This window comes from Roseateles toxinivorans, from assembly GCF_004362525.1.
GTDB classification, from domain to species: domain Bacteria; phylum Pseudomonadota; class Gammaproteobacteria; order Burkholderiales; family Burkholderiaceae_C; genus Paucibacter; species Paucibacter toxinivorans.
Genome location: NZ_SNXS01000003.1, coordinates 566815 through 681029, shown reverse-complemented (window position 1 = coordinate 681029; position 114215 = coordinate 566815). Strand labels below are relative to the sequence as shown.

105 protein-coding genes and 1 tRNA gene (2 of these 106 only partly in view) are annotated in these 114215 nt (G+C 67.1%); 68 read left to right on the top strand and 38 right to left on the bottom strand.

The features are described from left to right. Positions 1 to 1521, top strand: partial view of a putative bifunctional diguanylate cyclase/phosphodiesterase gene (locus tag DES47_RS14440; protein WP_133701402.1) — the 3' portion only. The gene continues 723 nt to the left of window position 1, outside the view; the window shows 1521 of its 2244 coding nt (coding positions 724–2244); its start codon lies off the left edge, out of view; it ends in the stop codon at positions 1519 to 1521. A 6-nt stretch (positions 1522 to 1527) separates the two neighbouring features. Further along, entirely contained in the window at positions 1528 to 3339 is a 1812-nt protein-coding gene (locus DES47_RS14435) for a diguanylate cyclase domain-containing protein (protein WP_133701401.1), read from the top strand. Between the two features lie 48 nt (positions 3340 to 3387). Here DES47_RS14435 and DES47_RS14430 read toward each other — a convergent pair whose 3' ends face one another. The 13 genes from DES47_RS14430 to flhD form a co-directional block, all read right to left on the bottom strand. Next, the gene (locus DES47_RS14430; RefSeq protein ID WP_243748302.1) at positions 3388 to 4728 is read right to left on the bottom strand and encodes a methyl-accepting chemotaxis protein; all 1341 of its coding nucleotides are present in this window, start codon (positions 4726 to 4728) and stop codon (positions 3388 to 3390) included. A gap of 57 nt (positions 4729 to 4785) precedes the next feature. Beyond that, positions 4786 to 5499, bottom strand: coding sequence for an RNA polymerase sigma factor FliA (locus DES47_RS14425; protein ID WP_133701399.1), 714 nt, complete (start codon positions 5497 to 5499; stop codon positions 4786 to 4788). Positions 5500 to 5514: 15 nt separating this feature from the next. Further along, positions 5515 to 6321 carry a flagellar biosynthesis protein gene (locus DES47_RS14420; protein WP_133701398.1) on the bottom strand — a complete coding sequence of 269 codons (807 nt, stop codon included), beginning with the start codon at positions 6319 to 6321 and terminating at the stop codon, positions 5515 to 5517. Positions 6322 to 6370: 49 nt separating this feature from the next. After that, positions 6371 to 8029 (bottom strand): flagellar biosynthesis GTPase FlhF, encoded by a 1659-nt coding sequence (flhF, locus tag DES47_RS14415; protein WP_133701397.1) that lies wholly within the window; start codon positions 8027 to 8029, stop codon positions 6371 to 6373. Continuing rightward, a complete protein-coding gene (flhA, locus tag DES47_RS14410) occupies positions 8026 to 10101 on the bottom strand; it encodes a flagellar biosynthesis protein FlhA (RefSeq protein ID WP_425057443.1) in 2076 nt (691 codons plus the stop codon). Before flhA ends, flhF begins: the two co-directional genes overlap by 4 nt. Positions 10102 to 10109: 8 nt before the next feature. Continuing rightward, entirely contained in the window at positions 10110 to 11285 is a 1176-nt protein-coding gene (flhB, locus tag DES47_RS14405; RefSeq protein ID WP_133701395.1) for a flagellar biosynthesis protein FlhB, read from the bottom strand. Between the two features lie 135 nt (positions 11286 to 11420). Then, complete coding sequence (locus DES47_RS14400; RefSeq protein WP_133701394.1) at positions 11421 to 12047, bottom strand: protein phosphatase CheZ; 627 nt, start codon at positions 12045 to 12047, stop codon at positions 11421 to 11423. Between the two features lie 13 nt (positions 12048 to 12060). After that, the gene (gene cheY, locus DES47_RS14395; RefSeq protein WP_133701393.1) at positions 12061 to 12453 is read right to left on the bottom strand and encodes a chemotaxis response regulator CheY; all 393 of its coding nucleotides are present in this window, start codon (positions 12451 to 12453) and stop codon (positions 12061 to 12063) included. Between the two features lie 26 nt (positions 12454 to 12479). Continuing rightward, positions 12480 to 13421 (bottom strand): flagellar motor protein MotB, encoded by a 942-nt coding sequence (motB, locus tag DES47_RS14390; protein ID WP_133701392.1) that lies wholly within the window; start codon positions 13419 to 13421, stop codon positions 12480 to 12482. Positions 13422 to 13430: 9 nt separating this feature from the next. Beyond that, positions 13431 to 14291, bottom strand: a complete 861-nt coding sequence (gene motA / locus DES47_RS14385; protein ID WP_133701391.1) for a flagellar motor stator protein MotA — start codon at positions 14289 to 14291, stop codon at positions 13431 to 13433. A 242-nt stretch (positions 14292 to 14533) separates the two neighbouring features. Continuing rightward, a complete protein-coding gene (locus tag DES47_RS14380; protein WP_243748301.1) occupies positions 14534 to 15274 on the bottom strand; it encodes a class I SAM-dependent methyltransferase in 741 nt (246 codons plus the stop codon). 21 nt (positions 15275 to 15295) lie between these two features. After that, positions 15296 to 15835, bottom strand: coding sequence for a flagellar transcriptional regulator FlhC (gene flhC, locus DES47_RS14375; protein WP_133701389.1), 540 nt, complete (start codon positions 15833 to 15835; stop codon positions 15296 to 15298). A 39-nt stretch (positions 15836 to 15874) separates the two neighbouring features. Continuing rightward, the gene (flhD, locus tag DES47_RS14370; protein ID WP_133701388.1) at positions 15875 to 16198 is read right to left on the bottom strand and encodes a flagellar transcriptional regulator FlhD; all 324 of its coding nucleotides are present in this window, start codon (positions 16196 to 16198) and stop codon (positions 15875 to 15877) included. A 657-nt stretch (positions 16199 to 16855) separates the two neighbouring features. Between flhD and DES47_RS14365 the strand changes: the two genes are divergently transcribed. The 8 genes from DES47_RS14365 to DES47_RS14330 all read left to right on the top strand — a co-directional run bounded on the left by DES47_RS14365 (position 16856) and on the right by DES47_RS14330 (position 23264). Beyond that, complete coding sequence (locus DES47_RS14365; RefSeq protein ID WP_133701387.1) at positions 16856 to 17662, top strand: flagellin N-terminal helical domain-containing protein; 807 nt, start codon at positions 16856 to 16858, stop codon at positions 17660 to 17662. A gap of 379 nt (positions 17663 to 18041) precedes the next feature. Beyond that, entirely contained in the window at positions 18042 to 18857 is an 816-nt protein-coding gene (locus DES47_RS14360; protein ID WP_133701386.1) for a flagellin N-terminal helical domain-containing protein, read from the top strand. A 126-nt stretch (positions 18858 to 18983) separates the two neighbouring features. Next, positions 18984 to 20417: a flagellar filament capping protein FliD gene (gene fliD, locus DES47_RS14355; protein ID WP_133701385.1), complete on the top strand. Its 1434-nt coding sequence runs from the start codon at positions 18984 to 18986 to the stop codon at positions 20415 to 20417. A 356-nt stretch (positions 20418 to 20773) separates the two neighbouring features. Next, entirely contained in the window at positions 20774 to 21202 is a 429-nt protein-coding gene (gene fliS / locus DES47_RS14350) for a flagellar export chaperone FliS (RefSeq protein WP_243748300.1), read from the top strand. A 41-nt stretch (positions 21203 to 21243) separates the two neighbouring features. Further along, positions 21244 to 21543, top strand: coding sequence for a flagellar protein FliT (locus DES47_RS14345; protein ID WP_133701384.1), 300 nt, complete (start codon positions 21244 to 21246; stop codon positions 21541 to 21543). Between the two features lie 19 nt (positions 21544 to 21562). Next, on the top strand, positions 21563 to 22309 hold the full coding sequence (locus tag DES47_RS14340; protein WP_166652000.1) for a flagellar brake protein: 747 nt from the start codon (positions 21563 to 21565) through the stop codon (positions 22307 to 22309). A 9-nt stretch (positions 22310 to 22318) separates the two neighbouring features. Next, positions 22319 to 22753 carry a type IV pilin protein gene (locus tag DES47_RS14335; RefSeq protein WP_133701382.1) on the top strand — a complete coding sequence of 145 codons (435 nt, stop codon included), beginning with the start codon at positions 22319 to 22321 and terminating at the stop codon, positions 22751 to 22753. A gap of 1 nt (position 22754) precedes the next feature. After that, entirely contained in the window at positions 22755 to 23264 is a 510-nt protein-coding gene (locus tag DES47_RS14330; RefSeq protein WP_166652017.1) for a GspH/FimT family pseudopilin, read from the top strand. A gap of 81 nt (positions 23265 to 23345) precedes the next feature. Here DES47_RS14330 and fliE read toward each other — a convergent pair whose 3' ends face one another. Then, positions 23346 to 23669: a flagellar hook-basal body complex protein FliE gene (gene fliE / locus DES47_RS14325; protein WP_133701380.1), complete on the bottom strand. Its 324-nt coding sequence runs from the start codon at positions 23667 to 23669 to the stop codon at positions 23346 to 23348. A 200-nt stretch (positions 23670 to 23869) separates the two neighbouring features. Between fliE and fliF the strand changes: the two genes are divergently transcribed. The 13 genes from fliF (at position 23870) to fliR (ending at position 35296) form a co-directional block, all read left to right on the top strand. Next, entirely contained in the window at positions 23870 to 25528 is a 1659-nt protein-coding gene (gene fliF, locus DES47_RS14320) for a flagellar basal-body MS-ring/collar protein FliF (RefSeq protein WP_133701379.1), read from the top strand. A gap of 34 nt (positions 25529 to 25562) precedes the next feature. Then, positions 25563 to 26558, top strand: a complete 996-nt coding sequence (gene fliG, locus DES47_RS14315; RefSeq protein ID WP_133701577.1) for a flagellar motor switch protein FliG — start codon at positions 25563 to 25565, stop codon at positions 26556 to 26558. 14 nt (positions 26559 to 26572) lie between these two features. Next, positions 26573 to 27331 carry a FliH/SctL family protein gene (locus DES47_RS14310; protein WP_133701378.1) on the top strand — a complete coding sequence of 253 codons (759 nt, stop codon included), beginning with the start codon at positions 26573 to 26575 and terminating at the stop codon, positions 27329 to 27331. After that, positions 27328 to 28767 carry a flagellar protein export ATPase FliI gene (gene fliI / locus DES47_RS14305; RefSeq protein ID WP_133701377.1) on the top strand — a complete coding sequence of 480 codons (1440 nt, stop codon included), beginning with the start codon at positions 27328 to 27330 and terminating at the stop codon, positions 28765 to 28767. Before DES47_RS14310 ends, fliI begins: the two co-directional genes overlap by 4 nt. 26 nt (positions 28768 to 28793) lie before the next feature. After that, positions 28794 to 29273, top strand: coding sequence for a flagellar export protein FliJ (gene fliJ / locus DES47_RS14300; protein WP_133701376.1), 480 nt, complete (start codon positions 28794 to 28796; stop codon positions 29271 to 29273). A gap of 28 nt (positions 29274 to 29301) precedes the next feature. Continuing rightward, the gene (locus tag DES47_RS14295; protein WP_133701375.1) at positions 29302 to 30855 is read left to right on the top strand and encodes a flagellar hook-length control protein FliK; all 1554 of its coding nucleotides are present in this window, start codon (positions 29302 to 29304) and stop codon (positions 30853 to 30855) included. Positions 30856 to 31020: 165 nt separating this feature from the next. Then, a complete protein-coding gene (locus DES47_RS14290; protein ID WP_133701374.1) occupies positions 31021 to 31608 on the top strand; it encodes a flagellar basal body-associated FliL family protein in 588 nt (195 codons plus the stop codon). A gap of 37 nt (positions 31609 to 31645) precedes the next feature. Further along, a complete protein-coding gene (gene fliM, locus DES47_RS14285) occupies positions 31646 to 32650 on the top strand; it encodes a flagellar motor switch protein FliM (protein ID WP_133701373.1) in 1005 nt (334 codons plus the stop codon). Further along, entirely contained in the window at positions 32640 to 33083 is a 444-nt protein-coding gene (gene fliN / locus DES47_RS14280; RefSeq protein ID WP_133701372.1) for a flagellar motor switch protein FliN, read from the top strand. Before fliM ends, fliN begins: the two co-directional genes overlap by 11 nt. Positions 33084 to 33087: 4 nt before the next feature. Beyond that, a complete protein-coding gene (locus DES47_RS14275; RefSeq protein ID WP_133701371.1) occupies positions 33088 to 33462 on the top strand; it encodes a FliO/MopB family protein in 375 nt (124 codons plus the stop codon). After that, a complete protein-coding gene (fliP, locus tag DES47_RS14270; RefSeq protein WP_279537335.1) occupies positions 33347 to 34234 on the top strand; it encodes a flagellar type III secretion system pore protein FliP in 888 nt (295 codons plus the stop codon). The genes DES47_RS14275 and fliP overlap by 116 nt, the downstream gene beginning before the upstream one ends. Positions 34235 to 34252: 18 nt before the next feature. Next, a complete protein-coding gene (gene fliQ, locus DES47_RS14265) occupies positions 34253 to 34522 on the top strand; it encodes a flagellar biosynthesis protein FliQ (RefSeq protein ID WP_133701370.1) in 270 nt (89 codons plus the stop codon). Between the two features lie 12 nt (positions 34523 to 34534). Further along, on the top strand, positions 34535 to 35296 hold the full coding sequence (gene fliR, locus DES47_RS14260) for a flagellar biosynthetic protein FliR (RefSeq protein WP_133701369.1): 762 nt from the start codon (positions 34535 to 34537) through the stop codon (positions 35294 to 35296). On the opposite strand, the gene DES47_RS14255 is transcribed toward fliR, so the two are convergent. The 10 genes from DES47_RS14255 to DES47_RS14215 form a co-directional block, all read right to left on the bottom strand. After that, positions 35293 to 35739, bottom strand: a complete 447-nt coding sequence (locus DES47_RS14255) for a YfiR family protein (protein WP_243748299.1) — start codon at positions 35737 to 35739, stop codon at positions 35293 to 35295. The genes fliR and DES47_RS14255 overlap by 4 nt on opposite strands. A gap of 68 nt (positions 35740 to 35807) precedes the next feature. After that, on the bottom strand, positions 35808 to 35948 hold the full coding sequence (locus DES47_RS28735) for a hypothetical protein (protein WP_166651999.1): 141 nt from the start codon (positions 35946 to 35948) through the stop codon (positions 35808 to 35810). 9 nt (positions 35949 to 35957) lie between these two features. Beyond that, positions 35958 to 36272, bottom strand: coding sequence for a TonB-dependent receptor domain-containing protein (locus DES47_RS14250; protein ID WP_133701367.1), 315 nt, complete (start codon positions 36270 to 36272; stop codon positions 35958 to 35960). 84 nt (positions 36273 to 36356) lie between these two features. Further along, a complete protein-coding gene (locus tag DES47_RS14245) occupies positions 36357 to 36572 on the bottom strand; it encodes a hypothetical protein (protein ID WP_133701366.1) in 216 nt (71 codons plus the stop codon). Beyond that, positions 36569 to 36754, bottom strand: a complete 186-nt coding sequence (locus DES47_RS14240) for a hypothetical protein (protein WP_133701365.1) — start codon at positions 36752 to 36754, stop codon at positions 36569 to 36571. The genes DES47_RS14245 and DES47_RS14240 overlap by 4 nt, the downstream gene beginning before the upstream one ends. Before the next feature lie 2 nt (positions 36755 to 36756). After that, positions 36757 to 36954 carry a hypothetical protein gene (locus DES47_RS14235; RefSeq protein WP_133701364.1) on the bottom strand — a complete coding sequence of 66 codons (198 nt, stop codon included), beginning with the start codon at positions 36952 to 36954 and terminating at the stop codon, positions 36757 to 36759. Positions 36955 to 36976: 22 nt separating this feature from the next. After that, positions 36977 to 37216 (bottom strand): diguanylate cyclase domain-containing protein, encoded by a 240-nt coding sequence (locus tag DES47_RS14230; protein ID WP_133701363.1) that lies wholly within the window; start codon positions 37214 to 37216, stop codon positions 36977 to 36979. Beyond that, positions 37216 to 37581: a hypothetical protein gene (locus DES47_RS14225; protein WP_133701362.1), complete on the bottom strand. Its 366-nt coding sequence runs from the start codon at positions 37579 to 37581 to the stop codon at positions 37216 to 37218. Before DES47_RS14225 ends, DES47_RS14230 begins: the two co-directional genes overlap by 1 nt. Before the next feature lie 70 nt (positions 37582 to 37651). Beyond that, positions 37652 to 38287 carry a response regulator gene (locus DES47_RS14220; protein ID WP_133701575.1) on the bottom strand — a complete coding sequence of 212 codons (636 nt, stop codon included), beginning with the start codon at positions 38285 to 38287 and terminating at the stop codon, positions 37652 to 37654. After that, entirely contained in the window at positions 38284 to 39429 is a 1146-nt protein-coding gene (locus tag DES47_RS14215; protein WP_133701361.1) for a hybrid sensor histidine kinase/response regulator, read from the bottom strand. The genes DES47_RS14220 and DES47_RS14215 overlap by 4 nt, the downstream gene beginning before the upstream one ends. A 302-nt stretch (positions 39430 to 39731) precedes the next feature. Here DES47_RS14215 and DES47_RS14210 point away from each other — a divergent pair, with 302 nt between their 5' ends. The 8 genes from DES47_RS14210 to DES47_RS29600 all read left to right on the top strand — a co-directional run bounded on the left by DES47_RS14210 (position 39732) and on the right by DES47_RS29600 (position 51345). Beyond that, a complete protein-coding gene (locus DES47_RS14210) occupies positions 39732 to 40205 on the top strand; it encodes a hypothetical protein (protein ID WP_133701360.1) in 474 nt (157 codons plus the stop codon). Between the two features lie 49 nt (positions 40206 to 40254). Next, entirely contained in the window at positions 40255 to 40617 is a 363-nt protein-coding gene (locus DES47_RS14205) for a response regulator (RefSeq protein WP_133701359.1), read from the top strand. A 30-nt stretch (positions 40618 to 40647) separates the two neighbouring features. Further along, the gene (locus DES47_RS14200; RefSeq protein WP_133701358.1) at positions 40648 to 42807 is read left to right on the top strand and encodes a chemotaxis protein CheA; all 2160 of its coding nucleotides are present in this window, start codon (positions 40648 to 40650) and stop codon (positions 42805 to 42807) included. Between the two features lie 56 nt (positions 42808 to 42863). Next, entirely contained in the window at positions 42864 to 44684 is a 1821-nt protein-coding gene (locus DES47_RS14195) for a methyl-accepting chemotaxis protein (RefSeq protein WP_133701357.1), read from the top strand. A gap of 57 nt (positions 44685 to 44741) precedes the next feature. Continuing rightward, positions 44742 to 45272, top strand: coding sequence for a chemotaxis protein CheW (locus DES47_RS14190; RefSeq protein ID WP_133701356.1), 531 nt, complete (start codon positions 44742 to 44744; stop codon positions 45270 to 45272). A 105-nt stretch (positions 45273 to 45377) separates the two neighbouring features. Further along, complete coding sequence (locus DES47_RS14185) at positions 45378 to 47555, top strand: methyl-accepting chemotaxis protein (protein WP_133701355.1); 2178 nt, start codon at positions 45378 to 45380, stop codon at positions 47553 to 47555. Positions 47556 to 47652: 97 nt separating this feature from the next. Further along, a complete protein-coding gene (locus DES47_RS29605) occupies positions 47653 to 49680 on the top strand; it encodes a methyl-accepting chemotaxis protein (protein WP_133701354.1) in 2028 nt (675 codons plus the stop codon). 99 nt (positions 49681 to 49779) lie between these two features. After that, positions 49780 to 51345, top strand: a complete 1566-nt coding sequence (locus DES47_RS29600) for a methyl-accepting chemotaxis protein (RefSeq protein WP_133701353.1) — start codon at positions 49780 to 49782, stop codon at positions 51343 to 51345. Between the two features lie 86 nt (positions 51346 to 51431). Here DES47_RS29600 and DES47_RS14170 read toward each other — a convergent pair whose 3' ends face one another. Continuing rightward, entirely contained in the window at positions 51432 to 53993 is a 2562-nt protein-coding gene (locus DES47_RS14170) for an ABC transporter permease (RefSeq protein WP_133701352.1), read from the bottom strand. Between the two features lie 132 nt (positions 53994 to 54125). Here DES47_RS14170 and DES47_RS14165 point away from each other — a divergent pair, with 132 nt between their 5' ends. From DES47_RS14165 to DES47_RS14155, 3 genes are all read left to right on the top strand, one after another. After that, positions 54126 to 54968 (top strand): DODA-type extradiol aromatic ring-opening family dioxygenase, encoded by an 843-nt coding sequence (locus DES47_RS14165; protein WP_133701351.1) that lies wholly within the window; start codon positions 54126 to 54128, stop codon positions 54966 to 54968. A gap of 82 nt (positions 54969 to 55050) precedes the next feature. After that, positions 55051 to 57225: a putative bifunctional diguanylate cyclase/phosphodiesterase gene (locus tag DES47_RS14160; protein ID WP_133701350.1), complete on the top strand. Its 2175-nt coding sequence runs from the start codon at positions 55051 to 55053 to the stop codon at positions 57223 to 57225. Between the two features lie 13 nt (positions 57226 to 57238). Then, a tRNA-Gly gene (locus DES47_RS14155) sits at positions 57239 to 57312 on the top strand. A 103-nt stretch (positions 57313 to 57415) separates the two neighbouring features. On the opposite strand, the gene DES47_RS14150 is transcribed toward DES47_RS14155, so the two are convergent. Both DES47_RS14150 and DES47_RS14145 read right to left on the bottom strand, forming a co-directional pair. Beyond that, entirely contained in the window at positions 57416 to 57601 is a 186-nt protein-coding gene (locus DES47_RS14150) for a hypothetical protein (protein WP_133701349.1), read from the bottom strand. A gap of 75 nt (positions 57602 to 57676) precedes the next feature. Next, entirely contained in the window at positions 57677 to 61177 is a 3501-nt protein-coding gene (locus tag DES47_RS14145) for an ATP-binding protein (RefSeq protein ID WP_133701348.1), read from the bottom strand. A gap of 123 nt (positions 61178 to 61300) precedes the next feature. Here DES47_RS14145 and DES47_RS28990 point away from each other — a divergent pair, with 123 nt between their 5' ends. Both DES47_RS28990 and DES47_RS14135 read left to right on the top strand, forming a co-directional pair. Then, entirely contained in the window at positions 61301 to 63901 is a 2601-nt protein-coding gene (locus DES47_RS28990) for a C25 family cysteine peptidase (RefSeq protein WP_208114999.1), read from the top strand. Between the two features lie 44 nt (positions 63902 to 63945). Next, positions 63946 to 64503, top strand: coding sequence for a cohesin domain-containing protein (locus DES47_RS14135; RefSeq protein WP_166651998.1), 558 nt, complete (start codon positions 63946 to 63948; stop codon positions 64501 to 64503). 1 nt (position 64504) lies between these two features. On the opposite strand, the gene DES47_RS14130 is transcribed toward DES47_RS14135, so the two are convergent. Next, positions 64505 to 64705 (bottom strand): hypothetical protein, encoded by a 201-nt coding sequence (locus DES47_RS14130; RefSeq protein WP_133701347.1) that lies wholly within the window; start codon positions 64703 to 64705, stop codon positions 64505 to 64507. 125 nt (positions 64706 to 64830) lie between these two features. Between DES47_RS14130 and DES47_RS14125 the strand changes: the two genes are divergently transcribed. The 3 genes from DES47_RS14125 (at position 64831) to DES47_RS14115 (ending at position 67316) form a co-directional block, all read left to right on the top strand. After that, positions 64831 to 65832 carry a transglycosylase SLT domain-containing protein gene (locus DES47_RS14125; protein WP_133701346.1) on the top strand — a complete coding sequence of 334 codons (1002 nt, stop codon included), beginning with the start codon at positions 64831 to 64833 and terminating at the stop codon, positions 65830 to 65832. A gap of 115 nt (positions 65833 to 65947) precedes the next feature. Continuing rightward, positions 65948 to 66430 (top strand): SPFH domain-containing protein, encoded by a 483-nt coding sequence (locus DES47_RS14120; RefSeq protein WP_133701345.1) that lies wholly within the window; start codon positions 65948 to 65950, stop codon positions 66428 to 66430. Between the two features lie 37 nt (positions 66431 to 66467). Continuing rightward, positions 66468 to 67316 carry a GNAT family N-acetyltransferase gene (locus DES47_RS14115; protein ID WP_166651997.1) on the top strand — a complete coding sequence of 283 codons (849 nt, stop codon included), beginning with the start codon at positions 66468 to 66470 and terminating at the stop codon, positions 67314 to 67316. Between the two features lies 1 nt (position 67317). Here DES47_RS14115 and DES47_RS14110 read toward each other — a convergent pair whose 3' ends face one another. After that, complete coding sequence (locus DES47_RS14110; protein WP_133701343.1) at positions 67318 to 69804, bottom strand: hypothetical protein; 2487 nt, start codon at positions 69802 to 69804, stop codon at positions 67318 to 67320. Positions 69805 to 70000: 196 nt separating this feature from the next. Between DES47_RS14110 and DES47_RS14105 the strand changes: the two genes are divergently transcribed. Next, a complete protein-coding gene (locus DES47_RS14105; RefSeq protein ID WP_133701342.1) occupies positions 70001 to 70897 on the top strand; it encodes a GGDEF domain-containing protein in 897 nt (298 codons plus the stop codon). A gap of 57 nt (positions 70898 to 70954) precedes the next feature. On the opposite strand, the gene DES47_RS14100 is transcribed toward DES47_RS14105, so the two are convergent. Then, positions 70955 to 72433 carry an NAD-dependent succinate-semialdehyde dehydrogenase gene (locus tag DES47_RS14100; RefSeq protein WP_133701341.1) on the bottom strand — a complete coding sequence of 493 codons (1479 nt, stop codon included), beginning with the start codon at positions 72431 to 72433 and terminating at the stop codon, positions 70955 to 70957. Positions 72434 to 72608: 175 nt separating this feature from the next. Here DES47_RS14100 and alaS point away from each other — a divergent pair, with 175 nt between their 5' ends. The 16 genes from alaS (at position 72609) to DES47_RS14025 (ending at position 92948) form a co-directional block, all read left to right on the top strand. Further along, positions 72609 to 75236, top strand: coding sequence for an alanine--tRNA ligase (gene alaS / locus DES47_RS14095; protein WP_133701340.1), 2628 nt, complete (start codon positions 72609 to 72611; stop codon positions 75234 to 75236). Between the two features lie 16 nt (positions 75237 to 75252). After that, on the top strand, positions 75253 to 76041 hold the full coding sequence (locus DES47_RS14090; protein WP_133701572.1) for a UPF0149 family protein: 789 nt from the start codon (positions 75253 to 75255) through the stop codon (positions 76039 to 76041). Between the two features lie 40 nt (positions 76042 to 76081). Then, complete coding sequence (locus DES47_RS29595) at positions 76082 to 76207, top strand: hypothetical protein (protein WP_279537334.1); 126 nt, start codon at positions 76082 to 76084, stop codon at positions 76205 to 76207. Between the two features lie 108 nt (positions 76208 to 76315). After that, positions 76316 to 76864: a GNAT family N-acetyltransferase gene (locus tag DES47_RS14085; protein ID WP_133701339.1), complete on the top strand. Its 549-nt coding sequence runs from the start codon at positions 76316 to 76318 to the stop codon at positions 76862 to 76864. A 110-nt stretch (positions 76865 to 76974) separates the two neighbouring features. Further along, the gene (locus DES47_RS14080) at positions 76975 to 79233 is read left to right on the top strand and encodes a hybrid sensor histidine kinase/response regulator (RefSeq protein ID WP_133701338.1); all 2259 of its coding nucleotides are present in this window, start codon (positions 76975 to 76977) and stop codon (positions 79231 to 79233) included. Between the two features lie 138 nt (positions 79234 to 79371). Continuing rightward, positions 79372 to 80625: a cyanophycinase gene (locus DES47_RS14075; protein ID WP_133701337.1), complete on the top strand. Its 1254-nt coding sequence runs from the start codon at positions 79372 to 79374 to the stop codon at positions 80623 to 80625. Positions 80626 to 80648: 23 nt separating this feature from the next. Continuing rightward, a complete protein-coding gene (locus DES47_RS14070; protein ID WP_133701336.1) occupies positions 80649 to 81419 on the top strand; it encodes an ABC transporter substrate-binding protein in 771 nt (256 codons plus the stop codon). A 19-nt stretch (positions 81420 to 81438) separates the two neighbouring features. Then, the gene (locus DES47_RS14065) at positions 81439 to 82128 is read left to right on the top strand and encodes an ABC transporter permease (protein WP_133701335.1); all 690 of its coding nucleotides are present in this window, start codon (positions 81439 to 81441) and stop codon (positions 82126 to 82128) included. Then, positions 82125 to 82814, top strand: coding sequence for an ABC transporter permease (locus DES47_RS14060; RefSeq protein WP_133701334.1), 690 nt, complete (start codon positions 82125 to 82127; stop codon positions 82812 to 82814). The genes DES47_RS14065 and DES47_RS14060 overlap by 4 nt, the downstream gene beginning before the upstream one ends. A gap of 14 nt (positions 82815 to 82828) precedes the next feature. Next, entirely contained in the window at positions 82829 to 83953 is a 1125-nt protein-coding gene (locus DES47_RS14055; protein WP_133701333.1) for a succinylglutamate desuccinylase/aspartoacylase family protein, read from the top strand. 9 nt (positions 83954 to 83962) lie between these two features. Further along, the gene (locus DES47_RS14050; RefSeq protein ID WP_133701332.1) at positions 83963 to 84733 is read left to right on the top strand and encodes an ABC transporter ATP-binding protein; all 771 of its coding nucleotides are present in this window, start codon (positions 83963 to 83965) and stop codon (positions 84731 to 84733) included. 30 nt (positions 84734 to 84763) lie between these two features. Beyond that, a complete protein-coding gene (locus DES47_RS14045) occupies positions 84764 to 85786 on the top strand; it encodes a GlxA family transcriptional regulator (protein ID WP_208114998.1) in 1023 nt (340 codons plus the stop codon). Then, positions 85783 to 86850 (top strand): arginine N-succinyltransferase, encoded by a 1068-nt coding sequence (locus DES47_RS14040; RefSeq protein WP_133701330.1) that lies wholly within the window; start codon positions 85783 to 85785, stop codon positions 86848 to 86850. The genes DES47_RS14045 and DES47_RS14040 overlap by 4 nt, the downstream gene beginning before the upstream one ends. After that, positions 86847 to 87629: an arginine N-succinyltransferase gene (locus DES47_RS14035; protein ID WP_133701329.1), complete on the top strand. Its 783-nt coding sequence runs from the start codon at positions 86847 to 86849 to the stop codon at positions 87627 to 87629. Before DES47_RS14040 ends, DES47_RS14035 begins: the two co-directional genes overlap by 4 nt. Positions 87630 to 87788: 159 nt before the next feature. Further along, a complete protein-coding gene (locus DES47_RS14030) occupies positions 87789 to 90548 on the top strand; it encodes a TonB-dependent receptor (protein ID WP_133701328.1) in 2760 nt (919 codons plus the stop codon). Between the two features lie 264 nt (positions 90549 to 90812). Continuing rightward, positions 90813 to 92948 (top strand): MHFG family PEP-CTERM protein, encoded by a 2136-nt coding sequence (locus tag DES47_RS14025; RefSeq protein ID WP_208114997.1) that lies wholly within the window; start codon positions 90813 to 90815, stop codon positions 92946 to 92948. Positions 92949 to 92962: 14 nt separating this feature from the next. Here DES47_RS14025 and DES47_RS14020 read toward each other — a convergent pair whose 3' ends face one another. Continuing rightward, a complete protein-coding gene (locus DES47_RS14020; protein ID WP_133701327.1) occupies positions 92963 to 94060 on the bottom strand; it encodes a methyltransferase family protein in 1098 nt (365 codons plus the stop codon). An 85-nt stretch (positions 94061 to 94145) separates the two neighbouring features. Continuing rightward, positions 94146 to 95069, bottom strand: coding sequence for a PEP-CTERM sorting domain-containing protein (locus DES47_RS14015; RefSeq protein ID WP_133701326.1), 924 nt, complete (start codon positions 95067 to 95069; stop codon positions 94146 to 94148). Positions 95070 to 95182: 113 nt separating this feature from the next. Between DES47_RS14015 and DES47_RS14010 the strand changes: the two genes are divergently transcribed. Continuing rightward, positions 95183 to 96184 (top strand): hypothetical protein, encoded by a 1002-nt coding sequence (locus DES47_RS14010; protein ID WP_133701325.1) that lies wholly within the window; start codon positions 95183 to 95185, stop codon positions 96182 to 96184. A 29-nt stretch (positions 96185 to 96213) separates the two neighbouring features. On the opposite strand, the gene DES47_RS14005 is transcribed toward DES47_RS14010, so the two are convergent. Both DES47_RS14005 and DES47_RS14000 read right to left on the bottom strand, forming a co-directional pair. Next, positions 96214 to 98757: a chemotaxis protein CheW gene (locus DES47_RS14005; RefSeq protein ID WP_133701324.1), complete on the bottom strand. Its 2544-nt coding sequence runs from the start codon at positions 98755 to 98757 to the stop codon at positions 96214 to 96216. 216 nt (positions 98758 to 98973) lie between these two features. After that, the gene (locus tag DES47_RS14000; protein WP_208115022.1) at positions 98974 to 99963 is read right to left on the bottom strand and encodes a Bug family tripartite tricarboxylate transporter substrate binding protein; all 990 of its coding nucleotides are present in this window, start codon (positions 99961 to 99963) and stop codon (positions 98974 to 98976) included. Between the two features lie 188 nt (positions 99964 to 100151). On the opposite strand from DES47_RS14000, the gene DES47_RS13995 reads away from it, so the two are divergent. Genes DES47_RS13995 through DES47_RS13955 form a run of 9 tightly spaced genes read left to right on the top strand, consistent with a single transcriptional unit; the run spans position 100152 to position 108156 of the window. Next, complete coding sequence (locus DES47_RS13995; RefSeq protein WP_243748298.1) at positions 100152 to 101261, top strand: MBL fold metallo-hydrolase; 1110 nt, start codon at positions 100152 to 100154, stop codon at positions 101259 to 101261. Between the two features lie 49 nt (positions 101262 to 101310). After that, positions 101311 to 101991: a response regulator gene (locus DES47_RS13990; RefSeq protein WP_133701322.1), complete on the top strand. Its 681-nt coding sequence runs from the start codon at positions 101311 to 101313 to the stop codon at positions 101989 to 101991. Then, on the top strand, positions 101957 to 103360 hold the full coding sequence (locus DES47_RS13985) for a sensor histidine kinase (RefSeq protein ID WP_133701321.1): 1404 nt from the start codon (positions 101957 to 101959) through the stop codon (positions 103358 to 103360). The genes DES47_RS13990 and DES47_RS13985 overlap by 35 nt, the downstream gene beginning before the upstream one ends. Positions 103361 to 103366: 6 nt before the next feature. Further along, positions 103367 to 104359 (top strand): Bug family tripartite tricarboxylate transporter substrate binding protein, encoded by a 993-nt coding sequence (locus DES47_RS13980; protein ID WP_133701320.1) that lies wholly within the window; start codon positions 103367 to 103369, stop codon positions 104357 to 104359. 19 nt (positions 104360 to 104378) lie between these two features. Further along, entirely contained in the window at positions 104379 to 104741 is a 363-nt protein-coding gene (locus DES47_RS13975) for a hypothetical protein (RefSeq protein ID WP_133701319.1), read from the top strand. Positions 104742 to 104792: 51 nt separating this feature from the next. After that, the gene (locus DES47_RS13970; protein ID WP_133701318.1) at positions 104793 to 106013 is read left to right on the top strand and encodes a helix-turn-helix domain-containing protein; all 1221 of its coding nucleotides are present in this window, start codon (positions 104793 to 104795) and stop codon (positions 106011 to 106013) included. Positions 106014 to 106062: 49 nt separating this feature from the next. Beyond that, complete coding sequence (locus DES47_RS13965) at positions 106063 to 106719, top strand: Vgb family protein (protein ID WP_133701317.1); 657 nt, start codon at positions 106063 to 106065, stop codon at positions 106717 to 106719. A gap of 35 nt (positions 106720 to 106754) precedes the next feature. Continuing rightward, the gene (locus DES47_RS13960; protein ID WP_133701316.1) at positions 106755 to 107543 is read left to right on the top strand and encodes a DUF899 domain-containing protein; all 789 of its coding nucleotides are present in this window, start codon (positions 106755 to 106757) and stop codon (positions 107541 to 107543) included. Positions 107544 to 107577: 34 nt separating this feature from the next. After that, the gene (locus tag DES47_RS13955; RefSeq protein WP_133701315.1) at positions 107578 to 108156 is read left to right on the top strand and encodes a hypothetical protein; all 579 of its coding nucleotides are present in this window, start codon (positions 107578 to 107580) and stop codon (positions 108154 to 108156) included. Positions 108157 to 108175: 19 nt separating this feature from the next. Here the strand turns inward: DES47_RS13955 and DES47_RS13950 are convergent, their stop codons facing one another. Then, a complete protein-coding gene (locus DES47_RS13950) occupies positions 108176 to 108604 on the bottom strand; it encodes a VOC family protein (RefSeq protein WP_133701314.1) in 429 nt (142 codons plus the stop codon). Between the two features lie 240 nt (positions 108605 to 108844). Here DES47_RS13950 and DES47_RS13945 point away from each other — a divergent pair, with 240 nt between their 5' ends. Beyond that, positions 108845 to 109468: a DUF998 domain-containing protein gene (locus DES47_RS13945; protein WP_133701313.1), complete on the top strand. Its 624-nt coding sequence runs from the start codon at positions 108845 to 108847 to the stop codon at positions 109466 to 109468. Between the two features lie 196 nt (positions 109469 to 109664). After that, positions 109665 to 110570 (top strand): restriction endonuclease, encoded by a 906-nt coding sequence (locus DES47_RS13940; protein WP_133701312.1) that lies wholly within the window; start codon positions 109665 to 109667, stop codon positions 110568 to 110570. 166 nt (positions 110571 to 110736) lie between these two features. Here DES47_RS13940 and DES47_RS29590 read toward each other — a convergent pair whose 3' ends face one another. The 3 genes from DES47_RS29590 to DES47_RS13930 all read right to left on the bottom strand — a co-directional run. Further along, positions 110737 to 110865 carry a hypothetical protein gene (locus DES47_RS29590; RefSeq protein ID WP_279537333.1) on the bottom strand — a complete coding sequence of 43 codons (129 nt, stop codon included), beginning with the start codon at positions 110863 to 110865 and terminating at the stop codon, positions 110737 to 110739. A 57-nt stretch (positions 110866 to 110922) separates the two neighbouring features. Next, a complete protein-coding gene (locus DES47_RS29325; protein ID WP_243748297.1) occupies positions 110923 to 111954 on the bottom strand; it encodes a PEP-CTERM sorting domain-containing protein in 1032 nt (343 codons plus the stop codon). Between the two features lie 553 nt (positions 111955 to 112507). Continuing rightward, on the bottom strand, positions 112508 to 114215 hold the 3' portion of the coding sequence (locus tag DES47_RS13930) for an AAA family ATPase (protein ID WP_166651994.1). Its footprint extends 209 nt past the window's final position; the window shows 1708 of its 1917 coding nt (coding positions 210–1917); its start codon lies off the right edge, out of view — the gene reads right to left on this strand; the stop codon is at positions 112508 to 112510.

Below are 114215 nucleotides of genomic sequence, written 5' to 3'. Positions count from 1 at the left end.
GAGTTCAACGAACAGGGCAACGCCAGCGGCTACACCGGCATCGTCCAGGACGTGACCGACCGCCGCATGGCCGAGGACAAGATCCGCCAGCTGGCCAATTTCGACGCACTGACCGGGCTGCCGAACCGCCGCCAGCTGATCTGGCGCACCGAGCGGGCGATCGAGCAGGCTCGCCGCATGGGCCATGAGGTCGGCCTGCTGCTGATCGACCTGGACCGCTTCAAGATCATCAATGACACCTTGGGCCACAGCGCCGGTGACGAGTTGCTGATGGAGGTGGCGCGCCGCCTGCGCGGCTGCGTGCGCCACTCCGACACGGTGATGGAGGGCATGCTGGAGTCGGTCGGTGGCCGTTCGCACCGCACGCTCGAAGCCGTGGGCCGGCTGGGCGGCGACGAATTCGTTGCCCTGCTGCCCGAGGTGATAGACGAGCGCGATGCCGAGCGCGTCGCCCAGCGCGTGCTTGAAGCGCTGCGCGAGCCTATCTTCATCGCCGGCCAGGAGTGTTTCGTCACCGCCAGCGTCGGTATCGCCATCTATCCGCGCGATGGCATCACGATGGCCGATCTGCTGCGCAACTCCGACGTGGCGATGTATGCCGTCAAGTCGCAGGGCCGCAACGCCTCGGTGCTGTACAGCCCGCAGCTGGCCGGCCGCGGCCGCGAGAAGCTGGAGCTGGAAAGCGCGCTGCACAAGGCGATCGAGCGCAACGAGCTGGTGCTGCACTATCAACCGAAGATCGACGTGCGCGCCGCCCGCATGGTCGGCGTCGAGGCGCTGATGCGCTGGCAGCGCGGGCCCACGCTGGTGCCGCCGGGTGACTTCATTCCGCTGGCCGAGGAGACCGGCCTGATCGTGCCGCTGTCCGAATGGGCGCTGCGCGAGGCCGCCCGCCAGGCCAAGATCTGGCAGATCAACTTCGGCTTCAGCGATTCGATCGCGGTGAATCTGCCCAACCGGCTTTTCGAGCGCTCGGATCTGGTCGAACACATCCACCAGTGCGTCAGCACCTATGGCGTGCCGCACCGCGCGATCCAGCTGGAGATCACCGAGACGGGCCTGATGAAGGACCTGCAGAACGTGATCCCCTCGCTGCACCGCCTGAACGAGGTCGGCGTCGAGATCTCGATCGACGACTTCGGCACCGGCTACTCCTCTCTGGCCTATCTGACCACCCTGCCGATCTCCGAGGTGAAGATCGACCGCAGTTTTGTGCGCGATCTGGGCATCACGCCGCAGAGTTCGGCCGTCGTCACCGCCATCATCGCCCTGGCCCGGTCGCTGGGCCTGCGCGTGATTGCCGAGGGTGTCGAGACACTGCGCCAGATGGAGGTGCTGCACCGTCTGGGTTGCTCGGTGATGCAGGGCTTTCTGTTCAGCAAGCCCTTGCCGCCAGATGATCTGGAACTGTGGATCAGCCAGACCATTCTGCCGCGCAAGGCGCCCTGGATTGCCCAGGCCAATGCCGAGGGCATTCTGGACCTGACCGTGCGCGCCACCCCGATCAGCGGCTCGCGCTGACCCTCAATGGACGAGCGCAGTACCCATCCAGCACAGTTGGCCAAGGGCGCGCTGCGCCGTCTGGCACTGGACAAGCTCGAACCCACCCCCGAAAACTATGCCCGCGCCTATGCCGAGGAGCAGGGCGATGGGGCCAGCCCCTCGGCCCTGCCGGCCCGTGCACAGCCCTTGCTGGACAAGCTGGTCAACCTCAGCCTGAACGACGCCAAGGCGCGAGAGGATCTGTCCAGGGCGCTGCGCGACGGTCAGTGGGACCGCGCCCAGCAACACCTGGAACGTGCGCTGGAGCTGGACGGCCCCGGCCCGCAGGCCAAGGCCCTGGCCGAGCTGATCGAGCGCCTGGTGCGCGGCGTGCAGCGCGGCGGCCGGCAGTGGACGACGGCGCGCAAGAAAGACAGCCTGCAGCGAGTGCTCGACGGCAGCAGCAGCGACATGCAGCGCATGCTGCAACGCATCAAGCAGCTGGTGAACAGCTGGGACGATGACTCGACCGACACCAAGGTCGGCATCGAGGATGATCTGGATGCACTGCTGGGCCCGCAGGACGATGAGCCGCGGGTCAGCCGTTTTGCCATCGATGCCGCAGATGACCTCGTGCAGCAGGACAGCCTCGCCAGCGCCCCCGCTCAGCAGTGGCCCGAGGTCAGTGCCAGCCTGCAGGGCACGGTGCAGGTGGCCCTGCCTGCCGACGACGCGCGTGCCGCCGAGCTGTCACGCGAACTCGACCAGATGCACAAGCGCCTGCTGCAGGACGGGGCCACACCGGAGCGCGCCGAGGAGGTGCAGCAGCTGTGCGCCCGCGCGCGCCTGCTGCTGGAGCACCGCCACCATCTGTTCGGCGCCCTGGGCAGCCTGTGCCACGAGTTGACAGCCAGCCTGGCCGACCTGGCCGAGGACGACAGCTGGGCCCAGGGCCAGGCCGCCGCGATGCGCAACACGCTGGAGCAGGGCTTGAACGCACGTGGCGTCCGCTCGGTGTCCGAACTGCTGGCCGGCACACGGGCGCGCCAGCAATCGCTCCGGGATGACCGCAACAAGTCACGCAATGCGCTGAAGGGCCTGATACAGCGCATGCTCAGCGAGCTGGGTGAGCTCGGTCAGCACACCGATCGTTTCAGTCTCAGCGTCGGCCGCTATGCCGAGGTGATCGAGAAGGCCGACACGCTGGAGAGCCTGACCGGCGCCGTGCGCGAGATGGTCGAGGAGAGCCGCAGCGTGCAGGGCCTGGTGCAGCAGACCCAGGAGCGCCTGCACACCGAGCACTCACGCGCGACCGAGCTGTCCGAACGGGTCAACCAGCTGGAGGGCGAGCTGCGCCGGCTCTCCGACGAGGTCTCGACCGACCAGCTGACGCAGGTCGCCAACCGCCGCGGCCTGGTCGCCGCCTTCGAGGTCGAGCAGGCCAAGCTGGAACGCGAAGGCGCGCCGCTGGCACTGGGCCTGCTTGATGTGGACGACTTCAAGAAACTCAATGACACGCTGGGCCATACCGCGGGCGATGTGGCGCTGAAGGCGCTGGCCGAGAAGGTGCTGCAATCGCTGCGCCCCGGCGATATGGTGGCCCGCTACGGCGGCGAGGAGTTCGTCGTCATGCTGCCCAACACGCCGCTGACGGAGGCCCAGCAGGTGCTGACAAGGCTGCAGCGCTCGCTGACCGCGGGCCTGTTCATGCACGAGGGCAAGTCGGTGTTCGTCACCTTCTCGGCCGGCGTCACGCTGTACCGGCCCGGTGAGCGGCTGGACGAGGCGCTGGACCGCTCCGACATGGCCTTGTACGAGGCCAAGCGGACGGGGAAGAACAGAACCTGCCTGGCGTAGCCCGGATGGAATCCGGGGCCAAGATCCCGGATTGCATCCGGGCTACGGTCAGAACTGGAACGCGAGCCGCACCCCACCCCAATGCCTGCCCTGCACCTTGATCGGCGCGGCCAGCTCCTTCATCACCACAAAGCGCCCGCCGCCCATGTCGCGTCGGTAGGTCTGCAGCAGGAAGGGCCGCTGGTTGCGGGCCGAGGCCAGGCCGGTGCGGTCATTGAAGATGCGACGGTAACGGCTGTGGGCGCTGTCCCAGGCAAGATCGCCGCGCTGGGGCTGGCAGTACTGCTTGTTGTGCGTCGCCACATAGCCGTTGCGGTCGACGGCGATGCAGAACACCACCTTGTTGCTGAATTTCAGCATGCGCTCCTGCACCTGAGGGAACAGCTTGTCGGCCAGGCCGGTGAAGCGGCTCATGAACTGGGCCGGATTGGTGCTGGCTATCGGCTGGTAGTGCTCGTCGAACAAGTCGGTCACCGAGATGGTCGATTGCTTCAGTGCATCTTCCAGCAGGGCCGAGATCTCGGCTGCGGCCTCTTGAACCGCCAGGATATAGGGCGTGTCCTCGGTCTCGAAACCGCTCTCGGCGACCTTTTCGAGCAGGTCCTCGGAGATCTTCAGAAAGGTCTCGCTGTGGCCCAGCGCCTGCCCCAGGGCCTTGCTGGTCTGCTGCACCTGGCCCTGCATGCCGCTCATTGCGCCGCTGAGTTCGTTGCACAGTGACTGGCTGCTCTCGGCAGCGCCAACAATGGCTGCAACACCGGCTTCCACATGGGCCAGCGCCTGATGCACACGCCCCTGCTTGGCGGCGTTGCTCTGAGTCTGGATTTCGCGGGCCAGCGCCTCAATGCGCTCGTCAAGCTTGCCCAGGGTGCCGAGAATCTGCTTGGACGAGGTCTCGACCTTGCCGGCCAGGTCCTTGACGGCATCGGCCACCACGCCGAAGCCACGCCCCGCGTCACCGGCGCGCTTGGCTTCTACAGAGGCATTGAATGCCACCAGCCGCGTCTGCACCGCAATCTGGGTGATCTGGCCGGCGGCCTCGGCCACCTGCTTGAGCGTATCGACAATGGTGCCGACTTCCTTGCCCACGGCCTCCAGCGCCTGGCGCGCCTGACTCACCGCCCTGCTGCTGCCCTGGGTGTGTTCGCCAATGCCCTGCTGGGCCTTGTTGACCTGGGCCAGCTGGGTCTGCAGCGCGGTAACAGTGTCGAGCTGCTGCAGCGCCTGCTTGCTGGAGTCTTCGATCAGGCCGCGCACCTCGGCGGCCTCACGGCCCAGTACCGAGGCCTGATGCGACAGCGAGCCTATCAACTGGCGGGCATCGGGTGCATTGACGGCGGGCGCAGCCGCTCTGAGATCGGGGGGGGGATTGCGTTTAAAGAGTCCCATCATGCCTCTGGAAGCCCAAATGAGTGAACACAAGGGCAGGACTGCACCCCCTCTTGACTACCACTCTCTCAGTTTGACGCGTAACCTTGCAATAGACTGACTGTGGAGCTGGCAGACCCGTGACTCCGTGACCTTCAGCACGGCGGCGATCTCTTTCAGGTTCATGTCGTGCTCGTAGTACATGCTCATCACGTACTGCTCACGCTCGGGCAGATTCTTGATCGCGTCGACCAGAGCCTGGCGCATGCGCTGGTCCTGTAGCTGAGCCAGCGGGTTGTGGTCGTCGGAGACGACATGGCGGTCCAGATAATCGTCATCGCCATCGTCGCCCGACATGTCCTCCAGATAGACCAGCTGGGTGCCCCGCACCTTGCCCAGCAACTCCTGGTATTCGACCAGGCTCAGGCCCATTTCCTTGGCAATCTCGGATTCATGCGGCGCACGGCCGAGCTTCTGCTCCAGCTTGTGCACGGCGGTCTCGATCGAACGCTGCTGGCGGCGCGTGCCGCGGCTCATCCAGTCGCCGCCGCGCAGCTCGTCGAGCATGGCGCCGCGGATGCGCTGGGTGGCAAAGGTCTCGAATTGCACGCCCTGAGCGGCGTCGAAACGCGACAGGGCATCGGTCAAACCAATCATGCCTACCTGGATCAGGTCGTTGATCTCCACGTTGGCGGGCAGCTTGGCAATCATCTGATGTGCCAGTCGCCGCACCAGCGGGCTGTACTGCTTGATCATCGAATTGATGTCCAGTTGGCCTTTGGCGGTGTACATGCTCTGCTCCAACATTCAATTTGCGGCCATACCGGCATCTTGCCACGGACGGAGCAGCCCACGCAAAGGCATCGCGTCGGCGGGCGCATCGAGGGCTGCGCCGGGCGGCGCGGCCATCAATAGTTCACGCGCCAGATGCCGCAGTTCGGGGGATGGCCTCTCATCGGGCGGAGCAATCGGGTCAATCGCGGCCCAGTCGCGCAGCACGGCGCCCAGGAAGCTGTCGGCGCAGGTCGTCATCTGCTGGGCGATACGCTCGACGCGGGGCGAGTGCTCGTCGGCGCCCAGCAGCAGGCTGTAGACCATCAGGCCGGCGCGCTGCGTCAGCAGCTTCATGCCGGCGTAGGCATGGGTCACGCTGTGCGGGTGGTCATCGGCCAGCAGCACCGGGCGGACCTCGCGCCGAGCCACGACGCGGCACAATTCGGCCGCGCTGGCATGCAGCAACACCACATCGGCCTGCGGGGCGGCTTCGATCACCGCGTTGAGCATCTCGGCCGCCGAGCCATGCGAGTTGATGAAGCGCATCGGCAGGCCACGGGCGGCCAGGTACGACACCTTGTCGGACAACTGCTCGACGCAGGCACCCAGATCGACAGCAGCCAGTTCGTCCGGGGCGGGCGAGTTCTCGCCGGCATCGACAACCAAGGTGTGCAGGCCCAGTTCGGCAAAGGCGGCGCACAGCCGTTCCAGCAGCACCCCGCCGAAGGCTACATTGGGGTTGCTGACCACGGGCACGAAACGCACACGCGAGGCCGAGAACATCCGGCGCAGGCCATCGGCCTGATCTTGCGGAGCGGGTGCTGCGAAGGGGTTGTGCATGAGGCGGTAGGGGTCTTGTTCTGTTTGAGAGCGGGCTGGGCGTCTTGAATCAGACGTGCAGACCGGCTGCAAGCGCGGCGCTGCTCACGGGGGCGCCGGCAAAGATCAGGTTCACGTCGGAGGCGTCGACCCGCCAGGCACTGGCGCCACCACCACGCAGCGCGCGCTGGATCAGCGCATGGGCCGACAGGCGATGCCAGTCTTCCGGCACGCGCTGGCCGTTGGCCACGCCGACGACGCGCAGGCGGTGGCGTATCAGTGTGTCCAGTGCCGGGCCCAGCTTGACGGCCTCGTCGATCTTGGACAGCACCACGCCCTGGCATTCGCTGGCGCGCCAGGACAGCACCACGTCCTCGATCGTCTCGCCCTGGGCCGAGGCATTGACGACCAGCAGCTTGCGTATGCTCTTGTGGGCCAGCATGTCCAGCAACTCGCGGGTGCGGCTGTCGCGCTGGGCCATGCCGGCCGTGTCGATCAGGATCATCTTCTTGGCCGACAGCAGTTCCAGCAGGTCTTCCAGCGAGGCGCGGTCGTGCGCGGTGTGCACCGGCACGCCGAGGATGCGGCCATAGGCGCGCAGCTGTTCGTGGGCGCCGACGCGGTAGGCGTCCAGCGTGATCAGGCCCAGCTGGGCCGCACCGTGGCGGGTGGCGAAATTGGCGGCGATCTTGGCCGTGGTCGTGGTCTTGCCGACGCCGGTGGAGCCGATCAGCGCGAACACGCCGGCCTGCTCTTCCAGGGCCGGGCCGGCCTCGTCGGTGAGCAGATTGTGTTGCAGCACCTGGGTGGCCCAGACCGATTCGTCGGCATTGCTGTTCTGCAGATCGACCGGAAAGCCCTCGACCAGCTTGCGCGTCAGCGCCGGCGAGAAGCCGCCTTCCAGCAGGCGCTGGGTCAGGCGGGCCTGTGCCGGTTGGCGCTGCAGCTTCTCCATGAAGGCCAGCGCGCCGAAGCGCTCCTCGATCAGGCCCTTCATCGAGCGCAGCTCGTTCATCATGTCCTGCTGGTCGCGCTTGGCCGAACCGGGGGCCATATCGGCCAGGGTCGGGGTTTCGCGCAGGCGGGTCTGCACGCGGATTTCGTCGCGCAGCACCGGCGGGGCGCGGCGGGCAGCGGTTGCGGAGGCCGTGGCCACGGCCGGGGCGCTGCCGCGGACCGGTGGGTGTTCCTGCTGCATGGTCGGCGCACTGGCCGGGCGCAGCGGGCGCACCGTGCTGGGCAGGGCCGGCGCGGGGGCCGGACCGGGGTCGGGCTGGGCATTCAGTTCGGCCTGGCGGCGCTTGAGCATGCGCTCGCGTACATAGTCCTGGAATGACAGGGTGCTCATCGCCAGGGTCTGCACATCGTCGGCCACGCCCTGATCCATCACCGGTTCGCTGCGCTGCGCGGCCGGCCGCGCCGGCTGCTGCGGCGCACCGGCCTGCTGGCGCAGATTGCGCGGCTGGGACTTGTCAGCCAGGGCGGCAGCGGCGCGGGCCTGCAGACTGCCGCGCGGCGCATTGCCGGCAGAGGCCTGGGGGGCATTGCCGCTGGGCGCGGTGGCCGAGAAGCGCTCGATCTGCTGCACGCTCTCCGGCGCCATGGCCAGCACCTCGACGCCCTCGGCACAGGGCTTGGTGGAGAGCACGACGGCGTCATCGCCGAAGGCCTGACGCACCAGCGTCAGGGCATCGCGGGACGTGCGGGCGGTAAAGCGTTTGACATTCATGCCGTGCCTCCAATGATCGAGCCGATCCGGATGGAATGGGTTTCAGGAATTTCACTGTGCGCCAGTACCTTCAACCGGGGTGCGGCGCGCTTCAAGAGTCGAGCCATCGGCGCGCGTATCGCGTCGGGTACCAGCAGACAGGCCGGCACGCCCAGGTCTTCCTGGTGCTTGGCGGTGTCGGCGGCCGAGCGGGCCAGGGTGTCGGCCACACCGGGGTCCAGCGCCGCGCCGTGCGGCGAGTTCAGCGCCTGGGTCACCAGGCGTTCGAGTTCGGGGTCCAGTGCGATCACGTCCAACTCCTTCACCGGACCGTAGATCTGCTGCACGATGGCCGGGGCCAGATGGGTGCGGATGCGGCTGGCCAGCTCGTTCGGGTCGGTCACCGTCGGGGCATACTCGGCCAGGCAGTCGATGATGGATCGCATGTCGCGGATGTGCACGCCCTCCTCCAGCAGCAGCTGCAGCACTCTTTGCACGGTGGCGATACCTATCATCTTGGGAATCACGTCTTCGATCAGTTGAGGGGCCAGCTTGGTCATGTGCTCGACCAGCGCCTGGGTCTCCACGCGGCCCAGCAACCGGGCCGCCTGCACTTGCATCAAGTGTGAGAGATGGGTGGCCACCACGGTCGAGCAATCAACAACGGTAAATCCGGCCATTTGCGCCACCTCGCGCTGGCGGTCCTCGATCCATACCGCGGGCAGGCCGAAGGCCGGGTCGGTGGTGCGGGTGCCGATCAGCTGCTGGCTGGCGTGGCCCGGGTTGATGGCCAGCCACATGCCCGGGAAGGCCTCGCCCTCGCCCACCACCGCGCCGCGCAAGGTGATGCGGTAGGCGCTGGGCTTGAGCTCGAGGTTGTCGCGGATATGCACCGGCGGCGGCAGGAAACCGACCTCCTGCGCGAACTTGCGGCGCACACCCTTGATACGGCTGAGCAGATCGCCCTCGCGCTGCTTCTCGACCAGCGTGATCAGCCGGTAGCCGACCTCCAGGCCCAGCGTATCGACAGGCACAAGATCGTCCCAGCTCGCATCGACATTCGCCTCGGCCGGCGCCACCGCCGTGACCTTGGGCTTTTGCGCCGCCAGGATGTGGCGCTGCTTCATCAGCCAAGCCAGATAGCCGAAGCCGCCGGCAATCATCAGGAACACCAGATGCGGCATGCCCGGGATCAGACCCAACAGGCCGATGATGCCGGCGGTGATGGCCAGCGACTGCGGCGAGTTGAAGACCTGCTGCGCGATCTGCGCGCCGACGTTCTTGTCCTTGCCGACGCGGGACACCACCATCGCCGCGGCGACCGAGATCAGCAACGCCGGGATCTGCGCGACGAGCGCGTCACCGACGGCCAGCAGGATGTAGGAGTTGGCCGCCTGGCCGGCCGACAGCCCGTGCTGGGCCACGCCGATGATGAAGCCGCCGATGATGTTGATGAACAGTATCAGGATGCCGGCCACGGCGTCGCCGCGCACGAACTTGCTGGCGCCGTCCATGGAGCCGAAGAATTCGGCTTCCTCGCCCACCTCGGCGCGGCGGCGCTTGGCCTCCTTCTCGTCGATCAGACCGGCGTTCAGGTCGGCGTCGATGGCCATCTGCTTGCCGGGCATCGCATCCAAGGCGAAGCGGGCACCAACCTCGGCAATACGCTCCGCACCCTTGGTGACGACGATGAAGTTGATCACCACCAGGATGCCGAAGACGATCAGGCCGACGGCGAAGTTGCCACCGATCAGGAAGTGGCCAAAGGACTCGATCACCTTGCCGGCCGCACCAGTGCCGGTGTGGCCCTCCAGCAGCACCACGCGGCTGGAGGCGACGTTCAGCGACAGGCGCATCAGCGTGGTCAGCAGCAGCACGGCCGGGAAGGCCGCGAAGTCCAGCGGCTTGAGCATGTGAGCGGCCACCATCATCACCATCACCGCCATCGCGATATTGAAGGTGAACAGCAGGTCCAGCGCGAACGGCGGCAACGGTAGCACCATCATCGCCAGAATCATGATGATGGCCAGCGGCGCACCCAGCGATCGCAGCAGCGCGGCGCGTGGGCCCAGCATGGCTTGCATCTGTTGCATCAGGCCATTCATGCGTCAGTCTCCGGATCGTCGGCGTTGGGCTTGGTGGCCTTGTGATGGGGGTCCAGTTCGACCGGCACATCGGGTTGCGGCTGCTGTGCCGGCATCGGTGCCTTGCCGGCCATGGCAGCGCGCAGCTGGTACACATAGGCAAGCACCTGCGCCACGGCGGCGAACAGGGCGGCGGGGATTTCCTTGTCCACCTCGGAATGCGCATACAGCGCCCGGGCCAGCATCGGCGACTGCAGCACCGGCACCTTGGACTCCTTGGCCAGGTCGCGGATCTTCATCGCCAGCAGGTCGGCCCCCTTGGCGACAACGCGCGGTGCGCCCATCGCGGTTTCGTCGTACTTCAGGGCCACGGCATAGTGGGTCGGGTTCATCACCACCAGGTCGGCCTTGGGCACGGCGGCCAGCATGCGGTGCTTGGCCATCTCGCGCATGCGTTGGCGCATGCGGCCCTTGACCTCGGCATTGCCCTCGGCCTCCTTGTATTCCTGCTTGGCCTCTTCGCGTGTCATCTTCAAACGGCGCAGGTGCAGGGCGCGCTGCAGCGGCACATCGATGGCGGCGAACAGGGCCAGTGCAATCACCAGCAGCAGCAGGCCGGCCGACAGCAGCTCGCCGGCATAGCCGATCGCATTGGGCAGCGGCACGGCCATCATTCCGACATAGTTGGCCATGCGGTCCTTCAGCACCAGCGTGCCAACGGCACCCAGGATCAGGGCCAGCAGGCTGGATTTCAGCGCGTCACTGGCGTGCTGCCAGCTGAACAGCCGGCCGATGCCGGCCAGCGGGCTGATGCGTTCGAATTTCGGGGTGATGGGCTTCAGCGTCCAGACCATGCCACCGGCGGCGACCGCGCTGGCCATTGCCACCAGCACCATCACGATGCCCATCGGCGCCACCACCAGGATGAGCTTCAGGGTCAGGTCGGACAGCACCTCGCCCATTTGGGCCGGGCTGCTCACGGCAGTGACATTGAAGCGCAGCGCCTGTGCCAGCATCTGCTTGAGCCAGTCCACCAGCATCGGCGCAAGCAATACCAGCAGCGCCCCGCCCGCCCCCATCGCGGTGAAGTGCCCCAGGTCGCGCGAGCGCGCAACCTGGCCGTCATCACGCGCCTTCTTCAGCTTCTTGGCTGAGGCGGGTAAGTTACGGTCTTGTGCGTTTTGGTCGGCCATGGGGAAACAAGTTGACGGTCATCGTCATTGTTTGCCGCTGTGGCCAAAAACTTAAGGCAGATAAGGGGGTGAAAACCGGACGTAGTTTCAATGCAAAACGGCGACCGAGGTCGCCGTTCAGGGGGCCAGCGGTGCCTAGAAACCCAGGCTTGCCAGCAAGTCATCCACCTCGGTCTGGTCCTTGACCACATCGGTGCGGCCTTCATGCACGACCACCGGGCCCTGCAACACGGCCTCGACCTTGTGCGCCTGCTCGGGCGGCGCTGCCTGCACCAGCAGCTTGACCAGGCTGTCTTCCAGGTCACCGGCCAGCTTGACGACCCGGGCCACCACCTGGCCGGTCAGGTCGTGGAAGTCCTGGGCCATCATGATGTCGGTCAGATGCTGGTCGATCGCCGCCGTGCGGGCTTCGACCTCGGCAACGAAATTGAACACCGCCCCGGTCGCCACCGCCTTGACCGGATCGGCCACGATGGAGGCCGCCATGGCACGCGTCTGCTCGGAGATGCGGCCATGCTCGGCCTTGGCCAGGTCGACCGAGTTCAGCACCTTCTCGGCGGCTTCGCCCGTCTTCTTGGCGATATAGCTCAGCCGGCTACGCGCGTCTGGCAGGCCCTCGGTGGCCTCCTGCAGCTTGGGCATCACACCCAGATGCTGCAAGGTGTCGTGCAGTTGGCGGGTGATATGACCGAGCTGGTTGAAGACCTCGGGCGAGGCCTGGGCTGCCATCGTGGGCGCCAGGCTGGCTATGGTGTCGGCCATGGAGATCTCCGGTTCAAGCGGCCGCAGCCAGTTTTTGCATGATCTTCTGGACCTTCTCTTCCAAAGTGGCTTTGGTGAAGGGTTTGACGATGTAGCCGGCCGCGCCCGTCTGGGCCGCCAGCACGATGTCTTCCTTGCGTGCCTCGGCCGTCACCATCAGCACCGGGATGTGCTTCAGCGAGGGGTCTTCCTTGACCGCCTTGAGCAGGTCGAAGCCGTTCATGTTCGGCATATTGATGTCGCTGACGACAAAGTCGTACTTGGTCTGCTTGAGCATCCCCAGGGCGACGGCACCGTCTTCCGCCTCGTCCGCATTGTTGTAGCCGATCTCCTTCAGCAACCCGCGCACGATGCGGCGCATGGTCGAGAAGTCATCGACGATCAGAAATTTCATATCGGTGCTCATGGCATTCCTCGAATCTGCTTGAGGCCTTATCGGATGGGAGGCGCCAAACTTGAGGCACCTCCCGCTGGCGAATCGGGATTGGTTTGCACCTCCTCCGCTTCCGGCTTGAATACCGAGTCTTCCGCATCTCGGGTCATCACAATAATACTGATGCGGCGGTTGCTCGGGCTCAATGGATCTTCCTTGTTGAAAAGGGTGCTGGACGCAAGGCCCTGCACCCGCAATGTACGGTCTTCGGGCAGGCCGCCGATGATCATTTCTCGCCGGGACGCATTGGCCCGGTCGGCGGACAGCTCCCAATTGCTGTAGCCGCGGTCGCCGCCCGGGAACGGTGTCGCATCGGTATGGCCCTCCAGGGTGATGCGGTTGGGCACCTCGGCCAACACCTGACCGAGTGCACGCAGCAACTCACGCATATAAGGTTTGACCAAGGCGCTGCCGCTGTCAAACATCGGTCGGTTGTTTTCGTCGACGATCTGGATGCGCAGACCGTCACGCGTCATGTCCAGCCGGATCTGGCCGCCGATGGAGGCGAGCTTGGGATTGTTGGCGAGCACATCCTCGACCTTCTCCTTCAGCTGCTCCAGCCTGGTGAGCTCGGCCCGCTTCTGCTCAGCCTTGAGCGCCTGAAGGTTGATGTGGTGCTTGGGCGCCTCGACATCGCCACGCTTGACCTGACCGGCGCTGCGCGTCAGATCCTCGCCGCCGCCCTTGAGCACATGGGATGAATCACCCGAGCCCGACCCGCCCATCAGCGACACCTTCAGCGGCGAGGCGAAATAGTCGGCAATGCCCTTTTTGTCGCCCTCGGTGGTCGAACCGAGCAGCCACATCAGAAGAAAGAAGGCCATCATGGCCGTCACGAAGTCGGCGTAAGCGATCTTCCAGGCGCCGCCATGGGCTGAATGGCCGCCCTTCTTGATCTTCTTGACGATGATGGGCTGTAGCTTCTTCGCGTCACCAGCCATGGCTTGACCTCACTTCTTGCCCTTCACATGGCTCTCCAGCTCGACGAAGCTGGGCCGGTCGCCCGAAAAAAGCACCTTGCGGCCGAACTCGATCGCCACCTGGGGCGCATAGCCCTGCATGCTGGCCAGCAGAGTGGTCTTGATGCATTGCAGCTCCTTGCCGGCGTCCTCGACCTTCTGCTCCAGCAGGCCGGCCAGTGGCTCGGCAAAGGCGTAGGCCAGCAGAATGCCCAGGAAGGTACCGACCAGGGCCGAGCCGATCATGCCGCCCAACACCGCAGGGGGCTGGCCCACCGAGCCCATGGTGTTGACCACGCCCAGCACGGCGGCCACGATGCCGAAGGCCGGCAACCCACCGGCCACACGTTGCAGCGCCGCCACGGCGGCATGCTCTTCCTGGTGGTGGGTCTCGATCTCGCTGTCCATCAGGCTTTCGATCTCATGGGCATTCAGATTGCCCGACACCATCATGCGCAGATAGTCGGTGATGAACTCGGTGACGTGGTGGTCATTGCCCACCGTCGGGTACTTCTGGAACAGGGCGGAGCTGTGCGGGTCCTCGACGTCTTTTTCGATCGACATCAGACCCTCTTTGCGGGCCTTCTGCAGGATGTCGTACATCAGCGCCAGCAGCTCCATATAGCGGGCCTTGCTGAACTTGCTGCCCTTGAAGCAGGTACCCAGGCCGCGCATCGCGGCCTTGACCACTTTCATCTGGTTATTGGCCAGGAACGCGCCGATTGCCGCTCCAAAGATGGTGATCATCTCGAACGGCAAGGCCTTCAGGATCACGCCGATGTTGCCACCGTGCACGATGTAGACACCGAAGATGCACGCCATTGCGACGGCCCAACCAATGATGACGAACATGTTGATTTCTTTGTGGAGGCTGCTCAGCCCATATCGGCGCTAAAAATTTACAACTTGAGTTTGCCCGCCGTCCCCGCCGGCAAAGGCAGCAACAGAACCCTATTCACGCCCTAAAAGAAAGCGGCGGACCTCTTTCGAGACCCGCCGTGAAAAGCACAGGGATTGTGCTAGGAGGAGACAAGCAGAAATCGCCGAAGCCCGAGGGCTCCATACCCAGTCTTTCGACTGGCCTGAGAGGTACTTTAGGTCGGATGGCCATAGGGCACCTGGTACAAGCACACGTTTTTGCCACTTTTGGTCTGCAGACGTGCCGTCGGCTGCAGGCCGGTGATCTCGAACTCCAGGCTGACCAGCCAGGCGCCGGGCGCCAACTCCGCCTGCGCCTTGGCCCAGGCCCGCGCCATCGACTCAGGCCGCTGGAATAGATAGACGAGAGCGAAGGGCTGCCAACTGTGGGCCCACATATCGCCGCGCTCCACCCGGGCCCACCGGCAGGACATGCGGGTCACCATGGCCAGCGGCCAGCTCCATTCGATGCCCTCGATTCGCGCCCTTGGATAGGCGCGGCGCAAGGCACGCAGGCCATGGCCCAGGCCGCAGCCGGCGTCGAGCAGGCGAGCACCATCGGCCAATGGGGCCAGCGACGGCAAGGCATCGAGCGCCTGCTCAGGGGTCGGGAACAGCGGCGCGTCGCGCCAGGCCCGGTGTGGATAGGCAAGCACCAGCAGACCCAGCGGAAGGAGCCAGGCCCAGGCCGGCAGACCGGTAGCCAGGCCGCTGGCGAGCAGCGAGGTGGGAAAGCCTGCAGCCACCATCAGGCGGCGCGAGCGGGTGATTTGCGGCATGGCCAGGGCCACGCCCAGGGCGACAGCCAGGGTCAGTGCCAACCAGGCCGGTGCACCTAGCCGGGGCAAGGCGGCGAACGTCAACCAGGCCAGGCTCCAGGCCACGAGGGCCGGCAGCGGCCAGACAAGCTGGGCCAAAGGCTTGAGCCGGGCCACAGCTCAGTGCATGTGGATGCCGCCCTGGGCCTTGCCTTTGCCGGCACGGGCCGGCGGGTTGCACAGGCCACAGACATAGTGACGGGCAATCTCATGCGGATGGGTGACGAAATGGCCGCCGCACTTGCTGCACTTGGTCATCGTCAGCATGCCGTTGTCGACGAACTTGACCAGGCGCCAGGCGCGGGTCACGGACAGCAGGTCCTCAAGGCCCTGCGCCTTGGTCTGCTCCTGATAGAGCTGGTAGGCCTTGATGACGGTGTCGATCTCGTCCATCTCGGCGACCTTGTTCAGGTACTCGTGGATGTTCAGGAACAGCGACGCATGGATATTGGGCTGCCAGGTCATGAACCAGTCGGTCGAGAACGGCAGCTGGCCCTTGGACGGCGATTTGCCCGAGACTTCCTTGTACAGGCGCAGTAGGCGCTCGTAGGACAGGTCGGTCTCCGACTCCAGCACCTGCAGGCGGGCGCCCAGATTGATCAGCGTCACAGCGCGCTCGATCTGACGGGCTTCGGTGAGGATGCTTTTGTTGCGGGCCATGGCGTCGTTCTCCGGAATGTCTTGTTGTTCTATCTAGGCTCAGGCGGCTTCTTGATGGCGGCCGGCCATCAGGATGCTGGCATGAAGGCGGGACACGCTCTCGTTCGCGGCGGTCTTGCCATGGCTGGTGAGCAAGCCCCAGACCAGATCGTCATCCATGCGGAAGCGGCACAGCAGGGTGTTGCCCGAGGCAATCTTCATCATCTGGGCCGGCGACAAGGTGTTGATCAGCAGCGCTGTCTCGTCCGAGATGCCCAGGCGATACAACGCTTGCTCGCGGTCGGTCCGGATCAGGCTTTGCGCCAGCATCAGGTACGACAGGTTGGCTTCACGGATTTCTGTGAGGATCTGTTCAGCATTCATCTTGTGCTCCTTGGCTTTGCAGCGCTTGGGTTTGGTCTCAACGTGAAACAGATTGTGAAGTGACGAACTGCCCCGCAACATCAGCTCAGTTCCGTCGCTTGAGTCCCGTTTCTTCCAGGGTGCTTGTCAGGCAAATTCCTACAAACGACGAGATGGGCAGGACTTCCACGGCTACTCCGGCGCTATGAAAGCGTGCTGTAGTCCATGCAAGCGCGGCTGATGAACACGGCGGCATGCATGTTTCTTCTCAAGCCCGGCACGGCGCGGCCGAAATGAGCTTGGACGGCGCCGCAAGGCCCACCGTCAAGAGGACGGAACCAAGCCCAGGGCTCGGTGCTTGTCGGTGTTTATTGAGAAGAAAATGCGAGAGAAGACAATAAATTCTCTTGACAAATTACTAAAGTTCTGATCTCAAACACCGAAAACACAAGCAACGGAAACAAATTTGGATCCGTGGTCCGGAGTAGCCGGCCGGTGGTTCGACAAAGGGTTGATCCTTTCATCGATATCAACGGATGACTGCCGCCGGGCGCAGCAGGCCACCAGGCGCAAGCCAGTGGCAGTTCACGGCGGGTCAGTTCGGTTCATCAAACGTACCCGCTGAGGCAATGCCGGCGCTCATGCCGGAAGTCACGTCAACGTTATTGGAGTTTTCAAATGAGCCAGATCAATACCAACCTCTTGTCCCTGAACGCACAGCGCAACACATCGAACTCGCAAATGGTCCTGGGCACCACGATGCAGCGCCTGTCTTCCGGTCTGCGCGTCAACAGCGCCAAGGACGACTCCGCCGGCCTGGCCATCGCCGAACGGATGCAAGCCCAGATCAAGGGCATGAACGTCGCCATCCGCAACGCCAACGACGCGATCTCCCTGGCGCAGACAGCTGAAGGCGCGCTGGGCAAGGTCGGCGACATGCTGCAGCGCATGCGTGAACTGGCCGTGCAGTCGGCCAATGCGACCAACGCCCAGGGCGACCGCGACAACCTCGACACCGAATATCAGGATCTGGCGGCGGAAATCACCCGCACCATCGACGCCACCCGATTCAACGGCCTGCAAGTGCTGTCCGCCGATGCCGGCACCCAGACCTTCCAGGTCGGCGCCAACTCGACGGATACGGTGGACATCACGACCAATGACGTGTCGACCACCTTCACTGCCGGCGACCTGACCAGCCAGGCCAATGCGACGACCGAGATCGACAATCTGGACACCGCCATCGACGCCTTCAATACCGAACGCGCCCTGTACGGTTCGGCCCAGAACCGCTTCGACGCCATCGTCTCGACCCTGCAGGTCGGCGCCGAAGCGCAATCGTCGGCCCGCAGCCGCATCATGGACGCCGACTTCGCCGCAGAAACCGCCAATCTGAGCCGCGCCCAGGTGCTGCAACAGGCTGGCAACGCGATGATTGCCCAGGCCAACCAGGCTCCCCAGCAAGTGCTGGCCCTGCTGCGCTGATCAAGGCCCGCCAAGCGTTCCCGGGGTCAAACCCCGGGGCGCCAGACGCCTTCAATCAAGGCCGCCACCCGCGAGGTGTGGCGGCTTTGCTCATTTGGGCCGCGGCAAAGCGGTTTTGAAATACGGGGGTGTTTCGCCTCATTTCGCGTGAATGACTTGCCTTCGGCCTGCCGACAATGGATTACATCGGAGTGCAGTTTCTGCGCCCCGATGTCCGGAGCGCTGACGAGGGTCGCCAACATCCACAGGGGATGAGGCGGCAGTCGCCGGTGAAATGCACCGGGCCGAGGTCGGCAGCGGGGGGCTCTTGCACTCGCCGCCGCCGATGCAACGCCGGCGCGTCCGCCGGGAGTCACAGGCTTCTACAGGAGTGCTTGAAATGCCCCAGACCATCAACACCAACCTTGCGTCGCTCAACGCGCAGCGCAACCTCAACAGTTCGCAGTCCTCGCTGGGCGTCTCGATGCAGCGCCTGTCGTCCGGCATGCGCGTCAACAGCGCCAAGGACGATTCGGCCGGTCTGGCCATCGCCGAGCGCATGGGCACCCAGGTTCGCGGCATGAATGTCGCCATCCGCAACGCCAACGACGGCATCTCGCTGTCGCAGACGGCGGAAGGCGCAATCGGCAAGGTCAACGACATGCTGCAACGCATGCGTGAACTGGCTGTCCAGTCGGCCAATGCGACTAATGGCGTCAGCGACCGCCAGAATCTGGACACCGAGTACCAGGACCTGGCCTCGGAAATCGCCCGCACCATCACCGCGACCAAGTTCAACGGCATCGACATCCTGGCCGCCGGCGCCGGTGGTCAGACCTTCCAGGTGGGCGCCAACGCCACCGACCAGGTGACCATCACCACGGCCGATATGTCGGGCGTGTTCACGCCGGGCAATCTGCTCGATGCGGCGGCATCGACAACCGAAATCGGCAATCTGGACACCGCCATCGATGCCTTCAACAACGAACGCGCCAAGTACGGCTCGGCCCAGAACCGCTTCGACGCCATCATCTCCACGCTGATGGTGGGTTCGGAAGCGCAGTCCGCTGCCCGCAGCCGTATCATGGATGCCGACTTCGCCGCGGAAACTGCCAATATGAGCCGCTCGCAGATCCTGCAACAGGCCGGTACGGCGATGGTGGCTCAGGCGAACCAGTTGCCACAGCAGGTGCTGACCTTGCTGCGCGGCGGTTGATCCCCGCCGTCGCAGCGCCGGAACGAGGCTAAAGCCCGGCCCTGGCTGGCCGATATCCGTAGCAAGGGTAGGCGCCGTCGCGGTGCAGCTTGACTTGTCCTGAGCGTTGTTTGAAGAGGTCCCACCATGCCGGTCATCAGTTCTGCAGGCATTGGCAGCAATCTGCCCGTCGATAACATCGTCAGCGGTCTGCTCGCGGTCGAACGCAAGCCCATCGACCTGCTGAAAACACAGAATACGCAGTTACAGACCAGCCTGTCCACCTTCGGCAAGCTGCAAGGCTCGCTCGCGACATTGCGCGACGCCGCAGCCAAGCTGAGCCGCCCCGACATCTGGGCCGCTACCAGCGCCAGCTCATCGGACAGCAACGCCGTCAGCGTCACCACCACCGCCACCGCATCTCCTGGCAGCTACAGCATTGCCGTGCAATCGCTGGCCGCAGCACAGCTCGGTGCCAGCGTCGCCTTTGCCAGTTCCTCCGCCGTCGTCGGCCAAGGCGTGCTGCATATCGATCTAGGCACCTGGGACAAGGACCTTGGCACCTTCGCCGCCAAGACCGGCGGCAGTACCCTGGACATTTCGATCGGTGCCGGTGAAGACACGCTGGAAAAAGTCCGCGACAAGATCAATGCCGCAGGTGCCGGTATCACCGCCTCCATCGTCAATGACGCTTCGGGCGCGCGCCTGGCCATCAAGTCCAGCAGCACCGGCGTCGAGAATGGCTTCCGCATCACCGTCGATGATGCAGACGGCGGCGGCGGCGACACCAGCGGCCTGTCCGCCCTGGCCTACGACCCCGAGAACGGCATCAGCTCGCTGGCCAAGAAGCAGAGCGCGGCCAATGCGCTGGCCACCATCAACGGTTTGGAGGTCAATTCGGCCACCAACACCCTGACCAATGTCATCGATGGCTTGAACGTGACCTTGGGCAAGGTCACGACCAGTGACGTCAACATCTCGGTGACCCAGGACACGGCCAGCATCAGCAAGGCCATCACCGACTACGCCACCGCCTACAGCGATGTGGCCAAGTTCCTGAAGGAACAAACCAAGTACGACGCCGTGTCCAAGGCCTCGGGCGCCTTGCAGGGCGACCGTGCCGCGACCAATCTGATCACGCAGTTGCGCGCGGCGCTTACCGGCACTTCAACCGCAGGTGTCAAATACCAACGCCTGGCCGATATCGGCCTGGACCCGGCCGCCGACGGCACGATCAAGGTGGACAGCAGCAAGCTCACCACCGCCCTTGGCAGCCTCGCCGACATCAAGGCCATGTTTGCCGATGGCAGCAGCGACGCGAATCAGCAGGGGCTTGCCGTGCGCATGCGCAAGCTGACCGACGAAGCGATGGGTGTTGACGGAGCGTTGACCGCGAGGCAGGACGGCCTGCGCCGCAGCATCACAGTCAACACCAAGCAGCAGGCCCAGCTGGAAGACCGGGTCGCCAATACCGAGAAACGCCTGCGCGCGCAGTACACGGCGCTGGACGCCAAGATGGCGGGGCTGAACGGCCTGTCGTCCTACATGACGCAGCAGATCGCCCAGTTCAACAAGGGCTGAGCCCGGACACAAGCCCCGGAAGGGGCTTGTGACTGGCGAAGGCCTTGCGGCGATACCAGCCACAAGGCTGAGCCAAGCCCCTCAAGGGCGCCATCAAGGCAGGACCAAGGCCAGGACTTCCCTGGCCTTTTGCTCGTCTGAGGCGCAGAAACAAGTCCGGCACAGGGCGTGAATCCCATGCTTTTTCAGACGCTGGGTTGATCTGCGGCCAGCCCAGAATCAACACCGCAGCCGTGACCGTGCCAGACTCGGAGATGCGTCACAAATGCCGTTCAGCTTGGGGCATGTGGCCCCCTTAAGTTCGCAGTCTGCGGGCCGAAAACTGAATCAACACGACGTCAACAAGGGTCTTCACCATGAGCTACATGCCCCCCAACGGCTTCGCCTCGCAGCGCATGAGCAATATGTACCGCGCTGTAGGCACCGAGACCTCGGTGCAATCCGCAGGCCCGCATCGCCTTGTCGCCATGCTGTTCGAAGGCCTGATGGACTCGATGGCCCAGGCCAAGGGCGCCATGCGTGCCGGCAATCTGGAAGCCAAGGGCAAGGCCCTCGGCCGTGCCGTACGCATCATCGAGGAAGGCCTGCGCGCCGCCCTGGACATGCGCGCCGGCCCGCTGGCCGCCGATCTGCAAGACCTCTACAGCTACACCACCCTGCGCCTGACGCAGGCCAATCTGCGTAATGACGAAGCCGCCATCGAGGAATGCCAGCGCCTGCTGCAGCCGCTGAAGGATGCATGGGACGCCATCGGCGACCAGGTCGAACCCCGCCGCGCCGCCTGATGAGTAAAAGTCTGTTGTCTGCCCAATCGATGACCTCACCCATGAACACCCAACTCCTGAGCTATTACGAAGCCATCGAGCAGGCCAGCGCCGACATGCTGATGGCCGCCCGCTGCGGCAACTGGGACGAAGTCGTGAAGCTCGAAGGCGCCTGCGTGCTGCTGATCTCACAGCTCAAGCATGCCGCCACGCAGCAGCACCTGGGCAATGAAGAGGCCCAGCTGAAGACACGCATCATGCAGCGCATCCTGCTCAATGATGCCGAGATCCGCCACCTGGCCGAGCCCTGGCTGGACGATCTGGACCAGGTACTCGCCGGCCGCAGCAAGACCGTGCATTGAACCTGGGCTGAGCTCGCGCATGCCGACATTGACCCAGCCTGAACCCACCCCACCCGAGCTGAGCCTCAAGGCCCCGGCCGAGATCCTCGGCCTGCTGCGCGAGATCCAGGACCAGGGGCTGGTGCTCACCCTGGCCGCGCCCGACGGTGGCCACTACAGCACCACCCTGGCCGCCATAGACACCGACAGCCAGAACCTCAGCTTCAGCGCTGACAGGGTGGACCGCTCGCTGCACCAGCTGATCGAGGCCGGCGACGTCGTCGCCGTTGCCTATCTGGACCGCATCAAGCTGCAGTTCCAGCTCGCCAACCCGATGCTCGTCAATGGCCCGCAGGGCAGCACCCTGCGCGCCGATCTGCCATCCGAGATGTTCCGCTTCCAGCGCCGCAGCGCCTATCGTGTGCAGCCGCTCGATGCCAGCGCGCCACGCGCCACCCTGCCCCACCCGACGTCTCCCAGCCAGAGCCTGTACTTGCGCATACTGGACGTCAGCGCCAGCGGCGTGGCCCTGCTGGCCCCGGCCGAGCTGATGGCCCAGCCGCCCTGGCAGGCCGGCCAGCTGATCGCGCCGGTGCAGTTGCAGCTGGACCGCAGCACCCAGTTGGACCTGCGCCTGCGCGTGCAGCATGTCAGCCAGCTGAGTGGATCGGCCGGCGGCGTGCAGCTCGGTTGCGCCTTCGACGAATTGTCGGCCCTGGCAACGCGCGATCTGCAGCGCTATATCGACCAGACGCAGAAGCGCCGACGCGTGCTGCAGACCCGCTGAGCGGCCGCCATGCCTGCAGCCCTGGTCGTCCGAACGCTAGCGCGGCCGAACCGCGGCTTCACCCTGGTCGAGGTGGCCACCGTGTGCGTGATCGTGGCGATCATCGCGGCGATCGCCCTGCCCTCGTTCAACAGCTATCTTCGCCGCGGCAAGCGTCATGATGCAATCACCGCGCTGACCCGTTTGCAGCAGGCGCAGAGCAGCTATCAGTACCAGAACGGCCGCTACGCCGGCGATCTGGCTGCGCTGGGCCTGCCGGCCCACAGCCTCGAAGGCTTGTACAGCCTGCAGATCAACAGCAGTGGCGCTGATGGCTACAGCGCCACCGCCACGGCGGCACCCGGCAGCGCTCAGGCCAAGGACGGCGACTGCAGAGCGCTGCGTCTCACCGTGTCGCCCAGCGGCACCGACTACGGCCCCAGGGCCAGTTGCTGGAATCGCTGACATGCAGCCACGCTTGATTCAACGTGGCTTGACCTTGACCGAGCTGGTGTTCACCATTGCCGTGCTGGCCATACTCACGGCCTTGGCCGTACCCAGCTACAACAGCTTTCTGGACAAGCAGCGGGTCAAGGGCGCGGCGAATGCGCTGGCCGACGACCTGCGCTTCGCCCGCGAGGAGAGCGTGCGACTGGGGCGCAGCGTGCATGTCACCTTCCAGCCCGGGGCCCCCTGGTGCTGGGGCGTGGCCTTCGCAAGGCCCTGCGACTGCAAAGGCCTCAACCCAGCGCTGCGCTGTGATATCAGCCGCGGCGGAGGCGAGGACTTCAAGGGCGTTGAGCTGGCCGTCAGCCAGGCGATCGAGTTCGACCCCCAGCTGGGCCGGGTGATGCAGCCGGGCCGCGTCGAGTTCAGCAGCCTGGGCGGCAAGCGCCTGAGGGTGGAGCTGACGGGTAGCGGGCGCTCGCGCGTCTGCGCGGCCGAGGGATCGGTCAGCGGGCTGGAGGCTTGTTGAACTGAGCCTGTAGCTCCCCGGATTGCATCCGGGCTACAGGAGTCGCGTAGCCCGGATGCAATCCGGGTCCACTCCAACCCATCAGACCTGCATATTCATGATGTCCGAGTACGCCTGTACAAGGCGGTTGCGGACCTGCAAGGTCGTCTGAAAGCCGATCTGCGCCTTCTGCATCGAGACCATGGTCTCTTCCAGGCTCACCGTCGGATTGTCCAGTTGCACCTCGCGCTGAAGGCGCGAGGCCTCCATCTGCGAGGCACTCACCGTCTTCAGGCTCTGGCTCAGCAGCGCGCTGAAGTCGGCGGCCTGAGCTGCGCCCTTGGTCGCCAGAGGCTGACCGGTGGGCGTCATCCCGGCACGGGCGGCGGCGGCGGCAAAATCGAAGGGTTTGAGTCTGAGGTCCATGGTGCACTCCTGAAGGCATAGAGGCCTGTGGAAGCATGGATCGAATGGTAGGCGTGCGCCTCGGCAGCGAATGCCGGAACTGAACTTGGAATTGCGGGCTGTTCCCGGCTTTCGTTTCGCTTTAGAAACGAATAATCAGCTCCATCCCAAACCCGGTCCCGGGTCTGTTTCGCAGCTTCTTCGCCTCACCCTCGCCGCCCATGGACAACGCCCTGCTCTCCCCGCTGGACATGACTGCCGCCCCGCCGACCGGTTTCGGTGCGCGGCTGGTGGCCCTGCCGGCGCGCAGCAAGCTGATGATGGGCCTGGGCGTGGCCACCCTGGTGGCCGTGCTGGTGGCGATGAGCCTGTGGAACAGCCAGGGCGACTACAAGCCGGTGTTCACCGGCCTGTCCGACAAGGACGGCGGCGCCGTCATTGCCCAGCTGGCAACGATGAACGTGCCCTACAAGAACGAGCCGGGCGGCACCATCCTGGTGCCTGCAAGCCAGGTCTATGACGTGCGCATGAAGCTGGCCTCGGCCGGCCTGCCCAAGGGCAGCGTGATCGGCTTCGAGCTGATGGACAAGCAGTCGATAGGCCAGACCCAGTTCAACGAACGCCTGAACTTCCAGCGCGCGCTGGAGGGCGAGCTGACCCGCACCATCACCGCACTGGCCGATGTGGCCGATGCCCGCGTGCACCTGGCCATGCCGCAGCAGAACGGCTTCTTTCGCGAGCAGCAAAAACCCAGCGCCTCGGTGATGCTGACGGTGCGCGGCGGCCGCACACTGGACCGCGCCCAGGTTGCCGGCATCGTCCACCTGGTCTCGGCCAGCGTGCCCGAGCTCAATGCCCGCGCCGTCAGCGTGCTGGACCATACCGGCGCCCTGCTGTCGTCCACCGGCGACACCGGCTCCGGCCTGGACGGCCAGCAGCTGCAGTACAAGCAGCAGATCGAGGCCAATTTCAGCAAGCGCATCTATGAGCTGCTGGAGCCGGTGGTGGGCCGCGACAATCTGCGCGCCAGCGTCACCGCCGAGGTCGATTTCTCGCAGACCGAGGCCACCTCCGAGGAGTTCAAGCCGAACCAGGGTGCCAATGCCACGGCCAGCATCCGCAGCCTGCAGTCCACCGAATCGATCAACGGCAGCAGCGCCGCCCCCTCGGGCGTGCCGGGTGCCGCCACCAATCAGCCGCCGGTGCCGGCCACCGCCCCGATCACCGGCGCCGCGGCGCCCTTGCAGGCCGCCCAGGGCAGCAGCAACACCAGCTCGCGCAAGGACAACACGACCAATTTCGAGGTCGACAAGACGGTGCGGGTAACGCGCAACGCCACCGGCGTGGTCAGGCGCCTGAATGCCGCCGTGGTGCTGAACAACCGCAGCGTCACCGACGCCAAGGGCAAGACCACGCAGCAGCCCCTGCCTGCCGACGAGATCGAGAAGCTCACCGCCCTGGTCAAGGAGACGATGGGCTTCAACCAGGAGCGCGGCGATTCGGTCAAGCTGATCAACGCTCCGTTCAAGGTGGACAAGATCGAGGCCCCCGACATGCCGATCTGGAAACAGCCCTGGCTGATCGACATGGTGCGTGCCGGCGCCGTGCCCGCCGCCCTGGTGCTGGTGGCCCTGATCGCCGTGTTCGGCATGGTGCGCCCGGCCATACGCGCGGCGATGGCGCCGCCTCCCGCCCCGGAAAAGGGCAGCCAGCTGGACGCCGTGGTGGATGACGACAATGCCCTGCCCGGCTCCGCCTTGCAGGCGCTGCCCGCCCCAGGCGACGACAAGCGGCTGGAGAACGTGCGCGCCCTGGCCAAGGAAAACCCTGCCGCGGTCGCCAATATCGTGCGCAATTGGGTGAATGGCGAAGTCAAGTGACGCCATACCGGACTGAACGGACTACCTTATGAGCATGGACGACGAAGGCGTGGAAAACGCAGCCATCCTGCTGATGTCACTCGGCGAGGAGGAGGCTGCCGAGGTGTTCAAGCACCTCGCACCGAAAGAAGTGCAGAAGCTCGGCGAGACCATCGCCAAGTTGAAGGTGATCCCGCGCGAGCGCGTCAATACCGTGCTGGACAAGTTCACCGAGATCGCCGGCGACCAGAGCATGCTCGTGTCCGACACCGACGAATACGTCAAGGCTGTGTTGCGTCGGGCCCTCGGAGATGAGAAGGCCAATCTGCTGATCGACCGCATCCTGCAGGGCAGCGACGTCTCGGGCATCGAAAGCCTGAAATGGATGGACGGTGGTTCAGTAGCCGAGCTGCTGCGCAATGAACACCCCCAGATCGTCGCCGCGATCCTGGTGCATCTGGACTTCGACCAGGCCGCCGACGTGTTGAAGGCCTTCACCGAGCGCCAGCGCAACGAGGTCCTGATTCGCGTGGCGACGCTCGATGGCATCCAGCCCTCGGCGCTGAAGGACCTGAACGAGGTCATGAGCAAGGTGCTGGCCGGCGGTGACCGGCTGAAGAAGTCCTCGCTGGGCGGCGCCAAGACGGCGGCCGAGATCATCAATATGATGGGCTCCAGCGTCGAGACCTCGGTGCTGGACTACATCCGCGAGGCCGACAGCGATCTGGCGCAGAAGATCATGGACAACATGTTCACCTTCGACGACCTGGACAAGCTCGACGACAAGGGCTTCCAGGCCCTGCTGAAGGAAGTGCAGTCCGAGTCGCTGATCATCGCCCTGAAGGGCGCCACGCCCGAGCTGCGCGAGAAGGTTTTCCGCAATATGTCCACCCGCGCCGCCGAGACGCTGCGCGAAGACCTCGACAGCCGCGGCCCGGTGCGCGTGTCCGAGGTCGAGGCCGAGCAGAAGGAAATGCTCAAGACCGTGCGCCGCCTCGTCGACGAAGGCCAGATCGTGCTGGCCACCGGCGGCGACGACGACTTCCTCTGATGAGCTGAAGACCCATGAACGCCGCCCGCACCCCACGCCAGGTTCCACCGCCGCTGAATGCCGACGGCCAGCCACGCGCCACCACCTACGGCCGCTTCATTCCGCGCGAAGAGGTGCAGAACGCCACCGCCTGGACGCCCGGCTCCTTCCAGGACCGCCGCGCCCCCTCACCGCCACCAGCCGCTGCGGCCAAGCCCGAGACACCGAAGCTCGATCCGGCCCAGCAGCTGCACGCGGCGCGCCAGACCGGCTATCAGGACGGCTACCGCGACGGCATGGCCGCGCTGGACGCCTTCAAGCACACCTTTGCCCAGCAGATGACGAGCCAGATCGGCGCGCTGCTGCGCAGCTTCGACAGCGACCTGCAAGGCCTGGAGCAGGCCATGGCCACGGCGCTGGCGCAGAGCGCGGTCGAGCTGGCACGGCAGGTGGTGCGCAGCGAGATCACCCAGCGCCCCGAGCATGTGGTGCAGGTCGCCCGTGAGGCGGTGGAGGCCCTGCTGCTCAGCGCCCGCCATGTGCGCGTGCGCGTGCATCCGGCCGACATGCCCCTGGTCAACGAGGGCGCCGGCGCCGACCTGCATGCCCGCGGCGCACAGTTGCTGGGCGACCCCAGCATTGCCCGCGGCGGCTGCCTGGTTGAATCAGACATCAGTGTCATCGACGCGCGCATCGGCACACGCTGGAAGCGCGCCGCCGCGGGCATGGGCGACGACTCCGAATGGAACGGCGGCGAAGGCCCGGATGCGGCCCACGAGGACGAAGAAACATGAACGCCCATCTGCAGGACCGCACCCAGCGCTGGCAGGCCTATCTGCAGGACATGGTCGCCTTCGCCGAGGCGCCGGTCAATCTGGAGTCGCAGGGCACGCTGGTGCGAGTGGCCGGCCTGGTGCTCGAAGCCGCCGGCGTGCGCGTGCCCGTCGGCTCCGTCTGCGAGATCCACTCCCCTACCGCCCGCGCCGGTGAACGCCCGGTGCATGCCGAGGTGGTCGGCTTCTCGGGCGACCGGGCCTATCTGATGCCCACCGACGAGGTGCAGGGCCTGGCCAGCGGCGCGCGCGTGCAGCCTCGCACCGTGCCGCCGTCGGCCCCGGTGCTGGGCCAGGTCAACCACCCCTGGCGCCGCAGCGAAGACCGCGGCCTGCATCTGCCCATGGGCGATGGCCTGCTGGGCCGTGTCGTCGACTCGCATGGAGCGCCCATGGATCGAAAGGGCCCCTTGAGCCAGGTGCACAGTGAACCGATGGTGCGCCGCCCCATCAATGCCATGGACCGCGACCCGGTGCGCACGCCGCTGGACACCGGCGTGCGCTCGATCAACGCCATGCTCACGGTCGGCCGCGGCCAGCGCCTGGGACTGTTCGCAGGCACCGGTGTCGGCAAATCGGTGCTGCTGGGCATGATGGCCCGCTACACCCAGGCCGATGTGATCGTCGTCGGGCTGATCGGCGAACGCGGCCGCGAGGTCAAGGAATTCATCGAGGACATCCTCGGCGAGGAAGGCATCAAGCGCTCCGTCGTCGTTGCCGCGCCGGCCGATGCGCCGCCGCTGGTGCGCATGCAGGGCGCCACCTATGCCACGGCGATTGCCGAACACTTCCGTGACCGCGGCCAGCATGTGCTGCTGCTGATGGACTCGCTGACCCGCTATGCAATGGCGCAACGCGAGATTGCCCTGGCCATCGGCGAGCCGCCGGCCACCAAGGGCTATCCACCCAGCTGCTTTGCCAAGCTGCCCCAGCTGGTCGAGCGCAGCGGCAACGGCCTCAACGGCCAGGGCTCGATCACCGCCTTCTACACCGTGCTGAGCGAGGGCGACGACCAGCAGGACCCGATCGCCGATGCCGCCCGCGGCATTCTGGACGGCCACATCGTGCTCAGCCGCGAGCTGGCCGAGGCCGGCCACTACCCGGCCATCGATGTCGAGCGCTCGGTCTCGCGCGTGATGACCAATGTCGCCTCACAGCAGCACATCGAAGCCTCGCGCCGCTTCCGCCAGCTGCTGGCCAAGTACAACAAGGCCCGCGACCTGATACAGCTGGGCGCCTACGCCCCCGGCCATGACACCGAGTTGGACACCGCCGTGCGCCTGCATGGCCAGATGGTGCTGCTGCTGCAGCAAGACATGCACAGCCCGGCCCCGCTGCCGCTGTGCGTGCGCCAATTGACTTCCCTGGTGGGCGGCGCCGAACGCGGCGTGGCCTGACGGACGCAGTACACCGAAAGCCCTCCATGGACACCAACAACCTGCAAACCCTGAGCGTGCTGCTCGAGCACGCCGAGACCGAGCGCGACGAAGCGCTGCGCGATCTGCAGGACGCCAGCAACCGCGCCGACCAGGCCAGGGCCCAGGCGGATCAGCTGGAGCAATACCGCCGCGACTACCAGCTGCGCTGGAACAGCCAGTTCTCGCGTCAGGGCACGATGGACATCGTGATGTGCTACCAGAGCTTCGGCTCGCGTCTGGACCAGGCCATCAGCCACCAGAGCACGGTGGTGCAGCACGCCGACAGCCGCGTCACCATCGCCCGCGAACTGCTGACGCAGCGCGAGCTGCGCGTGCTGTCGGTGCGCAAGCTGATCGAACGCCGGCGCCAGGAAATGCTGGGCCGGCTGGCCCGCCAGGACCAGAAGTCCACCGACGAGCAGGCCTCGCGCGCCGGCTGGGGCGCTGGCCACCCGCTGAGCCGACTGATGGCCCACCCACATTGATTGCCCTGCCACCTAGCGAGGCCACACCATGACCATCAACAGCTCTTCCATTCCCTCCCTCGCCCAGACCGCGGCCAGGTCCGGCACACTGCTGGCCGGCCTCGGCGCAGACGTCGGCGCGGCCAAGCGCCCGGGCCAGAACTTCGCCCAGTTGCTGGGCTCGGTCACGCAACTGCCTGCGGCACCGACCAAACCGCCCCTGCCCGAGCGCCCGCCGATGCCACGCGTCGAGGTGGAGCCACCGCCACGCGAGCCGGATGTGCCCCGCAGCACCGAGCCGGTGCCGGTGGCGCCCGACCGCGCACCGGCCCAGGCGGAGCGCAGCGCCAACGCCGCTGCGGCCAAGAGTGACAGCCCCAGCGCCACCGGGGCCAAGCCGGCGGTCAAAACGGTCAACGCGCCGGCCAACGCCGCTGCCAAGGCCAAGGCCCCGACCGCAGCAGCCAAGACTCCCGGCCAGACCGATGCCGCCGCCACGGACAAGGCCTCCGCAGCCGCCGACGACGCGGTGGCCGGTGAGCTCAGCCGCCGCACCACCAAAACGGGCGCGACTGACGACGCCGGTCTGGCGGCCGTGATGCTGACCGCGGCAACGCCCGAACCGACCACCGCCAGCCTGTCGGCCCGGGACGCCGGGCTGCCCGGCGCCACCGGCGCAGAGCCCGACGCCGCAGCCGCCGTCAGCGTCTCGCCGGACGCTGCGGCCGACCCCGGGTCACTCGCCAGCCTGATGCCCAGCGTCGCTCAGGCCGTATTCGGTCAAGCGGCGGTTGGCGCCGCCAGCGCCAACGGCTCGGTCAAGGCCGATGCCTCCGCCAGCCCCGTCACCACCGGCGACGCCACCTCGCCGCTGCCGGGCGCCGAGCTCGCCGCAGCATCGACACCGGCGGGTGCTGCTGCGCGAACCAAAGCGGAACCCGTCGCGGCAGATCCGGCACAGCAGGCTTCCATTGCTTCTACCCAGCGCACCGAATCGACGGCGCTGGCCAGCGCAGCACAGGAATCGGCCAAGAGCTTGGCCATCGACGCCAAGCCCCAGGTCGGCGCGGCCAGCTTCGGCCAGATGCTGCAAGCCGCCACCGCCGCCGCGCCTACCGGGCCGAACGGCGCGCAGGCCAGCGCCCCGTCCACACCGGTCACCGTCAGCAGCCCTCTGCATGAACCCGGCTTTGCGCCCGAGATGGCGACCCGGCTGACGCTGCTGGCCAGCGAAGGCGTGCAAAAGGCGCAGCTGCACCTGAATCCGGCTGAGATGGGCCCGGTCTCGGTGCAGATTCAGCTCGATGGTCAGCAGGCACAGGTCGAATTCCACGCCCAGCATGCGGCCACCCGCGAGGTGCTGGAGCGCAGCCTGCCCGAGCTGGCCGCGGCGCTGCGCGACGCCGGCATGACGCTCAGCGGCGGCGGCGTGTTCCAGCAACAGCGTGATGCACAGCAGGACGATCAGGCGAAGAATCAGGGTGCCCGCCAGGGCACCACAGGCATCGGAGACGACAGCGGCGCGTTGGACAACCCCGGACTGGCGATGGGCCAGCAGGCCGGGCGCCGCACCCAGATCGGTGTGCTCGATATGTACGCCTAGCTCTCGGGGGCAGCCGCGGCCTTATCGGCCATTGAATTCAGATCTTTACCCCCCTTTTCAAGGCATTGAAGCGGGGGGTTTTCTCAATAATGGGCTGTATTGAGGGCCGTCCCTGAGCGCATCGCGCGCAGGCACTTCGGCAAGACGCAACACCAAGGAGTTCAGATGGCCACAGCAGCACCCGCGGGCGACGCCGCTGCCCCCAAAGGCAAGAAGAAACTCATCATCATCATCGCCGCGGTCCTGCTGGTGGTGCTGGTAGGGGGTGGGGCGGCCGTGTTGATGATGAAGAAGAAGGCCGCTGCGGCCGATGAGGAAGGCGCCGAGGACGGCGCTCCTGCAGCCGCCCACATCAAGATCGATCCCAAGCACCCGCCGGTATTCCTGCCGCTGGACCCGTTCACTGTCAATCTGGCCGACAAGGACGCTGACCGCTTCGCCCAGGTCGGCATCACGCTGGAGGTGGTCGATCAGGCCACCGGTGACCAGATGAAGGCCTTCATGCCCGCCATCCGCAGCAATGTGCTGATGATTCTGGCCCACAAGACCTCGGCCGAGCTGTTGAGCCTGGAAGGCAAGGAGAAGCTCGCCCGCGACATCCTGCGCGCCTCGGTGCTGCCTATGGGCATCGAGCTCGACCCCGAAGATGATGAAGTCGCAGCCGAAGAGGCTCCGAAGAAAAAGAAGAAGAAGAAAGCCGCCCAGGCCAGCCCGGTGCTGAAGGTGCACTTCTCGAATTTCATCATCCAGTGATGGCGATGACCAACGGACACTCTGTTGTGAAGCCAGCATGAATCAGCAAATACTGTCACAAGACGAAGTTGATGCACTTCTGCAGGGCATCACCGGCGAGAGCCAGAAGCTCGAGCAGGAAGAAGAACAGCAGGGTGGCATACGCGACTACAACCTCGCGAGCCAGGAACGCATCGTGCGTGGGCGCATGCCCACGATGGAAATCATCAACGAGCGCTTCGCCCGCAATATCCGCATCGGCCTGTTCAACTTCATACGCAAGAGCCCGGAAGTCGCCATTGGCGGCATCAAGGTGCAGAAGTACAGCGCCTTTCTGCGCGAGATCGTGGTGCCGACCAACTTCAACATCGTCTCTGTGCGGCCGCTGCGCGGCTCCGGGCTCATCGTCTGTGACCCGACCCTGGTGTTCGCCGTCATCGATGCCCTGTTCGGCGGCGGCGGCAAGTTCCATGCACGCATCGAAGGTCGCGACTTCTCGCCCACAGAGCAACGCGTCATCACCCGCCTGGTCGAGGTGGTGACGGCCGAGTACAAGAAGGCCTGGCACGGCATCTATCCGCTGGAGCTGGACTACCAGCGCTCGGAGATGCAGCCGCAGTTCGCCAATATCGCCACGCCCAGCGAAATCGTCGTTGCCACCTCGTTCACGCTGGAGATCGGCGACACCAGCGGCACCATCCATTTCTGCATCCCCTACTCGACGCTGGAGCCGATACGCGATGTGCTGTATTCCAGCATCCAGGGCGACTCCAACGAGCCCGACCGCCGTTGGGTCAAGCTGCTGAAGAACCAGATCCAGGCCGCCGAGGTCGATCTGGTGGCCACGCTGGCCACCGCGCCGGCAACGGTGGAGCAATTGCTGTCCTTCAAGCCCGGTGACTTCATCGAGCTCGATCTGGACCCGATGATTCAAGCCAAGGTCGATGGCGTGCCGGTGTTCGACTGCCACTACGGCACCTCGAACGGCAAGTACGCCATCAAGATTGACAAAATGTTGACCAGCTCCAACGACAGCTGGTTGGGAGAAGCCCATGAGTCCTGACGATCCCTCATCCTCATCAGACGAACAGGACGCGATGGCCGCCGAATGGGCCGCGGCCCTGGCGGAATCCAAGAGTCCCGAGGTCGCCAGCGAGGTGCAGCAGCCGGCCGAACAGGTCTCGCCGGCCTCGTTCTCCAGCTTCGCGCCGACCACGACCAACGCGGCCGGCAACGACATCAACATGATCCTGGACATCCCGGTCCAGCTGACCGTGGAGCTGGGCCGCACCCGCATCCCGATCAAGAACATCCTGCAGCTGGCCCAGGGCTCGGTGGTGGAACTCGACGCGCTGGCCGGCGAACCGATGGACGTGCTTGTCAATGGCTACCTGATCGCCCAGGGCGAGGTGGTGGTGGTGAACGACAAGTTCGGTATCCGGCTGACGGACATCGTCACGCCGTCGGAACGGATGCGTCGCCTGTCCAAGCTCTGAGCCCATGGGTACCAGTCTCTACCCCATCCTCTGGTTCATCGCCATCATCGCGATGATTCCGCTGGCCCTGTGGCTGCTGAAGCGCACGCCCATGGGCGGTGCCGCATCCGGCGGCCTGATGCGCACGGTGGCGGTGCTGCCGCTGTCGCCGAATCAGCGCCTGCTCACGGTCGAAGTGGGCCAGGGCGAGGAGCGCCGCTGGCTCGTGTTGGGGGTCACGTCTCAACAGATCACGACCCTGCACACGATGGCGCCGCAGGGCGATGTGCCAGCGGGTCTTGTCGGCCTGCAGGCTGCACCGTTCGCGCAGCTGCTGTCGCGCTTTCGTTCGGGCGGCGGCTCGGGCGGCGCCACCTCGGGAGATCCCGGTGCGCATTAACTTATTCTCGGCGCAGCTGAGGCGGCTCTTGCCAGCCCTGGCCGTGTCGGTGTTATCGACGCTGTCCACAGCGGCTTTAGCGCAGGCGGCGGGCGGCAACGCCAACCTGCCCTTGATCATCGGCCAGGGCGCGGGCGGCACCAGCTACTCGGTGCCGATCCAGACCCTGCTGTTCTTCACCGCCCTGGGCTTTCTGCCGGCCGTGCTGCTGATGATGACCGGCTTCACCCGCATCGTCATTGTGCTGTCCCTGCTGCGCCAGGCGCTGGGCACGCAATCGGCGCCGCCCAATCAGGTGATTCTGGGCCTGAGCCTGTTCCTGACCTTCTTCGTCATGGGCCCGACCATAGACAAGGTATACAGCGATGCCTGGGTACCCTATAGCGCCAACCAGATCGGCACCGACGAGGCGCTCAAGCGCGCCGAGGTACCGGTGCGCGGCTTCATGCTGAAGCAGACGCGCCAGTCCGACGTCGCCCTGTTCGCCAAGCTGGCCAAGCTGGACCCGGCCGTGAAGGCCGAGAACGTGCCGCTGAAGGTGCTGGTGCCGGCCTTCGTGACCAGCGAGCTGAAGAGCGCCTTCCAGATCGGCTTCCTGATCTTCATCCCCTTCCTGATCATCGACATGATCGTGGCCAGCGTGCTGATGAGCCTGGGCATGATGATGCTGTCGCCGGTGCTGGTCGCCCTTCCCTTCAAGCTGATGCTGTTCGTGCTCGCCGATGGGTGGAACCTGCTGATCGGCTCACTTGCCGCCTCTTTCGCCACCTAGTTTCGAGCAGCCAAGAAAATGGACGCACAACAAGTCTTCACCTTCGGCCAGCAAGGCCTGTACATGCTGTTGATGATTGCCGCGCCGGTGCTGCTGTCGGTACTGCTGGTCGGCGTGCTGGTCAGCATCTTCCAGGCGGCGACGCAGATCAATGAGGCGACCCTGAGCTTTGTGCCCAAGATGCTCGCGGCGATTGCAGTGATGATGGTGGCCGGGCCGTGGATGCTGTCCACCCTGGTCGAGTACATCCAGCGCACCCTGCAGTCCATTCCGCAAGTGGTGGGCTGAAGATCGAGTCCGATGTTCAGCGTCACAGAGGCACAGCTGCTGGCCTGGATCACGCCGCTGATCTGGCCCTTCATCCGCACGCTGGCAATGTTCAGCGCCATGCCCATCTTCAGCCAGCGCAATCTGCCGATGCGCGTGCGGGTGGCGCTGGCCGCATTGACCTCGTTCGCCGCCCAGGCCTCGCTGCCCGACATGCCCCTGGTTCCGCTGGACTCGGCGCCCGCGGTGCTGGTGATATTGCAGCAGATACTGATAGGCGTGTGCCTGGGCTTTGCCGTGCGCATCGTGTTCACGGCGATCGAGTTTGCCGGCGAGCTGATCGGCCTGCAGATGGGCCTGAACTACGCCGGCTTCTTTGACCCGGCCACCGGTGGCCAGGCCACGGCCACCAGCCGCTTCTTCGGCACCATGGTGGCGTTTCTGTTCGTCGTCATCAACGGCCATCTGCTCTTGATCAATGCCGTGGTGCAGAGCTTCTACAGCTTTCCGGTCGGCGCCGAGCCCTTCGCCTTTCTGCAGATGGCCCAACCCCAGGTCTGGGGCGCCGACATCTTCCGCATCGGCCTGTGGGTGGCCCTGCCCCTGATCACCATGCTGCTGTTCGTCAATCTGGTGCTGGGCATCATCTCCCGCGTCGCCAGTCAGATCAACATTTTCGCGGTCGGCTTCCCTATCACCCTGGGCGTGGGCCTGGTGGGCATTCTGATGACACTGCCGCTGATGCAGATGCCCTTCATGGTGGCGCTGGAGCATATGCTCGCAGCATTCAGCTAACGCACTTCCCTCGCCAGCTTCAGCACCTGCGAACTCAGGCTCAGCCCGCGCCGCTTGCTCTCGCTCAGGTTGACACGGAAAGCCAGGCCGTTGGGTTCGTGGATCAGGCCGATGTCGGCGCCGGCGCGGTAGCCCTCGGGGGTATCGGCGATCACCAGCACTGGGTCATCGCCCAGCTCCGCGATCCAGTGCAGGAGCTCGGTGCACCCGGCAAAGCCCAGCACCAGCAGCTGGCACCGGCGTGCCTGCTCGGGCCGCTCCAGGCTCATCACCTGTACGCTGACACCCGAGCAGCGGCGACCGGCCAGTCGCTGCAGCGCCTCGTCAAGGCCTGGCGGTTGGCCCGCGGTGCAGACCGCTAATCTCTGCAGCGGCGGCGGTGGCCAGGCCGTGTATAGGGCAAAGCGATAGACGAATGCGGCCTTCAGCTGGTGCTCGTCCATGTCCGGAGCGGCTTGCAGCGGCTGCCCGGCACAGCACCCGACCGGACTGAGAATGCGCAAGCAGGCCTTCATGAACCGAAGCGCCTGCTCAGGCTCAGGCGCAAGACGCGGCCGGGTTGCTGCAGGCCGTCCAGGGAGCCGGCATCGGGCAGCTCTTGAACGCGGCGATCGGCGACGTTGTGCTGCCCCAGCACCAGCTCGGTCCGCACATCGAGCTGTCACAGCAGGTTCAGATTCAGCAGCGCATAGCCTGGCAGGCGTTCGGTCAGCACCTGGCGATGACTGGCCGCCAGCACCTGCCCCGACAGCCGCCAGTCGGGCGACCACAGAGGCTGGCTGAGAGTGCGCTTGAGCTGCCGGGGCGGCTGGTTGTTCAGGTTGTCGGTGGCGGCATCGCTGCGGTTGCGATACCACTGCAGCGAGGCCAGCAACTGACCACCACCGGCAAAGCGCCCGGCCAGGCCCAGCTCAATGCCGCGGCTGCGCATCGCGGCGCCATTCTCGAACACCGGGAACTCCGGGCTCAGTCGCATCAGGCCGCGGATCGCCACGAGATGGGCCGAGGCATGCAGGCGCCACTGACGGCTCAGTCCATGGTTCAGCGCCAGCTCCAGGCTTTACACGCGCTCGGCTGCCGGCAGCGGCGCCTCAAGAATGGTGTGGTTGACCGGCTCGGCGCGATTGGCGCCCCGGAATGCACTGCCATAGAGCAGCTTGACGCCGGTGGTCGGCGCCGGAGTCCATACCCGGGCCAGGCGCGGACTCCGGCTGGCCCCGGCCGTGCGGGTGTGGTCTCGACGCAGGCCCAGCATCAGGCTGTGCTGCTCGCTCAAGCGCCACTCGCCCGGTAGGCGGCGTAGGCGCTGAGACGCCGGCCGCGGTCCCAGTCGAGTGGGGCGAAACGGGCCCAGACTCCGGGCGGCAGCTCGAAGGGTTGCTGCAGCCGTGGCTGCTCAAAGGCGCTGGCGGCAATCCAGCCCTCGGCGCCCGAGTCGGCCCGATGGCCGTAGGACATGGTCAGGGTGGACTCGGAGTCCGAGGCCCTGGAGGCACTTGCACCGCCGACTGGGCAAAGCGCGAGGCCGTGCTGAGCTCGAACGCGTTCGGCGGCTGGTCCAGTCCCTGCCTCAGCAACTCCTCCAGCGCCGGGCCCTCGTCAGAGGCCTGCGGCTGGGCCATCGCCGCGCCCAGGGCCAGGGCCAGCAGCGGTAGCAAGCGACGCGGTGCCGCGCCGCCGCTACGCACCCTGTGCCCTCCGGTAGCAGTTCTTGCCGGCCCGCTTGGCCGCATACATGGCGGAATCTGCAGCCGCCAGCAAGGCCGCCGGCTCGCAAGCATCCAAGGGGCAGAAGGCCAGTCCCACGGTCGCACCTACAGGCATGACATGGCCCCCGATCAGCAGCGGTTCGCGCACCGTCGCGATCAGCCGCCCGGCGAGCTGCTCGGCCACCGACTCGTCCGACAGGCCGGGCAGCATCAGTGCAAACTCGTCACCTCCCAGCCGGCACAGCACATCGGCGCCCCCAGGACCTGGACTTCGACCAGGTCAATGCGACGCGAGAAGGCCAGCAGATCGGCCTGCAGCGCATTGCGGTCATCGAACACCAGCATCGGTGCCAGGCTGTTGACCAGTTGCTCGGCACCGAGCTCGGCCGCCCGCGCCTGGCGCTCGCGCGACGCCAGCCAGGAACTGGTGGCGATCAGGCCGAAGCAAAGCACCAGCGTCATGCTCAGCACCCACAGATTGAGCCGGGTCAGCCGGGACACCAGCGAGACATCGGCAAGGCCTGCGGCCGGCTTCACCGAGCCTGGGGCAAACGTCGTGGGCGGAGGATCGGCCATCGCAGGGGCAGCAGAGGCGGTGCGGCCCCCCAATTTCTACCACGGTCCCAGGGGCCGCAGGCGTCTCGAGTCAGCTGGCCACCAGGCCGTTGCGAATGGCATAGACGGTCAGCTCGGAATTGTTGGCCAGGCCCAGCTTCTCCAGCACCCGGGCACGATAGACGCTGACCGTCTTGGGGCTCAACATCAGCTCCTCGGCGATATCGGACAGGCGCTTGCCCGAGGCAATCATCACCAGGGTCTGCAGCTCGCGGTCCGACAGCTTGGAGTGGGCCTGCTCGGTGACCGGCGTGGTCAGGCTCTCTACCAGCATCTGGGCGATCTCGGGCGTCACATACTTGCGGCCCTGGGCCACGGTGCGCACCGCCTGCACCAGCAGCGCCGGGTCCCCGCCCTTGTTGACGTAGCCATGGGCGCCGGCGCGCAGTGCGCGGATGGCGTACTGGTCCTCCGGATACATCGAGACGATCAGCACCCGCACCGGCGAGCCCTCGTCCTTCAGCGCATGCAGCACGTCCAGGCCCGAGCGGCCGGGCATATTGATGTCCAGCACCAGCACATCACAGGTCTGGCTGCGCAGCAGGGTGCGCAGCTCGCCATAGTCGCCGGCCTCGCCCACCACCTCAATGTCCGAGGCGTCTGACAGGGTATCGCGGATGCCGCGGCGTATCAGGGCGTGGTCATCGCAAAGCATCACCTGGATCATTGAGTGCCCCATGCAGACGGATCGTGTTCGGTCTTGTTCAAGCTGCCATCCTCGGCGTTGTGGGCGGCGTCGGGTGTCAGTGGCACCGACAGTATCAGGCTGGTGCCCGCCGGGGTGCTGCTCAGGTCCACCCAGCCGCCAACGGTCGCGGCCCGCTCATGCAGACCGCGTATGCCGAAGCTGCGCGCCTTGGCCAGATCGCCCGACGCGATGCCGCGGCCGTTGTCCTTGACCTCCACCGTCAGCACCCCGCCAGCCACGCTCAGCTCGATGTCCACCCGGGTGGCCTCGGCATGCTTGCTGATATTGGTCAGCGCCTCCTGCGCCATGCGGTAGGCAACCAGGGGCACACCCGGCGGCAGCTGCACCTGCTCGTGGCTGGTGGTGAACACGGTGCTGATGCCGGTGCGCCGGTCGAAGCGCCCGGCCATCCACTGCACCGCCGCCACCAGGCCCTGTTCCAGGATGGCCGGGCGCAGGTTGTGCATCACACGCTGGCTCGCCTCGATCGCCGAGGTCACCGTCTCCAACGCCGAATTGGCGCGCTGCAGAATCGCATCGGACTCGGCATGGCGGGCAATCCAGGCCAGATCGAACTTGAGCGCGGTCAAGGAGCCGCCCACATCGTCGTGGATCTCGCGCGCGATCGCCGCGCGCTCGCGCTCGACACTGGTCTGCAGATGGCCGGCCAGCTCGTGCAGGCGCTGCTTGGAGCGCACCAGTTCCTCGTCGGCCCGCTTGCGCGCGCGCTGAGCCTCGGCCGCCTCGATGGCATGCACCAGGGCAGGCGCAAGACGCGCCAGATTGTTCTTCAACAGGTAGTCGCTGGCGCCGTTGCGCATTGCTTCCACCGCGGTGTCCTCGCCGATCTCGCCTGAGACCAGGATGAAGGGAATCAGCCGGCCGCTGGCCTTGAGCATCTCCAGCACCACCAGGCCAGAGAAACCGGGCAGGTTGAAGTCGGAAATGATCGCGTCCCAGGGCTGGTCCAGGGCCTGGGCGAAGGCCTCGCGGCTGTCCAGCCGTTGGCATTCGACCTGCAGGCCGCCGCGCTGCAATTGCGCCAGCATCAGTTGATGGTCTAGGTCGGAATCTTCGACATGCAGCAGGCGCAGCCGTCGACCAGCAATGGGAATCGTCATGCAGCGAGTATGCCAAGGATGAAAGGCGCCGCCGCCAGAGGCCCAAAGCAGCAAAAATGAGACGAACCGTGAAGCATTCGGTTACGCTGAGGGTAAACCCCAATGCTTCCTGGGCGGGGGGGGCCGATCCTAGGAAATAGGCCTCCTTCGGGGCTGTGATCAGAGTGATGGATGGTTGAAACCTGTCGAACACTGCTAGCCATCGTAGCGACGCTGACCGTCCCTGGACCTGATCCTGAATCCGGGATGTCGGACCATGACGCGTGCCTGCACACCAAACAAAACAATACCGTGGAGCCGAGATGCTAGAAGACCCGTCCTCAGCACCGCCCGAGTCCGAAGGACTGCCTCCCGTCTTCCAACTGCTGGCCGCTGCCGATCTGCAGGACCACCTGATGACGGTGACAAATGACCTGGATCGACTGCAACGTTTGCTTGATGATGCAGGTGAATCCTTGATGACGCACTTCTACGGCGCCACCAACCACCTGAACCGCCTGCTGGCACAGGCCGCAGCCACGCCCGGCTTTGACGACGCCGACTTGCACAAGGTCCAGACCGAGATGGCCGGCGCCATCACCGCCCTGCAGTTCCAGGACATGGCGACGCAGTTGATCGCCCACACCAGCCAGCGCCTGCGCAACTGCGCCGACCAACTGGCACGCGACACCTTTGGCGACGATGAGGACGGTGCAGGCGTCGTCGAGATGGCGCCGCTCAAACCGAACCCGGTCACCCAGGACGAGATGGACGCTGGTTCCGTCGAACTGTTCTAAAGACCTGAACCAATTACCCGAAAACCCTAGCGATACCCCGGAGATAGAGATGCATTCAATTCTTGCTGTGGACGACTCGGCATCCATGCGCCAAATGGTGACCTTCACACTGAAGAACGCCGGCTTCAATGTGGTCGAGGCGGTTGATGGCCAGGACGCCTGGGAGAAGGCAGGACAGCGCAATTTCGACCTGGTCCTCACCGACCAGAACATGCCGCGCATGGACGGCATCAGCCTGACCAAGAAGCTGCGCGACAACCCGAAGTTCAAGACCACACCCATCCTGATCCTGACCACCGAGTCCAGCGACCAGATGAAGCAGGCCGGCCGCGCCGCCGGTGCCACCGGCTGGCTGGTCAAACCCTTCGATCCAGCCAAGCTGATCGAGGTCATCGGCAAGGTCATCCGTTAATGCGTCTCACGATCACAGGGGTACAACACCATGGGTGAGATGTCCGACAACGCCAGCATGAGCGCTGGTATCGACCTGAGCCAGTTCTACCAGGTCTTTTTCGAGGAGGCCGGCGAGAACCTCGACAGCATGGAGCAGCTGCTGCTCAATCTGGACATTGAGGCCGCCGACGACGAAGAGCTGAATGCCATCTTCCGCTGCGCGCATTCGATCAAGGGTGGCTCGGCCACCTTTGGCTTCAGCGATGTGGCCGAACTGACGCACCAGATGGAAACGCTGCTGGACAAGCTGCGTCGCCATGAACTGAACCCGACCTCGGCCATGGTCGACGTGCTGCTGCAGTCGGGCGATGCCTTGCGCGCCCAACTCGCGCGCCACCAGGGCTCCGGCGGCGACGTGGTGGACACGGCCGACCTGCTGGTCAGCATACGCGCCATGGTCAGCGGCCAGGCCGCTCCGGTGGCGGCTGCCGCCAAGCCGGTCGCTCCGCCGCCGCCTCCGCCCCCTCCTCCTGCGGCCGCAGCCCCTGCGCCGGCAGCCGCACCTGCCACATCCGGCGTACGCCAGCTGGAGCTGCAGGTCGGCCCGCTGGAAGACACCGCCCAGGCCGACAATCTGGTCGAACTGTTCAAGGAGATCACCGACCTGGGCACGATAGAGCCGCTGGACGGTGGCCAGGCCGCCGACGGCATGCGTCGCTTCAAGATCATCACCAGCAGCAGTGACAACGATCTGCTGGACCTATTCACCTTCCACGTCGCCCGCGAACAAGTGGTGCTGATGCCGCTGACCTCGGGCTATGGCTTCCACGCCGGCGCACCGGGCGCACCGGCGGCCGAAGTGGAAGTCGCTGCCGACAAGGACCCAGGTTACGGCTTCTTCGCCGACGCCCCCGGCGCACCGGAAGCCACGGCCGCGCCGGTGGCCGTGAGCCACGAAACCTCGGGCCAGAGTCAGGTGCCAACCCCCGCACCGGTGGTCAAACCTGCCGCTCCCAAGGCCGAAAAGGCCGCACCGGCCGGCATGGAATCAACCACGCTGCGCGTCTCGGTCGAGAAGGTCGACCAGCTGATCAATCTGGTGGGCGAGTTGGTCATCACCCAGGCCATGCTGGCGCAGAACAGCCGCAATGTGGATCCGGGCCTGTACCAGCAGCTGACCTCGGGCCTGGCCGATCTGGAGCGCAACACCCGGGATCTGCAGGAATCGGTGATGTCGATCCGCATGATTCCGATGTCCATGGTCTTCAGCCGCTTCCCGCGGATGCTGCGCGATCTGGCCGCCAAGCTGGGCAAGAAGGTCGAGCTGGTGACGCAGGGCGAAGCCACCGAACTGGACAAGGGCCTGGTCGAGAAGATCACCGACCCGCTGACCCACCTGGTGCGCAACAGCTGCGACCATGGCATCGAAATGCCCGCCGACCGCCTGGCCAAGGGCAAGAACGAACAAGGCACCATCACCCTGGTGGCCTCCCATCAGGGCGGTTCCATCGTGATCGAGGTGCGCGACGACGGCCGCGGCCTGAACCGCGACAAACTGATCAAGAAGGCCCGCGAGCGCGGCATCGACGCACCCGACTCGATGACCGACTCCGAGGTCTGGAACCTGATCTTCGCGCCGGGCTTCTCCACCGCAGACGAAGTGACCGATGTGTCCGGCCGCGGCGTCGGCATGGACGTGGTCAAGCGCAACATCACCTCGCTGGGTGGCACGGTCGAGATCGACTCGGCCGAAGGCTATGGCATGAAGGTCTCGGTGCGCCTGCCGCTGACCCTGGCCATCATGGACGGCATGAGCGTAGGTGTCGGCGAAGAGGTCTACATCCTGCCGCTGTCCTCGGTGGTCGAGTCCTTCCAGGTCACGCCTGACACCATCAAGACCGTCGGCGGTTCGGGCCGTCTGGTCGAGGTGCGCCAGGAGTACATGCCGGTGGTCGAGCTGGAGCGTGTGTTCAATGTGCCCCGCTTCGATTTCGAGCATGTCAGCTCCATCATGGTGGTGGTCGAGGCCGAGGGTGGCCGCGTCGCCATGCTGGTGGATGAGTTGCTCGGTCAGCAGCAGGTGGTGGTGAAGAATCTCGAGGCCAACTACCGCAAGGTGCCTGATGTTTCAGGCGCCACCATCATGGGCGATGGCCGGGTCGCCTTGATTCTCGACATCGGCAGCCTGGTGCGACGCTCGCGCCATTGAGCAGGGCCACTGACCCATGCTCATCAAGCACCAAGATTCCAGGGAATAGAACATATATGAACCTCAGTCATCTGCTGCGGCAGTTCAGTATCCGAACGCGCATGATCGGCGCCATTGGCATGGTGCTGGTGCTGCTGGCCGTCGTCGGCAGCGTAGGTATCTATGGCATGCATCTGCTCAAGCAGCAGAACCGCGACTTCGCCGAGTCCTCGCTGGCCGACTCCCATGATCTGACCCAGTTGGTCACGACGCTGGGCGATCTGCGCCGCTACGAGAAGGACATGATCATCAGCTACGAGAAGCCCGAGGCGGTGAAGGCGCATCGGGCCAAGTGGGATGCCACGCTGGGCCAGTTCCGCACGGTCGCCAAGCACATGCTCGAAGGGCCGGAAGACCTCAACAACCCGATCGTGCTGAAGATGGGCCCGCAGCTCGACGACTACGTCAAGCAGGCCGAGCCCATCCTCAAGCAGCTGGAGGCCGGCGCCTACGACAACGCGGCGGTGGCCGACAAGCTGCTGGGACGCGCCAAGGATTCGTTCACATTGATGGAGAAGTCGCTCGCCGAGTTGCGCGCCGCGATGGAGAAGGAGTCCGTCCAGACCCAGGCCGGCATCGACAGCACGCAGTCCAATATGCAGCTGGCCTTCATGGTCATCCTGGCGTTCAGCGCCCTGGTAGTGGTGCCGCTGACCCTGCTCAATATGAACAGCATCTGCGGCCCGCTGGTGGACGCCGAAGGGCTGGCCAGCGCCATTGCCAACGGCAATCTGCACAGCAAGGTGTCGCCGATCGAGGGCCAGGACGAGGCCTCGCATCTGATGCGCTCGCTGCAGGCCATGCAGCAATCGCTGCAGCGCCTGGTCGGCGAGGTGCGCTCCTCGGCGGACCACATCCGCACCGCCTCGGTGGAGATTGCCTCGGGCAATCAGGACCTCTCCAGCCGCACCGAGCAGACCGCCTCCAACCTGCAGCAGACGGCCTCGTCGATGCAGCAGCTGACCGCCACCGTGCGCCAGTCCGCCGACGCGGCGCGCACCGCCAACCAGCTGGCCTCCTCGGCGGCCGAGGTCGCCTCGCGCGGCGGCAATGTGGTCTCGCAAGTCGTCACCACGATGGACGAGATCAACACCAGCTCGAAGAAGATTTCCGACATCATTGGCGTGATCGACGGCATCGCCTTCCAGACCAATATCCTGGCGCTGAATGCCGCCGTGGAAGCGGCACGTGCCGGCGAACAGGGCCGCGGCTTTGCCGTGGTGGCCGGCGAGGTGCGCTCGCTGGCCCAGCGCAGCGCCGAGGCCGCCAAGGAGATTAAGACCCTGATCGGCGCCAGCGTCGAGCGCGTCGAAACCGGTGCCCGCCTGGTGCAGGATGCCGGCACGACGATGAACGAGATCGTGGCCAGCGTGCAGCGCGTGACCGACATCATGGGTGAGATCACCGCCGCCGCATCGGAGCAGAGTGAAGGCATCGGCAGCGTCAATCAATCGGTGCTGCAGCTGGACCAGATGACGCAGCAGAACGCCGCGCTGGTGGAAGAGTCCGCCGCCGCCGCCGAGAGCCTCAAGGAACAGGCCCAGCGCCTGGGTCAGGTGGTTGATCAGTTCCAGCTCGCCGAGCACCAGGTCGCCGCCCCGCTGCCGCCCGCAACGCCCAAGCCGGCGGCAACACCGGTAGCCAGGTCGGCGCAGATGGCCAGCAAGGTGCTCAGCAAGGCCCAGGCCAGCGCCAGGTCCTTGGGTGCCTCGCCAACGGTCAGCAAGCCGGCCAGCAAGCCCGCAAGCCTCCCGGCACCGAAGGCCGCGGCGCCCTCGCCCAAGCCGGCGGCACCGACCTCGGCCTCCAGCTCCGATGGCGACTGGGAATCCTTCTGAGCCCCAGCTGCGCGCCCAACTCAACAATCAACGCAGATCACTAAGTCGAGGTAAGCCATGGAAATGATCCAAGAAAGCAGCTCCACCCAATTGGCCCGACAGGGCGGTGGCCGCGCGCTGCAGGCGCAAAGCCCCAGCAGCGGCGAGTTCCTGACCTTCCGCCTCGGCGCCGAGGAATATGGCATCGACATCCTCAAGGTGCAGGAGATCCGCTCCTACGAGCCGCCCACGCGCATTGCCAACGCCCCTGATTTCATCAAGGGCGTGGTCAATCTGCGCGGCGTGATCGTGCCCATCGTCGATCTGCGACTGAAGCTGGGTTGCGCCTCGGCCGAGTACAACGGCTTCACCGTGGTGATCGTGCTGAATGTGCGTGGGCGCGTCGTCGGCGCCGTGGTGGACTCGGTGTCCGATGTGCTGGAGCTGACCAAGGACGCGATCCGCCCCGCCCCGGAGATGAACGCCAGCACCGTGGACACAAGCTACATCACCGGCATTGGCAGCGTCAATGATCGCATGCTGATACTGATGGACATCGAGGGGCTGATGAGCAGCGCCGATATGGGCCTGATGGATCAGTTGGCCTGAGGCTCGCGCCGCTGTTCGTCAAGCGGGCGCTGCGTGCGCCCCCGTTGGCTCAGGATGCACGACGCCGTTCATCCCGCAAAGAAAAAATCCCCGTTGGAGCCCTCCATGACCACCCAGGTTGCCTCGATTGCCCGACGTGTTTCGCTGACCGGAGTGGTCACCGTCGCGGTGGTTCTGCTGGTTGTCAGCACCCTGCTGACGGTGCTGACCACCAAGCTGTCGCGTGAGCGGGTGATCGCCCTTGTCGGGGCCCAGGCCCAGGGCAAGCTCGATTCGATAGAAGCCATAGACATGACCTCGCGGGTCCAGGTCGAAAGCCTGTTCACCGCCTTCCGCCAGGAGTTCGGGCCCAGCTTCACCCTGGAGCCCTCGGGTGACCTGCGTGATTGGGGTCCCAAACTGAATGGCAATTTCACCCAGGTGGACAAGTTCAGCAGCGCCACCGGCGGCGTGGCCACCGTGTTCGCGCTCAAGGGTGACGACTTCGAACGCATCACCTCCTCGCTGAAAAAGGAAAACGGCGAGCGGGCCATGGGCACAATGCTGGGCAGCCAGCACCCGGCCTTCACCCTGCTGAAGGCCTCCAAGCCCTATACCGGCCGCACGGTGCTGTTCGGCAAGCCTTACATGACACGCTACGAGCCGATCAAGGACGACGGCGGCAAGTTGGTCGGAGCGCTGTTTGTCGGCTTCGACCTGACCGCGTTCGAGTCGCCGCTGGCCAAGATCGTGGCCGAGACCAAGTTCTTCGAATCGGGTGGCCTGTACATGGTCACGCCGGGCAAGGATCTGGCCAACTCGGTCTTCTTCATGCACCCCACGGCCAAGGGCAAGAAGGTCACCGACGTGGCTCCAGGCATGGACAAGGTGCTGGCCGAGCTGGCCGCCGCACCGGACGGCTATCTGGCCAAGGTGCCCAGCGTGCTGGGTTCCAGCCGGAGCGATCTGTTCGCCGTGCTGCGCAAGAGCGAGGTCGCCGGCCAGTGGGTGATTGCCGAGGTGCCCGACAGCGAGGCCATGCGCTCGCACTGGGCCGCCCTGGTGCCCTTCTGGCTGCTGCTCAGCGGAGCCACCGTGGCCCTGGGTGCCGGCCTGTTCTGGATGATGCGCAACTGGGTCGCCGCCCCGCTCAAGCAACTGAGCCAGGCCGTCTCGGCAGTGGCCCAGGGCGACCTGACCCAGCCGGTCAGCAGCAACCGCAGCGACGAGATCGGCGAGCTGATGCGGGACACCGAGGCCATGCGTCTGCGCCTGGCCCAGATGATAGGTACGGTGCGCCATTCGGTGGACTCGATCAGCACCGCCAGCGTCGAGATCGCCAGCGGCAATCAGGATCTGTCCAGTCGCACCGAACAGACGGCCAGCAATCTGCAGCAGGCGGCCTCGTCGATGCATGAGCTCACGGCCACCGTCAAGCAAAGCGCCGATGCCGCGCGCACCGCCAACCAGCTGGCCTCGTCGGCGGCCAGCGTGGCCTCGCGCGGCGGCGAGGTGGTGTCGCAGGTCGTCACCACCATGGACGAGATCAACACCAGCTCGAAGAAGATTTCCGACATCATCGGCGTGATCGACGGCATTGCCTTTCAGACCAATATCCTGGCGCTGAATGCCGCCGTGGAAGCGGCGCGTGCCGGCGAACAGGGCCGCGGCTTTGCCGTGGTGGCCGGTGAGGTGCGTTCGCTGGCCCAGCGCAGCGCCGAGGCTGCCAAGGAGATCAAGACCTTGATTGCGGCCAGCGTGGACCGGGTCGAGACCGGTGCCCGGCTGGTACAGGATGCAGGCGCCACGATGACCGAGATCGTCGCCAGCGTGCAGCGCGTGACCGACATCATCGGCGAAATCACCGCCGCCTCCAGCGAACAGAGCGATGGCATCAGCACCGTCAACACCTCGGTCGTGCAGCTGGACCAGATGACGCAGCAGAACGCTGCACTGGTGGAGGAATCCGCCGCCGCCGCCGAGAGCCTGCGCGAGCAGGCGCACAAGCTGTCGCAGGTTGTGGGCGTGTTCCGCCTGAACGAAAGCGACAGCCGCGGCCAGGCCGATGCACCGGCTGCGGCCCGCCCAGCAGGCGGTTCGCACGCCGCACCGGCACCGCGCCCGCCTGCGCCGCCATCGGGGGCCGCAAAACCAGTGTCCAAGACGGCGCCAAAAAAGGCGCCGATGAACAAGCCGGCTGCGGCCCAGCGGCCACCCGTGGTCGCACCGGCCGCAGCCCCGAAGCCGGCAACAAGTCCGGCAACAAGTCCGGCGGGTGGTGAAGGTGATTGGGAGAGTTTTTAAGTCAGTCCATGCCCGGGTTCCCGTCAAAACGCCGGCACCGCAAGTGCGGTGAATCAGAGCGCGAGTCAGTTCCGGGGTAGCAACCTAGGAAACCTCCATGTTTGGATCGATCAAGAACCGACTGATAGCGATCTGCATTGCCGTGGTCGTGCTGACCCTGCTGGTGTCCACCATTGCCAACTACAGCGTGGTGCGATCCCACACCAACGAGCAGATCACCCGCGAGCTGGACGGCCTGGCCAGCGCCCATGCCGCCGACATCGGTCACTGGGTCCGCCACCAGCGCGACATCATCGCCGCGCTGCTGCCGGTCACCGAGCAGGCCGACCCGGTGCCGTTCCTGGTGCAGGCGGCGAAGTCGGGACGTCTGGATGCGGCTTATGTCGGCTTTGCCGACAAGCGCATCCAGTTCAACGCGCCGCAGAACCTGCCCGCCGGCTATGACCCGACCGGCCGCCCCTGGTACACCCAGGCGGCCGCGGCCGGCAACACCATCATCACCGAGCCCTATCTCGATGCAGCCAAGAACTTGCTCGTGGTGACCTTTGCCCATGCCGTCAAGGGCGGAGGGCAGACCAAGGCGGTGGTGGCCTCCGACGTGTTCCTCGACGATGTGGTGGCCACCGTCAAGACCATCAAGCCGACCACCAGTGGCTTCGCCTTCCTGGTCTTCAAGGACGGCCGCATCATCGCCCACCCCGATGCCAAGCTGGCGATGAAGCCGACCACGACGCTGTCCAAGGGCCTGGACGCGGCCATGCTCACGCAGCTCGCCAGCAGTGGCACACAGGCCCAGGTCGCCGAACTGCCCGAGGGCAAGTTCCTGCTGCGTGCGGCGGCCGTGCCCGAGACCGACTGGCTGCTGGTCACCGCCGCCGAGCGTGGCGAGGCCCTGAGTTCGCTGAGCTCGCTGTTGCGCGCCTCCGGCCTGGTGCTGGTGGTCGTGTCTCTGCTGTCGGGCCTGGTGGCCGCCTTCCTGGTCAGTGCCATGCTCACCGGCCTGGTTCGGGTGCGCAAGGCCATGGATGAGATCGGCTCCGGCGGCGGCGACCTGACGCAGCGTCTGCCGGTCACAGGCAAGGACGAGATCTCGCAGATCGCCGCCTCCTTCAATCTGTTCGCCGAGAAGATCGCCCACATCCTGATGGACGTGCGCTCGACCAGCAACTCGATCTCCACCGCTTCCAGCGAGATCGCGATGGGTGCACAGGACCTGAGCCAGCGCACCGAGCAGACGGCCAGCAATCTGCAGCAGGCCGCATCCTCCATGGTCGAGCTGACCGCCACCGTGCGCCAGACCGCCGACTCCGCCCGCACCGCCGACCAGCTCGCCTCCTCGGCCGCCAGCGCCGCGGCCAAGGGCGGCCAGGTGGTGTCGCAGGTGGTGTCGACGATGGACGAGATCAACACCAGCTCGAAGAAGATCAGCGACATCATCGGCGTGATCGACGGCATCGCCTTCCAGACCAATATCCTGGCCCTGAATGCCGCCGTGGAGGCGGCACGTGCCGGCGAACAGGGCCGCGGCTTTGCCGTGGTGGCCGGCGAGGTGCGCTCGCTGGCCCAGCGCAGCGCCGAGGCCGCCAAGGAGATCAAGACCCTGATCGGCGCCAGCGTCGAGCGCGTCGAAACCGGTGCCCGCCTGGTGCAGGATGCAGGCAGCTCGATGAGCGAGATCGTGACCAGCGTGCAGCGCGTCACGGACATCATTGGCGAAATCACCGCCGCCGCGTCCGAGCAGAGCGACGGCATCAGCACCGTCAACCAGTCGGTCGTGCAGTTGGACCAGATGACGCAGCAGAACGCCGCCCTGGTGGAAGAATCCGCCGCCGCCGCCGAGAGCCTGAAGGATCAGGCGCACCGGCTGTCCCAGGTGGTTGGGGTATTCCGGCTGTCCGACGAGGTGCCCACTACGGCCTATGCCCAGGCACAGCGCCCGGCACCTGCACCCAAGCCAGCTACGGCCACTGGTGCAGTCAAGGCCAAGCCGGTGGCGGCGGCCAAGCGCCCGCAAGCCACGGCCGGCGCCAAGCCCCCAGCGCCGACGCCGGCACCTGCCCCTGTGGCGGCGCCCGCACCAGCCAAGTCAAGTGGTGGCGGCGAAGGCGACTGGGAAAGCTTTTAGGCCCGGCCCCGCTTCGTTCCGTCGATACTCGCACTCAACTGATCTTCACACGAGCATGAACTAGTCCCCCTTGTCCCCGCAGCTCCAAGGAGTCAGGCCATGATGTCTTTCAGGTCCATCACCATCAAGGCACGGCTGTTCGTGCTGCTTGGACTGGTCTTGCTCACGGTGGCCCTGGTCGGCGGCATCGGCTATGCCGGACTGTCCAGCCTGCGCGACGGCATGCACAGCTTCGCCGAGCACGAGTACCGCAATGCCATTGCGCTGGGCGAGCTGCGCGAGGCCATGGGCAACATCCGCCGCTACGAGAAGGATGTGCTGATCAATATGCAGGACAAGGCCGCCGTCGAACGCTATCGCAAGGAGTGGATCGAGGAGGTCGAGAAGACGCGCAAGCTGATTGCCGGGCTCAGCAAGGGACTGGACAGCAAGGAGGAGCAGCAGAAGCTCAAGGATCTGGACGGCCGCCTCAGCGCCTACCAGCAGGCCACGCAGCCGGTGTTCGATCAGGTGGTGTCCGGGCAGTATGCCGACACCGCCGCCATCAACAAGGCGCTCGACGCCTCCAAGGCGCAGATCCGCCCGGCCGAGCAACTGCGCTCGGAACTCTCGGCCATCATCAGCAAGGACGGTGCGGCCGCCGCCGAAGCCGCCGCCGGGGTGGCCAACGGCCAGGTGGCCAAGATGGCCGTCACCGTGCTGGTCGCGCTGGCCCTGCTGACACCCTTCATCCTGTTCAGCATCCGCAGCGTGGTGCAGCCGCTGCGCAAGGCCATCCTGTCGGCCGAGCGCATCGCCGCCAAGGATCTGACCGAAGTGATACGCGACGGCGGCCGCGATGAGCCGGCGCAGATGCTGGGGGCCCTGGTGGCCATGCAGGAGGCCCTGCGCGGGGCCCTGCTGGAGGTGCGAGCTTCGGTGGGCAGCATTGGCACGGCCAGCACCGAGGTGGCGGTCGGCAGCCAGGACCTGTCGCAGCGCACCGAGATGACCGCCGCCAATCTGGAGGAGGCGGCCAGCTCGATGGAGGAGCTCACCAGCACGATGAAGCAGTCGGCCGACTCGGCGCGCTCGGCCAGTCAGTTGGCCGCATCGGCCTCGGACATTGCGGCTCGCGGCGGAGCCGTCGTGGCCCAGGTCGTGGCGACGATGGACGAGATCAACACCAGCTCGAAGAAGATTTCCGACATCATCGGCGTGATCGACGGCATCGCCTTCCAGACCAATATCCTGGCGCTGAATGCCGCTGTCGAATCGGCCCGGGCCGGCGAGCATGGCCGGGGCTTCGCCGTCGTGGCCGGCGAGGTCCGCTCACTCGCGCAACGCAGCGCCGAGGCCGCCAAGGAGATCAAGAGCCTGATCGGCGCCAGCGTCGAGCGGGTCGATGCCGGCTCGCGCCTGGTCGCCTCGGCGGGCAGCACGATGGACGAGGTGGTGGTCAGCGTGCGGCGCGTCACCGACATGGTGGGGGAGATCACCTCGGCCACCGCCGAACAGAGCCTGGGCATCACCCAGGTCAACGAATCCGTGGCCCGGCTCGACCAGATGACACAGCAAAACGCCGCCCTGGTCGAAGAATCGGCTGCCGCCGCCAGCAGCCTGCAGCAGCAGGCGCAGCGGCTGAATCAGGTGGTGGGGCTGTTCAAGCTGGGGACGGCAGCGTAGCGTTGGCGGTGATGTGGGCCCCGGATTGCATCCGGGCTACGGCAGCCATGTAGCCCGGATGCAATCCGGGGTCACCTCGTGCCTGATCAACTGTCCCCCGCCTCTCGCAAGGTGGCCACCACCGGGCGGGTGAGCACCCCGCGCAGCCCCCACCAACCGGCGGCCAGCGCAAGGATCGCACCGGCCACCATGGTGAACAGCGGCACCCAGGGCGAGGCCGTCCAGCGGAACTCGAACACATAGCGCGCCAGCAGACCGCCCACCACGACGGCGGCCGTGCCGGCCAGCAGGCCGGCCAGAGCCCCCATGCCCAGCAGCTCGGCGCGCTGCACCTGAGCCAGCAACTGGCGGCCGGCGCCCATGGCCCGCATCACCGCGAACTCGCGGGTGCGCGCCTCGCGGGTCGTGCTGACCGCCGCCAGCAACACCACCAGGCCGGTGGCAAGGGTGAAGGCGAACAGGAACTGCACCGCCTGAATGACCTGGTTCAGCACCGCCTGCACCTGCTGGATCTGCGCCGACACATCGACCATGGTGACATTCGGGAAATCATGGCTCAGCGCGTTATCGAAGCCGGCCTTGCCCGGCGCGCGGAAGGCGGCGATATAGCTGGCCGGCAGTTCGGCCATCTCGGCCACCGGGAAGATGACGAAGAAGTTGGCGCGCATCGAGGTCCAGTCCACCTTGCGCAGGCTGGCAATCCTGGCCTCGACGGTCTGACCGGCCACATCAAAGCGCAGCTGGTCGCCGAGCTTCAGACCCAGGGTCTCGGCCAACCCCTCCTCGACGCTGATGGCGCCGGCCTCCTCCACCTTCCAGGCACCGCCCACCACCTGGTTGTGCTCGGGCATCTGCGCGCTGTGGCTCATATTGAACTCCCGCTCGACCAGGCGGCGTGCCCTGTCGTCGGTGAACAACTCGGGGCCGGCCGTCTTGCCGTTGATGGCCACCAGCCGGCCGCGGATCATCGGGTACCAGTCGTAGCGCGCCACACCCGCGCCGGTCAGCATCGTGCGAAAGGCCTCGCCCTGCTCGGGCTGAACATTGATGACAAAGCGGTTCGGTGCGTCCGGCGGCGTGGCATTGCGCCAGCTGTCGATCAGGTCGGTGCGCAGCAGCACCAGCAGGGCCAGGGCCAGCAGGCCCACGCTCAGCGCGGACACCTGCAGCACCGCATAGACCGGGCGCGCGGCGATCTGGCGCGTGGCCAGCAGCAGCCAGCGGGGGCCGCCGGCCTCGGGCACCAGCCGGCGCAGCGCCATCACGGCCAGCCAGGCCAGGCCGGCAAACAGCAGCACGGCCACGGCAAAACCGCCGCTGGCGATCAGGCCCAGGGTCAGGTCTGAAGACACGGCCATCAGCAGCGCCACAAAGCCCAGCGTGCCCGCCGCCAGCACCAGCAGGGAGCTGGCCTTGAGGTTGCCGACATCGCGGCGCATCACCCGCAGCGGCGGCACACGAGCCAGCTGCAGCACCGGTGGCAGGCCGAAACCCAGCAGCAGGGTCATGCCCACGCCCAGGCCGAACAGCGCCGGCCAGAAACTGGGCAGCGGCAGATCGACGGCGATCAAACCGGACAGCAACCAGACGAAGCCGTGGTGCAGCACGAAGCCCAGCAGCACACCGGCGAGGCTGGCGGCCAGGCCGACCACGGCGAACTCCAGGCCATAGGACCAGGCGATGCGCCGCTGCGACTGGCCCAGCACACGCAGCATCGCGCAGTCGTTCAGATGGCGCCCGGCGAAATCACGCGAGGCCAGGCCCACCGCCACAGCGGCCAGCAGCGCAGACAGCAGGGCCACCAGCTTGAGGAACTTGCCGGCGCGGTCCAGGGTCTGGCGCATCTCTGGGCGGCCGCTTTCCAGTGACTCGACACGCACGCCGCGCAGGCCGTCCTGCTTGATCTGCTCCTGGGCGCGCTGCACAAAGGTGGTGACGGCCGGCCGCTCATTCAGTGCGCCGGCCACGGCCAGACGGTAGGTGACCCGGCTGGCGGGCTGGATCAGGCCGGTGGCCGGCAGATCGGCCTCGTGCAGCATCACCCGCGGCGCGAAGCTCATGAAGCCCGCGCCGCGGTCCGGCTCGGTGACGATGATGTGGCTCAGCCGCAGGCTCAGCTCACCCAGCATCAGCGCATCGCCCACCTTCAGGCCCAGCTTGTCCAGCACCTCGGCGTCGGCCCAGACCGTGCCGCGTGCGGGCGCCGCCTTGAGCGCCTGCGTCGGGCCACCGGGCACCTGGCTGACCATGATCTGCCCGCGCAACGGATAGTCCTGCCCCACCGCCTTGACCGACACCAGGCGGCTAGCCCCCCCCTTGTCGTCGGGCGCCCGCGCCATGCTCGGAAAACTGGCCGTCCTGGTGCTCTGCAGCTTCAGCGTGCGCGCCAGCGCCTGCACCGTCTCGGGCAGGGGCTGGTCGCTGGCCACCACCGCATCGCCTCCCAGCAGCTGGGCGGCATCCCGCGCCAGACCCAGGTCCAGCCGGTCGGCCAAAAAACCCACCGCACACAGCGCCGCCACCGCCAGGGTCACGGCCAGCACCAGCAGGCGCAACTCGCCGGCGCGCCAGTCACGCCACAGCTGCCGCCAGGCCATCGCGGGCACGCTGGGGCGGCGGAAGGGGGGCGTGGGCACGGCTGCAGTCATCAAAACACTCCGGAAGGCATCACAGCCCGCACGGTAGCAGAGCTTGCGCTGTCAAGCAGCGTGCAAGCCGCTTGAACCCTGCATGCAAAGCGGTGCAAGCGCGCCACCGTCGGGCGGTGCTTCAATCAGGACATGGACACCATCCCCCTCCCCACCCTGTTCATCTCCCATGGCTCGCCTATGACGGCGCTGGAGCCGCGCGAAGCCGGCGCCTTCATGAAGGCCCTGGGCCCGGCCATCGCCGACCGCTTCGGCCGGCCGCGGGCCATCGTCGTGGCCTCGGCGCACAGCACCGCACGCGAGCCGGTCCTGCTGGCCGGTGCCCGGCACCAGGCGGTCTACGACTTCGGCGGCTTCTCGCCCGAGCTCTACACCCTGCGCTATGACGCCCCCGGCGCCCCGGCGCTGGCCGCCGAGGTGCAGACCCTGCTGGCAGCCAGCGGCATCCAGGCCCACAGCCTGCCGCAGGGCGGGCTGGACCATGGCATCTGGACGCCGTTGCGATACATGTATCCGGAGGCGGACCTGCCTGTATTGCCGCTGGCCTTTGTGCCCAGCCAGTCGCCGGCCCAGCAATTCGCCCTCGGCGAGGCACTGGCGTCGCTGAGCCGGCAGGGCGTGCTGGTGATGGGCACCGGCAGCATCACCCACAATCTGCGCATGGTGTTCGCTGGTGGCCAGCCGCCGGCCATCGACGCGCCGGAGATCGCCGAGTCCAAGGCCTTCCGCGACTGGGTAGTGGCCCGCAGCAGTGAGCGCGACTGGGCTGCATTGCTCGACTACCGCCGCCAGGCACCCCATGCCGCGCTGATGCACCCGACCGACGAGCACTGGCTGCCCTGGTATGTGGCGGCCGGCGCCGGCGGACGCGAGCATGCACCGCAGCGCATCCACGCCAGCCTGACCTTTGGCTGCCTGGGCATGGACGCGTATGCCTTTGGCCCCGGGGCCGGCCGCTTGCAGGGTCTGGGCTGATACGCGCCAGACACGCTACGGCACGGTGTCTGCAGGGTCGGACGTCGAACGCGACCTGCCGTCCTTCGCTATATTTCGGTCAATGCCCTATCTGATCCCAAGCTACGACCCAGGAATCGTCGCCGCCTCCCTGCTGATTGCCAGCTTCGCGGCCTATGTCACCCTGGATCTGGCACAGCGCGTGCGCGCCACCGACCTCGCCGTGGCACGTGCCTGGTGGATTGGCGGCTCCATCACCATGGGCACCGGCATCTGGTCCATGCATTTTGTCGGCATGCTGGCCTATTCGCTGCCCGTCCCCCTGGGCTACAGCGGCCTGCTGACCCTGCTGTCATGGGTTGCGGGAGTCGGTGCCTCGGCCGTTGCACTGTGGCTGGCCAGTCGCGGGCGGCTGACCCTTCCCCGCCTGGCCGGTGGCGCCCTGCTGATGGGAGCCGGCATCTGCACCATGCACTACACCGGCATGGCCGCACTCGACATGGCACCGCCCATCGTCTGGCGCTGGTCGCTTGTAGCTGCCTCGGGTGCCATCGCCTTCGGCGCCTCGGCCGCCGCGCTGCTGATCTTCTTCTGGCTGCGCCGTTTCGGCGAGCACGGTGATAAACGCTACCAGGCCGTGGCCGCGCTGGTCATGGGTGCGGCCATCAGCGGCATGCATTACACGGGCATGGCCGCCGCCCAGTTCCCCGAAGGCACGGTCTGCATGAGCAGCACCGGGCTCGGCGGCGAGCAACTCGGCACCCTGGTGATACTGGCCTCGACCGTGCTGCTCGGCCTGACCCTTTTCACCTCAATGCTCGATGCCCGCATGCAGAGCACGTCGGCACGTTTGACCGCCTCGCTGCAGAGCGCCAACAGCCAACTGCAGGCCGCCAACGAGGAGCTGCAGCAGCGCGCCTTTGTCGACAACCTGACCGGCCTGCCCAACCGCCTGTTGTTCGAGGACCGGCTCAAGCACGCGCTGGCACGCCATGCGCGCAGCGGTCGGGGTGAGCGAATGGCCGTCCTGTTCGTCGATCTGGACGGTTTCAAACCCGTCAACGACAGCTTCGGCCACGCGGTCGGCGACAGCGTGCTGCAACAGGTGGCGGAGCGCCTGCAAGCCGCCGCACGCGGCAGCGACACCGTGGCCCGCATCGGCGGCGACGAGTTCGTGCTGCTGCTCGAAGACATGACCGATGCCGGCGACGCCACCTCGCTCGCCCGCCGCGTCGTGCTGGCGCTGAGCCGGCCGATGCTGGTCGCCGAGCGCACCCTCCATGTCTCGGCCTCGGTGGGTATCGCCCTGCACCCCGACCACGGCGAAGGCGGCAAGCTGCTGACCCACGCCGATGCGGCGATGTACGCCGCCAAGCGCGCCGGGGGCAACAGCTATGCGTTGTTCGAGGCCCATATGGATGCCGGCGCCGCCAAGCAGCTGGGCCTGCAGTTCGACCTGCGCCAGGCCGTGGCCGGCGGCCAGCTGAGCCTGCACTACCAGCCCAAGTTCGACAGCCGGCGCGCCCGCCTCAGCGGCGTCGAGGCGCTGCTGCGCTGGCAGCACCCGCTGCTGGGCAATATCCCGCCCAGCCAGTTCATACCGTTGGCCGAACGCTCCGGCCTGATCAACGAGCTGGGCAACTGGGTCATAGACGAGGCCTGCCGCCAGATGCAGGCCTGGCAGCGCGAGGGCGTGCGGCTGCGCGTGGCCATCAACCTGTCGGTGCATCAGCTGCGCCAGGAAGACCTGGTCAGCCGCATCAAGCAGGCGCTGCAACGGCACGAAGTGGACGCCTCGATGTTGCTGTGCGAGATCACCGAGTCGGCGGCGATGGAGGACATCAAGACCACGCAGCAGGCATTCGAGGGCTTGAGCCGCATCGGCGTGTTCCTGTCCATCGACGATTTCGGCACCGGCTACTCCAGCCTCAGCTATCTGCGCCAGCTGCCGGCCCGACAGCTGAAGATAGACCGCAGTTTCATCCACGACCTCGAAACCAGTGCCGATGCCCGCGCCGTGGTCGACGCCGTCGTGCGCCTGGCCCATGCGCTGGGCCTCAGCGTCGTCGCCGAGGGCGTCGAGACCCAGGGTCAGTGCAACATCCTGCTGCAGCTGGACTGCGACGAGCTGCAGGGCTTTCTGTTCGCCCGCCCGATGCCCGCCGACGAGCTGTTCGCCTGGGCCAGCGGCCACAAGCCCGACGCCGCCATCGGCTTCTCGCCCTCTGTCTTCAGCGGCCTCGACTCCTCTGCCAAGGCTGGCTCCGGCTCAGGCTAGAATTCACCGCAACGCGGGTGTAGTTCAATGGTAGAACTTCTGCTTCCCAAGCAGATAGCGTGGGTTCGATTCCCATCACCCGCTCCAAAAGCCCAAAGGCCATGTCTCTCAGAGGCATGGCCTTTGGGCTTTTGGGGTGGGCGCTTGGGTTTGAGTCCCACCGGGGTTCGCTCAAGCCATGTCCGCGACATCACCTCAGCCCGCCCCCCTTCCCCGGCACCGCCACCGGCGCCTGCGCCACAAACCGCGCCAGCTCGAAGGGGCTGCTGAAGACCTTGACCGAGCCGTCGGGCAGCTCCGCGCGGGCGGTCCAGCGGCCATCGGGGCTGAGCGTCACGGCCAGGCGCAGCGCAAGGGTGAGGGGGCGGGGCTCCATGGCGGTCCGAAGTCCTTAAGGGTGAACGCACGATAGGCGGCGGCCGTTGCGGCGCCGTTGCCGAGTTCGCCCTGATCAGGCCGCCAGTGCCCAACGCTGGCGAAAGGCCTGCTGCCGTTCGGGCTCGGCGGCGAGGCTGCTGCCCAGTCGGTCGATATGGGCGGCCAGCAGTTGCCCGGCGCCGGGCAGGGCCCGCAGCAAATAGAGTGCGGCCACCGCATGGGCCTGCGGCCCCGCCAGCGTGGCCCGGGCCAGCGCCAAGGTGGTGGCATCCAGCGTGCCGCGCCGGGCCTGGGCCTGCACCCGGAGCGCCAGTCGGCGCAGCCGGCACTCGGGGTTGGCGCTGGCGGCCTCGGGGCCAGGCAGCAGGGCCAGCGCCGCCGCAGCATCGCCCTGGGCCAGCGCCAGCTCGGCCTGCATCAGCAGATGGCGCTCGCGCACGCGGGGATCGACGATAGCGCCACCGGCCGCCACCCGCTCCAGGCTGTGGGCGGCGGCCGCCCGGTCACCGGCCATCAGCTCGAACTGGGCGCGGGCCAGCCAGGCCTCCTTGGCCACGTGGGGCAGGCTTGCCAATGTGCTGTCGTCAACACCGGCGAGCAGCGGTGCCGCGAGCTCCTGGGCGCCGAGCAGGCCGAACAGCTCCAACGTGGCCAGCGCCACCCCGGCGATCGGATAGGGCTCGGCGATCCGCAAGGCCTCCTCGGCCGCGGGCAGCGCGTGAGCCCAGGCGCTGCCCAGATCACCGAGGCCCATCTGCGCGCCAACGAAGGCGGTGCGGTACATCAGGCGCAGTTCGCCCTGCGCCAGCGCCGGCTGCAGCTGCCAGCCCTCCTGGGCCACCGCCAGCGCCTCCCCGAGCCGGGACTGTTCCAGATAGCTGGCGCTGAGGCTGTAGAGCGAGGCGCGCCGCATCACCACAAAACCCATGCGTGTGCAGTGAGCGACGGCTGCCTTCAGGGCCTGCTGGGCCCCATCGGCATCCCCCATCTCGATCAGAAAGGTGCCGCGCATGCACAGGCCCCGGCCCACACCGCCCTCGTCACCCAGGGTCCGGCACAGGGCCAGTGCCTCCTCGGCCAGCGGCATGGCCGAGGCCAGGCGGCCGGCGGCGTGTTCGGCCAGGGCCAGGGTGAACAGCAGGTCGGCGCGGTCCTGGCCCTGCATCGCCGGCAGGGCCAGCGCAGCCTGCGCGGCGGCCAGTGCGGCGTCGAGCTGGCCCATGCGGCGCAGGCCCTCGGCACGCGTGTCCATGGCCTGGGCCTGCTGGTGTTCGCTGATGGTGGCGGGCAGGCCGTCCAGCAGGTCCAGGGCCTCACGGCGCAGGCCGTTGCGCACAAAGTGATTGGCCACGGCGATCAGGACGTCAATGCGCTGGGATTCTCCGACATGGCCGGCAGCTATCAGCGCCAGCAGCGCCGTCGAGTGCGGGTCGCGCTCGCCCTGCAGCATGCGCATGCGCTCGGCGCGCATCAAACGCAGATGCAGATCCACCGCCTGGGCCGGCGTGGGCCCATCGGCCAGAGCCTGACGCCACTGCGCGGTGGCCTCGGTCTGGGCATGCAGGCGCTGGGCCTGGTCACCCGCAGCGATGCGCTGGGCCACGGCCCGGGCCGGATCGCCGCTGGCTTCGTGATGGGCGGCAATCAGCGCCGGGCCGGCACCGCTTTGCTCGGCGCCCAGGGCCAGCCGGCGGTGCACCAGGCGGCGACGCTCGGGCGACAAGGCGGCGTCTATGGCCTGCTGCACCAGATCGTGGGCAAAGGCGAAACCGCCGGTCTCATGCTCGCGCAACAGGCGTGCGGCCAGCGCCTGCTCGATGGCCAGCACGGTGTCGAGCTCGGACAGCGCACAGGCCGGCGCCAGCAGGGCCGGCGCGAAAGGCTCGACGGCCAGCGCGGCCGCCTCCAGCACGCGCTGGCTGGCGGTGGGCAGGCGCTGCACGCGGGCCAGCACGGCCTCGCGCACGCTGGCCGGCACCTCAAGTTCGCGATAGTCCTGCGTAGCCTGGTCAAACGGGGTGGACCAGACTCCATCGCTGCCGACGGCGAGCAAGCCGCGCTCCATCAAATGACGCAGGGTCTCGTGCAGAAAGAATGGGTTGCCGAGCGTCGCCTGGCCCAACCGGGCGGCGAACAGCTGCGGCGCCTCGGCGCCGGACAGGCGCCGCACCAGGTCGAGCACGGCCGCGGGCGGCAAGGGCGTGAGCAGTAGATGGCGTGCATCGACGCTGGCCCGCAGCTGCCGCAAGGCCTCGATCGCGCCCTCGCTCAGCTCGGGCCTATAGACCAGCACCTCGCGCGCCCCGGCCTTGCCGCCATCGTGGCGGCGCTCGGCGATAAAGGCCAGCAGCGCCCGGCTGGCTGCGTCCGCGCAATGCCAGTCGTCGAGCACGATGGCATCGAAGTTCTCGGCCGCCAGCGCCAGCCAGCCCTGCGCACAGGCCTCGACAAAGCGCGCCCGCTCGGCCTCCGAGCGCAGCGGCGCGGGCACCGGGCCCAGCTCGGGCAGCAGGCGGGCCATCTCGGCCACCACCCAGGGCGGCAGCTCGCACAGCTCGGGGCTGGGCCCGCTGGGGCCGATCAGCACCCGCAGCGCCCGCGTGAAGGCGGCATAGGGCACCTCGGCATCGCCGGGGCGGCAGCGCACCAGGGCGTAGGGGCCGTGGGCAGCGATGAAGTCGGCCACCAGCCGGCTCTTGCCAACCCCGCCCTCACCCTCGATCAGCAGGCAGTGGCCGCCGCGCCAGGCCGCCTCCAGCCACTGCACCTCGGCATCGCGGCCGACGAAGGGCAGCGCGTCAGGCAGGACGGCACGCAGCGCCGCGACCCCGATCGTCCGGCTTGGGGCCGACGCGATGGACTCGTTCAGGGACACCGGCGCGCTGCTGCGCAGCGCCTCGGCCAGCGCGCGGGTCTCCTGCATAGGCAGCAGGTCAAGTTCGGCCTTCAGCAGCTCGCAGCAGCGCTCGTACTGGGCCAGTGCGGCCTCGCGCCGGCCGCAGGCGGCGTGCAGGCGCATCGCGTCGCGGTGGAACTGCTCCTGCAGCGCGTCGTCCTGCAACAGGGCCTGCACGCGGGCCAGCGCGGCCTCGGTCTGGCCCGCTGCCTCCAGCGCGCCGGCCGAGGCGACCAGCGCACGGGTGCGCAGCGCCTGGACGATTTCGCGCTCGCCGGCCAACCAGTCGTCAAAGGCCGATGCATCGTCAAGCGCCAGGCCCTGGGCCAGCGGGCCGCCCCACAGTGCCAGGGCCTCGTCGGCCTGGCCCAGGTCGAGCGCCTCGCGCATCGCCGCTGCATCGCTGCGCAGCTCAGGGCCGGGCAGCAGCCAGTCACCATCGGTCAGCACGGCGCCGGGCGCGCCGGCATCGCGCAACCGCGCCAACTCGCGGCGAAGATTGCGCCGGGCGCTGCTTTCGTCCAGCTCGGGCCATAGCAGCCCGGTCACCTCGGTGCGTGACAGGCGCCCGCGGCGCTCCAGCAGCACCAGCAGGGCAAGCGACTTCTTGACGCCCAGATCCACCACGGCCTGGCCATGGCTGAGCTGAACCGGCCCCAGCAGTCTGAGATGCAGCATCGGGCCATCATGCCAGCGCTTCAGGCGCAATCCCTATCCCAAGAATGCACAGGTGGCCGCGCAACGCCGCCGCAACGCCCCCCGCCTATCTTCGCCTCAACCCAAGCCGAGCTGGAGATAGCCATGAAGCATGTCAGAACGTCCACCGCCCTTGCCTGCTGGATCTGTTGCGCGCTGACCGGTGCGGCCCAGGCCGCCGCCACCGTCACCCTGGTCAGGGAGAGCGAGCGGCTCACCCATGTGCGCATCAGTGTCGGCACACCCGCCTTCACGGTCGTCAACACGCCCAGCGGCGAGTTCCGGCGCTTTGCCCGCGGCGAACAGGGCCTGGGCAGCGTGCGCGGCGGCGCCGATGCACGCGGCCTGCCCGAGCTGCCCGTGACCGGCTTCCCGCTGGCCCTGCCGGTGGACTTCATGAGCGCGCCCGGCATCACCGTCACGCCCGAGGGGCCACTGCGCCGCGCCAGCGTACGCCTGTATCCGGTGCAGCCCAGCGAAACCGCGTTCGAGAACGAGCCGCTGCCGGCTTTCGAGTTCGACGCCACACGCTATCTGAAGGGCGCGGCCGGGCCCGGCGAGGCGCTGTCGCGCAAGGCCATCTTCAAGGGCGATGCCAATGTCGAGACCCTGCGCTTCTCGCCCTATGGCTACGACCCGGCCACCCAGATGCTGACCTGGTACGACAGCTATCTGGTGCAGGTGCAGCATGCCGCCGGCCCCTGCTTCGTGGTCGACCATCTGGCCGACACCCGCACCATCTCTGCCTTCGACGGCATCGACAAACTGCTGCAGAAGGCCCCGCTGCCGGTGCTGAAATACGCGCTGAACCAGGGCATGACGGCCAATCTTTGCGCAAGCCTGGCGCCCGCGCCGCAGCTCTCGGGCGCCCGCTTCGTGATCGTCACGCACCCGGACTTCCTGAGCGCGGCCAATACCCTGAAGGCCCACAAGGAGGCGATGGGCATCTCCACCCATGTGGTGACGACGCAGACGATCAGCGGCGCCGGTGCGGCCGCCACGGCCGTGCAGATCCGCACCTGGCTGGCGGCCTACTACAACAGCAAGGTGATCAAGCCCAAGTGGCTGCTGCTGCTGGGCGACGCGGAGAAGGTGCCGGCGCACTACGATCAGAACAACTGGTACACCAACTCGAAGAACGCCGGCGATGTGTGGTACGGCCAGTTCATGCCCGGCGCCACGGAAGAGACGGTGCCACCGATAGGCATCGGCCGCTTCCCGGTGGACACCCTGGCCCAGGCCGATGTGATGGTGGCCAAGGTGATGGCCTTCGAGAACTTCCCGCCGCCCGGCGCCGGTGTCGGGCCGACGAACGGCCAGAATTTCTACAGCCGCCTGACCTTCGCCTCCTTCTTCGAGGGCAACGGGACCAAGGACCAGCGCTGGTTTGCCGAGGTCACCGAGAAGGTGCGCAACCATGCGATGGGGCTTGGCTATGCCGTGCAGCGCATCTACAAGGCCAGCGCCGCCGCCAACCCGACGACCTGGCGCAGCGGCCTGTCCGTGCCTGCCGATCTGCGCAAGCCCGGCTTTGCCTGGAATGGTGACGCCGCGGACATCACCACCGCACTGAACGCCGGCACCGCGCTGATCTACCACCGCGACCACGGTGGCTGGAACGGCTGGATAGACCCTGAGTTCAAGACTGCCAATCTGGGCTCGGTGTCGGTGACCAACAACCAGTACCCGGTGGTCTTCAGCGTCAACTGCGCCAGCGGCATCTTCGACAACGAGACCGTGGACCTGGCCCCCAACAAGGTCGGCGGCGGCCTGGGCCCGAGCCCCAGCAGCGTCTACTGGGCCGAAAGCTTTGTGCGCAAGGTCGATGGCGGCCTGGCCGTGATCGGCGACACCCGCAACAGCAGCACGGTGGACAACGGCCACCTCGCCATCGGCCTGTTCGACGCCATCTTCCCCGGCTTCGCGCCCGGCTTTGGCGGCAATGCCGCCGTGCGCCGCATGGGCGATGTGCTGAACCACGGCTTTGCGTACATGGCCGCCGTCGATGCCGGCACGACGGACAACCTGCACCCCAGCGACAGCGGCGCCGTGGTCGGCGTCGAGGGCCTGCGCCACGAGATGAACATCTACAACGTGCTGGGCGACCCGACGGTGAAGCTGCGCACCACCGCGCCTTGGAACCTGTCCACCGTCAACCTGTCGGTGCTGCGAGGCACGGCCTTTGTCAACGTGGCGCGCCAACCCTGCCTGGGTTGCCCGCAAAACATGGCCCCGCCGGAGATGGTCACCGCCGTGGCCATCGATCCGGCCAACGGGCGCCTGATCGGCCGCACGCTGATCAATGCCGACGGCAACGGCAGCATCGATCTGGGCGGCTTCACCGGCAACTTCCTCCTGCGCGTGGCCTCGGCCGACGGCGCCAGCCAGCAGGTGGCCCGCACCGAGACCGACAGCGACGGCGACGGTGTGCCCGACAGCCGCGACAACTGCCTCAATGTGGCCAATGCCAATCAGCGCGACAGCGACGGCGATGGCTATGGCGATGCCTGCGACGCCGACGTCAACAACGACGGCATCGTCAACAGCATCGACCTGGCCCTGGTGCGCACCGCCTTCGGTGGCCGCGGCCCGAACCGCGCCGACCTCAACGGCGACGGCCTGATCAATGCGCTGGACCTGGCCCAGGTGCGCCGGCTGTTCAGCACCCGGCCCGGCCCCTCGGCCTGGCACCGCTCCACGGAATGAGTTTCCCCTGCCCTGCTTGTTCAACACCAACCCAAGGACACATCATGAAAACCCTCAGCCAATTCGCCGGTGCCGCGGCCCTGCTGCTCGGCGCCGTGAGCGCCCAGGCCGCCGGCAGCCTGGTCATCACGCCCGTCGACAGCAACGTCAACCCCGGCGACAGCTTTGCCCTGCTGGTCAGCGGCAGCGGCTTCTCCGACAAGGTCGTCGGCGGCGGCTTCAACTTGAGCTTCGACGCCAGCGTGCTGTCACTGACCAGCGTCACGGTGGATACCGTGGTGTGGGAATTCGTCAGCAGCAACGGGCTGATCGACAACGCCGCCGGCACGCTCAGCGACGTCTACTTCAACAGCTTCAAGGCCCAGCTGCCGACCGGCGACTTCAAGGTCGCCACGCTGCAGTTCAGTGCCAAGGCTGGCGGCAGCAGCGCCATCACGTTGAGCGACAGCCCGAATTTTCCCTTTGCCAATGATCTGGCCGAGGTCGTCTCGGTGAGCTACCAGGGCGCGATGGTCAATGTCAGCGCGGTGCCGGAGCCGGACAGCTGGGCGCTGCTGCTCGGTGGGCTGACAGCCATTGGCTGGCTGGCACGCCGCCGCTGAGTCAGTTCAGCACCGCCTCGGCCGCCGCGGCGGCCTCCTGGTCATGGCTTTGCTCCTCCTCGATCACGTCGCGCGCTGCCGTCAGCGCGCGACGGAACTGCGGCCACATGCGGGCAAAGGTCTCCAGCTGGGCGCCGTGCACCGCCGGGTGCACGTGGTACCAGGCGACGATGGACTTCGGATCGTTCAGGTTCAGCTGCATGGCAGGCTCCGCTGTTGAATACTGTGTTTGCATACAGTATCACATCAGGGACCACCCGCAAACAGGTGGGGCCCCCAACAGCTACCGGCGGCTAAACTGCCCTCCTCTTTGCCCTTCGAGCCGCTGTGCCCGCCGTCCCGCTATTCGCCTTGCTCTCGCGCCGTCTCGCCTGGTTCCTGCTGCTGCTGTGCGGCCTGGCCGGCGCCCAGGTGCCGACCTTGAGCCTGGAGTCCCTGCCCCGCCCGGCCACGCCGCCGCGCGAGGCCGGGCCGGTCGTGCCCTCGCAGGTGCTGCGCTGGCGGCAGGAGGCCGAGCGCTACGAGCATGGCGACGGCCTGCCGCGCGACCCGGTGCAGGCGGCCCAGCTGTATTGCCGGGCGGCGCGGTACGGTGACGCGGTGGCGCAGTACAACCTGGCCTGGATGCTGACCAATGCGCGCGGCATCGCGCGGGACGACGCCCAGGCCGCGCATTTGTTCTCCGCCGCCGCCGAGCAGGGCATGACGCAGGCGCAGAACATGCTCGCGTCGATGGGCACGCCGCAGGGCGCGCCGCCCGCCTGCCTGAAGCCGCCGGACGCGGACCCGGCGCCGGTCATCGCAGCAGCCACGCCCGCGCGCAAGCCGGTGGCCTTACCAGCGCCTCCCCCGCCGGCCAATGCGCCGCCGACCATCGTGCGCTTCGTCAGTCTGGTCGCGCCCGACTACCAATTGGCCCCGCATCTGGTGCTGGCGGTGATGGCCACCGAGTCCAATTTCGATCCGCTGGCCCTGTCGCCGAAGAATGCCCAGGGCCTGATGCAGCTGATACCGGACACCGCCGCGCGCTTCAAGGTGCGCAACCCGACCGATCCGGCGCAGAACATCCGCGGCGGCATGGCCTATTTGCGCTGGCTGCTGGCCTATTTCGAGGGCGATCTGTCACTGGCCCTGGCCGCCTACAACGCCGGCGAGCGTGCGGTGGACCGCTACCGTGGCGTGCCGCCCTATGCCGAGACGCGGATGTATGTGCGGCGCATCATCGCCGCCATCGGCGGCCAGCGCTCCCACCCGTTCGACCCGACAGTGACGGCGCCGTCGGCGATGCTGGCGCTGCTACGCGACCCGGCGCGGCCCGCGCCCCGCTGAGCGACCGGCCCGCCACGCCGCGCCCATTTGCGTTCGCGCAATCCTGACGGCGACGGGTGGCCTTGTGTGCGCCAGCGTACAGACGGTCGCTCACCACCCCACGGACAGTAGGGGCATGAACCTGCAACCAAACCCCTTCGGCAGCCTGCAATCGGCGCGCCCTGCAGTCGCGGCGGCGGTGGCCTCCGGCGAGGTCGAGGGGCTGCTGCTGGCTGCCAGCGCCCGAGTCGAAGCCGCGCAGACCCAGGACGGCGTCACGGTGGATCTGCTGGTCCATCTGGCCTGGCATGTCATCAATATCGAGGCCTGGCCTCTGTGCGGCCACCAGCAGACCGCCCTGCTGGTGGCCGCCGCGCAGCGCCAGATGCGCACCCTGCTTGCCGACACCGGTCTGGCGGCGTTGCTGATCGAGCAAGGGGCGATCGAAGCGCAGCTGCAGCAAGGGCTGCAGCGATCCACAGCCGATTGGGGCTTGAGCGTGGACCTGGTGGTCTTGCGCCAGGTGGACATACCGGTGGGCCGGCAGATCGAGGCCGATGTGGATCATCTGTGCGCGCTGCGCCAATGCCGGGATCGTCGCCGCGCGGCATTCTGCTAGGGTAGAGCCTGTTCGGTTCAAACCCAGACAGCAAGAGATGCAAGACCTGACCCTGATGCCGGCCGACGAGTTGGCGCCCGGCCTGCTACACGAGGCCTTCACTGCGGCATTTGCCGACTATCTGATCGGCCCCTTCGTGCTCTCGCCCGAGCAATGGCCGCAGTTTCTCGGGCGCCAGGCGGCCGATCTGTCGCTGAGCCGGGTGGCGCTGCGCGCCGGCCAGGTGCTGGCCTTTGCGCTGGTGGCACCCCGCGGCCCCGAGCGCTGGCGCCTGGCCACCATGGGCGCGCTGCCCGCCGCACGGGGCAGCGGCGCCGCACCGGCCCTGCTCGATGACTGGACAGCGCGCGCCGGGGCCTCGGGGGTGCGGACGCTGGAGCTGGAGGTATTTGCCCAGAACGAGCGGGCGCTGCGCCTCTATCAAGGGCGCGGCTTCACCGCCCTGCATGAGTTGCACGGCTATGCCTTGGGCAATGCCGCTTTCAACGGCGTGTCGCCGACCGTTGCCGAGATTGACCTTCCATCGGCCTTTGCCTGGCTGGACGAGACCGCGCTGCGCGTGCCGGACCTGCCGCTGCAGATCACGCCCGCCTCGCTGCGCACGCTGCCCAACGCGCTGAAGGCGCTGCGCCGCGGCCAGGCGCAGTTGGTGTTCAGCGTCGCCGCGCCGACCCTGGTCGTCACCGTACACAGCCTGGTCGATCACGGCCCGGACCAGACCGATGCGCTTGGCCTGATGCAACAGCTGCTGGCCAGCCACCCGGGTCATGAGATCAAGGTGCCTCAGCTGCAGCGGCTCGATCTCGGGGGCCAGGCCTTGCGTCAGCTCGGTTTTCAGCTGCTGCCCCTGCACCAGCTGCAGATGGTCAAGCCGCTGCGGAGCTGATTCAGCCACCCTTGTCGGGCTTGGGCTGGGTCAGCGTGCGCAGGCTGCTCAGGTCCAGTTCAGGCGCCAGGGCGTGGCGCTCCGCATTGAACAGACCACGAAGCGCGTCACCGGCCTGCCACTGCTCGGCATCGGGCGGCGCCTGCTGAGCCTCGGCGGCACTGTGTGCCACCTGGGACAGCAGGCTGCCGAGGTCGGACAGGTCGACCCGGGCCTGCTCGGTTTTGACGGGCATGCTGAAGCTGGGCAGGGCCGGTGCCACCGGGGCGGACACCCGCGGCATCGAGATGCTGCTCAGATCGAGCGCTTCGCGTTCAATCGGCTTGGGCATGGCAATCTGCAAGCTGGCCAAGACCTCGGCCTGGGCCGCGGCCGCGGCATCGCGGGCGGCCTGCAGCGCGGCCCGGCGAGCGGCTTCGGCCGCCTTTGCCGCGTCTGCAGCTGCCAGCCTTTCGGCCTCGGCTGCTGCCATGGCCGCCGCCACCCGCTCACGCTCGGCCCGCGCCTCGATCTCTGCCTGTTCGGCGGCGGCGCGCTCGGCCTCGGCCCGCTCGCGCGCGGCCTGTAGCTCTGCGGCTGCTCGTGCCTCGGCAAGGCGCTGCGCTTCGGCCCTCGCTACTGCGGCCTGCGCTTCGGCGGCCCGTTCGGCCGCCACCTTCGCCGCCGCCTGTTCGGCTGCCAGCCTTTGGGCCTCGGCCAGGCGGGCGGCGGCGAGCGCTGCCTGCTCGGCCGCGCGCTGTTCGGCGGCCTCCCGTTCGGCCGCAGCCAACTCCGCCGCACGTTGCTCCGCCGCCGCTTGCTCAGCGGCAGCCTGTTCGGCCGCAGCACGTTCTTCTGCGGCCCTGGCCGCCGCCCGCTCGGCGGCCAGCTGTTCGGCAGCGGCGCGCTCGGCAGCCTGTCGTTCGGCTTCGGCCAGCGCAGCGGCCCGTTCAGCGGCGGCCTGCTCGGCCGCGCGCCGCTCGGCTTCGGCACGCCGGGCGGCAGCCAACGCGACCTCAGCCTGTTCTGCAGCGGCGCGCTCGGCGGCCTGACGTTCGGCCTCGGCCTTGTCTGCAACGGCCTGGGCACGGGCCGCTGCTGCGGCACGGTCCACGGCGGCCTTCTTGGCGGCGGCACGTTCGGCGGCGCTCATGCGGGCCATGGCAATACGCTCGGCCTCGGCGCGCTCGGCGGCCAACCGCTGCTCCTGTTCCAGACGCCTGGCCTCGGCGGCTTCCCGAGCCACCTTGGCATCGTGCGCCGCTCTTGCCAGACGCTGCGCCTCGGCCAAGGCCTGAGCCTCCAGATCGGCCTGCCTCGCGGCCTCGACCCGGCGCTCGGTCTCCAGTTCGGCAGCGAGGGCGGCCGCCAGTCTGAGCGTCTGTTGTTCCGCCTGTAGTGCCGCCTGCTCGGCGGCCAGCGCAGCCGCCCGTTCGGCCGCTTCGCGCGCCGCAGCCTCAGCAGCCAGTCGCTCGGCGCGCTCGGCCGCAAGCCGCTGCGCCTCGGCCTGTTCAGCGGCCACACGAACGGCCTCGGCGCGCCGGGCCGCTTCATCACGCTCGGCAGCTGCCTGCTCGGCCGCTTGCTGGGCCTCTCGCGCTGCGGTTTGCCGCGCCAACAGCTCGGCTGCCTCGCGCGCGGCCCGCTCCATCGCGGCGCGCTCGGCAGCCGCCCGCTCCTCGGCCAGGCGTTTGGCTTCGGCCTTGCGCTGGGCAGCGAGCGCCTGTGCCGCGGCCTTCTCGGCTGCTGCCTTCTCGGCGGCGGCCCGTTGCGCGGCCGCCTTTTGCTCGGCCAGGCGTGCCGCTTCGGCCTTGCGGGCGGCGGCAAGCGCCTGCGCCTCGGCACGGGCGCGGGCGGCAGCCTCCTCGGCCTGCTTCCTGGCCTGCGCACGGGCCAGCGCCTTGGCCTCAGCCTCCGCAGCGGCCTGGGCCTTGGCAGCAGCCTTGCGCTCGGCCGCCTGACGCGCAGCTTCCTGTTTGGCCGCAGCCTTCAATGCGGCTTCTTCGGCGGCGCGGGCCCTTGCGGCCTTGTCCCTGGCCGCCTGGGCGCGGGCCATCTGCTCCTCGGCGGCCTGCTGAGCGGTCAGCGCCTCGGCCTCGGCCTGTTCGGCCTCTAGCCGTGCGCGTAGCGCACCAAGGGCAGCCTCCTCCGAGGCGTGCCGTTCCTGGGCCAGGCTGGGCTCCTGAGGCGCGGGATCGGGCAGCAGTTCCTCGACCCGTGGCAAGAGCTCCGGCGGTGCAGGCGATGCCGGCTCCTCGACCGGCAAGGGAATCGCGCGGCGGCGTTCGCTGATGTCCTCGACGTCGGTGACGTCCTGCATATTCCAGCGCTTGGACGGGCGGGCGGAGTAGCCCGAAACCTCGTCGGCGCGCGGCGGCACCGGCTTGGTGTTGTTGGACTGCAGACTGTCCAGCGAGATCGTCAGGTCCAGCGGCTTTTCCAACTCGCGCATGCGCTGGTTGAAGGCTTGCAGCGCCTCGTTAGGGTCAAAGCCATCTTTCCTGGTCATGGTGGCATTGTGACCCGGCCGCTGATCGAGCCGTTAGCGGGTTCCACCTCCCATCCCAAGGGATTCCCCGCCCGGCGGGCCAGCGCAATGCTCCCATAATGAAACGAAAGAACACTGGCGGCCTCTGCCCGCCCCCAACAGTCAGCGAGGACAGGCTTTGAACCCAGCAGCACTCCAGGTTTTGTGGGTGGACGAAATGAACCGCCCGGACTTGCTGGACGGTCTGACCGAGTCGGTCTGGGGGCCGTTCCAGATCGAACGCTGCGCGGATCTCAGCGCCGCCGCCCAGCGACTTGGTGAAAGCCCTTTTGATGCGCTGCTTGCCGCCCTGCCCCACGAGCGCGCCGCGGGCTTGAGCGCCTGGCCGGCCCTGAGCCACGCGGTGCAGCACAGCGCCACCCTGGTGTTCACCCCCGACTGCGAGCCCGACTGGACGCTGGACCTGCTCTCCCGCGGCGTGCAGGACGTGTTGCCCATGGCCCAGCTGGCCTGCCTGCCGCGCTGCCTGCGCCTGAGCATCGAGCGCCACAAGCTGGACCGGGCCGCGCGCAAGGCCTATGCCACCGATCTGGGCACCGGCCTGCCCAACCGCACCCAGCTGCTGGAGCATATGAACCATCTGCTGGCGCTGCGCCAGCGCGAGCCCTCGCCGATGGGCTTGCTGGTGGTGCGTGTCGAGGGCCTGCTGCGCGCCAAGGAGGACCTGGGTCGCGAGGCCGCCAATGTGCTGCGCCGCAAGGTGGCGGTGCGGCTGCGCGCCGGTGTGCGCGCCAGCGATGTGGTGGCCTCACTCGGGGCCGATGTGTTTGGCGTGCTGCTGGCCTCGACCGAGAAGCCCGAGGACGCCGAGCGCGTCGCCCGCAAGCTGCAGAACGCGGTGCACAAGCCTCTGTCGGTGGCCGGGCATGACCTGACCCTGAACAGCAGCGTCGGCATCAGCCTGTACCCGTCAGATGCGCAGGACGCCGACACCCTGCTGCGCCTGGCCACCGCCGCCGCGGCCGGCCGGCCGGTGGCCGGCAAGGCTGGCCTCACGCAGTGGCCAGAGCGCAGCCGCAAGGCCAAGCCGGCGGCGAATGACGAAGAAGGGTAGCCCGGATGGAATCCGGGACGGTGGCAAGCCAACAATGGCCCCCGGATTGCATCCGGGCTACTTCTGGATATCACCTAAGCAGAGGTACTTCACCTCAACGTAGTCGTCGATGCCATGGTGCGAGCCCTCGCGCCCCAGGCCTGACTGCTTGACGCCGCCGAAGGGCACCTCGGCCACCGCGATCAGGCCGGTGTTGATGCCCACCATGCCGTACTCCAGCGCCTCGCCGACGCGGTAGACGCGGCCGATATCGCGGCTGTAGAAATAGCTGGCCAGGCCGAACTCGGTGTCATTGGCCAGGGCGATGACCTCGGTCTCGGTCTTGAAACGGAACACCGGTGCCACCGGGCCGAAGGTTTCCTCGCGGGCGCAGAGCATGTCCGAGGTCACATCGGCCAGCACGGTCGGTGTGTAGAAGCGCTCGCCAATGCGCTGCCCGCCCAGCACCACGCGGGCGCCCTTGGCCAGCGCGTCGGCCACATGGGCCTCGACCTTGGCGATGGCCTGGTCATCGATCAGCGGGCCCTGGTTGATGCCGGCCTCGAAGCCGTTGCCGACCTTGATCGCACCGGCCTTCTCGGCCAGCTTGGCGACGAAGGCGTCGTAGACGCTGTCCTGCACATAAAGGCGATTGGCGCAGACGCAGGTCTGGCCGGCGTTGCGGTACTTGCTGGCGATGGCGCCCTCGACGGCGCTGTCCAGGTCGGCATCTTCGAACACGATGAAGGGGGCGTTGCCGCCCAACTCCAGCGACAGCTTCTTGATCGTCGGCGCGCACTGCTTCATCAGGATGCGGCCGACCTCGGTCGATCCGGTGAAGGACAGGTGGCGGACGATGTCGCTTGAGCACAGCACCTTGCCGATGGTGATCGAGCTGTCGCCATCGGCGGTGATGATGTTGAGCACGCCGGCCGGCATGCCGGCGCGTTGGGCCAGCTCGGCCACGGCAAGAGCCGACAGCGGCGTCTGTTCGGCCGGCTTGATCACCACGGTGCAGCCTGCGGCCAGCGCTGGGGCGACTTTGCGGGTGATCATCGCGATCGGGAAATTCCAGGGCGTGATCGCCGCGCAGACGCCCATCGCCTGCTTGATGACCAGATAGCGCTTGTTGCTGTCGGTGGTCGGTATCGTCTCGCCATAGATGCGCTTGGCCTCCTCGGCAAACCACTCGATGAAGCTGGCGCCATACATCACCTCGCCGCGCGCCTCGGCCAGCGGCTTGCCCTGCTCGGCGGTCATGATACGGGCCAGGTCATCGGCGTTCTGCACGATCAGCTGGTACCACTTCATCAGGATGGCGGCGCGCTCCTTGGCCGTCTTGGCACGCCAGATCGGCCAGGCCGTATTGGCGGCCTGCAAGGCGGCCTCGGTCTCGACCTCGCCCAGATTGGCCACGTCGGCCAGCTTGGCACCGGTGGCGGGGTCGGTGACATCGAAGCGAGCGCCGCCGGCCACCCATTCGCCGTTGATCAGCGCATGGGTCTTGAGCAGGCTGGCGTCCTTCAGCGAGGCCAATGGGGAAGTCTTGCTGTCCATGAGAATCTCCTTGATAGCGGGGCGGCCCGGCGCAACGCCCGGGCAAGGACGCGACTCTAGCCGGGTTTGACACGCCCGGTTTTACGCCAATCGCCCACCGGGTTGGCCGGTGGATGCCCCACCTATAATCAAAAGGTTCGAGAAATCAAGCATTTACATCGAAGAGAGCCCACGGATGAAAGCCGCAGAAATTCGCCAGACCTTCCTCAAGTTCTTTGAGTCCAAGGGACACCAGATCGTGGCCTCCAGCCCGGTCGTGCCCGGCGATGACCCGACGCTGCTGTTCACCAATGCCGGCATGAACCAGTTCAAGGACGTGTTCCTGGGCTTCGACAAGCGCAGCTACAACCGCGCGACAACCGCCCAGAAGTGCATACGCGCCGGCGGCAAGCACAACGACCTGGACAACGTCGGCTACACCGCCCGCCACCACACCTTCTTCGAGATGCTGGGCAACTTCAGCTTCGGTGACTACTTCAAGCAGGACGCCATCGCCTACGCCTGGGAACTGCTGACGACCAAGTTCAATCTGCCAGCCGAGAAGCTCTGGGTCACGGTGTACGCCGAGGACGACGAGGCCTACGAGATCTGGAACAAGCAGATCGGCGTGCCCGCAGAGCGCATCGTGCGCATCGGCGACAACAAGGGCGGCCGCTACGCCTCCGACAACTTCTGGATGATGGGCGACACCGGTCCCTGCGGCCCATGCACCGAGATCTTCTACGACCACGGTCCCGAGATCGCTGGCGGCCCCCCGGGCAGCCCGGACGAGGACGGCGACCGCTACATCGAGATCTGGAACAACGTGTTCATGCAGTTCAACCGCGATGAAGCGGGCGTGATGCACAAGCTGCCCAAACCCTCGGTGGACACCGGCATGGGCCTGGAGCGCCTGGCCGCCGTGTTGCAGCATGTGCACAGCAATTACGAGATCGATACCTTTGTGGCGCTGCTGGCCGCCGCAAAAGCGGCGGTTGATGCCGCCGGTGGTCAAGACTGCGACAAGGACAGCCCCAGCCTCAAGGTCATTGCCGACCACATCCGCGCCTGCTCGTTCACCATCGTCGACGGCATCATCCCCGGCAACGAGGGCCGCGGCTATGTGCTGCGCCGCATCACCCGCCGCGCCATCCGCCACGGCTACAAGCTCGGTGCCCGCACGCCCTTCTTCCACAAGATCGTGGCCGAGCTGGCCAACCAGATGGGCGATGCCTATCCGGAGCTGCGTCAGAGCCAGCAGCGCGTCGTCGAGGTGCTGAAGCAGGAGGAAGAGCGCTTCTTCCAGACCATTGCCAATGGCATGGAGATTCTGGAAGCGGCCCTGTCCGGTGGAGCCAAGCAGATCGATGGCGAGACCGCCTTCAAGCTGCATGACACCTACGGCTTCCCGGTCGACCTGACCGCCGACGTCTGCCGCGAGCGCGGCGTGACCGTCGATCAGGCCGGCTTCCAGGTGGCCATGGAGCGCCAGCGCCAGCAGGCCCGCGCGGCCGGCAAGTTCAAGATGTCCGCGGGCCTGGAGTACACAGGCTCCGCGACGCAGTTCCACGGCTACGAGCACCTGGTCTGCGAGCATTCCAAGGTCACGGCCATTTACGTCGATGGCTCGCCCGTGCAGAGTGCCAAGTCGGGCGATGACGCGGTGATCGTGCTCGACCACACGCCGTTCTACGCCGAGAGCGGCGGCCAGGCCGGCGACAGCGGCGAGTTGCGCAACGGCACGACCCGGGTCGTCGTCGAAGACACGATCAAGATCCAGGCCGATGTGTTTGGCCACCATGGCCGCGTCGTTGAAGGCACGGTCAATGTCGGCGATCAGTTCGCTGCCAAGGTCAATGCCGAGCAGCGCCAGCACACGGTGCGCAACCACAGCGCCACCCATCTGATGCACAAGGCCCTGCGCGAGGTGCTGGGCGCCCATGTGCAGCAGAAGGGATCGCTGGTGAATGCCGAGCGCACGCGCTTCGACTTCGCCCACAACGCGCCGATGAGCGATGCCGAAGTGCGCAAGGTCGAGGCGCTGGTCAATGCCGAGATCCTGGCCAATGCCGCGGCCTCGGCCAAGGTGATGGCGCTGGACGACGCGCAGAAGACCGGCGCGATGATGCTGTTCGGCGAGAAGTACGGCGACTCTGTCCGCGTGCTCGAGATCGGCTCCAGCAAGGAGTTGTGTGGCGGCACCCATGTGCAACGCACCGGTGACATCGGCCTGTTCAAGATCGTCGCTGAAGGTGGCGTGGCCGCCGGCGTGCGCCGCGTCGAAGCCGTCACCGGCGACAACGCACTGGCCTATCTGCAGCAGCTCGAAGCCACCGTCAACGGCGTGGCCGGCACCCTGAAGGCGGCGCCCGGCGAAGTCGAGGCGCGCATCCATGCGGTGCTGGACCATGTGAAGCAGCTCGAGAAGGACATTGCCGCGCTGAAGGGCAAGCTGGCCTCGTCGCAGGGCGATGAGCTGGTGGCCCAGGCCATTGACCTGGGCGGCATCAAGGTGCTGGCCGCCACCCTGGTGGGCGCCGATGCCAAGGCCCTGCGCGACACCATGGACAAGCTCAAGGACAAGCTGAAGAGCGCGGCCATCGTGCTGGCCGCCGTCGACGGCGACAAGGTGCAGATCGCGGCCGGCGTCACGGCCGACCAAATGGGCAAGATCAAGGCCGGCGAGCTGGTGAATTTCGTTGCCCAGCAGGTTGGCGGCAAGGGCGGTGGCAAGCCCGATATGGCGATGGCCGGTGGCAGCAACGCAGCGGGCGTGCCCGCCGCGCTGGCCTCGGTGCAGGCCTGGGTGGCCGAGCGCCTCTGAACAACAAGGTCTGCCCATGAAGCGTCTCGTCTCTACCCCCGAAGAGCTGGAGCGTCTGGCCACGCTGCTCCAAGACCTCAGCGACAGCCAGCCCGATGACGAGGCCGTGCCGCTGGACTTTCTGGATGGCTATCTGACGGCGCTGATCTCCGGCCCCACGGTAGTGACGCCGATCGCCGCGTTGAGCGAGCTGTTTGGTGACGACTGGTCGGCCGCCTTCAAGGAGACGGCCGACATGCAGGAGTTCGTGGCCCTCTTGACCCAGCGCTGGAACGTGATCGCCAGCCAGATCGACCCGGACCGGCTGATGCAGTCGCCCGACGATCTGTCGCTGAGCCCGTTGATCACCGAGCTGCCGCCCGAGCTGCATGCCGAGCTGATCAAGAAAGGCCTGATGACGGCCGAGGATGCGGCGCTGATGCCTGCGGCCGGTGCACTGTGGGCTGAAGGTTATCTGCAGGCGCTGGACAACCACGCCGACAGCTGGACCATCAAGGACCCCGAATCCGAGGCCGGCGTGCTGTTCGACGAGCTGCTGAACTCGATTGCCGCCGTGATGCTGCCCGAGGGTGATGAGCGCAACGAGTACCTGCAGGCCACCTACGAGCGCACCGATGTCAGCGCCGACGAGGTGCTGAACGACGCCCTGTTCGCCGCTCAGGACATGCGCCTGTTCTGGATCCACTACGCGCCCAAGCCCGAGCCCCGCCGCGTCGAGGAGCTGCCCGGCCGCAACGACCCCTGCCCCTGCGGCAGCGGCAAGAAGTTCAAGCTGTGCCACGGCGCACCGAGTTCGCTGCATTGAAGTATTGACAAGGCCCCGCGGCGGCCCGGATACTGAGTCCATGCTGCGCCGCAACACCTTTACCCCGCAAACCTGCCTGGCCCTCTCGGCCGCGCAGGTTTTTGCCATTTGCCTGCCGCAAGCGCTAGTCGTCGTCATGTCGATCGATACAGGAGCGCGGGTCTAAGGAACAGCCAAGAGCAGTACAGGTATCCCCCAAAAGGCCCGCTGACCCCAGCGGGCCTTTTTGTTTGTCCGGAGTCCACAAGACTCATCACCCCAAGGAGAGCCAGAGATGACGTTCAGCATTCGCCGTTGCCTGCCCAGTGATGCCGCGGCCATCACCCGCATGAATGGAGATGACCGGGTCTATCCGGGTCTGCTGCAACTGCCCTACGCCAGCGAAGCCCGCTGGAAGGCCGTGCTGGAGGGCAATGAGGTGCCGGGCAACATCGACCTGGTACTGGTGGCCGAGATGAAGGGCGAGGTCGTCTCCTGTGCCGGGCTGCACGGCGTCGGCAAGGCGCTTCGGCGGCGCCATGCGATGAGCCTGGGCATCGCGGTGTTGCCTGAGGCCCAGGGCCAGGGTGTGGGCAAGGCCATGATGGAGGCGCTGACGGACTATGCCGACAATTGGGGCCAGGTATTGCGTATCGAGCTGACGGTGTATGCCGACAATGCCCGGGCCATCCGCCTCTATGAGCGCAGCGGCTTCGAGCACGAGGGGCGGCACCGCGCCTATGCGTTGCGCCAGGGCCAGTACGTGGACACGCTCAGCATGGCCCGGCTGCACCCCAATCCGCCGCAACTGCCCGCCGCCAAGGCCAGCCCGGCAAGGCAATAGTTGGCAAAATCTAGTGGCTTTCCGGTCGGCAGAGCGCGCCGACCGGCACCCGGCTGCGCTAGCATGGCCCGAGCCTCGCCCGGGAGCCGCCACAACAAAGGATCCGCCAGATGCAGCGAATAGCCAGCTCGCTGGTCACACGCATGTTTGTGGCCGTGGCAGCATTCAGCGCCCTGATCTTCGTCGTCGTGGGCGCACTGGAGGTGTGGAGAGAGCGCGTGCAGCTGACGGAAGCCGCACGCCGCGCCTCCGACTCCGCACTCTCGCTGAGCGCCAGCCCGATCGCCCTGGCGCTGTGGAACTACGACACCATGGCCCTGGAGCTGCAGGCACGCAACCTCACCCGCGATGGCGCGATCGTGCGTGTCGAGGTGCTGTCGGAGGATGGCAGCCCGGTGGTGGATCTCAAGCGCGAGGGCCAGGGCCTGCCCGCCGCGACCCAGGTGCGCGAGCTGGAATTGAGCGCGCCGGCACGCACGCGCGAGGGCGTGCAGCGCATCGGCCGCCTGCGCGTCAGCGAATCATTCGACGCCATCGACGCGCAGATCATGCGCCGCACGCTGGCTCGCCTGCCGCTGGAGCTGCTCAAGGTGCTGGCCATCGCACTGGGCATCCTGCTGCTGCTGCACCGACTGGTGACCCTGCGCCTGTCCGCTCTGGTCGAGCAGCTGCGCAGCATCAAGCTCGACGACCCCAGCGCCCGTGTGCAGATTGCCGGTGGGGTCCAGGGCGACAGCGACGAGATCATCGAGTTGGCCACCGCCGTCAACAAGTTCCAGCATGACCGCGCGCTGGAGATGGCGCGTCGGCGCGAGGCCGAACAGCGCCTGCTCGAAGGCCTTCACGAGCGTTCGGTAATCCTGAGTTCGCTGCGAGATGGCGTGCTGGCGCTGGACCAGTATCTGCAGATCCGCTTTGCCAATGCGGCGGCCGCCCGGCTGCTGGGCTGCAGAAACCTGGAAGGACAGGCGCTGAACGGACTTGCCCAGGTGAGCGTCGAGGCGCCCGACGTGGACCTGGCGGAGTGGTTGAGCAGCCGTCAGATCCCCGAACAGCGCCAGTACATGCAGCGCCTGCGCCTGCAGCCGCGCGAGGCGCCGGCCTTCGACGCGCTGCTGCAGGCCAACACCCTGCTGGGCGCGCCCGAGGTCGCCTGGATACTGGTCATCTCCGACATCTCTGAAGAGGTGCGCGGCCTGGCCGCCGAGCGCGCCCGCGAGCGGGCCGAGGCCTCCAACCGGGCCAAGAGCGAGTTCCTGTCGCGCATGAGCCATGAGCTGCGCACGCCGCTGAATGCCATCGTCGGCTTCGCCCAGTCGCTGGAGCGCGACCCGCTGTTGCGCGAGGACCCGCAGCGCCTGGAGCGCATACAGCTGATCACCCGCGCCGGCTGGCACCTGGCCGGCATGATCGGCGATGTGCTGGAGCTGTCGCGCATCGAGTCGGGCCAGGTCAAGCTGACACCTGGGCCGGTCGATCTGCCGGCATTGATCAGCGATGCGATCGCCTTTGTCTCGGCCGATGCACAGCGCGAGCACGTCACCCTGGCCCTGCACGCACCGGCCGACCTGTCGCAGACCCTGGGTTATGCCCAGGCCGACCCGATGCGGCTGGAGCAGGTGCTGGTCAATCTGCTGAGCAATGCCGTCAAGTACAACCGGCCCGGCGGCCGGGTCGATGTCAACGTGCTGGCCGGTGCGCCGGGCACGGTCGAAATCCGCGTGCGCGACACCGGCCTGGGCCTGAGCACCCAGCAACTGGCCAACCTCTACCAGTCCTTCAACCGGCTGGGCCGCGAGGACTCCGGCAAGGCCGGCACCGGCATCGGCCTGGTCGTCACCCGCACCCTGGTCGAGCTGATGCAGGGCCAGATCAGCGTTAGCAGCGCGCCGGGCGTGGGCACCGAGTTCTGCGTCACCCTGCCGCTGTCCTCCGACACGCCACTGCAGCCTCTGCCGCTGCCCGAGCTGCTGCCCGCCTACGGCCCCAAGAAGGTGCTCTATATCGAGGACGACCCGGTCAACGCCACCGTGATGCAGGCCCTGCTGAGCAAGCGGCCCGGCATCACGCTGCAGATCTGCACCACCGTCCGCGATGGCCTGGCCGCGCTGCGCCAGGCGACCCCCGACCTGCTGCTGCTGGACATGCAGCTGCCCGACGGCAGCGGCCTGGACGTCCTGCAGGCGCTGCGGCACGAGCATCTGGCCCCCGGCCTGCCCGTGCTGATGGTCTCGGCCGACGTGATGGACGACAGCGTCGGCGCGGCGCTGAGCGCCGGTGCGCGCTCCTACATCACCAAGCCGCTGGACTTCGAGCAGGTGCTCAGCGAGGTGGACGGGCTGCTGCGCGAAACCTCCGCAGCGGCCTGAGCGTCGGGCGCCGGGCCGGCCCGGCCTTGCAGATTTGCGACGCCTAGCTACAGAACTCCGCCACCGCCATAGTCAGCACGCCCATAGTCGGACCGGGCATGACACCATGCGCCGCATCGACGCTACGCCCTGCCCAACATGCTCCGACTCAAATCCTGGCTGCTTGCCGCCCTGCTTGGCTGCCTGGCGACCTCGCCGCAGGCTCAGACCGCTGCTCCCGGCAAGGGCATCGCCGTGGCCATCGGCGGCGCGCTGAAGTTGGACAACGACGCCGTCTGGCAGCGGCTCGTCGATCTGAGCGGCGGCAAGGGCGCCCGCTGGGTGGTGCTGGCCACGGCGGCCGGCAACCCGGGCAAGTCCGGCGACACGCTGGTGGAGGTGCTGCAAAAGCATGGCGCGGTAGCCGAGGCGCTGCCGATCGCACCACGCCTGGCCGGCAGCGACTACCGCGCCGCCGCGCGCGATCCGGCGCTGGTGGCCAAGGTGCTGGCCGCCCGAGGGGTGTACTTTTCCGGCGGCGCGCAGGAGCGCATCACCCAGGCCCTGCTCGACGAAAAAGGCCAGCCCACGCCGGTGCTGACCGCCATCTGGCAAATCTACCGCGCCGGTGGCGTGGTGGCCGGCAGCAGTGCCGGCGCGGCCATCATGAGCACCCATATGTTCCGCGACGCGCAGGACGTGCTCGAGGTGATGAAAGGCGGCATGACCGAGGGCAGGCACATCGATCGCGGCCTGGGCTTCGTCGGGCCGGACATCTTTGTCGATCAGCACTTCCTGAAGCGCGGGCGCTTCGGCCGCATGCTGCCGCTGATGCTGGCCAAGGGTTACCAGCTGGGCGTCGGCGTCGACGAGAACACCGCCGTCATCTTCCAGGGCGACAGCCTGGAGGTGATCGGCTACAAGGGCGCGCTGATCGCCGACCTCGGCCAGGCCAGCAGCGACCCGCGACTGCCGGCCTTCAATCTGCGCAATGCCCGCTTGAGCTATCTGGACCGCGGCGACCGCTACCAGCTCAGCACCCGCAGCGCCACGCCGTCGAAGGAGAAGCTCGCCGACCTCAAGGTGGACCCCAATGCCGCCGGCTTCAAGCCCTACTTCACCCGCGACGCCTTCTATGCCGATGCGCTGGGCGACACCACCGTCGCCAATCTGATGGGCAATCTGATCGACAACGCACAGCGCGAGGTCACGGCGCTGGCCTTCGGCGGGCCCGGCTCCGCAAGGCCCGAGCTGGGCTTCGAGTTCCGCTTCCGCAAGGGCGCGGACAGCATCGGCTACTACACCGGCGCCTTCGGCGGCGAGGACTACAGCGTCTTCAACATCTATCTCGATGTCACACCGATCACCCTGAGCCAACCCCTGTATCGGCCGCTTCAGGCCGCCAAACCCTGACCTCCCCTCTGAGTGCACCGATCATGAAATTGAAACTTCTTGGCCTGCTGACCGCCTGTTCCTTCGCCGCATCGGCCATCGCCGCCGAGCCACTGAAGCTGCGCGTCGGCGTCGAAGGCGCCTACCCGCCATTCAGCTCGGTCGGGCCCGACGGCAAGCTCAAGGGCTTCGACATCGACATCGCCAACGCCGTCTGCGCTCAGATGGGCGCGCAATGCACCCAGGTGCAGCAGGACTTCGACGGCATGATCCCTGCCCTGCAGGCGCGCAAGTTCGACTTCATCGTCGCCTCGCTGTCTATCACCCCGGAGCGCCAGAAGGTGGTGGACTTCAGCGACAAGTACTACAAGACGCCGAACCGCCTGATCACGAAGGCGAGCGCACCGATCGACGGCTCGCCGGCCAGCTTCCAGGGCAAGAAGATCGGTGTGCAGCGCAGCACCATCAACGACCGCTTTGCCAGCGACAAGTTCGCCGGGGCGACGATCGTGCGCTATGCCAAGCAGGACGAGATTTACCTCGACCTGGCGGCCGGCCGCGTGGACGCCACCCTGGTCGATGCGGTGGCCGGCGATGCCGGCTTCCTGAAAACGCCGGCCGGCAAGGGCTTTGCGCTGACCGGCCCGTCCTACGTCGATCCGGCCTACTTCGGCCTGGGGGTGGGGATTGCGATGCGCAAGGGCGATGAGGCGCTGCGCACCAAGCTCAACGCAGCGATCAAGGCAATACGCGCCAGCGGCGAGTACAAGAAGATCCAGGATCGCTACTTCGACTTCGACGTCTACGGCCAGTAAGACGCCACGGCCCGACATCATGCTGCACGGTTATCTCGACAGCCTGCTCGAAGGCGCGCGCCTGACCCTGGGCGTGGCCCTGAGCGCCCTGCTGCTGGCACTGCTGCTGGGTCTGCTCGGTGCCCATGCCAAGCTGGCGCAGGCAGTCTGGCTGCGGCGCATCGCCGCCGTCTACACCACGTTGATACGCGGCGTGCCCGATCTGGTGCTGATGCTCCTGATCTTCTACGGCGGCCAGCTGGCCATCAACGCCGCAGCCCCGCAGCTGGGCTTTGATGGCTACATCGACATCGACCCGTTCGCGGCCGGCGTGGCAACGCTGGGCTTCATCTTCGGCGCCTACCTGACCGAGACCTTCCGCGGCGCCCTGCTGGCCATACCGGGCGGCCAGGCCGAGGCCGCGCGCGCCTATGGCATGAGCCTGTGGCAGGTGCAGCGGCGCATCGTCTGGCCTCAGATGCTGCGCCTGGCGCTGCCGGGGCTGACAAACAACTGGCTGGTGCTGGTCAAGTCCACCGCGCTGGTGTCGGTGATCGGTCTCAACGACATGATGCACAAGGCCGGCCAGGCGGCCGGCGCGACCCGCGAGCCCTTCACCTTCTACGTCGCCGTGGGGGTGCTGTACCTGCTGATCACCAGCGCCAGCGTGGTCCTGCTGCGCCAGCTGGAGAAGCGCGTTTCGCTCGGTTCCAGGGCGTTGGCACTATGAACTTCGATGCTGTTCTTGTCAGCCTGCCGCTGTACCTGACGGGCCTGCTCACCACGATCAAGCTGCTGCTGATGTCGCTAGTGCTGGGCCTGGCTGGAGCGCTGCCCCTGGCCGTGCTTCGGGCCTCGTCGTCGCCATGGCTCAGCAGGCCGGTCTGGTGCTTCACCTATCTGATGCGCGGCACGCCGATGCTGGTGCAGCTGTTCATCCTCTACTACGGCCTGGCGCAGTTCGAGGCGGTGCGCAACAGCGCTGCCTGGCCGCTGCTGTCCAGCGCCTGGTTCTGCGCGGTGCTGGCCTTCGGCCTGAACACCTGCGCCTACACCACCGAGATCATCGCCGGCGCGCTGCGGGCCGGCTCGTTGGGCGAGCTGGAAGCGGCGCAGAGCCTGGGGCTGAGCCGCAGCGCGGTGTGGCGCCGCATCCTGCTGCCCTCAGCGCTGCGCCGCGCACTGCCGGCCTATGGCAACGAGGTCATCATGATGCTGCACGGCACCTCGCTGGCCAGCATCGTGACCCTGGCCGACCTGACCGGCGCCGCCCGCGAGGTGAATTCCCGCTTCTACCTGCCCTTCGAGGCCTTCATCACCGCCGGGCTGTTCTATCTGGCCCTGACCCTGCTGCTGGTCGCCCTGTTCCGGGCCGCCGAGCAGCGCTGGCTGCGCCATCTGCAGCCCCGCCGCTAGACCCCTCCTGACCGATGCATACAAAAAACCACCCCCTGGCCGGCGGCAGCCTGGGTCAGCAGCACCTGCTGACGAGCTTTCACTACGGCCCGACGGACAGCGGTCGCAAGGCCTATATTCAGGCCTCCCTGCATGCCGACGAGCTGCCCGGCATGCTGGTGGCCCACCATCTGCGCCAGCGGCTGAAGCAACTGGAGGAGGCCGGCCGGCTGCGCGCCGAGATCGTCATCGTGCCGGTCGCCAATCCGATCGGCCTGGCACAGACCCTGCTGCGCACACCAGTGGGCCGCTTCGATCTGGCCAGCGGCGAGAACTTCAACCGGCACTATCCCGCCCTGTTCGAGCCCCTGCTGCCCCTGCTGGAAGGGCGGTTGGGCGACGATGGCCCGACCAATGTGCAGGCGATTCGCGCCGTCATGCGCGAGCACCTGCAGGCCCTGCCCGCGCCCACCGAGCTGGCGAGCCTGCGCAGGGCACTGATGACACTGGCCTGCGACGCCGACGTGGTGCTGGACCTGCATTGCGACTGCGAGGCGGTGCTGCATCTGTACACCGGCACGCCGCTGTGGCCGGCGGTCGAGCCGCTGGCCCGCCTGCTGGGTGCCCAGGCCAGCCTGCTGGCCACCGCCTCGGGCGACAACCCCTTCGATGAGGCCTGCTCGCAGACCTGGTGGCAGCTGCAGTCGCACTTCGAGGGCCGCTATCCGGTGCCGCTGGCCTGCACCAGCGTGACCGTCGAACTGCGCGGCGCGCTGGATGTGGCGCAAGGCCAGGCGGCCACCGATGCCCACGCGCTGCTGGCCTATCTGCAGCACCGCGGCCTGCTGCAATTGGATGGACAAGACCTGGCCCTGCCACCGTTGCTCCGTCCAGCCACGGCGCTGAATGCGGTGGAGGTGCTGTCCAGCCCGATCAGCGGCGTCGTCAGCTACCACCGCCAGCCGGGCGACGCCATCGCAGTGGGCGATTGCCTGGCCGATGTCACCGACGCGCTCAGCGGCGAGGTCCGCGAGCTGCGCGCCCGGACCAGCGGCCTGCTGTTCGCCCGCGAAACCCTGCGCTATGCCACCGCCGGCCGCAGCCTGTGCAAGGTGGCCGGCCAGACGCCGCTGCGCAGCGGCAAGCTATCGAGTGATTGAGAACAGACCATGAGCACCCTGACCCTGCAGGTCCAAGGCCTGCACAAACGCTATGGCGCCAACGAGGTGCTCAAGGGCGTGAGCCTGGACGCCCGCGCCGGCGACGTGATCAGCATCATCGGCTCCAGCGGCTCGGGCAAGAGCACGCTGCTGCGCTGCATCAACCTGCTGGAGCAACCGCACGCGGGCCGCATCCTGCTGCGCGGCGAAGAGCTGGCGCTTAAGGCCGCCAAGTGCGGCGGCCTGATGGCGGCCGACGGCAAGCAGCTGCAGCGCATGCGCGCCCGCCTGGCGATGGTGTTCCAGCACTTCAATCTATGGGCCCACATGACGGTGCTGGAGAACATCATCGAGGCGCCGGTCCAGGTGCTGGGCCAGAGCAAGGCGCGGGCGCTGGCCAGGGCCCATGAGCTGCTGGAGCGCGTCGGCGTGGCGCACCGCGCCAAGGTCTATCCCTCGCAGCTGTCGGGCGGGGAGCAGCAGCGCGTGGCCATTGCCCGGGCACTGGCGATGGACCCCGAGGTGATGCTGTTCGACGAGCCGACCTCGGCACTCGACCCTGAGCTGGTCGGCGAGGTGCTGAAGGTGATGCGTGACCTGGCCGCCGAGGGCCGCACGATGATTGTTGTCACCCACGAGATGGGCTTCGCCCGCGAGGTGTCGAACCACGTCGTGTTCCTGCACAAGGGCTTGATCGAGGAGCAGGGCCACCCGGGCGACCTGCTGAAACACCCGAAGAGCGAGCGGCTGCAGAAGTTCCTGTCCGGCAATCTGAAGTAGGCGCGCCGGTTTCTTGCCAGAATGCGCTCCATGCCCGCGCGCCCCGCCGAACGCCACGCCTTTCTGCTGCTGCCCGGCTGCTCGCTGATGGCCGTGGGCGGCGCGCTGGACGCGCTGGCCCAGGCCAACACCGCCCAGCGCGAGAGTCAGTCGGCCGGCAGCGTCGCAACGCTGTACGACGTGCTGCTCTGCTCGGTCGATGGCAGACCCGTGCGCGCGGGCAATGGCAGCAGCCTGAACGTTGACTTGGCCCTGCCCCACCTGCCGACGCTGGACGGTCTTTTCGTCGTCTGCGACACCCCGGTGCCTCAAAGCGGATTCGAGGCGGTGCTGCCGCTGCTGCAGCAGCAGGCCGCCAGTGGCGCGCTGCTCGGCGGCGTTGGCACCGGCGCCTGGCTGCTGGCCCGCGCCGGACTGCTGGCCGGCCATCGTGCGACCTTGCATTGGGCCTATGCGCCGCTGCTGGCCGAGGTCTTCCCCGATGTCGTGGTCTCGTCCAATGTGTTCGAGGCCGACCGCAAACGCCTGACCTGCGCCGGTGGCCTGGCCGCCTTCGACATGTTCCTGCACCTGATCGCGCAAAGCCACGGTCCCGAGCTTGCCCAGCAGGTGCAGGGCCGCCTGGGCCTGGAACGGCCGCGCGGCCCGGGTGAGGCACAGCGCGTGCCTCTGACGGCACGCATCGGCGGCGGCCAGCCCAAGCTGACCGAGGCGGTGGCGCTGATGGAGGCCAATGTGCAGGAGCCCCTGGCCACGGAGGACATTGCCCGCCTGGTCGGCGTGTCGCGCCGCCAGCTGGAGCGGCTGTTCAAGCAGTACCTGGACAGCCTGCCCTCGCGCTACTACCAGGAGCTGCGCCTGAACCGCGCACGCCAGCTGCTGCAGCAGACCAGCCAGTCGATTCTGCAAGTGGGCCTGAGCTGCGGCTTTTCCTCGGGCCCGCATTTTTCGAACAACTACCGGGCGCACTTCGGCATCACGCCGCGCGAACAGCGCAGCCAGCGCGTGAATGCGGCGAAGCGACCCCAGGACCCAGGAGAGCACACACCATGAACGCGCCAACACCCGAGCGCCTGCTGTTCCGTGCCGGACGTCTCAGCGATCTGCCGCAGATCGAGCGCATTGCCGCGGCCAGTGCCATCGGCATCGGCTCGCTGCCGCCCGACCGCGAGCGCCTGTACGACAAGCTGCGCATGTCATCGCACGCCTTCGGCGCCGAGGTCGATGTCAGCGGCGAGGAAATCTACTTCTTCGTGCTGGAAGACTTGCAGACCGGCCAGCTGATGGGCACCAGCGGCATTGCCGCCTCGGCCGGCTTCGGCGACCGCTTCTACAGCTACCGCAACGAGCTGATCGTCCATGCTTCGGCCGAGCTGGGCGTGGCCAACAAGATCCATACGCTGCATCTGTGCCATGACCTGACCGGTGCCTCGCTCTTGACCTCGTTCTACATCGACCCGGCGCTGGAGGCCGGCCCCTGGCCGCAGTTGCTGTCGCGGGCGCGGCTGCTGTTCATGGCCGAGCATCCGCAGCGCTTTGCCACCCGGCTGGCCGCCGAGTCGCCCGGGCCCTGCGACGCGGCGGGGCACTCGCCTTTCTGGGCCGCTGTGGGCCAGCGCTTCTTCGGCATCGACTACCCGCAGGCCGAGCGCCTGGCCGGCGGGCGCAGCAAGAGCTTCATCGCCGAACTGATGCCGCAGTATCCGATCTATGTGCCGCTGCTGCCACCCGACGCCCAGCTGGCCATAGGCCAGCTGCACGAGAGCGCCGAGCTGCCGTTCAAGATCCTGCTCGACGAGGGCTTCGAGGCCGACACCTATGTCGACCTGTTCGACGCCGGGCCCACGGTGGAGGCACCACTGGCCCAGCTGCGCAGCCTGCGCCACAACCGGCGGCTGCGCGTCAGCCGCGGCTCAGACGAGAACACGAATGGTCAGCCCTGCCTGATCGCCAACACGCAGACGCAGGCCTTTCGCGCCACCCTGGCCAGGCTCAGCCTGCCGGGGGGCGATGAGCAGGACCTGGCCCTGCCGCTGGAACTGCTGGAGCTGCTGGAGCTCTCGGTCGGCGACGAGGTGCGCGTGGTGCCGCTGCACCCGGAAGGGAGCCCGTCATGAGCGCGCTGCTGGTTCGCCCCATCGCGCCGCAGGATGCGGCCGCCTTCATGGCCCTGCATGGCGGCTGCAACGAACACCAGGTCCAAGCCCTGCTGGCCGGCTCGAAACGCGCCTTTGCCTGCGCCACCCCCACGGCGGAGATGCGGGTCTTCGTGCTGTTGCGCGGCGATCAGCTGCTGGGCGCCGCCGGCCTGATCGCCAGCACCGGCCTGGAGCTGCTGCGCTACAGCTTCCGCAGCGGCCAGGTCGTCCATGCCTCGGCCGAGATGGGCATGTTCAAGCGGGCCGGCACTCTGGTGCTGGGCAATGACCTGACTGGCGCGGCCGAGCTGCGTCTGCCCTTGCTGGCTGCCGATGCGCCGCCCGAGGCGATGGCCCTGCTGCTGCAGGCCCAGCTGAACGAGGTGCTGGCCCAGCCACAGCGCTTCGGCGCCACACTGATCTGCGAGCTGGCCGGCCAGGGCGACGGCGACCTGGCCTCGCCGTTCTGGCAAGGCCTGGGTCGGCACTTCTACAGCGGCCGGCTGCCGCCCGACGATGCCTTCTTCCCGCCGACGCTGCGCAGCCATATCGGCCGCCTGCTGCCCAAGCATCCGCTGTACAGCAGCTTTCTGCCCGAGACGGCGCAGGCCGCTTTGGGTCGGGCGAGCGCCTCCTGCACCACACTGGCCTCGTTGCTCCACCGGGCCGGGTTGCGGGCACGGGGCCAACTGAGCATCGTCGATGGCGGGCCGGTGCTGGAAGCCGCCGTCGATGAGCTGCAGCCGCTGGTGATCTGAGCCGGGCGCGCAACAGCCACTTTTCAGGCTTGCGACTTCAATTTACAGCTTTGCGTCTGCGGGGGCTCAACCCTCGTGCCAAGCCAGGGGCCTCTGGGTAGCCTGAGTCCGAAGAAATGTGTGATGCATTTTCTCCGACGACTCAACCCGAGGCCCTTCATGACCAGCCCCACCACAAACCGATCACAGCGCACCAGATTCGTGCTGCAACCCTGCGCCCTGGCCATCGCCCTGCTGGCCGTTCAGGCCGCCAGCGCACAGACCGACTCGACCAGGCTCGAGCGCGTGGAGATCACCGGCTCCAGCATCAAGCGCATTGACGGCGAGACCGCGCTGCCGGTGCAGGTCATCAAGCGCGAAGACATCGACAAGAGCGGCGTCACCACCGCCGCCGAGCTGCTGAAGAACATCAGCGCCAACACGGCGCCGCTGTCCGACGGCGCCAGCATCACCGACGGCACTTCGGGCCAGCGCGGCTTCAACGGCGCCAACCTGCGCGGCATCGGCGTCTCCAGCACGCTGGTGCTGCTGAACGGCCGCCGCCTGGCCAACTTCGCCTCGCCCGGCGACAACGCCGGTGTGGACCTGAACAACATCCCGGCCGGCGCGATCCAGCGCGTCGAGATCCTCAAGGACGGCGCCTCGGCCATCTACGGCACCGATGCGATCGGCGGCGTGATCAACTTCATCACCCGCAAGGACTACCAGGGCGTGGACCTCAGCGCCTCCATCGCCGCCACGCAGGAAGGCGGCGCAGGCAAGAAGACGGCCAGCATCAGCGGCGGCTTCGGTGATCTGAACCGCGACCGCTTCAATGTGTTCGGCGTGCTCGATGTGCAGCAGCTCGACGCGCTGCGCTCCAGCCAGCGCGACTTCATCAAGGACAGGCCACTGGCCAGCAATCTGCCGGCCCTGATGTCCAGCAACACCTACCCGGCCAATATCGACATCTCCGGCAGCCAGCGCAATGCGCTGATCGCCGCCGGTGTGCTGCCCGCTGGCACGACGCGCACCCGCCTCAACCCCAGCTCGCCGACCTGCAGCGGCCCGGCCACCGTGTATGCGCCGCAGGGTCCGGGCGGCCCGCTGGCCTGCAGCTACGACTATATACAGGACACCGAGATCTACCCCGAGGCCAGCAAGATCGGCTTCATCGGCCGCGCGACCCTGCAGGCCGGCAATGACCATCAGGTGTTCGCCGAGCTGGTGCAGTCCGAGGCCGAGAGCCGCTATGTGCTGAGCCCCAATCCGCAGCGCATCCGCAACCTGGCCATCACCCTGTTGCCCGAGAAGTACCGCAAGGCATTGTTGGCCGCCGGCCAGTCGCCGACGTCCACCTTCAGCGGCATCCGCTACCGCATGACCGAGGCGGGCAACCGCACCAATGAGGTCACCAGCACGGCGCAGCGCCTGGTGCTGGGCGCCAGCGGCATGGTCGCCGGCTGGGACTACGACCTCGGCCTGAGCCGCGCGCAGAACAAGGCGGTGGACAAGTACGTCGACGGCTATGTGCTGTTCGACAAGTTCGATGCGGGCGTGCGCGCCGGCACGATCAATCCGTTCGGCCCGTCCAGCCAGGCCGGGCTGGATCTGATCAACAGCATCAAGGTCAATGACGAGGCGCGCAAGTCCAAGGGCGTGTCCACCGCCATCGACGGCAAGATCTCCAAGGCGCTGATGGCGCTGGCGGGCGGTGACCTGGCCCTCGCGCTGGGCGCAGAGCTGCGCCGCGAGAACACCACCTTCACGCCCTCGGCGCTGCTGCTGTCGAACAATATCGCCGGCGACCGCGACTCGGGCCTGGCCGCCGGCTCGACCACCGATCTGAAGGCCACCGATGACAGCCGCACCGTCGGCTCGGTGTTCGCCGAGCTGAACGCGCCGATTACCAGGCAGCTGGAGCTGCAACTGGCGCTGCGCCATGACCACTACAGCGAGGTCGGCTCGACCACCAACCCGAAGATCGGACTGCGCTGGCAGCCCGAGAAGAATCTGCTGCTGCGCGCCTCGGCCGGCACCGGCTTTCGCGCACCGTCACTGGCCGACCTGAAGCGCCCCACCACCTACGGCAGCGCGTCGAGCTTCCTGACCGACCCGCAATGCGTCAAGGACGGCCTGGACACGATCGACGGCTGTACCGACCAATGGCCGGTGGAGCGACGCTCGAACCCGAACCTGAAGCCGGAGAAGTCGGCGCAGTTCTCGCTGGGCCTGGTGTTCGAGGCCGGCAAGGACCTGAGCTTCAGCGTCGACTACTGGAACATCACCAAGAAGGACGTGATCTCGACCCTGGGCGAGCAGATCATCGTCGACAGCCCGGACAAGTACAACGGCAAGTACATTCAGCGCGACGGTGACGGCTTCATCACCAACATCATCCTGCAAAAGGAGAACCAGGGCCGGCTGAAGACCTCGGGCCTGGACCTGGGCTTCGACTACAAGGGCGCTGCCACCCCAGTGGGCCGCTTCAGCGCCGGCATGACCGGCACCCTGGTGCTGAAGTACGACCGCCAGTTCGGCCCGCTGGAGGGCTATCGCAGCAATCTGGGTGTGTTCCTGAACGATCAGGTGATACAGAAGTGGCGCCACCGCATCAGCTTCGGCTGGGACCAGGGCCCCTTCGGCCTGACGCTGGCGAATCAGTTCTCCTCGGGCTACACCGACCAGAACACGACCTACGACCCGGTCGCCAACACGCTGCTGCCCACACGCAAGGTCAAGGCCTACTCGCTGTGGGATCTGACCGGCAGCTGGAACGTCAACAAGCAGCTCAAGGTGAGGGCCGGCGTTCTGAATCTCTTGAACACCGCGCCGCCGTTCTCCAACCAGGCCTACTACTTCCTGGCCGGCTATGACCCGACCTACACCGACCCGCGTGGCCGCAGCGTCTATGCCAGCGTGAGCTACAGCTTCCGCTGATCGTCAATGGCAAGTGGCGCCGGAGGTCTGTTACAAGCCTCCGGCGCGTTTACATCGGCTCACCCGCGCGCCGCGCACTACTACTCAAACCAATGCCCTCCGAGGCTTGGCAGCCCGCAAGCGCGAGCCTAGACTGCCCCTGTCTGTCCGAGAAGCCGAGTAGGGATCTCGTATCCGGTATGGCCCGCACCGCATCGACCGCCGCATGGCATGGCGATGCCTTGATTGACTTGGCCGTGCGGCCAGCTACGTACGAGGTTTTTCATGTCTGTTCTCGCCACGCTCGCTCTCGCGGCTTCCGTTGCCAGCCTTCCCGAATGCCCCTGGGACACCCGCCCTCAAAGCGCCTACACCGGCGATGTGGTCGCGGCTCTGAACCATTACGCCGACATACCCGGCCCGGTGCGCGAGGCGCTGAAGCTGCGGCTGCAGACGCACCGCTATGACGAACTGGTGCGCATCGACCGCCGAGGCATTCATGGCGCACACAAATACAGCCCCGAGCTGCGCGATGTGCACTTCGCCAAGACGCTGTGCGCCAAGGTCTCGCTCGCGCAGTGGTCGGAGCAGCAGATGGCACTGGGCATGGTCTATTGCGAGGCCGACTACTGCGTGCTGGTACCGACCGAGGGTCGCCACGTCAGCCGCGTCACCCGCCCGCTGCCGGCCAATCTGGCCGAGGCCTTGACCGAGATGGCCCAGCACCCGCCCGGCGCCGGCCCGGCGCAGGACAGCTTCGCCAAGGGCCGCATCCTGGTGATGACCCGGGCGGGCCTGTCCGAGAAGGAACTGGCCAGAATCCTGGGCCCGCATGGCGGCAAGGGGCGCAGGCTCGGCAGGAGCGATATCTTCATCGTCGATCTACCGGCCCAGGCGTCGGAGACCGCAGTCTCCACCTTGCTGGCCAAGCATCCCCAGCTGAAGTTTGCGGAGCTGGACCGTCGCATCGCCCCAGCCCTGGTCACCAACGATCCCTATCTGGGCAGCCAGTGGCATCTGAGCAAGATCGGCGCTGCTGCGGCCTGGGACGGCTCGCAGGGCAACGGCACGACGATTGCCGTGCTCGACACCGGCGTCGACGGCACACACCCCGATCTCACGGCTCGAATGGTGGCCGGCTGGAACTTCTATGACAACAATGCCGACGCCTCCGACCCGGTGGGCCATGGCACAGCGGTGGCCGGCGCGGCCGCCGCGTCGAGCAACAACGCCGTTGGTGTGGCCGGGGTCGCCGGGCTTGCGCGCATCATGCCGGTGCGCATCTCCGACCCCAGCGGCTATGCCTACTGGAGCACGGTGGCCCAGGGCTTGACCTGGGCGGCCGACCAGGGCGCGAAGGTGGCCAATATCAGCTTCAACGGCGTGGCCAGCAGCCTGGCGGTGCAGAACGCCGCCCAATACATGAAGAACAAGGGCGGTCTGGTCGTGGTTGCCGCCGGCAACAACGGCATCGACGAGAACCTGACGCCGACCAGCACGATGATCGTGGTCTCGGCCACGGGCCAGAACGATCTGCGCACCAGCTGGTCCAGCTACGGCGGCTTCGTGACCCTGGCGGCCCCAGGCCAGGACATCTGGACCACCACCAAGGGCGGCGGCTACCAGGCCTGGTGGGGCACCTCGCTCGCAAGCCCCGTGGTGGCCGGCGTAGTGGCCCAAATGCTGTCGGCCAAACCGACACTGAGCAACCTCCAGCAGGAGGGCTTGCTCTATGCCTCGGCCACCGACCTGGGCACGGCGGGCCGCGACCCCTACTACGGCCACGGCCGTGTCAACGCGGCAGCGGCCGTGCAGGCCAGCCTGGCGGCCTCGCCGCCCGCCGACACCCAGGCACCGAGTGCCAGCATCACCTCGCCGTCAGGCGGCGCCACGGTCAGCGCCTGGGTGGCGGTAAACGCCAGCGCCACCGACAACGTCGGCGTGGCGCGGGTCGAACTTCGCGTCAATGGCAGCACCGTGGCCACCGACAGCAGCGCGCCCTACGGCTTCAGCTGGGACTCGACCACGGTGCCCAATGGCATGGTGAATCTGGTCGCCCAGGCCTTCGATGCAGCGGGCAACTCGGCAGGCTCGGCCACCATCGCCGTCAATGTGGCCAACGGCGTCGCCATCGTCGCCGACGTCACACCGCCTGTGCTCAATCTGAGCAACCCGACGAACGGCGCCAAGCTCAGCGGCAACACGGTGTCGGTCACTGTAAACGCCACCGACAACAGCGGCGCAGCGGGCATCTCCCAGACCCTGTACATCGACGGCGCGCAGGTAGCCAGCGGCAGCGGCGGCAGTCTCAGCTACAACTGGAACATCCGCAAGGCAGCGGCCGGCGCCCACACCATCAAGGCCGTGGCCAAGGACGCCGCGAGCAACACCGCGACCCAGTCGATCTCTGTGACCAAGTAGCCAGTCACCGGCCGCTACACCAGACCCGGAATGAAGCGGTAGCGCACCCGCGCCGCGTAGGCGGCATAGTCGCCGTCGACGCGGCGCAGATGGTCTTCCTCGGTCAATGCACGCAGCAGGTAGAGCGCCGCCCAGCCCAGCACCGACCCGAGTGCCTGCAGGCCGGTCAATGGCGACTGACCGAAGGCCGTGAACAGCGCCGGCAGCGAACCGATCAGCCAGGCCAGGTTCTTGCAAACATAGGCCGGGTGGCGCACCAAGGCATAGGGGCCCCGCGCCACGATGCCCCGGTGCGTCAGGTTGCTGGCCTTCAGCCCCAAGGCCAGCGAACTCGCCGCGTAGCCGGCCATCGCCGCCAACAGCAGCAGGTTCATCAGCAGGTGGACGGTCGGGTTTGCGAACTGCGGGAACTCGCTCAGCTGCGAACCCAGCAGGGCATTGGTCAGGCTGTTGAACGGCGGATAGCACAGCAGAGCCGCTCCCCAGCCCAGCCAGGTCGGGTCAACCGACCTGATCGCATTGCCCAGGCGCGGCAACTCGACCAGATAGCCCAGCGTGAAGGCCAGCACATCGACAAACAGCAGCAGCTGTAGTGCAAACCAGTAGCCGTGACGGTTGAACAGGAGCAGGCCGTCGCGCCAGTTGTCGGCGCCCGCAAACCCTGCCATCAATTGCGCTCCATTCACCCAGGCATTCACGCAGAAGAGCATCAGCGACATGCCCATCAGCGGTCCGAAGAAACACTTGAGCAAGGTGGCCAGCAAGGCCAGCCGGTCCGCTGGTGCCAGGCCCGCGTCGAAAGTGCGCCGGGGCGCCTGCGCAAATGCCGCCAGCACATACCAGCATCGCAAGGACTTGGCGCAGCCGGGTTGGCTTTCACTCAAGTGCCATACGGCCACCGTGACCGCGTAGGCCAGTGCCGCCAGCACCAGAAACTCCAGCCCGCTGAACGACAGCCCGGCCCCGGAAAATCGTGTCGAGAGCTGCTTCTGGTTGTAGGGCATCAGGGCATAGGCCGAGCAGGCCAGCGCAATCGTGGTCAGCGACGCAGCAAGATTGCACAGGCGCCATCGCAGCTCGGAGCGCCCGCTGATGGCGTGCTCGGTCAACATCGCTCAAGACGCCGCGGCAGACCATCGATTCGAAAAAAAACCCCGCTGCGCGGGGTTCTTCTGGCTGCGGGCCACGGTCAGGCGATCAGAGCTTCGCGGCGGCACCGCGGCGAGCCCAGAAACTGGCTCCAAGCAGGCCCATGGCCAGCAGCACCAGGGAACTGGAATTGGGCTCGGGCACCTGCCCGCCACTGCTTGGAGCACCGCCGCTGCCGGGCGTGCCACCACTGCTGCTGACAGCGTAGTTCCCGACCAGGAATCCGCTCTGCCCCTGTTGCAAGGACTGCAGATGGGCGCCCATCTGCCCACAGGGCATTTCCGAGTCGCTGCTGCACGAGGAAAAGGCGTTCAGGAAATCACTGGCCAGAAAATTCCCCGAGGCCTTGGTCATGGTGAAGGTGAGATCCTGCGTGTTGGTCACGTCGTCCGCGTGCGGCTGCCCGGAAGGATCCAAGGCCTCGAACAGGAACTCAAGGTTCATATTGCCCCCGCCCTGAGAGCTTGCCGGGCTATTGATATCCCATCCTGTCGGATTGAAACCGGAGAAGCTGTAGTCCGAGCCCAATCCGATCATATTGAAATAGAACTCGTCCAGCTTGGCATTTGGATGATTGGGGGTGTTGATGTCGACCTTCCAGCTGACCTGGTTGGAGGTGGTATCGCCGGTGATCGTCACGTCGATGAACAGGTCATGGAAGTTGCCGGTACGCGGGTCACCGAGTATCTGACCGGTCAGGCTGATCGGGGCCGCGGAGGCCAAGCCCACAAAGGAGGCCAACAGAACCGATGCGAGTGGAAAAACGCGAAAGGGCAGGAGCTTCATGAGGCCTCCGACGGGCAAGAATTGATGGGTCACCTTGACGGCCATCAATCCGCAAAACCCGTGCCAGCCACGGCAAGTTGTTGTTTTTTGTATGGTTTTATCAAATGGGGCCTGTTGGGTCAGACGAAGTGTCAAATTTTTCGACGTCGCCTGGCCTGCTGAGCGATGGAACAGCAGCGCATCCAACCGCCGCGCCCATGGCTCTCCTTGACGCCCACGCCCTGCCCGGCTGGCTCTTTCGGGCGATGCCCCGCAGACCCCTGATCGGCAGACTTCGTGCCACTCCAACGAGGTCAGCCATGAACACCGAAACACCCGACGATGCCCACCCCGAGCAGGCTGCGCAGCTGCTGCCCTGGCCGGTTCTGCTGCCGCTGCTGGTGCTCGTGTGTCTATGGGGTCTGGCGCAGAACAGCGGCGCGACGCCCACGGCCGAGAAGCGTGTGCGGCTGACGGTGGAGCTCAGCGTCGAGGGTCAAAGCGCCTGGCAGCATGCCGGCGATTCGTCCAGGAGCCGCACGCAGCGCCAGTACAAGCTGGTGACCTATCTGCGTTCCGACGGCCAGTTGCAGGAGTTCAACACCAAGGACCCGCAATACGCTCAGCAGATGATGGATCGCGCAGCGCAGGTGCAGGCCCGCGTGGCCAAGGCCCAGGGGCGCCAGGCGCCGCAGGCAATGACGATGCAGCAGATGGCCGAGCGTGCCCAGCAGATCAAGACCAGCTGCGGCGAGAACAAGGACTGCCTGATGCGCGGGGCGATGGAGCTGTCCACCGTGCGCGTGCTGCCCGCTGGCGGCAATGCCGCGCCCCTGCCCGACACCTTGGACACCCCGCTGGAGCCGCGTTACCTCAGCTTCCACGGCTTCGATGGCTGCGGCGCGCAGTTCCACGAGGTGGTCAATGACCAGGCCGAGGGCCAGTACGCCGATGTGCAGGGCCCGGTGCCCTGGCGCTCGACCAGCAAGGCTGACGGCGGCCTGAAGCCCGACGCGCTGCGCCTGCTGTGCCTGAACCACAGCCTCGTACTGGACACGAAGACCAACACCTTCATGACCGACGCCGGCCTGTTCGTGCCCGAGACTTCGGGCCGCCACACCCGCATCGAGCGGGGCCGCACCGAGGCCCACGAGGGCGATATCCAGGCCATTACCAGCGTCGGCAACTGGCTGGCCGAGCGCACGCGCCAGGCGCCGCGCAAGGGCAGCGCCAGCATCAGCCTGCCGGTGACGAGCAAGGGCCAGGGCGAAGTGCAGGGCACGCTGAACCTGAAGCTGAACTGGAAGCTGGAAGACGTCTGAACCGCGATCAAGTGCCACTCGTGCGCCGATCACGCGCCGATCAGGTCCAGGGCCTCACCGGCGCCCGCGCTCAGTCGCCGCCGCAACTCGTCGATATCGATCAGCGTCAGCATCGCCGCCGCATCGCCGCCACCTCGCACCAGGCGCTCGCGACCTGCCGCGACCAAGCCGCCGAGTGCCGGACTGGGCTGCGCCGCAGCCGGGGCAATACTGAACACCGGCCCCAGCTCCTGCACCCGAAGCGCCAGGCGCTGCCCGCGCCCGTCCTGGCAGACCAGCACCGGCGCGTCGGCATCGGCACTGGGCCGGCCACCACGCAGCAGGCCCAGGTCCAGTACCGGCAGCATCTGCTCGTGGTGGCTCAGCATGCCGATCAGCGCCGCCGGGGTGTTGGGCATGCCGGTGATGCGCGGGCGCTCCAGCGCCTCCAGCGTCTGCTCGGCCGGCAGTCCCAGCCATTGGCCGTCGACCATGAAGCTGGCGATGTCCAGGGTTCCCTCGGTCGAAGGCGGCAAGGGCGGCGGAACAAAGGCCAGCGGCGCGGTGGCGGCCACGATGAGACGCCGGCCCAATGGCACCAGCATCACCGCGGCGACATCACGATCCGAGCGCGCAACACCCTGCCGGTACTCGCGGTAGCCGCCGGACATCGCAATGCCCACCGCGTGCACCACGCCATCCAGCGTCAGCTCGCAGCGCTGCGTATCCCCGGCACCCAGATCGAGCAGTGCCGGCGCCAGCGGCCCCACGGCGCCGGCCGCCCAGCGGGCATCGCTGGACGCGACCACCCGCCCGTCGCGGCTGAGCAGCAGGGCGCTGCCCTGCCCCTCCTGCGGCAAGGCATCGCGCAACATGGCCGCGAACTGCGGCGCGCCGTCGAAGACAATGGCCACGCCGCCGAGCACACGTGTCTCGTCATCGGGAGCCGGCAGCGCAGCAGCATAGACATAGGTCGGTGTCTCGCCCGACTCGCCGTAGAGCCCGCAGGCCTGGTGCGGCGAGACGACGAAGCGCTCGCGGTCACGCAGCGCCAGGGTCTCGGTCACCCAGGGCTGCTCCAGACGCTCGCCGACGCGATGCGCATGGGCCGGATCCGACACGGCCACGATGCGACCCTGGGCGTCGAACACCAGCAGCAGCGCATACACGGTGTAGAGGCTGTTGATGTGGCGCAGCCGCGCGCTGGCGGCCTCGGCGGAGCCGCCGGCCAGCGCCTGCTGCAGCTCGCCGTCCAGCGCCCACCAGCGGCAGTCGTTGGCACGCTCGTAGAGATTGCGGTCCATGATGTCTATCGCCAGGCGGGCATGGAACTGGGCTGCATCGAACACGGCCGCCAACGCCGAATGGTGCAGATTGCCGATCGCCTGCTCGAACACCTGGCGCAGCTGCTGACCGGTGCGCTCGACCTCGTTGAGCAGGGTCACCGCGAAATCGGTGCCACCTGCCCCGCTGCGGTTCAGCCGGCTGCGCAGCTTGCCGTTCCACAGCGATCGCGACAGATCGCGCTGAATGCGCCGCGCCTCCAGCGGAATGCCGCGCAGCTCGGCGTCGAACAGCTCTCGGGTGTCGACGCTGGCGGCCAGTTGTTCGAAGCCGTGATCGGGGCCGGCCGGTGCCGCCTCGTCATCGACGAAGGCCTGTTCGACCGGCAGCAGCGCCAGCGCCGACCAGCCCGGCCCGCGATAGCCCTCGTAGCCACTGGCCGGCGCGGCCACGGCGAGATAGTCGCGGCCAGCGAACACCAGGCGGTGCTGCCGGGCGGGCGGCAACTGGGCGCCGGGCGGCAACTGCCACGGGTCCGAGCTGACCAGCACGCGGAACTCGGCGTCGAGCAGCACGATCACCGTGCGATCCGCCGGCGCCAGCAACTGACGGAACACGCCGGCCATCTCATCGACCAGACGGAAGCTCAGGCACAGCACACCGGCCGTGCCATCGGCGGCACGCACCGCACTGGCATAGATCAGCCCCGCGCGGCCGCCCAGCAGCTCGGTGGTGCCGAAGCGCTCGACAAAGGGTGTGCCGGGGCGCAGCGCCTCGGCAATCAAGGGATCGGCGCTGTGGGTAAGCGCAACGCTGCGGTCCAGCCGCGCCAGCACCAGGCCCTGCGGCGAGAGCACAACGATGTCGTCATAGACCGAGTACTTGGCCACATAGGCCCGAAAGCGGGCCTCGAGCGCAGGCCTTGCATCGGCGGCCAGATCGGCACCTGCCACCAGCGCACGCAACGGCGCATCGGCGGCCAGAAAGCCGACATCGGCCGTGCGCTCGAACAGATTTCGCACCAGGATGTCGATCGCCACCTGGGCCTTGCCCTGCAGTCGCTGCACGGCGTTGTCGAGCTGCCGGCGGGCCAGGCTGTCCAGCAGGCTGCCGGTCAGTGCCTGGAAAGCGCTGCGGGTATGCGCCATGTCGGTAGCCGCGCCACTCATCTGGCCCAGCAGGGCCAGGCTGTCCCAGGCCCCCTGCAGGCGCACCAGGCCCTCGCGGTGTTCCTCCACCAACGGCATATGCCGCACAAACGGCGCCACCTCGGCCGTGAAGGGCAGGCCCCTGCGCCAAACCTTGCTCATCTGCTGACCCCGTGCAAAAGGGCTCAGTGTGGGCCTGATCGGTGCACGATCAGCCCGACATATCCCTAGGCATTGGCGGGCTCCGCGCGTGCTGCGCACAAACGTGCCCGATTTGCTGGATGGTGGTGCATGCAGCACAAACACGGGGCGCTGCACGGTATTGGTGCTGACCAGCCCCGCAGGTGCTTCGCGCGGTGCGGTGACGCCTGTGCCCGATCAATCCGGCTTGATCTTGGCGCGTGCAATCACCGGCTTCCAGCGCTGCTGCTCCAGCTCGATGAAGCGGGCGAACTCCGCCGGGGTGCTGCCCACGGCCAGCGCCGCTTCGCTCTCCAATAGCTTGGCTGACACCGGTTCCTTGATGGCCCGCGCTGCCGCCAGTGCCAGCTTGTCGGCATGGGGCTGCGGCAGTGAGCTGGGCGCCAGCAGGCCGTACCACTGGGTCATCTCGAAGCCCGGGAAGCCCTGCTCGGCCACGGTCGGCACGTCCGGCAGCTGCGGCAGCCGCTGGGCGGTGCCGGTGGCGATGCAGCGCAGCTTGCCCGTCTTGATGAATTGCAGCACCGCCGGTGCGCCTACGGCGGCGCCATCGAGCCGGCCCCCCATCAGGTCGGTCAGCTGCGGGCCAGTGCCACGGTAGGGCACATGCAGCACGAAGATATTGCTGGCCATCTTCAGATACTCGAAGGCCAGGTGTCCGGCGCTGCCGTTGCCGGCCGAGCCGTAGTTCAGCTGGCCGGGCTTGGACTTGGCCAGCGCGATGAACTCCTTCAGATTCTTCACCGGCAGGTCGGGACGCACGACATAGAGGCTTGGCACCTTGGACAGCAGCGAGATCGGCCGGAAGGCCTTGGCGTCGTAGGGCAGCTTGTCGAAGATGAAGGGGTTCACGGCCAGCGTGCCGATGTGCCCAAGTATCACCGTGTGCTGGTCATCGGCGCGAGCCACCTCGCCCATCGCCACATTGCCGGCCGCACCCGGCTTGTTGTCCACGTAAACGCTCTGCCCGAGGATCTTGGCCATCTCCACCGCGGTGGCGCGGGCAACGATCTCCGAGCTGCCGCCCGGCGCGAACGGCACGACGAAACGGATCGCCTTAGCAGGCCAGACCGCGCCTTGCGCGACGGCGCGCAGCGGGGCCATGCCGGCAAGTCCGATGCCGGCGGCACCCGCCAGGGCCTGCCGTCGCGTGATCAAGTTCTTCATCATCGATGTCTCCATTGCTGTCGTGTTTGTTTGCCAACCGATGACCATCCTGCCTGCGACAACCTTTCAAGCCGCTTTCAACCTGGATGCATCCGAGTGAAAGGATTCTGAAATGGACCGGCACCTACTGTTGCCGTCGCGTTCACCGGCTCGCCACACATGCCGGTACAAATCCGACGGAGACAACGATGACGAAGAAGACCCCCTGGCAATTGGGATGGGCACTGACCGCAGTTGCAGCGGTCGCTGTGGGCGTTGCCGCCTGCGGCGGCGGCGACGACGAGGTCATCGCCCCCGATCCGCTCAAGGACGCGCCACAGGCCATCCGCATGACCTGGTTCGGCATCACCAACTGGCACTACCAGGTCGGCAAGGTGGGCATCCTGCTCGACGGCGAGACGGTCAACTCGGGCTCCACGCCCAATGCCGCCTCGGTGACCAAGGCGCTGGCCTCGCTGAAGCGCACGGGCACGGTGGACGTGATATTGATAGGCCATGACCACGGCGATCACTCGGTACAGGTGCCCGAATGGGCGAAGCAGACCGGCAAGCAGGTTTACGCACCGAAGACCGTCTGCACCAAGCTCGTCGCGGCAGGCGTACCGGCGGCGCAGTGCACGGCTCTGCTGGGCGGCGAGGCCATCAAGCTCGACGACTTCTCGACCGTCCGCGTCGTGCGCTGGGTGCACAGCGTTGATTGCGACGAGCTGAGCAACGGCACCGGCGGCCCCGAAACCTTCGGCTTCCTGGTGACCGCGCAGTCGAACGACAAGGACAAGGTGCTCAACCTTTACGTCTCCGACAGCGGCGCCGGCGGCGTCGATCTGACCATCCCTCGCATTGCCGATGGCAAGACCTATGGCTCGCCGCTGAGCAATCTGAACGTCGCGATGAAGGAAGCCAAGCTGAGCTCGCTCGACATCTGGCAGGGCGGCCCCGAGTCACGCATGGTGAACCAGGCCCGCACCGTCATACCAGCCTTCGACGTGAAGACCTTCATGCCCCACCACCTGAACTCGCGCGCCAACACCCAGAGCAACTTCAAGCTCACCTATGGCATGCACTACCCCTACTCGCTGGACGATCAGCCCAAGCTCAAGGCCTTTCTGCAGGCCAGCGGCGTGCCCCAGGTCTTCCCGACCAACTATTTCGATGCCTGGACCTATGACAAGAGCGGCATCAAGAAAGTGGACAATGCCGCCATGAAGGCCGACTGGGGTCTGCCCGCCGACGGCCCTGGACCGGGCGTGCAGGGGCCCAATCCCCGAGCCGGCAACCTGGAATGCGCCGCCGACTGACAGGCCCGACGGATGGGGGCCATCCGAGCCCCCGTGCTTCACCCAGACCATGCGCATATTGTTGGCAGAAGACGAACACAAGCTGGCGACGTGGCTGGTGAAGGCGCTCGAGCAATCGGGCTTTCGCGTCGACTGGGTCGACCACGGAGGCCTCGCCGAGCGGGCCTTGGAGGACCACGACTACGACGCCCTGGTGCTCGATCTGGGGCTGCCAGGTCGGTCGGGGCATCAGGTGCTGCAAAGCCTGAGGGCCAAGGACCACCGGCTGCCCATCCTGATACTGACCGCCCGTGACTCGCTGTCGGAGCGCGTCAGCTCGCTGAATGAAGGCGCCGACGACTTTCTCGCCAAGCCGTTTGCCCTGGCCGAACTGGAGGCCAGGCTGACGGCCCTGGTGCGCCGAGCCCGCGGCGCGGAGCATCCCCGGCTGGCCTGCGGCCCGCTGGTGTTCGACACGGTGACGCGCCAGTTCACGCTGGGCCGCGAGCCCCTGCTGCTGTCGCCGCGAGAGCAGGCCCTGCTGAAGACCTTGCTGCAGCGCAGCGGCGAGCCCATGTCCAAGCAGCACATCATCGACCGGGTGTTCTCCGACGACGACGACGTGCTGCCCACGGCGGTCGACGTGCTGGTGCACCGGCTGCGCAAACGACTGGAACACACCGGCGTGCATATCGCCACCTATCGAGGCCTGGGCTATGTTCTGGAAGAAGACGCGTCGCCTGACGCTTAAGGCCAAGGTGCTGGCCCTGCTCCTTCCGGGCATGGTCGGCATCATTGCCGTCGAACTGTGGCTCACGCGAACCGACGCGCTCGAAGCCGCCAATGCGGCCTATGACCGCTCGCTGCTGGGCGCCATACGCTCGCTCGATCTGAATGTCTCGACCGCCTCGGGCGGTCTGGCCGTGGAGCTGCCCTATCGACTGTTCGAGATCTTCCAGCTGACGGCCGGCGGCAATGTGTTCTTCCGCGTGGCCAGTGCCGATGGCCTGGTCGAGATCGGCAGCCCCGATCTGCCCAAGCCCCCGGCGCCTCCGACCGCCGGTGTTCCGGTGTTCTACGACGCCGACTACTTCGGTGAGCTGGTCCGCGTCGGCACCTACGTCAGACGGCTCGACAAGCCGCTCAGCACCGGCGGCTCGCGCGAGCTGGTCATCCAGGTGGCCGAGAACGTCGAGAGCCGTCGGCAGTTCATGCGCAGCTTCATCTGGCGCGCCGCGCTCAGGGATGGCTCGCTGATCGCCGTGATCGGCCTGACCCTGGCCGCGCTGATGGCCCTGGCGATGCGCCCGCTGTCCCGCCTGGCGGCCCAGGTCAAGAGCCGCAATGTGTCCGATCTGCGGCCGCTGCAGACCGAGGATCTGCCGGCCGACATCCTGCCGCTGGTCGAGGCCGTCAACCAGCAGATGGCCCGGACGCAGGAGGTGCTGGGCCGCGAGCGCGCCTTTCTGGACGACGCCTCTCACCAGCTGCGCACACCCTTGACCACGCTGCGCGCCCAGATCGACTACAGCCTGCGCGAGGCCGACCCGGAAAAGGTGCGTGACGCCTTGCTCGCCCTGTCGGAGCAATTGGACGATGCCGTGCGCAGCACCAACCAGCTGCTGGCCATGGCGCGCAGCGATACCGCGGCGCTGCAGAACGAGACCGTCGATCTCGAAGGCCTGGTGCGCGATGTCGCGCTGAAGCTGCTGCCTCAGGCCCGTGCCAAGGAACTCGACTTTGGCGTCAACGTGCTGCGCAGCCCCTGCATCGCCCAGGGCGACCCGGCCCTGCTGCGCGAGGCGCTCAGCAACCTGACCCACAACGCCATTAGCTACAGCCCCGCGCGTGGCGAGGTCACGCTGGAAGCGGCCGCCGACAGCCTGGGCTTCAGCCTGTCCGTGCGCGACAACGGACCCGGCATCCCGGACGAGATCCAGGCCCGCATCGGCACGCGCTTCCTCAAGGGCCGCGGCAGCAACGGCGCCGGCCTCGGCCTGGCCATCGCCAGGACGATTGCCGAGCGTCATGGCGGCACCCTGCGCCTGCAGCCCTGCGACGACGCGCGGGGAACCCAGGCACTGATCTGGTGGCCGCGCCCATCAACCCACAGCATCTGAGCCCCCATGAAACACTTCTTCAGACGCTGCGCACAGGCCCTGGTGCTGGCCAGCGCTGTGGCTTGCCTGCCCGCCCGGGCCGGCCCATTCGATCAACCGGAGTGCGTGGTCGGGGCCAAGTCCGGCGGCGGCTTCGATCTCACCTGCCGCCTGGTGCAGGCGATGCTGGAGGCAGGCAAGTCGCAGCAGCAGCCGGCCCTGCGCTTGAGCTATCTGCCGGGTGGCATCGGTGCGGTCGCGTTCAACACCTTCACGGGCAGCCGCGCGGCCGATGGCAATGCGGTGGTCGCGTTTTCGGCCGGCTCCCTGCTCAATCTCGCACAGGGCAAGTTCGGCCCGCACTCCGAACGTGACGTGCGCTGGCTGGCCACCATAGGCACCGACTACGGCGTGATCGCCGTGGCCAAGAACTCCCCCTATCAGTCGCTCGCCGATGTGGTCAAGGCCCTGCAGACCAAGCCGGGCAGCATCGTCTTCGGCGCTGGCGGCACCATAGGCAGCCAGGACTGGGTGAAGGCCGCGCTGCTGGCGCGGGCCGCGGGCGTCAGCCACAAGATCATCCGCTTCGTGGCCTTCGAGGGCGGTGGCGATGCGCTCACCGCGCTGGAGGGCGGCCATGTACAGGTCTTTGCAGGCGACGCCGCCGAGTTGTCGCTGCATCTGAAAAGCAGCGCTGGCATCCGCGTGGTCGCCGTGCTGTCCGAGCAGCGACTGCCCGGACAGCTGGCCCACGTGCCCACCGCGCGGGAGCAGGGCTATGACATCCGCTGGGCAACGGTGCGCGGGCTGTATGTCGGCAAGCAGGTCAGCGATGCGGACTACCGCCAGTGGGTGGAGGTGCTGGAGAAGGCCCGCTCGACGCCCAGCTTTGCGGCACGCCGCGCGGAGCTGGGGCTCTACCCGCTGTGGATGACCGGCCCCGAGCTCGACAAATACGTGTCGGACCGCGTCGCCCAGTACCGCAAGCTGGCTTCTGAATTTCAACTGAATGTGCGCTGAGACTATGAGAACACGGCTGATGCCTGTTGCCCTTCTGCTGCTTGCGGCGATGACCTCGGTCTTCGCTCACGGCGACTGGAAGCCCAAGCATGGAGGCGCCATGAACGAAGGCGGCGAGACCTCGTTCGAGCTGGTGGTGCAGCAGCGCAAGCTGGTCTTCTATCTGGAAGATCACGGTGAGGCGATTGCCACCGCGGGCGCCACCGGCACCTTGAGCGTCGAGCGTGGCACTGCGAAGCACGTGGCGCCGCTCAAGGCCAGGGCGGGCAACCAGATCGAGGCGCTCGCGCCGATCAAGCTGGCCGCGGGCGATAGGCTGATGGCCAAGGTCACCCTGGGCAACGGCAGCATCGTGGTGGGGCGCTTCGTCATCGCCAAGTAGCTCCGCCGGGTCTTCGAGCGGCCTATCGCCCGCGCAAGGTACGCTTGCGCCATGGACTCCCTGATCGCCGCCGCCGGGCGGGCCCTTGCCGCCGGTGATCCGCTCGGCGCACTGAAGCGCGTCGCCCTGCGCGACGACCCGCCGGCGCTCGCGCTGCGCGGCATCGCCATGGCGCAGCTGGGCGACCACGCGATGGCCCGCGCGCTCTTGCGGCGGGCAGGCCGGGCCTTCGGCAGCCATGAGGCGCTGGCACAGGCGCGCTGCATCGTGGCCGAGGCCGAGGTGGCGCTGGCGATGCGCGAGCTGGGCGGCTCGCCGCGCACGCTGGCCGCGGCGGTGCTCACGCTGGAGGCCCATGCCGATCATGCCAACGCGCTGCATGCCCGCCTGGTCGCGGTGCGCCGGCTGCTGCTGCTCGGGCGCCTGGCCGAGGCCGCCGCCGCGCTGGCGCCACTCGATGGGCGCCGGCTGCCGCCCTCGCTGGCGGCAGTGGCCGAGCTGAGCGCTGCGGAGCTGGCCCTGCGCTCGCTGCGCACCGGTGAAGCGCGTGAGGCGCTGGCCCGCGCGCAGGAGGCAGCCCGGCGTGCGCAGGTGCCGGCCCTGCTGGCCGAGGTGCTGGAGGCGCGGACGGCGCTCGATCGCCCTGCCGCGCGGCGCCTGTCTGCCGGCGGCGAACAGATGCTGCGCCTGGATGAGGTCGAAGCGCTGCTGAACTCGGATGCGCTGGTGGTTGATGCTTGCCGCCGGGGCCTTGGCATGAGCTCAGCATGGCAACCACTGGCCCGCCGGCCGGTGCTGTTCGCACTGGCGCGCGCGCTGGCCGAGGCCTGGCCGGGCGATGTGGACCGTGAAACGTTGATCGCTGACGCGTTCCGCACGCGGCACCCCGACGAAACCCATAGAGCCCGGCTGCGCGTCGAGATCGGCCGGCTGCGCAAGCTCGTGGCGGCGCTGGCCGGTATAGCGGCCACCACGCGCGGCTTTGTGCTCCAGCCCCATGACGGGCGAGACGTGGCCCTGCTGGTGCCGCCCATCGCTGGCGAGCAAGCCTCGCTGCTGGCCCTGCTGTCCGACGGCGCGGCCTGGTCCACCTCGGCGCTGGCCCTGGCGCTGGGCGCCAGCCAGCGCACGGTGCAGCGCGCGCTGGTCGAGCTGGAGGCTGCAGGCCAGGCCCGCTCACTCGGCCGGGCACGGGCTCAGCGCTGGCTGGCCCCGCCGCTGACCGGATTCACGACGATCTTGTTACTCCCTGCCGCGCTGCCGATTGAATAGAGTTGACTCCAGGCGCTGACCAGAGGCGCTATCAACGGAGTCAACACAGATGAGCAAGCAAGAAAGCCAGGTCCCCGTCCACGCGGCCGAGATCGTCCGCGAGTACGGCCCCTTCTCCGGTGCCAGCAAGATCGCCGGCGTCACCCACGATGGTCAGCGCGTCTGGGCCGCCACCGGCGCGGCACTGATGGCCTTCGACCCGGCCAGCGGCGAGCCCACGCGCAGCATCGATTGCGCCTGCGACGCCGGCACCGCCTTCGACGGCACCTACCTCTACCAGATCGCCGAGTCGCGCATCGACAAGATCGACCCGGGCAGCGGCAAGGTGCTGGCCACCATTCCCGCTCCCGGCCACGGCGGCGACTCGGGCCTCACCTGGGCCGAGGGCAGCCTGTGGGTGGGCCAGTACCGCGACCGCAAGATCCACCAGATCAACCCCGAGACCGGCGCGGTGATACGCAGCATCGAGTCCAACCGCTTCGTCACCGGCGTGACCTGGGTCGACGGCGAGCTGTGGCACGGCGTCTGGGAGGGCGACGAGAGCGAAATCCGCCGCATCGACCCGGCCAGCGGTGTCGTGCTCGAACGGCTGGGCATGCCGCCAGGTGCCGGTGTCAGCGGGCTCGAATCCGATGGCGCCGATCTGTTCTACGCCGGGGGTGGCGAGAGCGGCAAGGTGCGCGCGGTGCGCCGCCCCCGATCCTGATCGAAGTCACACCACACCCACTCAAAGGAGCCATCATGAACACAGCCACTGCAGACAACACCCACCACCCCGTCGTCTCCCACGAGCGCTGGCTCGCCGAGCGCATCAAACTGCTGGAGCGCGAGAAGGAGCTGACGCGCTGGAACGACCAGCTCGCCCAGGAGCGCCGCGCCCTGCCCTGGGTGCGCATGGACAAAGACTATGTCTTCGAAACGCCCATGGGCCCGCGCCGGCTCGCCGATCTGTTCGACGGCCGCCGCCAGCTGCTGGTGCAGCACTTCATGTTCGCCCCCGGCTGGGAGCAGGGCTGCAAGAGCTGCTCCTTCATGGCCGACCACCACGACGGCATGACCGCGCATCTCGCGCAACGCGATGTGACGCTGCTGGCTGTGTCGTGCGCGCCGCTGGCCGACATCGAGCGCTTTCGCCAGCGCATGGGCTGGCGCTTCAAGTGGGTGTCGTCGCAGGGCAGCGACTTCAACCGCGACTTCCACGTCAGCTTCACGCCGCAGGAGCTAGCCTCGGGCGAAGTGCACTACAACTACAAGCTGCAGCCCTTCCCGCAGGCCGAAGCGCCTGGCATCAGCGTGTTCTACCGGGACGATGGCGGCCAGGTCTTCCATACCTACTCGCGCTTCGGCCGCGGCGTGGAAGTGATGATGGGCACCTACCACCTGCTCGACCTGACCCCCGTGGGCCGCGACGAAGAGGGCATGGCCTACGGCATGGAGTGGCTGCGCCACCACGACCGCTACGAGCCCGCAGCGCCTGTGAAGGCGGCCCCGGCCGCCGCCGGCAGCGCCTGCTGCGCGGCGCAGGCCTGACACCAGGCTTCGTGAGCGGGCACCAGGGCGCGCAATGGCAGACAGCCTCTGGCCCTGGCTGGCAATTGCCGGTGTCGGTGCCCTGCACGGGCTGAACCCCACCAGCGGCTGGATCTTCGCCGCCGCCTGGGGTGTGAAGTCAGGCGACCGCCGACAGGCACTGCGGGCCTTGCTGCCGCTGGCGGCAGGGCATGTCGCCTCGGTCGGCCTGGTAGCAGTCACGGTGCTGCTCGGCCTGGCAATGGATCGCCGGCTGGTGCAAGTGTTGGCGGGCTGCCTGCTGGTGGTCGCCGTGGTGCTCTGCCTGACGGGGCGCCACTGCGGGTGGCGGCCAGCGCCAGCCAGTCACTTCGGGCTGGCGCTCTGGTCCTTCATGATGTCCACCGCCCACGGGGCGGGCTTGATGCTGGTGCCTGCGCTGGTGCCACTGTGCTTCAGCGGCACCGCGGCAGGCCCAGCGATCACGGCGTCTGACTCACTGGCGCTGGCGGTCGCGGCAGTTGGCGTTCACACGGCGGCGATGGTTCTTGTCGCCGGGTTGATCGCCGTCGGGGCCTGCCGCGGATTCGATGTTGCCAGCGGCTTGCTTGGAAGCCACCGGGCAAAGCCGTGATGGCTCCGGCAAGCCCCGTTCAGCCCTGCTGCGAAGCGCCGTGCGCCTGCGCCGCGGCAGCCATGTCCATGTACATCAGCTCCCACAGATGGCCGTCCAGGTCCTCGAATCCGTGGCCGTACATAAAGCCATGGTCCACCGGCGCATTGGGCGTCTTGCCGCCGGCCGCCACGGCCTTGGCGACCAGTGCATCCACCTCGGCGCGGCTGTCGCACGACAGGCAGACCAGCACCTCGGTGCCCTTAGTTGCATCGGCCACAGGCTTGCGGGTGAAGGTCTGGAAGAAGGGCTCGGCCAGCAGCATCGCGAAGATGTGCTCGCTGATCACCATGCACAGCGCGCTGTCGTTGCTGAACTGCGGGTTGAAGCTGTAGCCCAGGCTGGTGAAGAAGGCGCGGGTCTTCTCGATGTTCTTGACCGGCAGATTGACGAATATTTTCTGGTTCATGGATGGATTCACTCACTGATGTCGTTGATAGGTTGGAGCTTGGCGCTGCAGCACCCGGCCTCCACTCTAACGACGAAACTGCCCAGCCGAAATCGACAGGCGCGAGCGGTTTGATTGAAAAAATATCAGTGCGCCGGGTCCGGCGACTCCACGCAACAGTTTGTCGATATGCCCCAGCCTCGGTCGTCGTGATTCGGAGGCGCGCTGCCTCTGCGACCCCTACTTTTGAAGAGGACCTACATGGCGAATGATCAAACAACACAATCCCTGCTGATGGCCGGCATCACGGCCGCCGGCATCTTCTTTCTGGTGGCAACCATCGAGAGCCTGATTCGGCCCGGCTTCAACTTGAGCAAGCATGCCGTCAGCATGCTCAGCCTGGGCGACCGCGGCTGGCTGATGATGGCCACCTTCATCATCAGCGGCACGCTGACCATGATGTTTGCCGCCGGCGTCTGGCGCGCCACCGGTGCAGTGGCTGCGCCGGTGCTGCTGGGCCTCTACGGCCTTGGCCTGGTGATGGCAGGGGTGTTTCCGGCGCCAGCGGCACTGGGCTTTCCACCCGGCACGCCCGAAGACCTTCAGCCCGTGATGAACACCCCGGCCGTGCTGCACAGCATCGCCTTCATGCTGGCCTTCGGCTCCCTGATCGTCGCCTGCTTCGTGCTGGCCGCGAACTTCTGGGCGGCGGGCTCGATGCCATGGGCCCTGTTCTGTGCGGTGGCCGGCATTGCCATGCCCGCTCTGGTCGGCCTGGGCATGAGCAATGTCGTCGCCACGGGCTTGGCTTTCTATGGCGCGGGGATGGTGGGATGGCTTGTTGTTGTCGCGTTGGGATTCAAGATCCTGCGTCAGGGGGTCTGACTTCGTTTGGGCTGGGAGTCACTTCCGGGCTGAGGCCTGCTAAAACGGTGCCCCTGTGATGGACGGCGAGTGTTGAATTGAGACATGTCAGCCGTCGGGTTACCCCTGAGCAAGTCGAAAACCGATCGCGGTCTCCAAAAGTGGTCCTCCTCATAGAATCATGCTCCCACATGGCAGCCACGGAGGAGGCACAACTATGGCGATCCCGGACTTTCAGTCGTTGATGCTGCCGGTGCTCAAGGAGTCTGCTGCCGGCGAGGTTAGCATCTCCGATGTCGTCGCCGTGCTCGGGGCCAAGCTGGCTTTGACCGAGGCAGAGCTGTCAGAGCTCCTGCCTTCGGGCAAGCAGACGACCTTCGCCAACCGCGTGAACTGGGCCAAGAGCTACCTGGGCAAGGCCGGCCTGATCAGGCTCACCAAGCGCGCGTATTTCGAGATCAGTGAACGAGGCCGAGCTGTGCTGGCCAACCCGCCGCAGACCATCAATATCAAGTTCCTTGAGTCCTTTCCGGAATTCAAGGCATTCCGAGAGGCCGCTACACAGAGTCCAACCGCACCACAAGCGGAGCCTACGAACTTCAAGGAGTTGGCGCCCGATGAGGTCATCCGGTCTGCCAGTGACGAGCTTCAGCAGTCACTCAGCGCCGAGCTACTGGCGAAGATACTTGCCTCACCTCCCGACTTCTTCGAGCGCCTCGTCGTTCAGCTCTTGATCGCCATGGGCTACGGCGGATCAGCCATCGAAGCCGGTAAGGCGCTGGGCAAGAGCGGCGACGGTGGCGTTGACGGCGTCATCGATCAGGATGCCTTGGGTCTGGATCGGATCTACGTCCAGGCAAAGCGCTACACGGACAGCAAGGTTTCGTCGGGCGAGATCAGGGACTTCTTCGGCTCGCTGGATCGGTTCAAGGCGAACAAGGGCTTGTTCGTCACTACCTCGGCCTTCTCACCGGCGGCGAAAGAGACGGCCGACATGCTGAGCAAGCGCATCGTCTTGATCGATGGCCTCCTTCTCACTCGGTTGATGATCCGATTCGACATCGGCTGTCGGGTCGAGGAAGTGGTCTACATCAAGAAGCTCGATGAGGATTTCTTCGACTGATGGTGGGCCGTCGTCAAGCTGCGAGAACGTCGGGGATCGGTCATGAGCGGGTACCCATGAATGGCCGGCTCGGCTTCATGCAATGCCGTGGATCAGACCGAAGCCATTGAACCACGCCGGTTTGAAATGAAGGTATTGACGCAAAAGGTCAGCCCACTTGGCTGGATCAGCGAGACCGATCCACAGTGGCCATCGCCGGCTTGAGCCCGGCGCGGCCCGGCAGGTGGCGCGAGACCATGCGCCGCACCACCTGCAGCACCACATGGACCCACTCGGGCTGCGCTGCCAGCAACAAGCGAGATGGCAGCGGCAACACACCGACTGAGGCAACGGGTCTTGAGCCGGGCCCGGCTCAGCGCGCCGCTCGGCGCCGCGCTACGCCGCCCAGCAGGGCCAGCCCGGCGAGCAGCGTCGCCCAGGTCCCCGGCTCGGGCACCGCGGGGTAGATGCCGGCGAGTTCGCCGTCGAAGGCCAGCCCTTGGGCGCTGACCAGCTCGGCGTCGAAGGAATGCGCGAAGTAGCCGGTCGACTGCGAGGTCGTGCCCTGGCCCATGGCCTGCACAAACAGGTTCATGTCGCCCGAGATTTCCAACGTGTTGCCGACGAAGGTGGACACGGTGTAGCGGCGCAGGCTCGTGTCCGGGAAGTGGCTCAACTGGTCGGACGCGCGGATGTTGCTTTCGAAGAACTCGTAGTTGTTGGCCGACGGCAGCGTGCCACCCACCCATTCGCCTGGAGGCCCCCAGCGCGACTCGATCCGGCCTTCGGCACCAGTCCAGGCATCGACCTTGGCGTCGAACAGGACGTGTCCGTAATAGCCGAAGCCCATCACCTTTGCCGGACCGCACTCACCGCAGCCGGGCACGCCCTGGTTCAGGTCGATGATGCGGTAGTCCACCCGCGCGTCGACACTGGCCAGCGAACGCGCGTTGCTGTAGGTCGGCATGCCGCCAAACACCAGCGGGTTGAGCCAGCCGGCGCCGATCTGCCCGTCCACGCGCAGCAGTACGTCGAACTGTACCGCCGCGCCCCAGTCCAGGCCCGAGGTGCCGGGCAGCACCTGCACATGCTTGAAGAAACTGGCGTCGGTACTGGCGGTGAACAGGTTGGCCGCCGACGGGTGCCAGGCGCTCAGCGTGGCCACGCCGCGCAGCGTCTGCTGCTCCGCCGCCGCCGTGCCCCGGTGCAGCGACTGCTGCAGGCCGCCCGACAGCGCGCTGTCCAGCGACAGCGGTGCCAGCACGGCCGCCTCGCCCGGGCCAGCGGACACGCTGCTGCTGAGCCCGTTGACGTCTCGGATCGTCACGTCGGACGAGGCGATGGGTGCAGCCTGGGCCAGCGGCCCCAGCAGCGCCACGATGGTGGCGATCAAGCTACGCGACATGGACACTTCGGCTCTCCTGTTGGGTGGACAACGCCATCCAGTGTGAGGACGCGTCGCGCGGCAGGCATTGAGCAGGGTCAAGCATCGAACTCATGGATGGACTCCATGCCCGAGTCGGTGAAGGCCATCACGCGGGGTTGCCGGATGGCTTTTCACGGCCGGTAGCCCGCAGTGCCACGGCGTCGGATAACGCGAGCGGCCATTGACCCGCCTTCGGCCTTGCCAATCACCACCAGCGGGCCGGTGCGCAAGCATGGGTTCGTGTCTCACGGCGAACCCTACGCTGAAGGCTGAGGCCGTCAGCTCATGGCCCGATGCGTGGGTAGCGTCAGTCCGTCAGGCGGAGATCACTCTCAGCGCAGCCCGAAATAGCCGAGCACGAAAAGGATGATGACGACGGCACCTACAAGCCAGACGATTCGGTTCATGGTGGATATCCTTTGCTGGCGCGGGTTGGGAGCAAGCGAGGCAGGCCGGCGCACATCGGCATGGCCCCGCTTGCGCCAATCTAGGCCTTGTCGGGCAGATGGTCTGTGCGTTGGCGAACGGTGCTTCAGGCAAAACTCTCAACGCGGGCGAGGGGTCCATCCCCCCCTGCGAGCAGCCCGTTCAGCTCGTCGCCACACAGAACCTCACGATGCAACAGGGCCTGCGCCAGTGCATCGAGTTGCCAGCGCCGCGACGTCAGCAGTTGCTGGCACTGGGCCTGCGCCTGCTCGAGCATCGCCCGCGCCTCCTTCAACACCGCCGACTGAATGTCGGGGCCCAGCAGTTCCTTGGGCACGCCGGCCACGCTCAGCAGGCCGAAGGTCTTGGAGAAGCCCAGCGAGCCGACCATATTGATGGCCAGTTCGGAGGCGCGCTTCAAGTCGTCCGAGGCGCCGCTGGAGACGCTGCCCTTGACCAGCAACTCGGCCTCGCGCCCGCCGAGCATCATGGCCAGGCGGTTGCTGAGTTCGGCCTGCGCGTACAACGGGTCTTCGGTGCCACGGCTGATGTAGGTCACGCCCAGGGCCTGGCCGCGGGGCTCGATGGTGACGCGCTCCACGGCCCCGAGGTCCAGCCAGTGGCCGACCAGCGCATGGCCAGCCTCGTGGTAGGCCAGGCGCTCGCGCGTGCTCTCGCTGAGCAGCCCCTTGATGGCCGACACCTCGCCACCGAGCTGGTGGGTCTCGATGGCGCGCAGCAAGTGCTCGTGCGACACGGTCTGGGCACCGGCTTCGGCCGCGCTGGAGGCAGCCTTGTTGACGGTGTTGGCGATGTCGGCCGGCGACAGACCCGCGGTCATGCGCGCCAGCGCTGCGGTATCGGCCGTGCCGTCGTGCCGCAGCTTGCCGATGTAGAGATCGAACAGCTGCTGGCGGTCCGGCAGGGTTGGCAAGGTCAGGCGCACCAGCATGTCGAAGCGTCCGGGCCGGCGCATCGCCGGGTCGACGTTGTCCTCGTGGTTGGTGGCAGCCACGACGACCACGTTGTCCAGGCTCTCAAAGCCGTCCATCTCGACCAGCACCCGATTGATGATGCGGTTCAGCTCTGACTCTGCGCCCCCGCCCGATCCACCCGTACTGCGCTTGCCGATGCCGTCAACCTCGTCGATGAACAGCACGCAGGGCGCGTTCTTGCGCGCCAGCTTGAACAGATCCTTGACCTTTGCGACGCCGGCACCATAGAACATGGCGGTGAAATAGGAGCCATCGACGGCGATGAAATTGGCCTTGCTCTCGCCTGCCAAGGCCTTGGCCAGCAGGGTCTTGCCGGTGCCGGGTGGGCCCACCAACAGCACGCCTCGCGGAGCCGACGCGCCCAGCCTGGCGTACTGCGCCGGGTCGTGCATGAAGGCCTTGACCCGCGTCAACCCGGCCTTGGCCTCGTCGCTGCCGATGACATCGGCAAATTGCGTCTGCGGCCGCGCCGACAGCTTGGACGCAGCCCCGCCCATGCCGGTCTGCAACTTGGTGGCCAGGATCAGCGCCGCGACGAGTGTTCCCACCAGCAGCAGAGGCGACAGCAGCTTGTCGGCCCAGTCCAGCAGGCGGCGGCTGCCGGTACGTGGGTCGACATTGACGCTGACCAGCGCAAAACCGGCCTCGGCGCTCTTGTCGCCGAGTCGGTCCAGCGCGGTGCCGGCACAGCCTTGCGCCGTGCAGCCTGGCACCGTTGCACTGGCCTTTTCGCCGCTCTTCAGCGTATACAGCACCAGCCCGGGCTGGGCGTTGGCCAGGCCCACGGCCGAGAGATTGCCGCCGTCCAGTGCCCGGCGG

Excerpts from the sequence above, each read along its gene's own strand:
- DES47_RS14435 (WP_133701401.1), top strand. The coding sequence starts at position 1,528 with ATGGACGAGCGCAGTACCCATCCAGCACAGTTGGCCAAGGGCGCGCTG.
- DES47_RS14430 (WP_243748302.1), bottom strand. The coding sequence starts at position 4,728 with ATGGGACTCTTTAAACGCAATCCCCCCCCCGATCTCAGAGCGGCTGCG.
- DES47_RS14425 (WP_133701399.1), bottom strand. The coding sequence starts at position 5,499 with ATGTACACCGCCAAAGGCCAACTGGACATCAATTCGATGATCAAGCAG.
- DES47_RS14420 (WP_133701398.1), bottom strand. The coding sequence starts at position 6,321 with ATGCACAACCCCTTCGCAGCACCCGCTCCGCAAGATCAGGCCGATGGC.
- flhF (WP_133701397.1), bottom strand. The coding sequence starts at position 8,029 with ATGAATGTCAAACGCTTTACCGCCCGCACGTCCCGCGATGCCCTGACG.
- flhA (WP_425057443.1), bottom strand. The coding sequence starts at position 10,101 with ATGCAACAGATGCAAGCCATGCTGGGCCCACGCGCCGCGCTGCTGCGA.
- flhB (WP_133701395.1), bottom strand. The coding sequence starts at position 11,285 with ATGGCCGACCAAAACGCACAAGACCGTAACTTACCCGCCTCAGCCAAG.
- DES47_RS14400 (WP_133701394.1), bottom strand. The coding sequence starts at position 12,047 with ATGGCCGACACCATAGCCAGCCTGGCGCCCACGATGGCAGCCCAGGCC.
- cheY (WP_133701393.1), bottom strand. The coding sequence starts at position 12,453 with ATGAGCACCGATATGAAATTTCTGATCGTCGATGACTTCTCGACCATG.
- motB (WP_133701392.1), bottom strand. The coding sequence starts at position 13,421 with ATGGCTGGTGACGCGAAGAAGCTACAGCCCATCATCGTCAAGAAGATC.
- motA (WP_133701391.1), bottom strand. The coding sequence starts at position 14,291 with ATGTTCGTCATCATTGGTTGGGCCGTCGCAATGGCGTGCATCTTCGGT.
- flhC (WP_133701389.1), bottom strand. The coding sequence starts at position 15,835 with ATGGCCCGCAACAAAAGCATCCTCACCGAAGCCCGTCAGATCGAGCGC.
- flhD (WP_133701388.1), bottom strand. The coding sequence starts at position 16,198 with ATGAATGCTGAACAGATCCTCACAGAAATCCGTGAAGCCAACCTGTCG.
- DES47_RS14365 (WP_133701387.1), top strand. The coding sequence starts at position 16,856 with ATGAGCCAGATCAATACCAACCTCTTGTCCCTGAACGCACAGCGCAAC.
- DES47_RS14360 (WP_133701386.1), top strand. The coding sequence starts at position 18,042 with ATGCCCCAGACCATCAACACCAACCTTGCGTCGCTCAACGCGCAGCGC.
- fliD (WP_133701385.1), top strand. The coding sequence starts at position 18,984 with ATGCCGGTCATCAGTTCTGCAGGCATTGGCAGCAATCTGCCCGTCGAT.
- fliS (WP_243748300.1), top strand. The coding sequence starts at position 20,774 with ATGAGCTACATGCCCCCCAACGGCTTCGCCTCGCAGCGCATGAGCAAT.
- DES47_RS14345 (WP_133701384.1), top strand. The coding sequence starts at position 21,244 with ATGAACACCCAACTCCTGAGCTATTACGAAGCCATCGAGCAGGCCAGC.
- DES47_RS14340 (WP_166652000.1), top strand. The coding sequence starts at position 21,563 with ATGCCGACATTGACCCAGCCTGAACCCACCCCACCCGAGCTGAGCCTC.
- DES47_RS14335 (WP_133701382.1), top strand. The coding sequence starts at position 22,319 with ATGCCTGCAGCCCTGGTCGTCCGAACGCTAGCGCGGCCGAACCGCGGC.
- DES47_RS14330 (WP_166652017.1), top strand. The coding sequence starts at position 22,755 with ATGCAGCCACGCTTGATTCAACGTGGCTTGACCTTGACCGAGCTGGTG.
- fliE (WP_133701380.1), bottom strand. The coding sequence starts at position 23,669 with ATGGACCTCAGACTCAAACCCTTCGATTTTGCCGCCGCCGCCGCCCGT.
- fliF (WP_133701379.1), top strand. The coding sequence starts at position 23,870 with ATGGACAACGCCCTGCTCTCCCCGCTGGACATGACTGCCGCCCCGCCG.
- fliG (WP_133701577.1), top strand. The coding sequence starts at position 25,563 with ATGGACGACGAAGGCGTGGAAAACGCAGCCATCCTGCTGATGTCACTC.
- DES47_RS14310 (WP_133701378.1), top strand. The coding sequence starts at position 26,573 with ATGAACGCCGCCCGCACCCCACGCCAGGTTCCACCGCCGCTGAATGCC.
- fliI (WP_133701377.1), top strand. The coding sequence starts at position 27,328 with ATGAACGCCCATCTGCAGGACCGCACCCAGCGCTGGCAGGCCTATCTG.
- fliJ (WP_133701376.1), top strand. The coding sequence starts at position 28,794 with ATGGACACCAACAACCTGCAAACCCTGAGCGTGCTGCTCGAGCACGCC.
- DES47_RS14295 (WP_133701375.1), top strand. The coding sequence starts at position 29,302 with ATGACCATCAACAGCTCTTCCATTCCCTCCCTCGCCCAGACCGCGGCC.
- DES47_RS14290 (WP_133701374.1), top strand. The coding sequence starts at position 31,021 with ATGGCCACAGCAGCACCCGCGGGCGACGCCGCTGCCCCCAAAGGCAAG.
- fliM (WP_133701373.1), top strand. The coding sequence starts at position 31,646 with ATGAATCAGCAAATACTGTCACAAGACGAAGTTGATGCACTTCTGCAG.
- fliN (WP_133701372.1), top strand. The coding sequence starts at position 32,640 with ATGAGTCCTGACGATCCCTCATCCTCATCAGACGAACAGGACGCGATG.
- DES47_RS14275 (WP_133701371.1), top strand. The coding sequence starts at position 33,088 with ATGGGTACCAGTCTCTACCCCATCCTCTGGTTCATCGCCATCATCGCG.
- fliP (WP_279537335.1), top strand. The coding sequence starts at position 33,347 with ATGTGCCAGCGGGTCTTGTCGGCCTGCAGGCTGCACCGTTCGCGCAGC.
- fliQ (WP_133701370.1), top strand. The coding sequence starts at position 34,253 with ATGGACGCACAACAAGTCTTCACCTTCGGCCAGCAAGGCCTGTACATG.
- fliR (WP_133701369.1), top strand. The coding sequence starts at position 34,535 with ATGTTCAGCGTCACAGAGGCACAGCTGCTGGCCTGGATCACGCCGCTG.
- DES47_RS14255 (WP_243748299.1), bottom strand. The coding sequence starts at position 35,739 with ATGGACGAGCACCAGCTGAAGGCCGCATTCGTCTATCGCTTTGCCCTA.
- DES47_RS14250 (WP_133701367.1), bottom strand. The coding sequence starts at position 36,272 with ATGCGACTGAGCCCGGAGTTCCCGGTGTTCGAGAATGGCGCCGCGATG.
- DES47_RS14240 (WP_133701365.1), bottom strand. The coding sequence starts at position 36,754 with ATGTCCTACGGCCATCGGGCCGACTCGGGCGCCGAGGGCTGGATTGCC.
- DES47_RS14230 (WP_133701363.1), bottom strand. The coding sequence starts at position 37,216 with ATGCTGCCCGGCCTGTCGGACGAGTCGGTGGCCGAGCAGCTCGCCGGG.
- DES47_RS14225 (WP_133701362.1), bottom strand. The coding sequence starts at position 37,581 with ATGGCCGATCCTCCGCCCACGACGTTTGCCCCAGGCTCGGTGAAGCCG.
- DES47_RS14220 (WP_133701575.1), bottom strand. The coding sequence starts at position 38,287 with ATGATCCAGGTGATGCTTTGCGATGACCACGCCCTGATACGCCGCGGC.
- DES47_RS14215 (WP_133701361.1), bottom strand. The coding sequence starts at position 39,429 with ATGACGATTCCCATTGCTGGTCGACGGCTGCGCCTGCTGCATGTCGAA.
- DES47_RS14210 (WP_133701360.1), top strand. The coding sequence starts at position 39,732 with ATGCTAGAAGACCCGTCCTCAGCACCGCCCGAGTCCGAAGGACTGCCT.
- DES47_RS14205 (WP_133701359.1), top strand. The coding sequence starts at position 40,255 with ATGCATTCAATTCTTGCTGTGGACGACTCGGCATCCATGCGCCAAATG.
- DES47_RS14200 (WP_133701358.1), top strand. The coding sequence starts at position 40,648 with ATGGGTGAGATGTCCGACAACGCCAGCATGAGCGCTGGTATCGACCTG.
- DES47_RS14195 (WP_133701357.1), top strand. The coding sequence starts at position 42,864 with ATGAACCTCAGTCATCTGCTGCGGCAGTTCAGTATCCGAACGCGCATG.
- DES47_RS14190 (WP_133701356.1), top strand. The coding sequence starts at position 44,742 with ATGGAAATGATCCAAGAAAGCAGCTCCACCCAATTGGCCCGACAGGGC.
- DES47_RS14185 (WP_133701355.1), top strand. The coding sequence starts at position 45,378 with ATGACCACCCAGGTTGCCTCGATTGCCCGACGTGTTTCGCTGACCGGA.
- DES47_RS29605 (WP_133701354.1), top strand. The coding sequence starts at position 47,653 with ATGTTTGGATCGATCAAGAACCGACTGATAGCGATCTGCATTGCCGTG.
- DES47_RS29600 (WP_133701353.1), top strand. The coding sequence starts at position 49,780 with ATGATGTCTTTCAGGTCCATCACCATCAAGGCACGGCTGTTCGTGCTG.
- DES47_RS14170 (WP_133701352.1), bottom strand. The coding sequence starts at position 53,993 with ATGACTGCAGCCGTGCCCACGCCCCCCTTCCGCCGCCCCAGCGTGCCC.
- DES47_RS14165 (WP_133701351.1), top strand. The coding sequence starts at position 54,126 with ATGGACACCATCCCCCTCCCCACCCTGTTCATCTCCCATGGCTCGCCT.
- DES47_RS14160 (WP_133701350.1), top strand. The coding sequence starts at position 55,051 with ATGCCCTATCTGATCCCAAGCTACGACCCAGGAATCGTCGCCGCCTCC.
- DES47_RS14150 (WP_133701349.1), bottom strand. The coding sequence starts at position 57,601 with ATGGAGCCCCGCCCCCTCACCCTTGCGCTGCGCCTGGCCGTGACGCTC.
- DES47_RS14145 (WP_133701348.1), bottom strand. The coding sequence starts at position 61,177 with ATGCTGCATCTCAGACTGCTGGGGCCGGTTCAGCTCAGCCATGGCCAG.
- DES47_RS28990 (WP_208114999.1), top strand. The coding sequence starts at position 61,301 with ATGAAGCATGTCAGAACGTCCACCGCCCTTGCCTGCTGGATCTGTTGC.
- DES47_RS14135 (WP_166651998.1), top strand. The coding sequence starts at position 63,946 with ATGAAAACCCTCAGCCAATTCGCCGGTGCCGCGGCCCTGCTGCTCGGC.
- DES47_RS14130 (WP_133701347.1), bottom strand. The coding sequence starts at position 64,705 with ATGCAGCTGAACCTGAACGATCCGAAGTCCATCGTCGCCTGGTACCAC.
- DES47_RS14120 (WP_133701345.1), top strand. The coding sequence starts at position 65,948 with ATGAACCTGCAACCAAACCCCTTCGGCAGCCTGCAATCGGCGCGCCCT.
- DES47_RS14115 (WP_166651997.1), top strand. The coding sequence starts at position 66,468 with ATGCAAGACCTGACCCTGATGCCGGCCGACGAGTTGGCGCCCGGCCTG.
- DES47_RS14110 (WP_133701343.1), bottom strand. The coding sequence starts at position 69,804 with ATGACCAGGAAAGATGGCTTTGACCCTAACGAGGCGCTGCAAGCCTTC.
- DES47_RS14105 (WP_133701342.1), top strand. The coding sequence starts at position 70,001 with ATGAACCGCCCGGACTTGCTGGACGGTCTGACCGAGTCGGTCTGGGGG.
- DES47_RS14100 (WP_133701341.1), bottom strand. The coding sequence starts at position 72,433 with ATGGACAGCAAGACTTCCCCATTGGCCTCGCTGAAGGACGCCAGCCTG.
- alaS (WP_133701340.1), top strand. The coding sequence starts at position 72,609 with ATGAAAGCCGCAGAAATTCGCCAGACCTTCCTCAAGTTCTTTGAGTCC.
- DES47_RS14090 (WP_133701572.1), top strand. The coding sequence starts at position 75,253 with ATGAAGCGTCTCGTCTCTACCCCCGAAGAGCTGGAGCGTCTGGCCACG.
- DES47_RS29595 (WP_279537334.1), top strand. The coding sequence starts at position 76,082 with ATGCTGCGCCGCAACACCTTTACCCCGCAAACCTGCCTGGCCCTCTCG.
- DES47_RS14085 (WP_133701339.1), top strand. The coding sequence starts at position 76,316 with ATGACGTTCAGCATTCGCCGTTGCCTGCCCAGTGATGCCGCGGCCATC.
- DES47_RS14080 (WP_133701338.1), top strand. The coding sequence starts at position 76,975 with ATGCAGCGAATAGCCAGCTCGCTGGTCACACGCATGTTTGTGGCCGTG.
- DES47_RS14075 (WP_133701337.1), top strand. The coding sequence starts at position 79,372 with ATGCTCCGACTCAAATCCTGGCTGCTTGCCGCCCTGCTTGGCTGCCTG.
- DES47_RS14070 (WP_133701336.1), top strand. The coding sequence starts at position 80,649 with ATGAAATTGAAACTTCTTGGCCTGCTGACCGCCTGTTCCTTCGCCGCA.
- DES47_RS14065 (WP_133701335.1), top strand. The coding sequence starts at position 81,439 with ATGCTGCACGGTTATCTCGACAGCCTGCTCGAAGGCGCGCGCCTGACC.
- DES47_RS14060 (WP_133701334.1), top strand. The coding sequence starts at position 82,125 with ATGAACTTCGATGCTGTTCTTGTCAGCCTGCCGCTGTACCTGACGGGC.
- DES47_RS14055 (WP_133701333.1), top strand. The coding sequence starts at position 82,829 with ATGCATACAAAAAACCACCCCCTGGCCGGCGGCAGCCTGGGTCAGCAG.
- DES47_RS14050 (WP_133701332.1), top strand. The coding sequence starts at position 83,963 with ATGAGCACCCTGACCCTGCAGGTCCAAGGCCTGCACAAACGCTATGGC.
- DES47_RS14045 (WP_208114998.1), top strand. The coding sequence starts at position 84,764 with ATGCCCGCGCGCCCCGCCGAACGCCACGCCTTTCTGCTGCTGCCCGGC.
- DES47_RS14040 (WP_133701330.1), top strand. The coding sequence starts at position 85,783 with ATGAACGCGCCAACACCCGAGCGCCTGCTGTTCCGTGCCGGACGTCTC.
- DES47_RS14035 (WP_133701329.1), top strand. The coding sequence starts at position 86,847 with ATGAGCGCGCTGCTGGTTCGCCCCATCGCGCCGCAGGATGCGGCCGCC.
- DES47_RS14030 (WP_133701328.1), top strand. The coding sequence starts at position 87,789 with ATGACCAGCCCCACCACAAACCGATCACAGCGCACCAGATTCGTGCTG.
- DES47_RS14025 (WP_208114997.1), top strand. The coding sequence starts at position 90,813 with ATGTCTGTTCTCGCCACGCTCGCTCTCGCGGCTTCCGTTGCCAGCCTT.
- DES47_RS14020 (WP_133701327.1), bottom strand. The coding sequence starts at position 94,060 with ATGTTGACCGAGCACGCCATCAGCGGGCGCTCCGAGCTGCGATGGCGC.
- DES47_RS14010 (WP_133701325.1), top strand. The coding sequence starts at position 95,183 with ATGAACACCGAAACACCCGACGATGCCCACCCCGAGCAGGCTGCGCAG.
- DES47_RS14005 (WP_133701324.1), bottom strand. The coding sequence starts at position 98,757 with ATGAGCAAGGTTTGGCGCAGGGGCCTGCCCTTCACGGCCGAGGTGGCG.
- DES47_RS14000 (WP_208115022.1), bottom strand. The coding sequence starts at position 99,963 with ATGAAGAACTTGATCACGCGACGGCAGGCCCTGGCGGGTGCCGCCGGC.
- DES47_RS13995 (WP_243748298.1), top strand. The coding sequence starts at position 100,152 with ATGACGAAGAAGACCCCCTGGCAATTGGGATGGGCACTGACCGCAGTT.
- DES47_RS13990 (WP_133701322.1), top strand. The coding sequence starts at position 101,311 with ATGCGCATATTGTTGGCAGAAGACGAACACAAGCTGGCGACGTGGCTG.
- DES47_RS13985 (WP_133701321.1), top strand. The coding sequence starts at position 101,957 with ATGTTCTGGAAGAAGACGCGTCGCCTGACGCTTAAGGCCAAGGTGCTG.
- DES47_RS13980 (WP_133701320.1), top strand. The coding sequence starts at position 103,367 with ATGAAACACTTCTTCAGACGCTGCGCACAGGCCCTGGTGCTGGCCAGC.
- DES47_RS13975 (WP_133701319.1), top strand. The coding sequence starts at position 104,379 with ATGCCTGTTGCCCTTCTGCTGCTTGCGGCGATGACCTCGGTCTTCGCT.
- DES47_RS13970 (WP_133701318.1), top strand. The coding sequence starts at position 104,793 with ATGGACTCCCTGATCGCCGCCGCCGGGCGGGCCCTTGCCGCCGGTGAT.
- DES47_RS13965 (WP_133701317.1), top strand. The coding sequence starts at position 106,063 with ATGAGCAAGCAAGAAAGCCAGGTCCCCGTCCACGCGGCCGAGATCGTC.
- DES47_RS13960 (WP_133701316.1), top strand. The coding sequence starts at position 106,755 with ATGAACACAGCCACTGCAGACAACACCCACCACCCCGTCGTCTCCCAC.
- DES47_RS13955 (WP_133701315.1), top strand. The coding sequence starts at position 107,578 with ATGGCAGACAGCCTCTGGCCCTGGCTGGCAATTGCCGGTGTCGGTGCC.
- DES47_RS13950 (WP_133701314.1), bottom strand. The coding sequence starts at position 108,604 with ATGAACCAGAAAATATTCGTCAATCTGCCGGTCAAGAACATCGAGAAG.
- DES47_RS13945 (WP_133701313.1), top strand. The coding sequence starts at position 108,845 with ATGGCGAATGATCAAACAACACAATCCCTGCTGATGGCCGGCATCACG.
- DES47_RS13940 (WP_133701312.1), top strand. The coding sequence starts at position 109,665 with ATGGCGATCCCGGACTTTCAGTCGTTGATGCTGCCGGTGCTCAAGGAG.
- DES47_RS29325 (WP_243748297.1), bottom strand. The coding sequence starts at position 111,954 with ATGTCGCGTAGCTTGATCGCCACCATCGTGGCGCTGCTGGGGCCGCTG.